The sequence below is a fragment of the Paracoccus benzoatiresistens genome (assembly GCF_026913015.1).
Classification (GTDB): Bacteria; Pseudomonadota; Alphaproteobacteria; order Rhodobacterales; family Rhodobacteraceae; genus Paracoccus; species Paracoccus benzoatiresistens.
The window spans coordinates 55992-165755 of the sequence record NZ_JAPTYD010000005.1 but is presented as its reverse complement, the minus strand read 5'-3'; the positions used below and the strand labels follow the sequence as shown (position 1 = coordinate 165755).

General features: G+C 67.4%; 108 protein-coding genes, 2 tRNA genes and 1 pseudogene (1 of these 111 cut by a window edge). 46 read left to right on the top strand and 65 right to left on the bottom strand.

The window, feature by feature from the left end; all coding sequences use genetic code 11:
- The 3 genes and pseudogenes from OU682_RS06535 to OU682_RS06525 all read left to right on the top strand — a co-directional run.
- A pseudogene (locus OU682_RS06535) lies at positions 1 to 477 on the top strand (IS21 family transposase); the annotation flags it as partial.
- A gap of 35 nt (positions 478 to 512) precedes the next feature.
- A complete protein-coding gene (gene istB, locus OU682_RS06530; protein ID WP_442952598.1) occupies positions 513 to 1289 on the top strand; it encodes an IS21-like element helper ATPase IstB in 777 nt (258 codons plus the stop codon).
- A 258-nt stretch (positions 1290 to 1547) separates the two neighbouring features.
- Positions 1548 to 2201, top strand: coding sequence for a tyrosine-type recombinase/integrase (locus OU682_RS06525; protein WP_329609788.1), 654 nt, complete (start codon positions 1548 to 1550; stop codon positions 2199 to 2201).
- An 82-nt stretch (positions 2202 to 2283) separates the two neighbouring features.
- Here the strand turns inward: OU682_RS06525 and OU682_RS06520 are convergent, their stop codons facing one another.
- The 7 genes from OU682_RS06520 to pdxH all read right to left on the bottom strand — a co-directional run bounded on the left by OU682_RS06520 (position 2284) and on the right by pdxH (position 6461).
- A complete protein-coding gene (locus OU682_RS06520) occupies positions 2284 to 2937 on the bottom strand; it encodes an outer membrane protein (RefSeq protein ID WP_268941262.1) in 654 nt (217 codons plus the stop codon).
- 216 nt (positions 2938 to 3153) lie between these two features.
- Positions 3154 to 3546, bottom strand: coding sequence for a PIN-like domain-containing protein (locus OU682_RS06515; RefSeq protein ID WP_268941261.1), 393 nt, complete (start codon positions 3544 to 3546; stop codon positions 3154 to 3156).
- Entirely contained in the window at positions 3543 to 4244 is a 702-nt protein-coding gene (locus OU682_RS06510; protein WP_268941260.1) for a DUF433 domain-containing protein, read from the bottom strand. Before OU682_RS06510 ends, OU682_RS06515 begins: the two co-directional genes overlap by 4 nt.
- A 97-nt stretch (positions 4245 to 4341) precedes the next feature.
- Positions 4342 to 4418, bottom strand: a tRNA-Pro gene (locus tag OU682_RS06505).
- A 183-nt stretch (positions 4419 to 4601) separates the two neighbouring features.
- Positions 4602 to 5102 (bottom strand): DUF192 domain-containing protein, encoded by a 501-nt coding sequence (locus OU682_RS06500; RefSeq protein ID WP_268941259.1) that lies wholly within the window; start codon positions 5100 to 5102, stop codon positions 4602 to 4604.
- The gene (locus OU682_RS06495) at positions 5089 to 5688 is read right to left on the bottom strand and encodes a cold-shock protein (RefSeq protein WP_268941258.1); all 600 of its coding nucleotides are present in this window, start codon (positions 5686 to 5688) and stop codon (positions 5089 to 5091) included. Before OU682_RS06495 ends, OU682_RS06500 begins: the two co-directional genes overlap by 14 nt.
- Positions 5689 to 5846: 158 nt before the next feature.
- Positions 5847 to 6461: a pyridoxamine 5'-phosphate oxidase gene (gene pdxH / locus OU682_RS06490; protein ID WP_268941257.1), complete on the bottom strand. Its 615-nt coding sequence runs from the start codon at positions 6459 to 6461 to the stop codon at positions 5847 to 5849.
- A gap of 82 nt (positions 6462 to 6543) precedes the next feature.
- Here pdxH and fabI point away from each other — a divergent pair, with 82 nt between their 5' ends.
- The 4 genes from fabI to OU682_RS06470 all read left to right on the top strand — a co-directional run bounded on the left by fabI (position 6544) and on the right by OU682_RS06470 (position 9382).
- Positions 6544 to 7371 carry an enoyl-ACP reductase FabI gene (gene fabI, locus OU682_RS06485; protein WP_268941256.1) on the top strand — a complete coding sequence of 276 codons (828 nt, stop codon included), beginning with the start codon at positions 6544 to 6546 and terminating at the stop codon, positions 7369 to 7371.
- Between the two features lie 9 nt (positions 7372 to 7380).
- A complete protein-coding gene (locus tag OU682_RS06480) occupies positions 7381 to 7992 on the top strand; it encodes a LysE family translocator (RefSeq protein ID WP_268941255.1) in 612 nt (203 codons plus the stop codon).
- A 12-nt stretch (positions 7993 to 8004) separates the two neighbouring features.
- Complete coding sequence (gene gpt / locus OU682_RS06475; RefSeq protein ID WP_268941254.1) at positions 8005 to 8505, top strand: xanthine phosphoribosyltransferase; 501 nt, start codon at positions 8005 to 8007, stop codon at positions 8503 to 8505.
- Positions 8506 to 8620: 115 nt separating this feature from the next.
- Positions 8621 to 9382 (top strand): PRC-barrel domain-containing protein, encoded by a 762-nt coding sequence (locus OU682_RS06470; RefSeq protein ID WP_268941253.1) that lies wholly within the window; start codon positions 8621 to 8623, stop codon positions 9380 to 9382.
- A 53-nt stretch (positions 9383 to 9435) separates the two neighbouring features.
- Here the strand turns inward: OU682_RS06470 and trpE are convergent, their stop codons facing one another.
- From trpE to OU682_RS06450, 4 genes are all read right to left on the bottom strand, one after another.
- Positions 9436 to 10938 (bottom strand): anthranilate synthase component I, encoded by a 1503-nt coding sequence (trpE, locus tag OU682_RS06465; RefSeq protein WP_268941252.1) that lies wholly within the window; start codon positions 10936 to 10938, stop codon positions 9436 to 9438.
- Positions 10938 to 12791: a peptidylprolyl isomerase gene (locus OU682_RS06460; RefSeq protein ID WP_268941251.1), complete on the bottom strand. Its 1854-nt coding sequence runs from the start codon at positions 12789 to 12791 to the stop codon at positions 10938 to 10940. The genes trpE and OU682_RS06460 overlap by 1 nt, the downstream gene beginning before the upstream one ends.
- Positions 12792 to 12859: 68 nt before the next feature.
- Positions 12860 to 14044: an aminotransferase gene (locus tag OU682_RS06455; RefSeq protein ID WP_268941250.1), complete on the bottom strand. Its 1185-nt coding sequence runs from the start codon at positions 14042 to 14044 to the stop codon at positions 12860 to 12862.
- Positions 14037 to 14771 carry a hypothetical protein gene (locus OU682_RS06450; protein ID WP_268941249.1) on the bottom strand — a complete coding sequence of 245 codons (735 nt, stop codon included), beginning with the start codon at positions 14769 to 14771 and terminating at the stop codon, positions 14037 to 14039. Before OU682_RS06450 ends, OU682_RS06455 begins: the two co-directional genes overlap by 8 nt.
- Positions 14772 to 14876: 105 nt before the next feature.
- Between OU682_RS06450 and OU682_RS06445 the strand changes: the two genes are divergently transcribed.
- Genes OU682_RS06445 through OU682_RS06435 form a run of 3 tightly spaced genes read left to right on the top strand, consistent with a single transcriptional unit; the run spans position 14877 to position 17124 of the window.
- Entirely contained in the window at positions 14877 to 15467 is a 591-nt protein-coding gene (locus tag OU682_RS06445; RefSeq protein WP_268941248.1) for an anthranilate synthase component II, read from the top strand.
- Entirely contained in the window at positions 15464 to 16489 is a 1026-nt protein-coding gene (trpD, locus tag OU682_RS06440; RefSeq protein WP_371832214.1) for an anthranilate phosphoribosyltransferase, read from the top strand. The genes OU682_RS06445 and trpD overlap by 4 nt, the downstream gene beginning before the upstream one ends.
- Positions 16486 to 17124 carry a uracil-DNA glycosylase gene (locus OU682_RS06435; protein ID WP_268941247.1) on the top strand — a complete coding sequence of 213 codons (639 nt, stop codon included), beginning with the start codon at positions 16486 to 16488 and terminating at the stop codon, positions 17122 to 17124. Before trpD ends, OU682_RS06435 begins: the two co-directional genes overlap by 4 nt.
- Positions 17125 to 17153: 29 nt before the next feature.
- On the opposite strand, the gene hflX is transcribed toward OU682_RS06435, so the two are convergent.
- The 9 genes from hflX to dusB all read right to left on the bottom strand — a co-directional run bounded on the left by hflX (position 17154) and on the right by dusB (position 29514).
- Positions 17154 to 18482, bottom strand: coding sequence for a GTPase HflX (gene hflX / locus OU682_RS06430; protein WP_268941246.1), 1329 nt, complete (start codon positions 18480 to 18482; stop codon positions 17154 to 17156).
- Positions 18483 to 18716, bottom strand: a complete 234-nt coding sequence (gene hfq, locus OU682_RS06425) for an RNA chaperone Hfq (RefSeq protein WP_020949330.1) — start codon at positions 18714 to 18716, stop codon at positions 18483 to 18485.
- A 93-nt stretch (positions 18717 to 18809) separates the two neighbouring features.
- Positions 18810 to 20438, bottom strand: a complete 1629-nt coding sequence (locus tag OU682_RS06420) for a potassium transporter TrkG (protein WP_268941245.1) — start codon at positions 20436 to 20438, stop codon at positions 18810 to 18812.
- 6 nt (positions 20439 to 20444) lie between these two features.
- Positions 20445 to 21821, bottom strand: coding sequence for a Trk system potassium transporter TrkA (gene trkA / locus OU682_RS06415; RefSeq protein ID WP_268941244.1), 1377 nt, complete (start codon positions 21819 to 21821; stop codon positions 20445 to 20447).
- A 388-nt stretch (positions 21822 to 22209) separates the two neighbouring features.
- On the bottom strand, positions 22210 to 23601 hold the full coding sequence (ntrX, locus tag OU682_RS06410; protein ID WP_268941243.1) for a nitrogen assimilation response regulator NtrX: 1392 nt from the start codon (positions 23599 to 23601) through the stop codon (positions 22210 to 22212).
- Positions 23598 to 25862: a sensor histidine kinase NtrY-like gene (locus tag OU682_RS06405; protein ID WP_268941242.1), complete on the bottom strand. Its 2265-nt coding sequence runs from the start codon at positions 25860 to 25862 to the stop codon at positions 23598 to 23600. Before OU682_RS06405 ends, ntrX begins: the two co-directional genes overlap by 4 nt.
- 72 nt (positions 25863 to 25934) lie before the next feature.
- The gene (locus tag OU682_RS06400) at positions 25935 to 27389 is read right to left on the bottom strand and encodes a response regulator (RefSeq protein ID WP_268941241.1); all 1455 of its coding nucleotides are present in this window, start codon (positions 27387 to 27389) and stop codon (positions 25935 to 25937) included.
- 11 nt (positions 27390 to 27400) lie between these two features.
- A complete protein-coding gene (locus OU682_RS06395; RefSeq protein ID WP_268941240.1) occupies positions 27401 to 28519 on the bottom strand; it encodes a two-component system sensor histidine kinase NtrB in 1119 nt (372 codons plus the stop codon).
- The gene (gene dusB, locus OU682_RS06390) at positions 28516 to 29514 is read right to left on the bottom strand and encodes a tRNA dihydrouridine synthase DusB (protein WP_268941239.1); all 999 of its coding nucleotides are present in this window, start codon (positions 29512 to 29514) and stop codon (positions 28516 to 28518) included. The genes OU682_RS06395 and dusB overlap by 4 nt, the downstream gene beginning before the upstream one ends.
- 229 nt (positions 29515 to 29743) lie before the next feature.
- Between dusB and OU682_RS06385 the strand changes: the two genes are divergently transcribed.
- The 4 genes from OU682_RS06385 (at position 29744) to OU682_RS06370 (ending at position 35119) form a co-directional block, all read left to right on the top strand.
- Positions 29744 to 31126 carry an L-serine ammonia-lyase gene (locus OU682_RS06385; RefSeq protein ID WP_268941238.1) on the top strand — a complete coding sequence of 461 codons (1383 nt, stop codon included), beginning with the start codon at positions 29744 to 29746 and terminating at the stop codon, positions 31124 to 31126.
- Between the two features lie 105 nt (positions 31127 to 31231).
- Positions 31232 to 32128 (top strand): hypothetical protein, encoded by an 897-nt coding sequence (locus OU682_RS06380; protein WP_268941237.1) that lies wholly within the window; start codon positions 31232 to 31234, stop codon positions 32126 to 32128.
- Positions 32129 to 32279: 151 nt separating this feature from the next.
- A complete protein-coding gene (locus OU682_RS06375; RefSeq protein WP_268941236.1) occupies positions 32280 to 34469 on the top strand; it encodes a YjbH domain-containing protein in 2190 nt (729 codons plus the stop codon).
- Positions 34466 to 35119, top strand: coding sequence for a YjbF family lipoprotein (locus OU682_RS06370; RefSeq protein WP_268941235.1), 654 nt, complete (start codon positions 34466 to 34468; stop codon positions 35117 to 35119). Before OU682_RS06375 ends, OU682_RS06370 begins: the two co-directional genes overlap by 4 nt.
- A 55-nt stretch (positions 35120 to 35174) precedes the next feature.
- Here the strand turns inward: OU682_RS06370 and OU682_RS06365 are convergent, their stop codons facing one another.
- The 8 genes from OU682_RS06365 to OU682_RS06330 all read right to left on the bottom strand — a co-directional run bounded on the left by OU682_RS06365 (position 35175) and on the right by OU682_RS06330 (position 43368).
- A complete protein-coding gene (locus OU682_RS06365; RefSeq protein ID WP_268941234.1) occupies positions 35175 to 36647 on the bottom strand; it encodes a mannitol dehydrogenase family protein in 1473 nt (490 codons plus the stop codon).
- Positions 36648 to 36676: 29 nt separating this feature from the next.
- Positions 36677 to 37450 (bottom strand): L-iditol 2-dehydrogenase, encoded by a 774-nt coding sequence (locus tag OU682_RS06360; protein ID WP_268941233.1) that lies wholly within the window; start codon positions 37448 to 37450, stop codon positions 36677 to 36679.
- The gene (locus OU682_RS06355; RefSeq protein ID WP_268941232.1) at positions 37447 to 38451 is read right to left on the bottom strand and encodes an ABC transporter ATP-binding protein; all 1005 of its coding nucleotides are present in this window, start codon (positions 38449 to 38451) and stop codon (positions 37447 to 37449) included. Before OU682_RS06355 ends, OU682_RS06360 begins: the two co-directional genes overlap by 4 nt.
- A gap of 10 nt (positions 38452 to 38461) precedes the next feature.
- The gene (locus tag OU682_RS06350; protein WP_268941231.1) at positions 38462 to 39286 is read right to left on the bottom strand and encodes a carbohydrate ABC transporter permease; all 825 of its coding nucleotides are present in this window, start codon (positions 39284 to 39286) and stop codon (positions 38462 to 38464) included.
- A 10-nt stretch (positions 39287 to 39296) separates the two neighbouring features.
- A complete protein-coding gene (locus OU682_RS06345; protein WP_268941230.1) occupies positions 39297 to 40166 on the bottom strand; it encodes a carbohydrate ABC transporter permease in 870 nt (289 codons plus the stop codon).
- A 101-nt stretch (positions 40167 to 40267) separates the two neighbouring features.
- Complete coding sequence (locus tag OU682_RS06340) at positions 40268 to 41593, bottom strand: ABC transporter substrate-binding protein (RefSeq protein ID WP_268941229.1); 1326 nt, start codon at positions 41591 to 41593, stop codon at positions 40268 to 40270.
- A gap of 144 nt (positions 41594 to 41737) precedes the next feature.
- Positions 41738 to 42697: a sugar-binding transcriptional regulator gene (locus OU682_RS06335; RefSeq protein WP_268941228.1), complete on the bottom strand. Its 960-nt coding sequence runs from the start codon at positions 42695 to 42697 to the stop codon at positions 41738 to 41740.
- On the bottom strand, positions 42694 to 43368 hold the full coding sequence (locus OU682_RS06330) for an HAD family hydrolase (RefSeq protein ID WP_268941227.1): 675 nt from the start codon (positions 43366 to 43368) through the stop codon (positions 42694 to 42696). Before OU682_RS06330 ends, OU682_RS06335 begins: the two co-directional genes overlap by 4 nt.
- An 84-nt stretch (positions 43369 to 43452) precedes the next feature.
- On the opposite strand from OU682_RS06330, the gene OU682_RS06325 reads away from it, so the two are divergent.
- Complete coding sequence (locus OU682_RS06325; RefSeq protein ID WP_268941226.1) at positions 43453 to 44688, top strand: glycosyltransferase; 1236 nt, start codon at positions 43453 to 43455, stop codon at positions 44686 to 44688.
- Here OU682_RS06325 and OU682_RS06320 read toward each other — a convergent pair.
- Positions 44660 to 45160: a DUF2585 family protein gene (locus OU682_RS06320; protein WP_268941225.1), complete on the bottom strand. Its 501-nt coding sequence runs from the start codon at positions 45158 to 45160 to the stop codon at positions 44660 to 44662. The genes OU682_RS06325 and OU682_RS06320 overlap by 29 nt on opposite strands.
- 168 nt (positions 45161 to 45328) lie before the next feature.
- On the opposite strand from OU682_RS06320, the gene crtY reads away from it, so the two are divergent.
- From crtY to OU682_RS06305, 3 genes are read left to right on the top strand one after another with little or no spacing between them, the layout of a single operon-like run.
- A complete protein-coding gene (gene crtY, locus OU682_RS06315) occupies positions 45329 to 46486 on the top strand; it encodes a lycopene beta-cyclase CrtY (RefSeq protein WP_268941224.1) in 1158 nt (385 codons plus the stop codon).
- The gene (locus tag OU682_RS06310; RefSeq protein ID WP_268941223.1) at positions 46483 to 47958 is read left to right on the top strand and encodes a phytoene desaturase; all 1476 of its coding nucleotides are present in this window, start codon (positions 46483 to 46485) and stop codon (positions 47956 to 47958) included. Before crtY ends, OU682_RS06310 begins: the two co-directional genes overlap by 4 nt.
- The gene (locus OU682_RS06305) at positions 47955 to 48872 is read left to right on the top strand and encodes a phytoene/squalene synthase family protein (RefSeq protein WP_268941222.1); all 918 of its coding nucleotides are present in this window, start codon (positions 47955 to 47957) and stop codon (positions 48870 to 48872) included. Before OU682_RS06310 ends, OU682_RS06305 begins: the two co-directional genes overlap by 4 nt.
- 142 nt (positions 48873 to 49014) lie before the next feature.
- On the opposite strand, the gene OU682_RS06300 is transcribed toward OU682_RS06305, so the two are convergent.
- The gene (locus OU682_RS06300; RefSeq protein ID WP_268941221.1) at positions 49015 to 49974 is read right to left on the bottom strand and encodes a polyprenyl synthetase family protein; all 960 of its coding nucleotides are present in this window, start codon (positions 49972 to 49974) and stop codon (positions 49015 to 49017) included.
- Between the two features lie 69 nt (positions 49975 to 50043).
- Here OU682_RS06300 and fni point away from each other — a divergent pair, with 69 nt between their 5' ends.
- Positions 50044 to 51147 (top strand): type 2 isopentenyl-diphosphate Delta-isomerase, encoded by a 1104-nt coding sequence (fni, locus tag OU682_RS06295; RefSeq protein WP_268941220.1) that lies wholly within the window; start codon positions 50044 to 50046, stop codon positions 51145 to 51147.
- On the opposite strand, the gene OU682_RS06290 is transcribed toward fni, so the two are convergent.
- Entirely contained in the window at positions 51098 to 51643 is a 546-nt protein-coding gene (locus tag OU682_RS06290) for a cytochrome b (RefSeq protein WP_268941219.1), read from the bottom strand. The genes fni and OU682_RS06290 overlap by 50 nt on opposite strands.
- A gap of 167 nt (positions 51644 to 51810) precedes the next feature.
- Between OU682_RS06290 and OU682_RS06285 the strand changes: the two genes are divergently transcribed.
- Genes OU682_RS06285 through OU682_RS06270 form a run of 4 tightly spaced genes read left to right on the top strand, consistent with a single transcriptional unit; the run spans position 51811 to position 56207 of the window.
- The gene (locus OU682_RS06285) at positions 51811 to 52791 is read left to right on the top strand and encodes an ABC transporter substrate-binding protein (RefSeq protein WP_371832215.1); all 981 of its coding nucleotides are present in this window, start codon (positions 51811 to 51813) and stop codon (positions 52789 to 52791) included.
- On the top strand, positions 52781 to 53572 hold the full coding sequence (locus tag OU682_RS06280) for an ABC transporter ATP-binding protein (protein WP_268941217.1): 792 nt from the start codon (positions 52781 to 52783) through the stop codon (positions 53570 to 53572). The genes OU682_RS06285 and OU682_RS06280 overlap by 11 nt, the downstream gene beginning before the upstream one ends.
- Positions 53569 to 55116, top strand: coding sequence for an ABC transporter permease (locus OU682_RS06275; protein ID WP_268941216.1), 1548 nt, complete (start codon positions 53569 to 53571; stop codon positions 55114 to 55116). The genes OU682_RS06280 and OU682_RS06275 overlap by 4 nt, the downstream gene beginning before the upstream one ends.
- On the top strand, positions 55113 to 56207 hold the full coding sequence (locus tag OU682_RS06270) for a glycosyltransferase family 4 protein (protein ID WP_268941215.1): 1095 nt from the start codon (positions 55113 to 55115) through the stop codon (positions 56205 to 56207). The genes OU682_RS06275 and OU682_RS06270 overlap by 4 nt, the downstream gene beginning before the upstream one ends.
- Positions 56208 to 56286: 79 nt before the next feature.
- On the opposite strand, the gene OU682_RS06265 is transcribed toward OU682_RS06270, so the two are convergent.
- Entirely contained in the window at positions 56287 to 56790 is a 504-nt protein-coding gene (locus OU682_RS06265) for a YciE/YciF ferroxidase family protein (protein WP_268941214.1), read from the bottom strand.
- Positions 56791 to 57013: 223 nt separating this feature from the next.
- On the opposite strand from OU682_RS06265, the gene aroQ reads away from it, so the two are divergent.
- The gene (gene aroQ, locus OU682_RS06260; protein ID WP_268941213.1) at positions 57014 to 57463 is read left to right on the top strand and encodes a type II 3-dehydroquinate dehydratase; all 450 of its coding nucleotides are present in this window, start codon (positions 57014 to 57016) and stop codon (positions 57461 to 57463) included.
- A 9-nt stretch (positions 57464 to 57472) separates the two neighbouring features.
- Here the strand turns inward: aroQ and dinB are convergent, their stop codons facing one another.
- Positions 57473 to 58591 carry a DNA polymerase IV gene (gene dinB, locus OU682_RS06255; RefSeq protein WP_268941212.1) on the bottom strand — a complete coding sequence of 373 codons (1119 nt, stop codon included), beginning with the start codon at positions 58589 to 58591 and terminating at the stop codon, positions 57473 to 57475.
- A 185-nt stretch (positions 58592 to 58776) separates the two neighbouring features.
- Here dinB and OU682_RS06250 point away from each other — a divergent pair, with 185 nt between their 5' ends.
- Positions 58777 to 59406 carry a cysteine hydrolase family protein gene (locus tag OU682_RS06250; protein ID WP_268941211.1) on the top strand — a complete coding sequence of 210 codons (630 nt, stop codon included), beginning with the start codon at positions 58777 to 58779 and terminating at the stop codon, positions 59404 to 59406.
- Here the strand turns inward: OU682_RS06250 and OU682_RS06245 are convergent.
- Together OU682_RS06245 and OU682_RS06240 are read right to left on the bottom strand one after the other, a co-directional pair.
- Positions 59403 to 59639: a hypothetical protein gene (locus OU682_RS06245; RefSeq protein WP_268941210.1), complete on the bottom strand. Its 237-nt coding sequence runs from the start codon at positions 59637 to 59639 to the stop codon at positions 59403 to 59405. The genes OU682_RS06250 and OU682_RS06245 overlap by 4 nt on opposite strands.
- 4 nt (positions 59640 to 59643) lie before the next feature.
- The gene (locus tag OU682_RS06240) at positions 59644 to 59859 is read right to left on the bottom strand and encodes a hypothetical protein (RefSeq protein ID WP_268941209.1); all 216 of its coding nucleotides are present in this window, start codon (positions 59857 to 59859) and stop codon (positions 59644 to 59646) included.
- A 182-nt stretch (positions 59860 to 60041) separates the two neighbouring features.
- On the opposite strand from OU682_RS06240, the gene OU682_RS06235 reads away from it, so the two are divergent.
- From OU682_RS06235 to OU682_RS06210, 6 genes are all read left to right on the top strand, one after another.
- On the top strand, positions 60042 to 60899 hold the full coding sequence (locus tag OU682_RS06235; protein ID WP_268941208.1) for an SDR family oxidoreductase: 858 nt from the start codon (positions 60042 to 60044) through the stop codon (positions 60897 to 60899).
- 14 nt (positions 60900 to 60913) lie between these two features.
- Positions 60914 to 62623, top strand: a complete 1710-nt coding sequence (gene treZ / locus OU682_RS06230; RefSeq protein ID WP_268941207.1) for a malto-oligosyltrehalose trehalohydrolase — start codon at positions 60914 to 60916, stop codon at positions 62621 to 62623.
- On the top strand, positions 62620 to 64866 hold the full coding sequence (gene treY / locus OU682_RS06225) for a malto-oligosyltrehalose synthase (RefSeq protein WP_268941206.1): 2247 nt from the start codon (positions 62620 to 62622) through the stop codon (positions 64864 to 64866). The genes treZ and treY overlap by 4 nt, the downstream gene beginning before the upstream one ends.
- Positions 64867 to 64953: 87 nt before the next feature.
- Entirely contained in the window at positions 64954 to 66084 is a 1131-nt protein-coding gene (locus tag OU682_RS06220; RefSeq protein ID WP_268941205.1) for a sugar phosphate nucleotidyltransferase, read from the top strand.
- A gap of 14 nt (positions 66085 to 66098) precedes the next feature.
- Positions 66099 to 68156 (top strand): glycogen debranching protein GlgX, encoded by a 2058-nt coding sequence (glgX, locus tag OU682_RS06215; protein WP_371832213.1) that lies wholly within the window; start codon positions 66099 to 66101, stop codon positions 68154 to 68156.
- Between the two features lie 35 nt (positions 68157 to 68191).
- Positions 68192 to 68458 (top strand): DUF2934 domain-containing protein, encoded by a 267-nt coding sequence (locus OU682_RS06210; RefSeq protein ID WP_268941204.1) that lies wholly within the window; start codon positions 68192 to 68194, stop codon positions 68456 to 68458.
- Between the two features lie 33 nt (positions 68459 to 68491).
- On the opposite strand, the gene OU682_RS06205 is transcribed toward OU682_RS06210, so the two are convergent.
- The 10 genes from OU682_RS06205 to OU682_RS06160 all read right to left on the bottom strand — a co-directional run bounded on the left by OU682_RS06205 (position 68492) and on the right by OU682_RS06160 (position 75898).
- On the bottom strand, positions 68492 to 69031 hold the full coding sequence (locus OU682_RS06205; RefSeq protein ID WP_268941203.1) for a DsbE family thiol:disulfide interchange protein: 540 nt from the start codon (positions 69029 to 69031) through the stop codon (positions 68492 to 68494).
- Complete coding sequence (ccmD, locus tag OU682_RS06200; protein WP_268941202.1) at positions 69024 to 69167, bottom strand: heme exporter protein CcmD; 144 nt, start codon at positions 69165 to 69167, stop codon at positions 69024 to 69026. The genes OU682_RS06205 and ccmD overlap by 8 nt, the downstream gene beginning before the upstream one ends.
- The gene (locus tag OU682_RS06195; RefSeq protein ID WP_268941201.1) at positions 69164 to 69889 is read right to left on the bottom strand and encodes a heme ABC transporter permease; all 726 of its coding nucleotides are present in this window, start codon (positions 69887 to 69889) and stop codon (positions 69164 to 69166) included. The genes ccmD and OU682_RS06195 overlap by 4 nt, the downstream gene beginning before the upstream one ends.
- A 42-nt stretch (positions 69890 to 69931) precedes the next feature.
- Positions 69932 to 70588, bottom strand: a complete 657-nt coding sequence (gene ccmB, locus OU682_RS06190) for a heme exporter protein CcmB (protein WP_268941200.1) — start codon at positions 70586 to 70588, stop codon at positions 69932 to 69934.
- Positions 70585 to 71211: a heme ABC exporter ATP-binding protein CcmA gene (ccmA, locus tag OU682_RS06185; RefSeq protein WP_268941199.1), complete on the bottom strand. Its 627-nt coding sequence runs from the start codon at positions 71209 to 71211 to the stop codon at positions 70585 to 70587. Before ccmA ends, ccmB begins: the two co-directional genes overlap by 4 nt.
- Complete coding sequence (locus tag OU682_RS06180) at positions 71208 to 71561, bottom strand: Mth938-like domain-containing protein (protein WP_268941198.1); 354 nt, start codon at positions 71559 to 71561, stop codon at positions 71208 to 71210. The genes ccmA and OU682_RS06180 overlap by 4 nt, the downstream gene beginning before the upstream one ends.
- Positions 71561 to 72541 (bottom strand): protein translocase subunit SecF, encoded by a 981-nt coding sequence (secF, locus tag OU682_RS06175; RefSeq protein WP_268941197.1) that lies wholly within the window; start codon positions 72539 to 72541, stop codon positions 71561 to 71563. Before secF ends, OU682_RS06180 begins: the two co-directional genes overlap by 1 nt.
- Before the next feature lie 11 nt (positions 72542 to 72552).
- Positions 72553 to 74217 carry a protein translocase subunit SecD gene (gene secD / locus OU682_RS06170; RefSeq protein ID WP_268941196.1) on the bottom strand — a complete coding sequence of 555 codons (1665 nt, stop codon included), beginning with the start codon at positions 74215 to 74217 and terminating at the stop codon, positions 72553 to 72555.
- Positions 74218 to 74255: 38 nt separating this feature from the next.
- Positions 74256 to 74591 carry a preprotein translocase subunit YajC gene (gene yajC / locus OU682_RS06165; protein WP_268941195.1) on the bottom strand — a complete coding sequence of 112 codons (336 nt, stop codon included), beginning with the start codon at positions 74589 to 74591 and terminating at the stop codon, positions 74256 to 74258.
- A 140-nt stretch (positions 74592 to 74731) separates the two neighbouring features.
- Entirely contained in the window at positions 74732 to 75898 is a 1167-nt protein-coding gene (locus OU682_RS06160) for a M20 aminoacylase family protein (protein WP_268941194.1), read from the bottom strand.
- A gap of 61 nt (positions 75899 to 75959) precedes the next feature.
- Here OU682_RS06160 and mazG point away from each other — a divergent pair, with 61 nt between their 5' ends.
- Positions 75960 to 76775, top strand: coding sequence for a nucleoside triphosphate pyrophosphohydrolase (mazG, locus tag OU682_RS06155; RefSeq protein WP_268941193.1), 816 nt, complete (start codon positions 75960 to 75962; stop codon positions 76773 to 76775).
- Between the two features lie 59 nt (positions 76776 to 76834).
- Here the strand turns inward: mazG and dusA are convergent, their stop codons facing one another.
- The 5 genes from dusA to OU682_RS06130 all read right to left on the bottom strand — a co-directional run bounded on the left by dusA (position 76835) and on the right by OU682_RS06130 (position 80852).
- Positions 76835 to 77845, bottom strand: a complete 1011-nt coding sequence (gene dusA, locus OU682_RS06150) for a tRNA dihydrouridine(20/20a) synthase DusA (protein ID WP_268941192.1) — start codon at positions 77843 to 77845, stop codon at positions 76835 to 76837.
- A 135-nt stretch (positions 77846 to 77980) separates the two neighbouring features.
- Positions 77981 to 78055, bottom strand: a tRNA-Val gene (locus OU682_RS06145).
- Positions 78056 to 78111: 56 nt separating this feature from the next.
- Positions 78112 to 78438 carry an HU family DNA-binding protein gene (locus OU682_RS06140; RefSeq protein WP_268941191.1) on the bottom strand — a complete coding sequence of 109 codons (327 nt, stop codon included), beginning with the start codon at positions 78436 to 78438 and terminating at the stop codon, positions 78112 to 78114.
- Between the two features lie 148 nt (positions 78439 to 78586).
- On the bottom strand, positions 78587 to 80446 hold the full coding sequence (locus OU682_RS06135; RefSeq protein ID WP_268941190.1) for a DEAD/DEAH box helicase: 1860 nt from the start codon (positions 80444 to 80446) through the stop codon (positions 78587 to 78589).
- Positions 80447 to 80600: 154 nt separating this feature from the next.
- Positions 80601 to 80852 carry a DUF2312 domain-containing protein gene (locus OU682_RS06130; RefSeq protein ID WP_103172693.1) on the bottom strand — a complete coding sequence of 84 codons (252 nt, stop codon included), beginning with the start codon at positions 80850 to 80852 and terminating at the stop codon, positions 80601 to 80603.
- A 113-nt stretch (positions 80853 to 80965) separates the two neighbouring features.
- Here OU682_RS06130 and OU682_RS06125 point away from each other — a divergent pair, with 113 nt between their 5' ends.
- Together OU682_RS06125 and dtd are read left to right on the top strand one after the other, a co-directional pair.
- A complete protein-coding gene (locus OU682_RS06125; RefSeq protein ID WP_268941189.1) occupies positions 80966 to 81190 on the top strand; it encodes a hypothetical protein in 225 nt (74 codons plus the stop codon).
- Complete coding sequence (gene dtd, locus OU682_RS06120; protein WP_268941188.1) at positions 81190 to 81645, top strand: D-aminoacyl-tRNA deacylase; 456 nt, start codon at positions 81190 to 81192, stop codon at positions 81643 to 81645. The genes OU682_RS06125 and dtd overlap by 1 nt, the downstream gene beginning before the upstream one ends.
- Here dtd and OU682_RS06115 read toward each other — a convergent pair.
- Positions 81635 to 82594, bottom strand: a complete 960-nt coding sequence (locus OU682_RS06115; protein ID WP_268941187.1) for a M10 family metallopeptidase C-terminal domain-containing protein — start codon at positions 82592 to 82594, stop codon at positions 81635 to 81637. The two genes, dtd and OU682_RS06115, sit on opposite strands and share 11 nt — an antisense overlap.
- A 475-nt stretch (positions 82595 to 83069) precedes the next feature.
- On the opposite strand from OU682_RS06115, the gene OU682_RS06110 reads away from it, so the two are divergent.
- Positions 83070 to 84299, top strand: a complete 1230-nt coding sequence (locus OU682_RS06110) for a DEAD/DEAH box helicase (RefSeq protein WP_268941267.1) — start codon at positions 83070 to 83072, stop codon at positions 84297 to 84299.
- Positions 84300 to 84371: 72 nt separating this feature from the next.
- On the opposite strand, the gene OU682_RS06105 is transcribed toward OU682_RS06110, so the two are convergent.
- On the bottom strand, positions 84372 to 85559 hold the full coding sequence (locus OU682_RS06105) for a multidrug effflux MFS transporter (RefSeq protein WP_268941186.1): 1188 nt from the start codon (positions 85557 to 85559) through the stop codon (positions 84372 to 84374).
- A 136-nt stretch (positions 85560 to 85695) separates the two neighbouring features.
- Here OU682_RS06105 and OU682_RS06100 point away from each other — a divergent pair, with 136 nt between their 5' ends.
- The 7 genes from OU682_RS06100 to OU682_RS06070 all read left to right on the top strand — a co-directional run bounded on the left by OU682_RS06100 (position 85696) and on the right by OU682_RS06070 (position 91771).
- On the top strand, positions 85696 to 86268 hold the full coding sequence (locus OU682_RS06100) for a thymidine kinase (RefSeq protein WP_268941266.1): 573 nt from the start codon (positions 85696 to 85698) through the stop codon (positions 86266 to 86268).
- An 89-nt stretch (positions 86269 to 86357) separates the two neighbouring features.
- Positions 86358 to 87503, top strand: coding sequence for a D-alanyl-D-alanine carboxypeptidase family protein (locus OU682_RS06095; protein WP_268941185.1), 1146 nt, complete (start codon positions 86358 to 86360; stop codon positions 87501 to 87503).
- Positions 87503 to 88099: a dTMP kinase gene (gene tmk / locus OU682_RS06090; protein WP_268941184.1), complete on the top strand. Its 597-nt coding sequence runs from the start codon at positions 87503 to 87505 to the stop codon at positions 88097 to 88099. The genes OU682_RS06095 and tmk overlap by 1 nt, the downstream gene beginning before the upstream one ends.
- Positions 88096 to 89202, top strand: coding sequence for a DNA polymerase III subunit delta' (locus OU682_RS06085; protein WP_268941183.1), 1107 nt, complete (start codon positions 88096 to 88098; stop codon positions 89200 to 89202). The genes tmk and OU682_RS06085 overlap by 4 nt, the downstream gene beginning before the upstream one ends.
- Positions 89203 to 89205: 3 nt before the next feature.
- On the top strand, positions 89206 to 90015 hold the full coding sequence (locus tag OU682_RS06080) for a TatD family hydrolase (protein WP_268941182.1): 810 nt from the start codon (positions 89206 to 89208) through the stop codon (positions 90013 to 90015).
- Complete coding sequence (locus tag OU682_RS06075) at positions 90012 to 90830, top strand: MBL fold metallo-hydrolase (protein WP_268941181.1); 819 nt, start codon at positions 90012 to 90014, stop codon at positions 90828 to 90830. The genes OU682_RS06080 and OU682_RS06075 overlap by 4 nt, the downstream gene beginning before the upstream one ends.
- Complete coding sequence (locus OU682_RS06070; protein WP_268941180.1) at positions 90827 to 91771, top strand: AEC family transporter; 945 nt, start codon at positions 90827 to 90829, stop codon at positions 91769 to 91771. Before OU682_RS06075 ends, OU682_RS06070 begins: the two co-directional genes overlap by 4 nt.
- Positions 91772 to 91831: 60 nt before the next feature.
- Here the strand turns inward: OU682_RS06070 and OU682_RS06065 are convergent, their stop codons facing one another.
- The 5 genes from OU682_RS06065 to OU682_RS06045 all read right to left on the bottom strand — a co-directional run bounded on the left by OU682_RS06065 (position 91832) and on the right by OU682_RS06045 (position 97562).
- Positions 91832 to 92782: an ABC transporter permease gene (locus tag OU682_RS06065; protein ID WP_268941179.1), complete on the bottom strand. Its 951-nt coding sequence runs from the start codon at positions 92780 to 92782 to the stop codon at positions 91832 to 91834.
- Between the two features lie 3 nt (positions 92783 to 92785).
- On the bottom strand, positions 92786 to 94084 hold the full coding sequence (locus tag OU682_RS06060; RefSeq protein ID WP_268941178.1) for an ABC transporter permease: 1299 nt from the start codon (positions 94082 to 94084) through the stop codon (positions 92786 to 92788).
- Between the two features lie 54 nt (positions 94085 to 94138).
- A complete protein-coding gene (locus OU682_RS06055) occupies positions 94139 to 95215 on the bottom strand; it encodes an ABC transporter substrate-binding protein (RefSeq protein ID WP_268941177.1) in 1077 nt (358 codons plus the stop codon).
- Between the two features lie 93 nt (positions 95216 to 95308).
- Complete coding sequence (locus tag OU682_RS06050) at positions 95309 to 96379, bottom strand: ABC transporter substrate-binding protein (protein ID WP_268941176.1); 1071 nt, start codon at positions 96377 to 96379, stop codon at positions 95309 to 95311.
- Positions 96380 to 96458: 79 nt separating this feature from the next.
- On the bottom strand, positions 96459 to 97562 hold the full coding sequence (locus OU682_RS06045) for an ABC transporter ATP-binding protein (RefSeq protein ID WP_268941175.1): 1104 nt from the start codon (positions 97560 to 97562) through the stop codon (positions 96459 to 96461).
- A 281-nt stretch (positions 97563 to 97843) separates the two neighbouring features.
- Here OU682_RS06045 and OU682_RS06040 point away from each other — a divergent pair, with 281 nt between their 5' ends.
- Together OU682_RS06040 and OU682_RS06035 are read left to right on the top strand one after the other, a co-directional pair.
- Positions 97844 to 98599, top strand: coding sequence for a sulfite exporter TauE/SafE family protein (locus OU682_RS06040; protein WP_268941174.1), 756 nt, complete (start codon positions 97844 to 97846; stop codon positions 98597 to 98599).
- A 3-nt stretch (positions 98600 to 98602) separates the two neighbouring features.
- Positions 98603 to 98950, top strand: a complete 348-nt coding sequence (locus OU682_RS06035) for a RidA family protein (protein WP_268941173.1) — start codon at positions 98603 to 98605, stop codon at positions 98948 to 98950.
- On the opposite strand, the gene lpxB is transcribed toward OU682_RS06035, so the two are convergent.
- From lpxB to OU682_RS05995, 8 genes are all read right to left on the bottom strand, one after another.
- A complete protein-coding gene (lpxB, locus tag OU682_RS06030; protein ID WP_268941172.1) occupies positions 98934 to 100088 on the bottom strand; it encodes a lipid-A-disaccharide synthase in 1155 nt (384 codons plus the stop codon). The genes OU682_RS06035 and lpxB overlap by 17 nt on opposite strands.
- A 65-nt stretch (positions 100089 to 100153) precedes the next feature.
- The gene (locus tag OU682_RS06025; protein ID WP_268941171.1) at positions 100154 to 100966 is read right to left on the bottom strand and encodes an LpxI family protein; all 813 of its coding nucleotides are present in this window, start codon (positions 100964 to 100966) and stop codon (positions 100154 to 100156) included.
- Complete coding sequence (gene lpxA / locus OU682_RS06020; protein WP_268941170.1) at positions 100963 to 101751, bottom strand: acyl-ACP--UDP-N-acetylglucosamine O-acyltransferase; 789 nt, start codon at positions 101749 to 101751, stop codon at positions 100963 to 100965. The genes OU682_RS06025 and lpxA overlap by 4 nt, the downstream gene beginning before the upstream one ends.
- Entirely contained in the window at positions 101744 to 102223 is a 480-nt protein-coding gene (fabZ, locus tag OU682_RS06015; RefSeq protein ID WP_268941169.1) for a 3-hydroxyacyl-ACP dehydratase FabZ, read from the bottom strand. The genes lpxA and fabZ overlap by 8 nt, the downstream gene beginning before the upstream one ends.
- Positions 102224 to 102283: 60 nt before the next feature.
- Positions 102284 to 104404, bottom strand: coding sequence for a hypothetical protein (locus OU682_RS06010; RefSeq protein ID WP_268941168.1), 2121 nt, complete (start codon positions 104402 to 104404; stop codon positions 102284 to 102286).
- Complete coding sequence (locus OU682_RS06005; RefSeq protein WP_329609785.1) at positions 104401 to 107145, bottom strand: DUF4159 domain-containing protein; 2745 nt, start codon at positions 107143 to 107145, stop codon at positions 104401 to 104403. Before OU682_RS06005 ends, OU682_RS06010 begins: the two co-directional genes overlap by 4 nt.
- Positions 107146 to 107150: 5 nt before the next feature.
- Positions 107151 to 108020 (bottom strand): DUF58 domain-containing protein, encoded by an 870-nt coding sequence (locus OU682_RS06000; protein WP_268941166.1) that lies wholly within the window; start codon positions 108018 to 108020, stop codon positions 107151 to 107153.
- Between the two features lie 7 nt (positions 108021 to 108027).
- On the bottom strand, positions 108028 to 109035 hold the full coding sequence (locus OU682_RS05995; protein WP_268941165.1) for an AAA family ATPase: 1008 nt from the start codon (positions 109033 to 109035) through the stop codon (positions 108028 to 108030).
- Positions 109036 to 109098: 63 nt separating this feature from the next.
- On the opposite strand from OU682_RS05995, the gene OU682_RS05990 reads away from it, so the two are divergent.
- Positions 109099 to 109641 carry a DUF1285 domain-containing protein gene (locus tag OU682_RS05990; protein ID WP_268941164.1) on the top strand — a complete coding sequence of 181 codons (543 nt, stop codon included), beginning with the start codon at positions 109099 to 109101 and terminating at the stop codon, positions 109639 to 109641.
- Positions 109641 to 109764 carry the 5' end (the start) of a hydroxypyruvate isomerase family protein gene (locus OU682_RS05985; protein WP_268941163.1) on the top strand. 632 nt of this gene lie beyond the right edge of the window, so the window shows 124 of its 756 coding nt (coding positions 1–124); its start codon is at positions 109641 to 109643; its stop codon lies off the right edge, out of view. Before OU682_RS05990 ends, OU682_RS05985 begins: the two co-directional genes overlap by 1 nt.

Here is a 109764-nt window from a genome sequence, read left to right as displayed (position 1 = left end):
CAGCGTCTGCGGGTTCACCTCTACGATGACCGCATCGAGGCCTTTCTCGGCAGCACTCTGGTTGTCAGCCATCCACGGGCGCGCGGTCGCGGCGACGGCCATCGTGTTCATGTCATCAACTACCACCACGTCATCCACGCGCTGCGGCGCAAACCGCAAGCCTTGTGGAGTTCGATCTATCGCGACAGCCTGTTCCCCCGCACCGAATACGCCGAAGCCTGGAAAGCGCTTCAGCGGGATCTGCCCCGGCGGGAGGCCTGCCGCCGAATGGTTGATCTGCTGTTTATGGCTCATGACCAGGCCTGCGAGGCGGAACTGGCGCATCTGCTTGAAGACGATCTCGCCGCAGGCCGGCTGCCCGATCCCAAAGCGCTGCTCTCCCGCCTGAGCCCGAAGCCCATGACGCTGCCGCGGGATGTCGCCGTGACCCATCCATCGCTCGACAGCTTCGATGCTTTGCTGGGGGCACACGCATGACCGCCCGCGACGTCGACATCCACACGCTGCCCGGCATGCTGACCGCGCTGCGCCTGCCGAGCTTCCACAAGCTTTGGGCCGAGATTGCGACCCGCGCCGATAGTGAAGGCTGGCCTGCCGCTCGTTTCCTGGCCGTTCTGGCGGAGTATGAGCTGGCCGAGCGCGACATGCGACGCATTCGGCGCCACTTGAACGAGGCGCATCTTCCCGCCGGCAAAACACTCGCAACCTTCGACTTCAAGGCCTTGCCAAGCTTGCCACGCCCGCGTGTCGAAGCACTGGCCGCAGGCGACTGGCTGGAAGAGGGCGGCAACCTGATCGCCATCGGCAATTCTGGCACCGGCAAGACCCACATCCTGAGCGCCATTGGTCATGCCCTGATCGAGGCGGGACACCGCGTGTTCTACACCCGGACCAGCGATCTTGTGCAAAGGCTCCAGGCTGCCCGGCGCGATCTAGTCCTGGAGGCCGCGCTTGCCAAACTCGACCGGTTCGACCTGATCATCCTCGACGACATCACCTATGCCCACAAGGACCAGGCCGAAACCAGCGTGCTCTTCGAGTTGATTGCCCGGCGCTATGAATACCGCAGCATTGCCATTGCCGCCAACCAGCCCTTCAGTGGTTGGGACCAGATCTTTCCCGACAAGGCGATGACCGTCGCCGCCATCGACCGTCTGGTCCATCACGCGACCATCCTCGAGATGAACGCCCAAAGTTACCGTCAGCGTGCCGCGACAGCCAACAAGAGGGCCCGGGCTGAAACACCAGCGACAACCAGCAACGACAACCAGAACAAAGGAGCGGACTGAGCCAAGACACCGAACGACACGCCAACCCGGGCGGCTTCAAACCCGGCCAAGCTGGTTGTCGGTCAAGGACAAGGTGGTTGACGCACTACACACTACAACACTGTCAGGCCGCACAGTTCCCTGAGATATCGCCCGCCCGCACCGGACGCCGTCATCCCAATAGACCAGCGGCCGACGATGCACTAACAATCAACCTGGACCACTCGGTGGGGGCGGTCCAACCCTGCAGCGGGTCGTCTCCTTCGCCTACAGCGCGGCCTGATCGGGCATCACCACCTCCTGAAGATCCAGAAGCGGTCGAGGTCGAACCGGGCCGCCATCGTCTGGCGGCAGGAGGAGATCGATCACTTCCTCCAGCACGCGCCGGTCTACGCCGGCAGGGTCCTGATCGCGGCCGCCGAGACCGGCCTCCGGCCCGGCGACCTGCGCGACCTGACCCGCGCGGACATCGAGCAGACCGCGGCGGGGCAGTCCCGGATCATCCTCCGCACCCAGAAGAGCAACCGCAGGAACTATGCGTCCATCCCCGTCACGCCGCGGCTGAGGGCGATGATCGACGCCCTCCCCGCCGCGCAGCACCACATCGTGGTTCGGGATGACGGGCAGCCGTTCAAGACCGCAAACGCCTTGGGCGCCCTCATTCATCACTGGCGTGATGAGATCGGTATCCGCAAGGAACTGCATTTCTACGACTGCCGCAGCACGGCGGTGACCCGGCTGGTGCGGGCTGGCTGCAATATCGGGGAGTTGGTCGGACACATGGGCTGGAGCCTCGCATACGCCGCGCAGATGCTGAGCCGCTACGCGGCCATCGATCCGGACATGACCGACGGCATCCTGGACAAGGTGCTTTCCGCCGAACTCAGGCGCGCCGCGCTGGCGGCTCCGGTTCAGAACGAGGACGGCGAATAAGAAAAGCGGTTGAGCCATGCCAGCGTTCGGGTCAGGAGGCGCAGGCTTACAGGCAGGTCGGGCGCCCGTCCGTCAGGTTTCGTCAGAACGCAAAGCGCATGCCGACCAGTAGGTCGAAGGTCTCGAACTCGCCGTCGAAGTTCTCGTCAGCAGGGCCTTCAAACCTGTCCGACTCCGTCTGGAACCAGCGTCCTTCGGCGAAGAGGCTCATGTTGGGGTTCACCTCGTAGCCCACGCCGCCGAACAATTGATAGGCAAACACCCCGTCGGCTTCGAAATCCTGGCCGCCGGCGCTCTTCTCCACATTGGCCGCACCGATGCCGGCGCCGAGGTAGGGCTGGATCGACCCTGTCGGGCCCATGCTGTCGAACATGTAAAGCGCGTTGACCATGAAGGCCTGAGCCGAGGTGTCGCCGTCGGTCTGGTCGCCTTCAGCACGGTCTCTGACAGAGAAGTCGGCCTTGCGGTAGGTGTATTCGAGTTCCATCGCGAAGTTTGGTGTTACGGCTGCGCCGACCGCAATGCCCAGCGTATAGCCGGTGTCATGGTCGAAGCTCGGCGCGGCGATCTGCTCACCATCCTCGAAGAGCATCGTATCCAGGTCCGACGGCCAGGTCGCACCACCGAAACCCTTGATGTAGGCGTCTTCCAGCGACCACGCCTGAGCGCACGCCGTCCCGGCGCTCCCCGCCAACGCGGCGAATGCCACTGCTGCGGCCAAAGGTGCCTGTTTCATGGACCTCCCCTTTCTCTGTTCCTCGCCCAAGCTTCATCTTACACCACTTGCGATCAGTGTTTAACTGATTTGCCGGGGTGCTGCGGTCTGACATGGAGCGAGACTTCGGCTTGAGCGAACGTGATCGCCGCAGCGCCAACCCGCACCCTCCACACGACGGTCGCGTGGCCGAAAAAAGGAAAGAGATCGACAAGGCAGGACGGGAAAAACGGCCGCTCACAGCGGCCGCAGGCGGTCCCCCTTGGCAGGGATCTCGAACATGGACCCGCCCTGGACTAGGCCGACCTGCGCCTCGATCTTCGGCCAGAGGACCATGAGGCGCTCCATCTTCTTCAGGATCGTCCCCTTCTGAAGCGCTGGCGCGAAGATGAACGCGATCAGCCGCGATGCCCTGAAGGCCGCCTGCTCCGCCTTGTTCCGGGAGATCCGCCGGTCAGCCGACAGCACGGTCCAGTGCCCCTCGGCGTTCAGGACGCTGATCCATTCGATGTCCGTCACCTTAGGGCCGAACCGGTCCCGGATATGGATCACCTCGTGCTGGCCCCTGAACAGCTCGGCCAAGGCACGCGCCAGGGCCGGCGGCAGGTTCTCGTCCACGAGGATCCTCAAGCCGCGGCCAGCTCCTCGTGATACTTCACGGCGTCGGCCACGACCGACCTGTCCACCTCGTAGAGCGCGGCGACCCGTGCCACGGACCCCTCGGCCCGCACGGCGTCCGCCAGAACCTCGGTGGGCACGCCAGAGGCGGTCGCGACGGGCTGTCCGAAGGACCGCCCAGGGTCGATCACGATCGAGCCCTTGCCGTGGAACGGCCGCCACCTCAGGACCTCGTCCGCCTCGATGTCCAGGTCCTTGAAGGTGCGCTCGATCACGGACCGGAATGCGTATTGGTTCTTGCGCAGATCGATCAGGGCCGGATCGTCGGACCCGGCGATCCCTTCGAGAAAGATCGTCTTGCCGTCGGTCCGGAACCGCCCGGTGGAGAAGGGCTGCTCCTCACGAACGCAATCCCTCGCCAGGTTCAGGCAGGCGCGGACCGCCTGGAGGCTCAGGCCCTGGTCGACGAACGCCTTCACAAAGCGAAGCTCGATCAGGTCGCGGAAGCTCAAGGACAGCTGGTCATCGACCTTCCCGAACCGGGGCCGCCACAGCGGGTCGATAACCCTCGTCTGCCCCCCACGGGTATAGGCGTGCCCCTCCAGCCACCGCCGGACCGTCGCCGGGGAGGTTTTCAGGAGCCGCGCGGCCTCGGGGGCGGTGTAGAGCCCTTGGCCGACGAACTCATGGGGGCGGACTTGCTTGATCATGCCTTACTCTTACTCCGGGGCGTTCCCTGGGCAAGCCCATACCGTGCCGGAGATGGCACCGGCGATCTTCACGAAAGCAGAAAGAGCCGAGGGGAAGTGGTCGGAGTGGAGGGATTCGAACCCCCGACATCCTGGTCCCAAACCAGGCGCGCTACCAGACTGCGCTACACTCCGAATCCTTCACCGAGACAACGACTGTAAACCAAACTGTAAACTGGCCCGGATTTTGGCCGCTACAGCTTTGAATTACAACGCCTTTCGGCAGTCAGACTTACGGTACCCAAAATCGTCGCGCTACCAGGCTGCGCTACGCCCCGACGCGTTCCGTTTAGCGGATCGCGTCGGCGGGGAAAAGCCCTAGCCGCAGGGAAGCGATGCCAAATCCTGTTGCAGGCGGGGATGGGCCATCGGCTGCCCGACCTTCAGGCCAAGGCGCTCGGCCTCGCCCCCGCCGATTTCCAGGATCATCTGGCGTTCGGGCCGGGGATCGCCCGGCGCGGCGCCCGGAATGGGCGTCTCGTCCAGCGGCACGGCTTTGCGATGGATGTGGCGGATGGTGCCGGTCTGGTCCAGAAAGACCAGATCCAGCGGGATATAGGTGTTGCGCATCCAGAAGCTGACGGCGCGGGGACTGTCATAGATGAACAGCATCCCGTTGCCGGGCGCCAGTTCACGGCGATACATCAGGCCGCGCGCACGTTCGGATTCATCATCGGCCAGTTCGACCCGAACCGTCACGGTATCGCCGCCGGTTTGGAAGATCACACTGTCCGGAGAACAGGCTTGGGGATCGGCCAGCGCCTCAAGCGCGCCAAGCCCCAGGAACAAGACCGCAAGCGCCGCCTTATTCCCCGACATGCGTCATGAAATCCCTGATCTCCTGCGCCTGGTCGCCAAGCCCCGGAGCGCCCAGGGAACGGCCCCCCTGTTCGGTGCCGCGATCCCAGCTGGTGACCTGGGCCGCCATCAGGCCGCGCGGGCCTTCGACCACGCGAATGCCGATGGCCTCGCCGATGGTCAGGTCGGCAAAACCGGAATGGCGCAGGACCTCGACATGCAGGAAGACATCATCGGGATGGCCGAAGATGTTGGCAAAGCCGAATCCCTTGGCCTTGTCGAACCACTTGACGCGGGCCGGACGCAGCGGCAGCGCCTCGAGATGCTCGATCACGCCATTGTCCAGGTCGGCTATCGGCGCGCCTTCCGACAGCGGCGGCTCAATCGACACGACCTCGGTCGCCTGAAGGCCACGCTGCGTCGGCTGCATCCAGACGGTCACGCGGGACTGGTCGGCCACCGAGCTGCGTCCGAAATTCCGCAAGACATTGGCGTGCAACAGGATATCCGCGCCGCCTTCCTCGTTCAGGATGAAGCCATAGCCCTTGGTCGGGTCAAACCACTTGACCAGCCCGGATACCAGCTTCAGTCCCTTCTCTTCCGCCATCTTCCCACCACATGCGCATTGCGCGTCTTTGTTCTATCCTGGATCACCCAAAAACCGTTCAAATTGCCCTAGCGGCGGTCAATCGCAGAAAACAATGGCGAGCTATTACTCGGTTAACTTTTATCTATGGTCAGCCACCAGAACCTCTTCGTCAAGTCCTAGGGTGACAGCCGCTGAACAAACCACCTGCCGCCCGCTTCTTTGTCCCACCGGAAGCGGTCATGCAACCGGAAAGCGCCGTCGGCCCAAAACTCGATCTGGGTCGGAACGATCCTGAACCCGCCCCAGAACGCCGGACGCGGTGGCCGTGTTCCGTAGCGTAAACCCAGTTTCGCGACCTCTGCAACAAGGTTTGCACGGCTTTCCAGCGGCTGCGACTGCCGCGAGGCCCAGGCCCCCAGCCGGCTTTGCAAGGCACGGCTCTCGTAATAGGCATCGGCCTGTGCGCCCTCGACCCTGCTGACATGGCCGCGCACGCGAATCTGGCGGCGCAGGGATTTCCAATGCATCACGAAAGCGGCCCGGCCATTGGCGGTTATTTGCCGACCTTTGGCGCTGTCATAGTTCGTATAGAAGACAAAGCTGCCTTCCGTGCCCTGCCCCTCGATTTCCTTCAGCAGCACCATGCGCACATCGGGCATCCCGCTTTCGTCCACGGTCGCCAGGGCGATGGCGTTCGGATCGTTCGGCTCGGTCCCCTCGGCCTCGGCAAGCCAGGCCCTGGCGATATTGAAGGGGTCATCGCCCGCAAACAGTCCGTCTCTATCAGCCATGCCGCCTGTCCTTGCGCTTGATGCTTGCAACCCTTTGGCCTAAGCACCTTTCACAAAGGGTTGAAAGCGCGGAAGGCAGCACATGTCAAGCGAGCAGAAGCAGGGCCTGATGGCCGGGAAACGCGGCCTGGTCATGGGGCTGGCCAACGACAAGTCGATCGCCTGGGGGATCGCCCGCGCCGTCGCCGCCGAAGGGGCGGAGCTTGCGTTTTCCTATCAGGGCGAGGCGCTGAAGAAGCGCGTCGAACCGCTGGCCCAGCAGCTTGGCTCATCGCTGGTGCTGCCCTGCGATGTCAGCGACGAATCCTCGATCGATGCGCTGTTCCAGTCGCTGGGGCAGGAATGGGGCAGCCTCGACTTCGTGGTCCATGCCATCGGCTTTTCCGACAAGGAGCAGCTGCGCGGCCGTTATGCCGAGACGACGCGCGACAACTTCCTGATGACGATGGACATCTCGGTCTATTCCTTCACCGCCGTGGCGCGGCGGGCGGCGGCGATGATGCCCGAGGGGGGCAGCCTGCTGACGCTGACCTATTACGGCGCCGAACGCGTCATGCCCCATTACAACGTCATGGGCGTCGCCAAGGCCGCGCTGGAGGCCTCGGTCCGCTACCTGGCCGAGGATCTGGGCAAGGACAACATCCGCGTGAACGCGATCAGCGCCGGGCCGATCAAGACGCTGGCCGCCAGCGGCATCGGCGATTTCCGCTACATCATGAAGTGGAACGAGCTGAACTCGCCCCTGCGCCGCAATGTCACGCAGGAGGATGTCGGCAACTCGGCGCTGTATCTGCTGTCGCGGCTTGGCGGGGGCGTGACGGGGGAAACGCATCACGTCGATGCGGGCTATCATGTCGTCGGCATGAAGGCGGTCGATGCGCCCGACATCGCGACGGTCAAGAAGGACTGATCACCGGCAATGACCATCACCGCCGACCAGCTTCTGCTGTTCGTGGCCACGCTGTCCGTGGCGATCCTGTCGCCCGGCCCCGGCGTAATCGCCGTCAGCCAGGGCGCCTTTGCCCTGGGCCGCAGCCGCGCCCTGCCCTATGCCTGGGGGCTGGCGCTTGGGGCCTCGGTCTGGTGCCTGTTCGCGCTGCTGGGGCTGACGGTCATCTTTCGCATCCTGCCCTGGACCTATGTCGCGCTGAAAGTGCTGGGCGGGGCCTATCTGGTCTGGATCGCCTGGAAGATGTGGCGCCACGCCCCGGATCCCCTGCCCGACCCGACCCAGGGCAACGCCGGCATGGGCCTTGCGGGCGGCGCCATGCTGAACCTGTCCAATCCCAAGCCGGCGCTGTTCTACTCGGCGGTGCTGCTGTCGATCTTTCCGGCGCTGCCGACGGCGGGCGACAAGCTGGCCATTTACGTCACGGCAGCAGCCGTGGAACTGGCATTTTATAGCGCGCTTGTCTCGCTGATGGCTTTGCCTTGGCCGCGCCGTCGCTATTATGCCGCCAAATTCTGGATTGACCGCACGGCGGGGCTGGCCATCGGCCTGCTCGGACTGTCGCTGATCCTGCGCCATTGAACGGAGACTGCCATGATCGACCGCCTTCCCCACGAAAAGGGTTTCCACGTCAGCTGGGACCAGCTGCACCGCGACGCGCGCGCCTTGGCCTGGCGGCTGGACGGGAACGACTGGCGCGCGGTCGTCGCTGTCACGCGCGGCGGACTGGTCCCCGCCATGATCGTGGCACGCGAGTTGGACATCCGCGTGATCGACACGATCTCGATCCGGTCCTACAAGGGCGTCGGGACCGAAGCGGGCCAGGGCCAGCTTGAGGTGCTGAACACCCCCGATCCCGAACTGATGGGCGATGGCGAGGGGATCCTGGTCATCGACGACCTGGTGGATTCGGGCCGCACGCTGGAGCTGATCCGCGAGATGTATCCCAAGGCCCATCTCGGCACCGTTTATGCCAAGCCCAAGGGCAAGCCGATGGTCCAGACCTATGTGACCGAGGTCAGCCAGGACACCTGGATCTTCTTCCCCTGGGACATGGCCCTGCAATACGTCCAGCCCTATCGCGGCGAGGACTGAGAGGCGCTTTCGAACGAGATTTCAGGGGCTGCGGGGGAACTGTCAGGCAGGTCAGGCATTGTGTCCTCAATCGCGCATCGCACGCCATGCGCGGCTTTTTTTCAGGAGGAATACCATGCGCAACCTGATGCTGAGCACCGCAATGATCCTGCCGCTGATGATGGCCCCGGCCATTGCACAGGATACCGCCACCACCCCGGCCCCCGCCGATTCCGCGACCGGCACGACCACGGCCCCGATGGGCGCGGACGCCACCCCCGCCGCTGACGCCTCGGCCGAAGCCGAGGCGACGGCCGACGAGGCCGAGGAAGCTGCCGCCGAAGCCGAGGTTGCCGCCAGCGGCAAGGTCGAGCAGCAGCAGGCCGAGAACGAGCTGCGCATCGACTGGATCACCGATGCGACGGTGACTGCCCCGGACGGGACGGACATCGGCGACATCAATGACGTCATCGTCGATGCCGAGGCCGGCACCATGAAGGCCGCCGTGATCGGCGTGGGCGGCTTCCTGGGCATCGGCGAAAAGCAGATCGCGGTGCCGTGGGACCAGCTGACGATCAACTATGACGCGCAGGAAATCACCAGCGAGCTGACCAAGGAACAGGCCGAAGCCGCGCCCGAATACGTCTTCCGCGACCAGGAGGAAGCCCCGGCAGAAGCTGGCGAGGCTGGCAGCGCCTCGATGGCCCCGGCCACGGACACCACCGGCACGGCGCCGGCGGCCACGACCCCTGACGCGGCAGCCGCCACATCGACCGAAACCGGCGCATCGGGCGCTCCGGCCCCTGCCGATACGGCCGAAACGCCCGCCACCCCGCCGATGGGTTCCGACGCGGCCGCCCCGGCGGCCGAGGGAACCACGACCGCCCCGGCGAACTGATCCCCCAGAAGATCAAGCGGACGGCCCCTTCACCGGGGCCGTTTTCGCATGTCCTAGTTGCCGCGTACGAAGCGCGCGGCGCCTTCGGCCGCGCGTTGCAGGGCGCGGCTTTTGTTCACGGTTTCCATGAACTCGGCCTCGGGGTCGCTGTCATAGACGATGCCGCCCCCGGCCTGGATATACAGCGCGCCGTCCTTCAGCACGCCGGTGCGCAGCGCGATGCACATGTCCATCTCGCCATTGGCGGCGAAATAGCCGACCGCGCCGCCATAGACGCCGCGCTTCTCGGGCTCCAGCTCGTCGATGATCTCCATCGCGCGGACCTTGGGCGCGCCCGAAACGGTGCCCGCCGGCAGGCCCGCCAGCAGCGCCGACAGGGCATCCTCGCCCTCGCGCAACTCGCCCACCACGTTCGAGACGATGTGCATGACATGGCTGTAGCGCTCGATCACGAACTGCTCGGTCGGGCGGACGGTGCCAGGTTTCGCCACGCGGCCCACATCGTTACGGCCCAGATCCAGCAGCATCAGGTGCTCGGCCAGTTCCTTCTGGTCCGCCAGCAGATCCGCCTCCAGCGCGCGGTCCTGCGCCTCGTCCACGCCGCGCGGGCGGGTCCCCGCGATCGGGCGGATCGTCACCTCTCCGTTGCGCAGGCGCACCAGGATTTCAGGCGACGCGCCGACGATCTGGAAGCCGCCCATGTTCAGGAAGAACATGAAGGGCGACGGGTTGGTGCGGCGAAGGCTGCGATACAGTGCGAAGGGCGGCAGCGGGAAATCCATGCGCCAGCGCTGGCTGGGCACGACCTGGAAGATGTCGCCCGCCCGGATGTATTCCTTGGCCTTCTCGACGGCTGCCAGATAATCGGCCTTGCTGAAATTCGACACCGGATCGCCGATGCGGGCGTCATGGCCAAGCGCGCGCGGCTCGGACGGCTGGCGGTCGAGCGACCGCAGGGCGTCCATCACCCGCTCGGCGGCGCGGGCATAGGCCGCGCGGGCATTGTCGCCGCTGTTGTGCCAGGCCGGCGCGCAAAGCGTCACCTCGCCCTTGACGCCGTCCAGAACGGCCACGACCGAGGGGCGCATCAGCATCGCGTCGGGCAGGTCCAGCGGGTCGGGGTTCACGTCCGGCAGGCGTTCCACCAGCCGGATCATGTCGTATCCCAGATAGCCGAACAGCCCGGCGGCCACGGGGGGCACGCCCTCTGGCATCGTCTCGATCCGGCTTTCCGCGATCAGCGCGCGCAGGCTGTCCAGCGCGGGCCGGTCATCATTCTCGAACTCGGTCGAGAAACGCGCCTGGCGGTTGATGCTGGCCTTGCCGTCGCGGCACTCCCACAGCAGATCGGGCTTCATGCCGACGATGGAGTAGCGGCCGCGAACCTCTCCGCCCGTCACGGATTCCAGCATGAACGACATGGGCGCGGCCTCGGCCAGCTTCAGCATCAGGCTGACGGGCGTGTCCAGGTCGGCGGCCAGACGAATGGTGACAAGCTGGTTCTGGCCGGCGTCCCACGCCGCCTCGAAGGCGGCGAAGTCGGGGAAAAGCTCCATCACTGGACCTGCGCGTTGATGGCGTTGATGGCCGACTGATCCAGCTCGATCCCCGCCTCGCGCTGAACGGCGCGGGCGTAGTAGTCGAAGATATCGGATTGCAGCGACTGGCCGATGCGATCACGCACGGCATCGGTGATGCGCAGCGCGTCCTCGGCCGTTAGGTCGGCCTCGTGGATGGCGTCAAGCCGCATCAGGATCACGCGGTTCTCGGCATCAACGATTTCGACATCGCCCACTTCCTTCATGGCGAAGGCGCGGGTGACGGTCTCGGCCGGGGCACCCTCGATCCAGCCGTCGCGGGTGATGTCCTTGGCGGCGGTCCATTCCGGCGCGGGCTGGCCTTCGGGCGCGGCGTCGGACAGGCGCTGCTCCTCGGCCAGCGCCAGAAGCTGTCGATGCGTTTCGGACCGGCGCCAGTCGGCCTCGACCTCGTCGCGGACCTCCTCGAAGGGGCGCAGGGTCGGCGGAACGACCTCGTCCAGGCGCAGCGCGAAGACGCCGCCATCGTCCAGGTTCGCCAGTTCGGGGAAGTCGGCTTCCGAAACTTCGGCCGCCCGATCGCGGAAGGCCTGGTAGCCCGCGATGCTGCCCTCGGCGGGCGGGGCATCGGCCGACCAGTCGATGGTGCCGATCTCCAGTTCGGTTTCCTCGGCCACCTGCTCCAGCGAAGCGCCGCCCGCCAGCAGATCCTCGTATTCGGCCGACCGTTCCTCGATGGTCCGGCCGGCACGGTCCAGTGCGGCCTCGGCGCGCAGATCCTCGCGCGCCTGCTCGAAGGGTGTGTTCACGGGTTCCAGGATGGCATGGACGGCAAACAGCGCGGGGCCCAGGTCGGTCTGGATCGGACCCACCACGCCGGGCTGCGCCAGGCCAAAGACCGCCTCGCCCGCGGCCCCCAGGTCGGCCTGAGCAACCTCGCCCAGTTCCGCATCCTCGGGCTGCAGGCCGCGCTGAATCACAAAGGTCTCGAAGGGGGCCGTGCCCGCGTCGATCTGTGCCTTGGCGGCCTCCGCCTCCTCGGCCGAAGGGAAGACCAGGCGGCTGACCATGCGCCGCTCGGGGCGCTGGTATTCGTCGAGATTGGCGTCATAGGCGGCGCGCAGGGCGGCCTCGTCCAGCTGGACCGAGGGGGCCAGCATCTCGGGCGTCAGCCAGACATAGGTGATCTTGCGCGTCTCGGGCGCAGTGAAGCGGTCGGCATTGGCGCTGTGCCAGGCCTTCAGGGTGGCTTCGTCGGGTTCGGCCACCTGGGCGGGCAGCATGTCCTCGGTCAGTTCGTGCCAGGCGATGTCGCGGCGTTCCAGGATCCATTTCGTCGTGGTCTCCACCGCGGGCTTCGGCGCGGCGACGCCGCCCGCCACGGCGCGCTGGATCAGCAGGCGCGCCTCGTCCATGCGGACCTCGCGTTCGAACTCTGCCTCGGAGAGGTTCTCGCGGCGCAGCACATCGGCATAGGCGGCGCGGTCGAAGCTGCCGGTCGGTCCCTTGAACGCGGGCGCTTCCAGGATGGTCTGGCGCACCTTCTCGTCGCCCACGGCCACGCCGATGCGGTTGGCCTGATCCTCCAGCGCGGCGGCGGTGATCAGTTGCGCCTGCACCGCCTGGGGCAGCCCGATGGCTTGCGCCTGCGCGATGCTGAGGGCCTGGCCCGTCTGCTGCTGATAGGCGTTCATCTGGTTGCGCAGGGCGCGGGCGTAATCCTCGGCCGTGATCTTTGTCCCGCCGACCGATCCGATGGCCGTCGATCCGCCTGAGAAGCTGGTCACGCCGAAACCGCCAAGGCCCAGGATCATCAGGCCCATCAGCACCCAGACGATCGTCGATTTCCCGTGTGTGCGCAGGTTTTTCATGGCCCGGCCTTCCCTCATGGTCGTGTCGGAGATGTCTTTAGGGCGCGCGCGCCCTCGCCACAAGCCTGTCAGCCGCCGAACCCACGCAGGCGTGCGGCCAGTTCGGCGATCCGGGGCGCGTCGATATTGGCAAAGGCGATGCGCAGGTGCCGGGGGCCGGCGGGGTCGCCCCCGGGCACGAACATGGTGCCGGGCAACGCCAGCACGCCGATGCTGGCCACCATCCGGCGGGCCAGATCGGCCGAGGACGCGGCGAAGGGATGTTCGACCCAGGCAAAATAGGCCCCGGCGCTTTTCACCCGCCAGCCGGGCAGCGCGGACAGCGCCGCCACCGTAGCCTCGCGCCGTGCAAGGATCCCGGCCCGCTCGCCCGCCAGCCAGCCGCGCAGGTTCGCCATCCCCCACAGCGCGCCGATCTGCCCCAGTTGGGATGTCGAGATCGCCACCGTGTCCAGGAACTTCTCGACCTGCATCATGCGCGGCTCCGACGTGATCAGAGCGCCGACGCGATGCCCGGTCAGCCGGTAGGCCTTGGAAAAACTGTAGAGCTGGATCACCGTCCGGTCCCAATCGGGGCGCGTCAGCAGGTCATGGGGCGCGCCGCCGCGGCTGTCGAAGTCGCGATAGGTTTCGTCCAGGATCAGCGCCAGGCCACGGCTTTGCGCCAGATCGAAGAAGCGACCGACCAGATCCGCCGGATATTCCGCGCCCGAGGGGTTGTTGGGCGTCACCAGAACGATGGCCCGGCAGCGAGGCCCGATCAGGGCTGCGGCGCGGTCGGGATCGGGCAACAGGTCGTCCCCGCAAGGCAGCGGCACCGCGCGGATGCCCTGCATGTCCAGCCACATCTTGTGGTTGAAATACCAGGGCGCCGGCAGGATCACCTCATCCCCCGCCTGCGCCAGGGTCGTGATCGCCGCGCAGAAAGCCTGGTTGCAGCCCTGCGTGATCGCCACTTGGGCGGGCGCGACCGGGCCGCCATAGCTGGCCTGGAACTCCTGCGCCACGGCTGCGCGCAGGTCGGGGTTGCCCAGGACCGGACCGTAGAGATGCGCCTCGGGCCGGTGCAGCGCGGCATCCGCCATCGCCTCGCGCAGCGCAAGCGGCGGCGGATCGACGGGGGCGGCCTGGCTGACATTGATCAGCGGCCGGTCAGGCGGGAAGGTCACACCCGTCAGCCAGCGCCGCGCCTCCATCACCGGGGGCGCGAAGGTTGCGGCAAGGGCCGGGTTCAAAGGCAGGGGGTCAATCACGCGCCAGCCCCTGCAAATCGGTCAGGTCTGGCGGCAGCGACAGATCCAGCGCAGGCGCGGGCAGGCCCGGCGTCGGCGTGGCCTGTCCGGGCTGCGCCTGTGAGGGCGGTTCGCTGGCGGGAACGGCAGGGGCGGCATCCGGCGCATCGGCCCGGGCCCTGTCCGGCGCGGACAAGGCGGTTGGCACCGGCAGGGGCGCGGGGCGATCCAGTTGCGGCGCATCCTCACCGGCCGCGGGCGTGCCCTGCACCGGGCCGTCCTGGTCGCCCAGAGGCTGCGGGCGCGGATCGGTAGCCGTCAGCGCGACGGGCGCGGGTTCCGAGGTCGGCGCCACCACCGCAGGCGCCTCGGGTTGGTCGGGGCGCTCGGTCGCTAAGGGCGTGGGCAGGCGCGGGGCAACATCGCCGCCGCGACCGAATTCGGAGCCGGCCGGCAGATCGACCGCCCCCGCCAGCGGTGCGCCACCAGGCTGCGGTGCGGCGGGCTGCGGGGCGGGTTCCGGTTGCGGCACGGGTTCCGACTGCGATTCCGTGGGCACGGCAATTGGCGTAGGCCCAGGTTCCGGTTCTACGGGCACGGCAATAGGCGTAGGCGCGGGTTCAGCTATGGGCGCGCGCGCGGGTTCCGGTTCCGGCTGCGGCAGGGGAAACGCCAGCGACAATGCGACCACGGCGGCGATGCTGATCGCACCGCCATGCAGAAGACCTGTCCAGAAACCGCGTGCCATGTGCCCCTTCATGCCCGTGCCGGGCTTGACCCCCCGGCGCGCTTTGGCCCATCTATAGCCGACCCGCTTGGGCGGGGAAACCGCCACCATATCAGGGCGCCGACCATGATCCTTCTGATCGATAACTACGACAGCTTCACCTGGAACCTCGTGCATTATCTGGCCGAGGCGGGGGCCGAGGTCGTCGTGCGCCGCAACGACGCCCTGACGGTCGAGGAGGCGCTGGCGATGGCGCCTGACGGAATCGTGATATCGCCCGGCCCCTGCGATCCGGCGCAGGCGGGCATCTGCCTTGACCTGATCCGCGCGGCGGCTGACCGGGCCATCCCCCTGTTCGGCGTCTGCCTGGGCCACCAGGCCATTGGCGAGGCGTTCGGCGGCAAGGTGGTGCGCGCCAACCGCATCATGCACGGCAAGACCGACGCGATCAGCCATGACGGCAGCGGGGTCTTTGCCGGCCTGCCCTCGCCCGTGACGGCGACGCGCTATCATTCGCTGACGGTGCAGCCGGAAAGCCTGCCGAACTGCCTGCGCGTCACCGCGACATCGGACGATGGCACGATCATGGGCCTGATCCACGAGGCGCTGCCCATCGAGGGCGTGCAGTTCCACCCGGAATCCATCGCCTCGGAATACGGGCACGAGATGATCCGCAACTTCCTGGCCCGCTGCACCCGGCAAGAGGCCGCGGCATGAGCGTGACCGACATCCGCCCGCTGATCGGCATCGCAGCCACCCGCCCCCTGACCCTGGACGAGGCCGAGGCCGCCTTTTCTGCCCTGTTCGACGGTGCGGCGACCCCCGCCCAGATCGGCGGATTGCTGATGGCGCTGCGCGTGCGCGGCGAAACCGTGGACGAGATCGCCGCCGCCGCCCGCGCCATGCGCAAGCGGATGAACCGCATCAATGCTCCCGAAGGCGCCATCGACATCGTCGGCACCGGCGGGGATGGCAAGGGGACGCTCAACATCTCGACCGCGACGGCCTTCGTGGTGGCGGGCGCGGGCGTGCCGGTCGCCAAGCACGGCAACCGCAACCTGTCGTCGAAATCCGGCGCGGCGGATGCGCTGACGGCCATGGGCATCAACGTTATGGGCGGCCCGGCGGTCGCGCAGCAGGCGTTGAACGAGGCAGGCATCTGCTTCATGATGGCGACCATGCACCACCCCGCCATGCGCCATGTGGGGCCGCCGCGCGCGGAACTTGGAACAAGAACCGTCTTCAACCTGCTGGGGCCGCTCACGAATCCGGCGTCCGTGCGGCGTCAGTTGACCGGCGCCTTCAGTGCCGACTGGATCCGCCCAATGGCCGAGGTTCTGCGCGATCTTGGCAGCGACGCGGCCTGGCTGGTCCACGGTGCCGATGGCACCGACGAAATCAGCATCGCGGGCGAAACCCACGTTGCCGCGCTGAAGGGCGGCGAGATCAGCGAGTTCATCGTCACCCCCGAGGATGCCGGCCTGCCCCGCCACCCGTTCGAGGCGATCATCGGCGGCGAGCCGCATCAGAATGCCGCCGCCTTCCGCGCCCTGCTGGGCGGCGAGACCGGCGCCTATCGCGACGCGGTGCTGCTGAACGCCGCCGCCGCGCTGCTGATCGCGGGCAAGGCCGCCGACCTGCGCGAAGGGGCAGCAATGGCTGCCGACTCCATCGACAGCGGCGCGGCCAAGGCGCGGCTGGACCGACTGGCGCAGGTCACCGGGACACCCGAGGCATGAAGCCGCCTAAGGCTTGGGCCGACCTGCCCTTCTTCCGCGAGGACTGGCCGGCAATCCGCGACCGGCTTGAGAGCCTGGACAACTGGCTGCCAGGCCCGGCCCTGGTCTTTGCCGCGCTGGAAGCCACGCCGCCCGAGCGGGTGCGGGCCGTCATCCTGGGCCAGGACCCCTATCCCACGCCCGGCCACGCGAACGGGCTGGCCTTTTCAGTCGCGCCCGACGTTGGCCTGCCTCGGTCGCTGAAGAACATCTTCACCGAATTGCGGGATGATATCGGCGCCGTTCCTGCCACAGGCGACCTGTCCGGCTGGGCCCATCAAGGGGTTCTGCTTCTGAACACCTCGCTGTCGGTGCCCCCCGGCGATGCGGGGCGGCACGCGTCATGGGGCTGGGACCGTCTGGCGCGTGACGCGGTTGCCGAGGCGCAGAAGCACGGGCCGCTGGCCTTCTTGTTGTGGGGCAGCCATGCCCAGAAGGCGGTGAAGGGCCTGCCTCGCCCGCAGGATCTGGTGATCGCGACCGCCCACCCCTCGCCCCTGTCGGCGCGGCGCGGGTTTTTCGGCAGCAAGCCGTTTTCACGGATCAACGACTGGTTGAGAGAGCAGGGACGAGAGCCGGTGGATTGGGCGGCGTAGCCGGGATCATGGTGGGATGAAACCTCACCCTACTCGTCCGGTGAGTCCAATGCCTCGAACCCGGCCTTCTGCCGTTCGGTCCAGCTGACCTGCAATGTCAGGCCATTCTCGCCGCTTTCCTCGCGTTCAACGACGCCCGCCTCGTGCAGCCAGGCACGGCGGCGGCCGTCGGAGAACGGCAGCGTCACGACGTCCGGCATGCGCGGCTCGTCTAAAGCCTCCGACAGATGCGCGTCGACGGCGGCGATCAGGTCGTCCAGACCCTCGCCGGTCAGCGCGCTGACGGCCTGCACGCCTTCGGTGCGGGCATCGGTCCGGCGCAGGGCGTCGCGCGTTTCGCCCGACAACGCGTCGATCTTGTTCCAGACCTCGAGCAGCGCGACATCCTCATCCACGCCCAGAGATTCCAGGATCTCGGCCACGTCGGCCGCCTGTTCCTCGGTCTCGGGGTGGCTGATGTCGCGGACATGCAGGATCAGGTCGGCCTCGAGCACCTCCTCCAGGGTGGCGCGGAAGGCGGCGACCAGTTCGGTCGGCAGGTCGCTGATGAAGCCCACGGTGTCGGACAGGATGATCTTGCGCCCCGCCCCGCCGCCCGGCCCCGGCAGGCGGATGCCGCGCATGGTCGGATCAAGGGTGGCGAACAGCATGTCCTTGGCCAGAACCTCGGCCCCGGTCAGGCGGTTGAACAGCGTGGACTTGCCGGCGTTGGTATAGCCCACAAGCGCGACGATGGGGTAAGGCACCTTGGCCCGCGCGGCGCGGTGCAGGGTGCGCGTCTTGACCACGCGGTCCAATTGGCGGCGCAGGCGGGTCATCTGCTCGTCGATGGCGCGGCGATCCGCCTCGATCTGCGTCTCGCCGGGGCCACCCACGAAACCTAGGCCGCCGCGCTGGCGCTCCAGGTGGGTCCAGGCGCGGACCAGCCGGGTGCGCTGATAGGACAGCGCGGCCAGTTCGACCTGCAACACGCCTTCTCGCGTGCGCGCCCGATCGGCGAAGATTTCCAGGATCAGCCCGGTCCGGTCCAGAAGCTTGACGCCCCAGTCCTTTTCCAGATTGCGCTGCTGAACGGGGCTGACAGGGCCGTCGACCAGCACCAGTTCGACCTCGGCCGCTTCAAGCCGGTGCCCGATCTCGGCCAGCTTGCCCTTGCCGAACAGGCGGCCCGGATCAGGCTTGCGCAGGCGCGCGATCTCGTCGCCGACAATCTCGATCCCCGGCAGGGCATGGGCCAAGGCCACGGCCTCGGCCAAGGCATGTTCGGGTTCGCGCCGCTGCGTCCGGCCGGTCGCCAGATCGGGGTGGATCACATAGGCGCGGGTCGGTTTCGCCTCAGTTTCGGTGGGTTCGGCCAATCAGTCCTCGCCTTCGTACAGCGAAATGGGCTGACCCGGCATGATCGTGCTGATGGCGTGCTTGTAGACCAGCTGGGATTGGCCATCGCGGCGCAGAAGAACGCAGAAATTGTCGAACCAGGTAATGACGCCTTGCAGCTTGACGCCGTTGATCAGGAAGATCGTGACAGGCACCTTTGCCTTGCGGACGTGATTGAGGAACGCGTCCTGCAGGTTCTGCTTGTCGCCAGCCATTGTTTTTCCGTTTTTTACTGTCCCGGTCGGATTAACATCTAAGCGGTTGATGCACCCCTTGCAAGCATGTCGCGCCCCGGCGGAACAGGGCGATCAGCGGCGCCAGAACTGTGGCGAAAACAGCGCAAGAACCGCCAGCGTCTCGACCCGCCCCACGATCATCGCGCCCGCCAGGATCGTCTTGGTGAAGACCGGCAGGCCCGACCACCCTTCCCAAGGGGCCGAGGCGATGCCGGCGGTGCCTTCGAAGGCGGGCGTCAGCGGGATGGCGGCAGCCAGGGGGCCGGTATTGGTCAGCGCGGCGATGGAAAGGATCGTCGCCGTTTCGATCTCGATCCGCTGGATCGAGACAAGCGCAACCACCACGGCGATGGAGGTCGCGAACAGCATGAAGAAGATGAAGGCCAGGTAGGCTCCCTCGCGCCGCAGCCTGCGGGCGATCTGGCCCCCGCCCGCGACCGAGTTCGCATGGACGATCCGTTCCATTTCCCGCTGGCCGTGGCGGGCCAGGGCATAGACGCGCAACAGCTTGACGCCACCCGCCGTGGTCGCGACCCCGCCCCCCATCATCGCAAGCCCCGCCAGGATCAGTCCGGGCGACGTCAGGCCCGACCAGGCCCGCGCGCCCTGCCAGTCGATCGACGTCCAGCCGGTCGTCGTCAGGTAGCTGAGCCCGCTGAACAGCCCGCCCCAGAAGGCAGCCAGGCCGTTGCGCAGGTCGTGCAACAGTTTCAGCGATCCTTCGGGCGCCTGCTCGGCCTCGATGGCGCCCAGGAAGTGGCGCGCGAACAGGGACAGGGCGACCAGCGCGACCAGCCCTGCCGCCAGCTTCAGTTCCGGGTCGTCGATCAGCCTGTCGCTGGCGCGCAACTGCTCGCCGCCGGGCCAGAAGCGGCGCGACAGCGCAGGGATCAGGAACAGGAAGACCGCAACCTCTCCGGCCAGACCCGACCCTGCGCCCGACGGGCCGAGGACCGGAGATATGCCGCTGGTGGACAGCGTGCCCATGGACCGACACAGCGCCACCAGCCCCGGATCGCCCAGCAACAGCAGGATGAGCCACAGGGCGAGCGTCAGCCCCGCATAGACCGGAAAGACCATCGCCGCCGACCGCGCCAGGCGATGATGAGGATGGGCCAGCGCCGTCCGGTAGGAAGGCGAGGACAGATGCGGGTTCCTGTCCAGCGGATCGGCGGATCGGGGCAGCCGCTCCAGATATTCGCGCCGTCCATAGGGACGGGCCATGATCTCGAACCCGCCGATATGAAGGGGGGCCAGGATGGCCGTCGCGGCGACCAGGATGAACAACCCGCCCATCCAGCCCACCATGGACCGCCACAGATGCAGCGGCGCCGGCAGCAGATCAGCGGAATAAAGCGAGGCTCCGGTCGTGGTCAGCGACGAGGTCATTTCCCACCAGGCGTTGAACAGGCCGGTGTCGGGCATGCTTTCGGCAAAGGGCAGCGCCATGACCAGCGGCATCCCCCCGTAAACCGCCAGCATTGCCAGCAACGTGTCGCGCGGGCGCGGCGGACGCGGGTTGGCCCCGGTGGCAAGGCCGACCAGCGCCGCCCCCACCAGCACCAGAAGCCCCCAGTAAAAGAAGTTGCGCGCCAGTTCCTCCTGATCGCTGACCGAGGCATAGGCCGCAGGCAGCATCATCGACAGCCCGGTCATTGCGGCCAGCAGGACGAACAGGGGCAAGCGCAGAAGGACGGCCATGGCGCGTCAGAAGAAGTCGATCGAGACCTGCAACAGGCGCTCGACTTCTGGCACGTCCTTGGACAGGGCAAAGATCAGGACCACGTCGCCCTCGTCTATCCTTGTGTCCGGAGCGGGTTTCACGATGCGGTCGCCCTTCTGCACGGCACCGATCAGCACGCCTTCGGGAAATTCGATGTCGCGGATCGCGCGGCCCGAAATCGGGGACGTGGACAGGGCCTGCGCCTCGATCACCTCGGCCTCGGCGTCGCCGATCGAATAGATGTCGCGCACCCGGCCGTGGCGGATATGGCGCAGGATGGTGGACACGGTGGTGGCGCGCGGGTTGATGTAGGCGTCGATGTCCAGCACCTCCATCAATGGCACCATTGTCGGATCGTTGATCAGCGCGATGGCAAGCTTGGCCCCCGCCTGCTTGGCGCGCACCGATGCGAGGAGATTGGTCTTGTCGTCATCCGTCACGGCCAGGAACGCGTCGGCCGAAGGGACGGCGGCCTCGTCCAGCAGTTCGGCTGACAGGCCGTCGCCGTTCAGCACGATGGTCCGCTCCAGCCGGTCGGCGGCAAATTCGGCGCGGCTGCGGTCGCGTTCGATCAGCTTGGTGCGGACGCGGTCAGGCCGCGCTTCCAAGGCCTGCGCCACGGCAAGACCCACATTGCCCGCCCCGACGATGGCGATCCGTTCCTGCTTCAACGGCGGCTTCCCGAAGATCTCCAGCGTGCGCCCGATATCCTCGCGATGGCTGAAGACATAGATCTGGTCGCGCGCGAAAAGCTGGTCGCCCGGTTCCGGCGCGAACAGCCGCGACTGCCGCCGCACGCCCACGACAATGGCGCGCAGGCTGGAGAAGAGAGCGCTCAACTGTCGCAGGGGCGTGTTCAGCGCGGGGCAGTCATCCTCCAGCACGATGCCCAGCAACTGGACCTTGCCGTCCATGAAGGTTTCCACGTCAAAGGTCGAGGGCGCGGACAGCCGTTGCAGGGCCGCCTTGGCGACTTCCCGTTCCGGGCTGATGACCACGTCGATGGGCAGGTGGGACGTGGTGTAAAGATCCGAATAGATCGCATCCAGATAGGCGCTGCTGCGCAGCCGGGCGATCTTGCGCGGCACCTGGAAGACCGAATGGGCGACCTGGCAGGTGACCATGTTCACCTCGTCCGAATGGGTCGCGGCGATGATCAGGTCGGCATCGCGCGCGCCCGCGCTGTCCAGCACGTCGGGATGGCTGGCAAACCCGGTCACGCCCTGCACGTCCAGGGCATCGGTCGCACGGCGAATCAGTTCAGCATTGTTGTCGATGACCGTGACATCGTTGCGTTCGCCAGACAGGTGGCGGGCGATCTGCCAGCCGACCTGGCCCGCGCCGCAGATGATGATCTTCATGGCCTCCCCCTGCTCCCGGCGCTGCCCGCGTAACGCCTTGCCTATGCCGCCGGTTCGCGGGGCGCAACCGTCACGCGCAACGCCGCGGGCGGCGGTAAACCGCCGCGTTCAACCCGTCGTTGCGGATAGTAGATGACAATACGAAAAAAGTGGTAAATTGACCTTACGGCAACATGCCGGGCCAAGGTGCCTTCTGTGTGATGCCACCCGCGTCGCAGATCCGACATGAAGGAGGGATCATGCCGATGCCGGAATGCCGGGGTCCGTCTGCAGCCCCGCACTTCGGCAAGAAGCATGGCTGTTGCCCCGACAGCCTTCCCCGCCGTGCCAGGACGCGGGTCGTGACCGGCGCCTGCCAAGGGCAGGCCGCCGGTCACGGATCGGCGCCTTACTTGCCCATCAGCAGCTCGTCCTCGGGGCGCATCCCGCCAACGACACCAAGGGATTTCAGCTTGCGATGCAGCGCGCTGCGCTCCATCCCCACGAATTGCGCCGTGCGGCTGATATTGCCGCCGAAGCGGTTGATCTGGGCGACCAGGTATTCGCGCTCGAACATCTCGCGCGCCTCGCGCAGGGCCATGGCGGTGATCTGCGGGCCAAGGCTGAGGGCGTCGCTGTTGTCGGGGGTGGCGCCCTGCGGCTCCAGTTCGGCGGGTTGGATGGGGCCGCTTTCCTCGGCCAGGATCAGCACCCGTTCGATCACGTTGCGCAACTGGCGGATGTTGCCGGGCCAGCGCATGGACTGCAGGGCGGCGACCGTTTCCTCGGGCAGGTCGCGGGGCGGCAACCCCTGGGTCTTGTGGAACTGGTCGATGAAGTGGCGCGCCAGCAGGGCGATGTCGTCACGCCGTTCGATCAGCGAGGGCACGGCTACCGGCACGACGTTCAGCCGATCATAAAGCTCCTGCCGGAACCGGCCCGCCGCGATTTCCGCGGGCAGGTCGCGGTTGGTCGATGAAATCACCCGCAAGTCGACCCGGACGCGGTCCGCGCCCCCGGCCCGCACGAACTGCTGCTCGGTCAGGACCCGAAGGATTTTCGGCTGCGTTCCCAAGGGCATGTCGCCCACTTCGTCGAAATAGATGACGCCGCCGTGGGCCTGTTCCAGCAGGCCCGGCTCGATCCCACGCTCGGGGGTCTCGCGGCCGAACAGCACCTCCTCCATCCGCTCGGGCTCGATGGTGGCGCAAGGGACGGTGACAAAGGGCGCGCTGCCGCGCGGGCTGTGGGCGTGGATATAGCGCGCGGCCATTTCCTTTCCGGTGCCCGGCTCTCCGGACAGCATCACGCGGCCGTTCGATTTCGCCACCTTGTCCAGCGCATCGCGCAACCGCTTGAAGGCCACCGAATGGCCCAGCATTTCGGTCGCCCGATCCCCGCCGCGCCGCAGGGTGCTGTTTTCCCGGCGCAGGCGGCTGGTTTCCATTGCCCGGTTCACCACCACCATCAGCTGGTCGATGTTGAAGGGCTTTTCGATGAAGTCGTAGGCGCCCTGCTTGATCGCCGCGACCGCGATCTCGATATTTCCGTGCCCCGAGATGATGATCACGGGCACGTCGGGGTTGTTGCGCTTGACCTGCTTCAGGATGTCGATCCCGTCCATCCGGCTGTCCTTCAGCCAGATGTCCAGGACCATCAGCGCGGGCTGGCGGTCGTTCAGGGCCGCCAGCGCCTCGTCCGAGTTCGCGGCGAGGCGCGTCTCGAACCCCTCATCCTTCAAGATATCCGCGACCAGTTCGCGGATATCACGCTCGTCGTCAACGATCAGGATATCGCTCATATCGGTGCTGCCTCATCTTCTTTTGTTTTGGTTTTACGCTGCGCGCCCCGGACGGGATGGCGTTCCCGCGGAAGGCGTATCTCGGCCATGGCCCCCTGCCCGTCGGGCCTGTCCGAAAGGGAAAGACTGCCGCCGTGTTCCTCGACGATCTTCTTGACGATGGGCAGGCCAAGGCCAGTGCCGCTGGCCTTCATGGTCACGTAAGGCTCGAACAAACGCGACCGGTCGGCGGGCAATCCCGGGCCGTTGTCGGTGATGCGGATCGTGACGGCATCATGATCGGCCTGCATCAGGACGCCGATGTGGGGAGACCAGTCTTCCGGAGGATTTTCCGCCTTTTCCTCAACGGCCTCTCCCGCATTCTTCAACAAGTTTGTGAAGGCCTGCCGCAGCATCCCGCCGTCGCAGTCCACGATCACCGGCTGGTCCGGGATCTGCGTCGAAAGGGCCCCCTTCAGCGCATCCTGCTGCAGCAGCGCGACTTCCTTCAACAGGGCGGCCAGGTCGATCTCGGCGCGGTCGGGTTCGGGCATCCGGGCGAATCGGCTGAACTCGTCCACGATCCGGCGCAGGTCGCCCGTCTGGCGGATGATGACGTCGGTATACTGGTCCAGGGATGCCTTGTCCTCGGGACTGGCCAGCTTGCCGAACTTGCGGCGCAGGCGTTCGGCCGACAGCTGGATGGGGGTCAGCGGGTTCTTGATCTCGTGCGCGACGCGCCGGGCAACGTCGCCCCAGGCTGCCATGCGCTGCGCGGTCACAAGCTCGGTCACATCGTCGAAGGCCACGACATAGCCCTCCAGCCCACCATCGGTGCCGCGCCGGACCGCCATGCGCACCAGCAGGCTTTCGACCCGGCCTTCGCGCATCAGCCGGACCTCGTCCTGGACGGTCTCGGCCACCGATGCCGACAGGCGGTCGAACAGGGGCGCGAATTCGGGCACCGCCTCGGACAGCAGCGCGTCGATGTCACGCTTAGGATCCAGCCCCAGCAGGCGGCTTGCGGAACGGTTGACAAAGTCGATCTCGCCCGCCGCATCAAGGCCGATCACGCCAGAGGTGACGGAGGACAGCACGTTGTCGAACAGCCGCCGCTGTTCGTCGCTGACACGATAGCTGTCGATCAACTCCTCGCGCTGCGCCTTCAGCTGGCGGGTCATGCGGTTGAAGGACTGGCCCAGCGTCTGGATCTCGTCGCCGGTATCCGGCTCGGGCACCTGAATGTCCAGGTTGCCGTGGCCCACCTGCTCGCTGGCCTGGGCAAGAAGCCCGATGGGCCGCGACAGGCGCGATGCGAACCAAAGCCCCAGCAACACCGCAGCCGCGACCAGAAGCAGCGCGAATGCCAGATAGACCAGCGAGAATTCGAACAGCACCTGGCTGCGTGTCTGTTCCAGTTGGCGATAGCTGCCGACGGTCGCGCGGGTGTCGTCCACCAGGCCCAGCAGGTCGCCGTCCACGTCGCGCGTCACATACAGATAGCGGTCGGCCAGCGGCGGCAGGGCAACCAGGGCGCGGAATTCGTTGTTCTGCCAATCTTCGATCAGCACCACGCCTTCGGTCTGCGCGCGGTCTAGGTCGCTGCTTTCCGGGGCCTCGTACCAGAACAGGTAGGACCGTTCGCCTCGGGCGCGGATTTCGCCATTGCCGTTGATGACATAGGCCTCGCGCAGGCCGCGCTGGATCATCGCCTGACCCTGCCCCAGCAGCAGCCGCAATTCGCCGTCGTCGATCAGCGGATTGGCCCGCCCGGCCTGGGTCAGCACGCCGGCCAGGGCCTTCGCATCCTCGGTCAGGTCGCGGCGGTGCTCCTCCTGATAGGCTTCGGCAGCCGCCTGAGAGGTCGTGACCACCTGCTGCACCCGGCCAGAGAACCAGCCTTCAAGTCCGATATTGACCAGGAAGCCCGCAAACAGCGCGACCAGCACCGTGGGCACGAGGGCCAGACCGGCAAAGATCAGCACCAGCCGCGCGTGCAGCCGCGATCCGGCGGCGGTCTTGCGCCGGGCGGTGATCAGCCGGGCCATGCGCAGCACGATGATCCCGATCAGCACGATCAGATATGCCAGATCCAGAAGCAGGATCAGCCGCAGCATCCGGCTTTCGGCGCCCTGCGCCAGCGGGCCGAGAACGGTCATCGTGGCGCCCGCCAGCAGGATGCCGGCGATCAACACTCCAGCAGTCATTGCACCGCGCCAGCGACGCGGCAGCTTGACCTTTGCGAGCCTGTCCCAGCCCAGCCCTGACACGGCGCCTGCCATAGCCCCCACTTGCCGTCTTTCGCGGCTTTCTGTTGCAGCACCGATACGGGTGACGCTGCCCCTGTGGCGGTTTTACATCAGTTTGCGGCGCCGTGTCACCTCGATATTCAGCTCGGTCAGCTTCTTGCGCAGGGTATTGCGGTTTATTCCCAGCAGATCAGCGCATCTCAGCTGATTGCCGCCCGTGGCGTCCAGCGCGACCTGAAGCAAGGGACGCTCGATCTCTCGCAAGATGCGGTCATATAGGCCCGGCGGAGGGAGGCTGTCCCCATGCAGGTCGAAATAGCGCTGCAGATGCGCCTCGACCGAATCCGACAGGGGGCCGTTGCCGCCCAGCTGATAGCCCAGCGAAATGGCGCCGTCCTCGGCGGGCTGGGCGACCGGGACCGGCGCGGCCGCAAGCGGGGCCGCGCGGGTGCCGCCCTGCTGGCTCAGCGCCTCTCGCATCTCGGGCGCGGTGATGGCGGCGGCGCTGGCGGTCAGCGCCAGACGGCGCATCATGTTTTCCAACTCGCGCACGTTGCCGGGAAAGGCATGGGCGCGCAGCAGGCTGGCCGCGTCGTCGCCAAGCGTGCGATCGGGCAGCCCTTGCGTGGCCGCACGCGCCAGCAGGTGGTTCGCCAGGGGCAGGATGTCGTCCACGCGGGCGCGGAGCGGCGGCACCGTGACCGTCACCCCCGCCAGCCGGTAGTACAGATCCGACCGCAGCCGCCCCGCCGTCACATCGGCCTGGGGATCGGGACCGATGGTTGCCACGATGCGCGGGGCCATGGCGCGGTCGGGGCCGCTTTCCATCGACTCGATCAGGCCGATCAGCCGGGCCTGCGCGGCGGGATCGAAGCCTGGCGGATTCTCGATCACGATCGTGCCGCCGCGCGCCTTCTCGGCCGCGCGGGTGATCGCCTCCTCGCTGGCGTCGGCCGAGGTCAGGATCGCCAGGCCATGGTCGCTGCGGTCCGACAGGTCGTGGAAGGAACGCGCGATCGTGGTCTTGCCGACGCCCGGTTCACCGGCGATCAGGACCGGCAGATCCGCGTTCAGGACGCGCGCGACCATGCGGAACAGCGCCTGCATGGCGGGCGCATGGCCGATCAGCGGCATGGCCGGGTCGGTGCTGGGACGCCGCGCGGGGATCATCTCGGGCACCGGGTCGGACTTGCGCGGACGGCGCGACAGGGCCTGGTTCGCCTTGGCCATCAGGTCGGGCAGATCGAAGGGCTTGGGCAGGTATTCGAAGGCCTCGGCCTCGGTCGCGCGGATGGCGGTGACGATGGTGTTCTGGGCCGAGATGACGATGACAGGCAGGTCCGGCCGCACCTCGCGGATAGCAGGGATGCGGTCGATGCCGTTGCCGTCGGGCATCATCACGTCGGTGATGACCAGATCGCCCCGGCCTTCCTCGACCCATTTCGACAGTTGCGCCAGGCTGCCCGTCGCGTGAACCCGGCAGCCGGCGCGGGTCAGCGCCTGTGTCAGCACCGTTCGGATGGTGCGGTCGTCGTCGGCGATCAGAACGGTTCCGTCCATGGCGTCGGTCCTTATGCCTTGGGCAATGATATGCGGAAAACGGTGCGGCCGGGGCGGCTGTCCACGCGGATCAGCGCGCCGTGGTCGGTGATGATCTTGCTGACAAGCGCCAGCCCCAGGCCGGTCCCGTTCTCGCGGCCCGAGACGAAGGGCTCGAAGATCTGGTCGGCAATGGCGGGCGGAAGGCCGGGGCCGTTGTCCTCGATCTCGATCTGCAGGGGCAAGGGACGGCCGGCCGGATCATTCACGTCCGGGGGAAGGCGCAGGGTGTGGTCATAGAAGCTGCGCAGCCGGATCGCCGGGTGCCCGGTGTCCTTCAGCGCCTCGGCCGCGTTCTTGACCAGGTTCAGGCAGACCTGCGTCAGCTGGTCGGCATCGGCCAGGGCATCGGGCAGCGAGGGGTCGTATTCCGCGAAGATGGCGATCTTCCTGGCAAAGCCGACGTGGGCCAACCGGCGGACCTTTTCCAGCACGTCATGGACATTGATGGGCCGCAGGTTCGGGGCCGAGGTATCGCCGAAGCGTTCCACCTGCTCCAGCAGCGAGACGATGCGCTTCGATTCGCTGACGATCATCTCGGCCATCTCGCGGTCGTCGGGCGATGCATTCATGCCGATCAGCTGCGCCGCGCCCCGGATCCCGGCCAGCGGGTTCTTGATCTCGTGCGCCAGCATCTCGGCCATGCCGATGGCGCTGCGGGCGGCGGTGCGGACGGCGCGGTTCTGCGTCTGCAACCCCGCCTCGTCCAGCGGCACCAGCAGCAGCGACACGGCTCCGCCGAACTCTGCGGCGGGGCCGGCATGGACGGCGGCGTGGCGGTCCTGGTGGCCGCCCGCGCGGTCGCCGATCTCGAAGCAGACGTTGGGGTGATACAGCGCCTCGTCGCCCTTCATCACCCGACAGACCAGCGGCGACAACGACGGATGGATGCGCAAGCGCGTCCGCATCTCGTCCCCGTCGAGCAGCCGCCCGACTGTCGAGTTGCGGGACATGTTCAGCCAGATTTCGGCGGCGTCGTTCATGGCGGCCACGCGGCCCTGGCCGTCCAGCACCAGCGCCGGCAGCGGCAGGGCGTCCCAGCCGGGACCGGGGCGCACCTGGTCAAATCCGGCCGGGCCGCGGGGCGTCATGCAGCCACCCTTGCATCGGCAAAGGCCTGGCGGATCAGCGCCAGCGTCGCCGCCGGGCTGTCGGCGCGCAGCATCTGGTCACGCAAGGGCGCGCCGTTCGAATCCGCATACCAGCCCAGATGCTTGCGGGCGACGCGCAGGCCCAGTTCGGCGCCATAGAAGTCCAGGATATCCTCGTAATGTTCGGCAACGGCATCGGCCAGGGCGTCGCCCCGGGGCACGTCGGGGGCGGGGCTGCCGGTCAGGTCATGCGCGATCTGCGCCAGCCGCCAAGGCGCACCCTGCGCGCCGCGCCCGACCATGACCGCCTCGGCGCCCGAGGCCGCAAGCGCCGCACGGGCGGATGCCGCGTCCACCACATCGCCATTGGCGACCAGCGGCGGGCGGCCCGGCAGGTTCGCGACCGCGCGGATGCGCGTCCAGTCGGCCTGCCCCTTGTAGAACTGCGCGCGCGTCCGGCCATGCACGGTCAGCATTCGGATGCCCGCATCCGAGGCACGGCGCGACAGTTCGGGCGCGTTGAGGCAGTCATCGTCCCAGCCAAGCCGCATCTTCAGCGTGACGGGGACGGACACCGCCCCCACCACGGCGTCGATCAGCGTCAGGGCGTGATCCAGGTCACGCATCAGCGCCGCGCCCGACAGCCCGCCCGTGACCTTCTTGGCCGGGCAGCCCATGTTGATGTCGATGATCCGCGCGCCCATGCCTTCGACGATGCGGGCGGTTTCGGCCATGGCACCTGCCTCGCGCCCCGCGATCTGCACGCTGACGGGCAACGCGCCTTCGGTCAGGGCCTTTGCCCGGACGGCGGCGCGGGTCGATGGGCGTGGCGTCACCATCTCGGTCGAGGCGACCATTTCGCTGACCATCAGGCCGGCCCCGTGGCGCGCAACGGCGCGGCGAAACGGCAGATCGGTGATTCCCGCCATGGGCGCAAGAAACACCGGCGGTCCAAGCCGCGTGTCGCCAAGAATGATCGGATCGCCGAATTGCATAAACCTGTCCTTCGCCCTGACCGTTGCCAGTCGCAAGATGATGGCAGCAGGCTTGACTGCCGCCTCTTTGACCACCCGGAAGATTGCCTATATTTGTGGCACATCGCCTGCTTTCTCAGCAACAGCCGCTTGCCTGCCGGTGCCGCTAAGATCCAGCCCAAGTGTCGCAATCTGAATGGCCTTTGGCGGGCCAGATGCTTAGATGAATGCCAAATTACAAGGGGGACGCATGTTCCTGTCGGTTTTCGACCTGTTCAAGGTGGGCGTCGGCCCGTCATCCTCGCACACGATGGGCCCGATGGTCGCGGGTGCGCGCTTTCTGGACGAATTGCGCCAGCAGCCCTTCAAGGCGCAGGGGCTGAAGGCCAGCCTGCACGGCAGCCTTGCCTTTACCGGCAAGGGCCACGCGACGGACCGCGCGACGATCCTGGGGCTTGCGGGCTTTGTCCCCGCCACCCTGGATGCGGAGGCGGCGGAAGCTGCGCTGGCGAAGAACCGCGAAACGCACCTGCTGTCGCCCGTGGGGCTTGGCGATCTGGTTTTCGACCCCGACCGCGACCTGCGCTTCGATTACGACCATGCCTTGCCCGGGCACGCCAACGGCATGACGCTTTCGGCGACGGACGCGCAGGGCGACGTGATCTTTCACCGCATCTATTACTCGATCGGCGGGGGGTTCGTGCTGACCGACGAGGAACTGGCCCGCAAGGGCGGCGAGGGACGCAGCGACGATGCCCCCACCGTGCCCTTCCCCTTTGCCAGCGCGGCCGAGATGCTGGAGATGGCGGAAAGATCGGGCAAGTCCATCGCCCGGATGAAGCACGACAATGAAAGGGTCTTCCGCAGCGAGGCCGAGATTCGCGACGGGCTGATGCGAATCTGGCAGGTGATGCGCGACTGCATGGACCGCGGCCTGACCAGCGATGGCATCCTGCCCGGCGGCCTGTCCGTGCGCCGCCGCGCCAAGGCCATCCATGAAAAGCTGATCGCGGAACGCGGCATGAACCTGACCGCGCCCCATGTCATCAACGACTGGATGTCCACCTATGCCATGGCCGTGAACGAGGAGAACGCGGCTGGCGGCCAGGTCGTGACCGCGCCCACGAACGGGGCGGCGGGCACGGTTCCCGCCGTGATCCGCTACTGGCTGGACCATGTGCCGGGCGCGTCGGAACGCGACATCCCCGAATTCCTGCTGACGGCCGCGGCCATCGGCGGCCTGGTCAAGCACAATGCCAGCATCTCGGGGGCCGAGGCGGGTTGCCAGGCCGAGGTGGGCAGCGCCTCCGCCATGGCCGCGGCGGGCCTTGCGGCGGTCCTGGGCGGCACGCCCGAGCAGGTGGAGAACGCCGCCGAGATAGCGCTGGAACATCACCTGGGCATGACCTGCGACCCGGTGAAAGGCCTGGTGCAGGTGCCCTGCATCGAACGCAACGGCCTGGGCGCGATCAAGGCCGTCAGCGCGGCAAGCCTGGCGCTGCGCGGCGACGGCAAGCATTTCGTGCCGCTGGACGCGGCTATCGAGACGATGCGCCAGACCGGCCGCGACATGTCGGACAAGTACAAGGAAACCTCTCTGGGCGGGCTGGCGGTCAACGTCCCGAATTGTTGATCGACGATCCGGCGGGCTGTCGCTGCAAGTGCTGTCACGCGCTTGTGCGCCCGCGCGGCGGTTGCTAACGCTGGCGCGACAGTGATCCCCATAGAAGGCTGACCGATGACACCGCGTCTTGCACTCATCGCGCTGATGACCCTGCCGCTTGCCGCCTGCGAGGGCGTCAACCTTCCCGGCCTCGGCACCGCCGCCCCGCAGGTCCAGGGCCACAAGGGGCCTCCGGGCGTCTCGCCCCTGGAACAGCCGATCGAGACCGGGGCCGAGTTGAAGCCCGTCTCCACCGCCGAGGCCAGCACCTACAACACGACCGCCTTCAGCGCGCGCGGGAACGAACCGGCCTGGTCCGTGGATGTCGCAGGCAGCACCGCGATCTACAAGACGCCCGACAGCTCGAAGGGCCGCCCGATCCGCGTCAACCGCCTGGCCTTCGCGCAGGGCGTCGAATATGTGGGCGTCCATGCGGGCCGTCCCTTCGTGCTGAATGTCCGCGCCGCCGAATGCGAGGACAGCGCGTCCGGCCAGGACTTCCCCTTCACCGCGCGCCTGACCGTGTCCGGCAAGTCGCAGGCCGGCTGCGCCGCCCCGGCCACGCCCGAGGTTGCCCAGGCCGTGGCCGCCACCAAGGCACCTGCGCCCGCAGCACCGCGTCAGGCCACGACGACCCGGCGTCCTGCCGCCGCCCGCCCGGCCCCGACGCCGGCAGCAGCGACCGAGGAAAAGCCCGCCGCAACCCCGGCAACCACCACCCCGGCAGCCACCACCCCGGCGCCGGAAGCCGTGGAACAGACGCCGCCCGCCAGCACCCCGGCGACGACGACTCCACCCGCCGCCAGCACTCCTGCCGCACCTGCCTCGGAAGGAACCGCGGACCTGCCGCCCCCGCCGGCGGCGGATGCCCCGGCAGCGGCGACCACGCCCGCCGCGCCGGTGCTGCCGGCAACCCCGGCCGCGCCCGCGGCACCGGCGGACCAGACGACCACGACCGAGCCCGCCGAGTGATCGGCGCGCCCCCTGCGGCAGCCAAGACGCACCTTGTCCCCCATGTTGCGTCAAAGGGCTGCCAGCGGGGCGGTTTACGCCTATGATCCGGCCAAAAAGCAGAACGAGGACACGCCCACCTATGCGCCGATCCCCCCTTCTAGGACGCCTCATGGCGACCACCCTGCCTGTGGCCCTGGTGCTGGGCTCGGTCAGCACGACCGCCGTCGCGGACCCGATGTACAGCCGGAACATGTCCACCTTCGGCCTGCCCGGGGGGATCGACACGCCCACGGCGGAAACGCTGCAGGACGGAACCCTGGGCGCCACGGTGTCCTGGTCCGACTACGGCAGGCGCAGCAGCGTTGTCTTCCAGGCGCTGCCGGGCCTGACCACGGTGCTGCGCTATTCCCGCGTCGATGGCATCAACGACTACCGCGACGACGGCTATATCACGGACCGGTCTCTGGACCTGCGCTATCAGGTGGTGGACGAAGAAGGCTGGCGGCCGGCGGTTTCAATCGGCCTGCAGGACTTCCTGGGCACCGGCGTCTATTCGGGTGAATACATCGTCGCAACCAAGAACGTGACGCCATCGGTCCGTGTCTCGGCCGGTCTTGGCTGGGGCGTGCTGGCGGGCGAGCCGCGCACCATCGACATCGATGACGAAGGCGGCACGCCCAACATCGACGAATGGTTCCGGGGCGGTGCAAGGCCCTTTGCCTCGGTCAGTTGGCAGGTCAATGACCGGCTGAACCTGGTCGCGGAATATTCCAACAACGATTACCTTGCCCGCTACAGCAACGGCGAGGTCTTCCAGCAGGGCAAGGAGCCGGACAGCGGCCTGAACCTTGGCGCCTTCTACCGGTTCGGCCAGAACTACGAGGTCGGCGCCTATACCATCGGCGGCAACACCGTCGGCGCGCAGTTCACGATCGCCCTGAACCCGCGCGAGGCGCCCTATCCGTCGGGCCTTGAAAAGGCGCCGGCTCCGGTTCGCCCGCGCCCGGCGCCCTCGGCCGATCCCGAAGGCTGGTCGGGAACCTGGGCGCAGGACCCGAGCGCGCAGCCCGCGATCCAGACCGCGCTTGGCGAAGCCATGTCCAAGGAAGGCCAGACCCTTGAAAGCATGGCCCTGTCCGCCAACCGGGCCGAGGTCCGGATGCGCAACAGGCGCTATGTCAGCCAGGCCGAGGCCATCGGACGCACCGCGCGCCTGATGACCCGCGCCCTGCCCCCCTCGGTCGAGACCTTTGTCATCACCTCGACCGCCGATGGCATTCCCACGTCATCCGTCACCGTCCGCCGCTCGGACGTGGAACGGCTGGAGAATACCGAGGCCGGGCAGATCGCGAACGCGGCGGCCCTGTCCGATGCCCCGGCAGGCGCGCCCGGACTGGTGCCCAGCGAGGGCGTCTATCCGCGCTTCCGCTGGTCCATCAAACCCTACCTGACCCTGGGCGTCTTCAGCGCCGAGGACGGGCTGACCTACGAGGTCGGGGCCGAAGGGCGCGCAAGCTACGAGGTCGCGCCCGGAGTGGTCCTGACCGGCGCCCTGCGCCAGCGGGCCTTCGGCAATATCGAGCACCGCGGCCCCGCCATCCCGAGCGATCCCGAGTTCTGCGAGGCTTATGGCCGCTGCGGTCGCGGCGAATACTTCACGCCCGAGGAATACGAGGCCAACCCCGCGCTGGAAACCACGCCCGAGGGCGTGCCGCGGGTGCGTTCGGATTCGCGCATGTACACCGGCAACAGCGACCCGGTCATCCCGGAACTGACGCTGGCCTGGTACGCCAAGCCCGCGCCCACGGTCTATACCCGCGTCACCGGCGGCCTGCTGGAACGCGCCTTTGGCGGCGTTTCGGCCGAGGTGCTGTGGAAGCCGGCCAATTCGCCCCTGGCGCTCGGGGCCGAGGTCAACCGCGTGAGGAAGCGCGACTTCGACCAGCTGTTCGAGTTCCGCGACTACGAGGTCACGATGGGCCATGTCTCGGCCTATTACGAATTCGCCCAAGGGTTCACGGCGCAGCTGGATGTCGGCAAGTATCTGGCCGGCGACAAGGGCGCGACCGTCACGCTGACGCGCGAATTCGCCAATGGCTGGCGGATCGGGGCCTATGCCACCAAGACCGACCTGTCCGCCGAGGAATTCGGCGAGGGCAGCTTCGACAAGGGCGTCACGCTGTCGATCCCGCTTGGCTGGGCCACCGGGCAGGCGACGCGCGAACGCGTCGATGCCGATGTGCGGTCGCTGTCGCGTGATGGCGGCGCGCAGCTGAACGTCAGGGATCGCCTGTATGACCAGGTACGGGACAGCCATTCCGTCAAACTTTATGAAGGCTGGGGGAGGTTCTGGCGATGATGAACGGCGTCCTGAAGATCGCGCTGGCGACGTCGCTGGTGGCCGGCCTTGCCGGTTGCGGCAATGACAGCGAAGGCGACGGCTGGGTCGGCGTACTGGCCCAGACCGCCGGCGAGGTGGTGGCGCAGCGCCGCGCCGCCAGCCAGCCCGCCGCGCCGGCCAAGTCGCCCGAGGAAGCTGCGGCCGAGGCGCTGCGCGTCAATCCCGGTCCGTTGGTCCAGGCCGGCTTCGAAAGCCTGGGCCGCACGCAAGTGATGGCGATGACCGGCCAGAACGGCAGCATGCGCACCTTCATGACCCCCGCCGAAGAGGCGCTGATCCTGCGCGGCGGTATGCTGATCGGCACGCGCGGCCTAGGCCATGACCTGTCGGTCGCGGAACCGCAGACCGAAGCGCTGATCCGTGCCGGTGCCTCGGGCAGCGGCACGCGCGTGATGCGCTATTTCGCGGGCGATGGGGTGGAGCGGCCCTTGCAATTCGCCTGCAACGTCGGCGCGGGCCCTGCGCCCGGTGTGACGGTCGAAAACTGCGAAGGCCATGGCGCCACCTTCCAGAACAGCTACATGGTCCAGGGCGGTCAGATCGCCGTGTCGCGCCAGTGGATCGGCCCGAACCTGGGCTATGTGACGATCCAGACGCTGCGGCCCTGATCTGATGCACAAGAAAAGACCGGCCCCCTAAAGGGCCGGTCTTTTTCATTGCGGGTCAGACGCCCGCCAGATAGCTGTCGATTGCGGCGCGCACGCCCTGGTCCTGCACGATCTTCAGCCGGCGGGCGAAAGCCTCCTGGAAGCGCGGGTTGGCGGCCAGCGGGCCGAACACGGTTTCGTTCGCCAGGAAGGCCAGCGGATCGGCGCGCGAGGCGACGGCATAGTCGCGCAGGGCGTCGCTGTTGTCGTCGTTCGGCGCGATCTCGTTTCCGGCTTCGTCCCGACGCTCGCAATAGCGGCACCAGAAGGCGACTTCTTGCGCCAGGCCCTCGATATCGCGGTCGTCCTTCAGCGCATCGGCCAGCGTCGGCAAGATGAATTTTGGCTGCCGGTTCGACCCGTCCAGGCACAGGCGCGGGATCGTGTCGCCCACCTCGGGGTTGGCGAAGCGACTGACGATCAGTTCAAGATAGTCGTCATAGCTGACGCCGGGGATCGGTTGCAGCGTGGGGATGATCTCGCGCGTTTCCAGGGCGCGCAGCCAGGCCTCGATCTGCGGATCGGCCATGGCGTCATGGACGAAGTGATGGCCCAGCAGCGCCGAGGGATAGGCGATGGCCGCGTGCCCGCCATTCAGGATCCGCAGCTTCATCAGCTCGTGGCGACTCACATCCGCGACGAATTCGGCGCCGACCTTTTCCAGCGGCGGGCGGCCCTGGGGGAAGTTGTCTTCCAGCACCCATTGGCGGAAGGGCTCGCAAACCACGGGGGCGGCGTCGATGAGGCCGAAGCGGTCGCGCACCAGGGCGCGCTCGCGATCCGAGGTGGCGGGGGTGATGCAATCCACCATCGAGTTCGGGAAGGCGACGTTTCCCCGCACCCATTGGGCCAGCGCCGGGTCGGACAGTTGCGCCAGTTCCGTGACCGTGCGGGCGCAGACGTGGCCGTTCTCCGGCAGGTTGTCGCAGGACATGACGGTGAAGGGCTCGCTTCCGGCATCCCGCCGCCGGCGCAGCGCCGCCAGGATCATGCCGAACACCGTGCGCGGCGCGTCGGGGTTGGCCGCGTCATGGGCGATGTCGGGATGGGCCGCGTCGAAGCCGTCGGTCTTGGCATCGACATAATAGCCGCCCTCGGTGATCGTCAGGGACACGATGCGGATCGCGGGATCGGCCATTGCCGAAATCACCGCCTGCGGATCGACCGGCACGAAATCGACCATGGACCCGATCACCCGCGCGTTCAGCCCGTTCGGGTCCAGTTCCACCACCGTGGTCAGCCAGTCCTGCGCGGCCAGCCGGTCTCGCATCGCGGCGTCGCCCGGACGCACGCCCGCGCCGATCAGCGCCCAGTCCTGCCCTTCGCCCATGTCGAACAGGCGGTCGAGGTAGAAGGCCATGTGCGCGCGGTGGAAGTTGCCGACGCCCACATGGACGATGCCGGGGCGCAGTGCCGCACGGTCATAGCCGGGGCGGCCCACGGCATCGGGCAGACCGTGCAGGGCGGATGCGTTCAATGAAACGGCCATGGCCGAACCTTTCTTCTAAGGGACAAGCGTCAGCTCATCCAGTTGCCGCCATCGACGTTGTATGTCTGGGCGACGATATAGTCGGCCTCGGACGAGGCGAGGAAGATCGCCATGCCGGTCAGGTCGGCCGCGGTGCCCATGCGGCCGAAGGGGACGGCCTCGCCGACCTCCTTCTTCTTCTGGCCGGGGGCCTTGTTTTCGTATTTGGCGAAGAAGGCGTCCACCCCGTCCCAATGTTCGCCATCGACAACGCCCGGCGCGATGGCGTTAACGTTGATGCCATGCTCGATCAGGTTCAGGCCGGCGGACTGCGTCAGGCTGATGACAGCGGCCTTGCTGGCGCAATAGACGGAGACCAGCGCCTCGCCGCGCCGCCCGGCCTGCGAGGCCATGTTGATGATCTTGCCGCCCTGCCCGCGCCCGACCATGCCGCGCGCGACGGCCTGCATCATGAACAGCGTGCCCGCGACATTGACCGCGAAGATGCGGTCGTAATCGGCGCGGGTGATTTCCACGATGGGGGCCGCGGTGAACAGGGCGGCGTTGTTGACCAGGATGTCGATGCCGCCAAGAGCATCCTCGACCGTCGCCACGCAAGCGTCGATCGAGGCCTGGTCGGTCACGTCCAGCCGCACGGCGATGGCGCCTTCGCCCAAGCCCTCGGCCGCCTTCTGCGCGGCGTCGATGTTGATGTCGCAGATCGCCACGCGGGCGCCTTCCGCCAGATAGGCGCGGGCGAATTCCAGCCCGATGCCGCGCGCGGCGCCGGTGATCAGCGCGCGCTTGCCGTCCAACCGTCTCATCGGATGCGGTCTCCGTTCTTGTCGAATTTGTGAATCTTGTCCTCGGCCGGGGTCAGCCAGACGGTGTCGCCGTGATGCAGGCTGACCTCTCCGGTCGAACGGACGGTGATGGTTTCCGCCAGGCCGGTGTCCTCGACATAGAAGAAGCTGTCGGAACCCAGGTGTTCGCTGACGCCGACGCGACCCTTCCACTTGCCGCTGTCGGCCGAGATGCGGATATGCTCGGGGCGCACGCCGATGTTCTGGGCACCGTATTCCGCAGCGACCGACCCGGAAAACAGGTTCATCTTCGGGCTGCCGATGAAGGCCGCGACAAAGACGTTGCGGGGGTGGTGGTAAAGCTCCAGCGGCGATCCCACCTGCTCGATCCGGCCGGCCTGCAGGACCACGATCTTGTCGGCCATGGTCATCGCCTCGACCTGGTCGTGGGTGACATAGATCATCGTCGTCTTCAGGCGGTTGTGCAGCTCGCTGATCTCCAGCCGCATTCCGACCCGCAGCGCGGCGTCCAGGTTCGACAACGGCTCGTCGAACAGGAAGGCCGCCGGTTCGCGAACGATGGCGCGGCCGATCGCCACACGCTGGCGCTGGCCGCCCGACAACTGGCCGGGGCGGCGGTCAAGATAGCTGGTCAGGTTCAGCGCCTTGGCCGCGGCCTCGATCCGGCGATCCTGTTCGCCCTTGGGAACGCCCGCCATCTTCATCGGGAAGGCGATGTTCTTCCTGACCGACATGTGCGGGTAAAGCGCATAGGACTGGAACACCATCGCCAGCCCGCGCTTGGCGGGCGAGGCCTCGGTCGCGTCCGCCCCGTCGATCAGGATGCGCCCGCCGCTCACATCCTCAAGCCCCGCGATCAGGCGCAGCAGCGTGGACTTGCCGCAGCCGGACGGACCGACGAAGACCACGAACTCGCCGTCCTCGATCGCCAGATCCAGCGGCGGGATCACCTCGACCTCACCAAAGCGCTTGGCCACGCCTTGAAGGGTTATCTGTCCCATGTGTTTCCCCTTATTTCACGGCGCCGAAGGTCAGCCCACGGACCAATTGTTTCTGGCTGAACCAGCCCAGCACCAGGATCGGCGCGATCGCCATGACGGATGCCGCCGAAAGCTTCGCCCAGAACAGCCCCTGCGGGCTGGAGAAGCTTGCGATGAAGGCCGACAAGGGCGCGGCATTGGTGGTGGTCAACTGGATCGTCCAGAAGGCCTCGTTCCAGGCCAGGATGATGTTCAGAAGCAGCGTGGACGCGATGCCGGGAACCGCCATGGGCGTCAGCACATAAAGGATCTCGTCGCGCAGGCTGGCCCCGTCCATCCGCGCGGCCTCCAGGATCTCGCCCGGGATTTCGCGGAAATAGGTATACAGCATCCAGACCACGATCGGCAGGTTGATCAGCATCAGCAGGATCGTCAGCCCGATCCGCGTGTCCATCAGCCCGGTGCGCAGGAAGATCAAGTAGATCGGCACCAGCACGGCCACGGCGGGCATCATCTTGGTGGACAGCATCCACATTAGGATGTCCTTGGTCCGCTTCGTGGGCGAGAAGGCCATCGCCCAGGCCGCCGGGATCGCCACGATCAGCGCCAGGATCGTCGAGCCGACCGCCAGGATCACCGAGTTCGTGAAGGGCCGCCAGTAGTTGTTCTGGCTTTGAACGGTCTGATAGCTTTCCAGCGTGAAGGAAGGGATCAGGTCGAAGCCCGCGATGGCCTCTTGTTCGGATTTGAGGCTGGTGATGATCGTGTAAAGGATCGGAAAGAAGATCAGCAGCGCCACGAACCATGCGGCGACGGTCCAGCCGACCCTGGCGTTGCGGGATGTTGCGCGTGCCATGTGTTGCCCCTCAGTCCAGGTTGCGGCCCACGACGCGCATCAGGAAGATCGCGACGATGTTGGCCAGGATCACGGCGATGATGCCTCCTGCCGCTGCACCGCCGATGTCGAAGTTCAGGCGCGCGGCGCGATAGATCAGGAAGGTCAGGTTGGTGGACGCCGTTCCTGGCCCCCCATTGGTGGTCACAAGGATTTCCGCATAGATCCCAAGCAGAAAGATGGTCTGGATCAGGATCACCACGGTGATCGCGCGGGCCATGTGCGGAAGGATCAGATACAGGAACCTGCTATGGGCGGGCGCGCCGTCCATCTCGGCCGCCTCCATCTGCTCGGTATCCAGCGATTGCAGGGAGGTCAGCAGGATCAGCGTGGCGAAGGGCAGCCATTGCCAAGATACGATCAGGATGATCGCCGTCAGCGGATATTGCGCGAACCAGTCCACCGGGCTTGCCCCGAAGAACTGCGCCACATCGGCCAGCACGCCATAGCTTGGGTGCATGATCATGTTCTTCCAGATCAGCGCGGCGACCGGCGGCATCACGAAGAAGGGCGAGATCACCAGGATCCGCACCACCCCCTGCCCCCAGATCGGCTTGTCGATCAGCATGGCGATGGCGATGCCGCCCACGACGGTGATCAGCAGCACCCCCAGGACCAGCACCAGCGTGTTCCGGATCGCCTCGAAGAAGGCCGGGTCGGTGTAGAAATACTGGTAGTTGAACCACCCCGCCCAGCTGGTCATGGTCGGGTTCAGCAGGTTGTAGTTCAGGAACGAATAATACAGCGTCATGCACAGCGGCACGATCATCCACACGAACAGCAGGATGATGGCAGGCGCGCGCATCAGCCGGGCAAGCCCCTGGGTCTGGCGGGTGGCCATGGCGAAAACTCCCTAGACGACGCGGGGGAGGCTTGGATGCCCCCGAGGGGGCACCGCCCGAAGGAGGGGACGGGCGGTGCCGAACGCTAAACGCCTACTCGTTACTTAATGTAGCCCGCGCGCGTCATCTCGCGCGTGGTGTTGCTTTGGGCGCCGGCCAGCGCGTCATCCACCGACATTTGTCCCGCTAGGGCAGCCGAGAACTGCTGGCCCACAGCCGTGCCGATGCCCTGGAATTCCGGGATCGCCACAAACTGACCACCGGTATAGGGAATGTCCTGGACCGAGGCCTTTTGCGTATTGGCCGCGTTGATCGCCGTCAGGGTCATCTCCGCGAAGGGCGCTTCCTTCTGGTATTCGGCATTCTCGTAAAGCGAGGTCCGCGTGCCCGGAGGAGCCGCGCGCCAGCCTTCCTTGCTTGCCACCAGTTCGGTATATCCCTTGGAGGTGGCCCAGGCGATGAAGGTCTTGGCCGCGTCCTGCGCATCCGAGGATGTCGGGATGGCAAGGCTCCACGCCCACAGCCAGTTGCCGTGGTTGTCCACGCCTTCCTTGTTGGGGAACTGTGCGAAGCCGACCTTGTCGGCGACGGTCGAATCCTCGGGGTCGGTCACGAAGCTGGCGGCGACGGTGGCGTCGATCCAGATGCCGCACTTGCCCTGCTGGAACAGCGACAGGTTCTCGTTGAAGCCGTTGGACGATGCGCCGGGGGGGCCGTATTCGTTCATCATCGTCAGATAGTCGGTCAGCGTGGCCTTCCATTCCGCGCTGTCGAACTGCGGCTTCCAGTCGGTGTCGAACCAGCGCGCGCCATAGCTGTTGGCCATGGCGGTCAGGAAGGCCATGTTCTCGCCCCAGCCGGGCTTGCCGCGCAGGCAGATCCCGTACTGTTCCTTGGACTTGTCCGTCATGGCCTTGGCGGCGTTCATGATGTCGGTCCAGGTGGGGCTTTCGGGAATGGTCACGCCCGCGGCCTCGGCCAGGTCTGTGCGGTACATCACCATGGCCGATTCGGCATAGAAGGGCGCCGCATACAGCTTGCCATCGACCGACAGCGCGTCGCGCACGGGCGGGATCAGGTCATCGGCCGCATAGGCTTCGTCGAATTCCAGCGGCGCCAGCCAGCCCTGCTTGGCCCAGATCGGGACCTCGTAGGTGCCGATGGTCAGGATGTCGTACTGGCCGCCCTGCGTGGCGATGTCGGTGGTCACGCGCTCGCGCAGGATGTTTTCCTCGAGCGTCACCCATTCGACAGTGATGCCCGGGTTCGCGGCGGTGAATTCGCCCGTCAGGCCCTGCATGCGGATCATGTCGCCGTTGTTCACGGTGGCAATGGTCAGGGTGACGTTGTCCTGAGCAGCAGCGATACCTGCAGCAGTGGCGCACAGGGCCGTCGCGCCCAGAAGGGCGCGAAAAGTCATGGTCATGCTATCCTCCCTTGTCGAATGGGCATTTGCCATCGCGACGGGCAAATATTCACAAAGCTGACGAACTCTGTCAATCCGCAAGTTTGACATGCAAAAGCCATTGCCCAAAGCGGCAATTGTCTTGCGCAGGCAGGAATGGACTGTTCAGGAGGCCAGCAGATGCTCGGCCGTGGCTTCCGATGTGATCAGGCCGTTGACCAGACCGCCCAGAAGCGCCGCACGAATCGCGGGCAGCTTCGCCTCGCCGGCGGCGACAGCCATGACGGGGCGTTCGGCCGCGCGCGGAAGGGGCGCGGAAGCGACACGGGCATTGAAAGCGCAGTCGATCACTCGGCCATTCGCATCGTAAACCCAGCCGGTGATCTCGCCCTGGGCGCCCAGCGTGGCAAGTTCATCCATCTCGGCTGCGCTGACGAAGCCGTCCACGAACAGGGGGGCGCTGCGGTCCATCTGGCCGATGCCGACCAGCGACAGATCGGCCTTCTCGCACAGGCGGATGGTGTTCTGCACCGCCTCCTGCCCCCGCATGGCGGCCAGTTCGGCGGGATCGCGCGCCATCACCGGCAGGGGATAAGGATAGTGCGGGGCGCCGATCCGCTCGGCCAGGCTGATCGTCGCGTTATAGGGCGAGGCCGAGCCGTCCTGCATCATGTTTCCCAGCCGGGATACGACGACGTGCTGCGGGCAGGACATGCGCGGCAGCTGTTCCACCGTGGCCTTCAGCGACCGGCCCGTCCCCAGGCTGACGATGCGCCGGTCCTGCGATTTCAGCACCCGCTCCAGTTCCGCCGCCGCCGCGATGGCGATGCCGGTCAGAAGCCCGGGCGCGTCGGGGTCCGAGGGCACGACCTCGCAGGACATCAGCCCGAAGCGATCCGACAGGGCACCCGCCAGATCCATGCAGCGCGCGATCGGATGGTCCACGCGGACCTTGATCAGCTTTTCGCTGACCGCCATCGCCACCAGCCGCTGCGCCGATTGCCGGCTGACGCCCAGCTTGCGGGCGATTTCCTCCTGCGTGTTGCCGGCGACGTAATAAAGCCAGCCGGCCCGCGCCGCATCGTCCAGTCGCACCGCCTCGGGGGAAAAACGGGTGGCGTTCACGGGATCGGGGCTCCTTGCTGCAGGTCCAGCAACAGTTGCGAGAAATCCCCCCAGTTGTCAAAGGACCGAACCCCCTCTGGCAGGACCATCGGTTCCAAGCCGCGCAGATGGGCGCCACCGGCATAATGCAGGATGCGCATTCCCGCCGCCCGGGCCGCCGCGACGCCGGGCGCGCTGTCCTCGATCACCAGCGCGTCGGCAGGCGCGCAGCCCATGCGGTGGGCGGCCAGCAGGAACAGGTCCGGCGCGGGCTTGCCGTGGCGAACCTGGCTGGCGGTGAAGACCCGATCCGCGAAATGGCCGGCCAGGCCCAGCACCTCCAGCGTCCGCCCCACGCGCTGAGGGCTGGAGGACGTGGCGATGCAGGAGGGGATTTGCAGCGCGTCCAGCATCGCCATGAAGCCCGAGGTGGGACGCAGTTCCATCGCAAAACGATCCAGCAGGCGGGCGCGGTAATCCGCCTCGAAACTGTCGGGCAAGGGCTGCCCGAACTGCTCGCGGATCCTCTGCGCGACCGTGGGAAAACTGCGGCCCAGGAAATGGCGGCGCACATGGGCGGGCGTGACGGTGATGCCCAGGGCGGCCAACTGGTCGATCAGGACCGAGGCCGACAGGACCTCGCTGTCGGCGATCACGCCGTCGCAATCGAAGATGATCAGCTCAACCTGCACCCCTGGCCCTCCCTTCCCCTCACCCTGACGGAAAGCGCGATGAAAGCACAAGTGCAACCCGCACGCGATTGTGGCAGGACAGTCATGTCCCATGCCCGAGGTTTCATGCGCGCCGTCCTGATCTGCCCGCCGCTCCACAGCCACCTGCGCGCCTTCGAGGCGCTGGCCGGGGAACTGACCCGCCGCGGCCATCAGGCGATCTTCCTGACGGAACCGGGCATTGCCCTGCAGGGCGGCGTGGCCCAGGCCACTCTGCCCGGCCCGCCCGCATACCCGCAGCCCCGCCGCCTGCTGGCCGAAATCGCAACCGGCGCCCGCCGCACGGACCGTTTGTGCCGCGACGCGCCGCCGCTGCTGCGCGACATCGGCCCCGACCTGATCCTGGGCGACCAGATGGAGCCCGCCTCGGGCCTTCTGGCCCGCGCGCTCGGGGTGCCGCTGGTTTCGGTCGCCTGCGCCGTCGCGATGGACGCCGAGCCGGGGATCCCCTTGCCCTTCCTCGGCTGGCCGCATGACACCACTGCCCAGGGCCTCCGACGCAATGCCGGGGGCGAACGGGTGGCCGATCTGCTGATGCTGCCGCAGTCGCGGGTGATTCGCCGCTGGGCGCGGGAATGGAAGGTGGGCGATCTGGGGCGGTTGCAGGATTGCCTGTCCCCCGATCTGACGCTGTCGCAGATGGTGCCGGGCTTTGACTATCCCCGGCCGGTCACGGGTGCGCGGATGGCGCAGCTTGGCCCCTTCCGGCGCGGGCAGATGGCGCAGGACTTTCCGTCCGACATCCAGCCCGATGCGGGGCGACCCTTCGTCTATGCCTCGCTTGGCACGCTGCAGGGTCACCGGGCGGGGCTGCTGGCGCGCATCGCCCAGGCATGCCGGCAGGCCGGCGCGCAGGTGCTGCTGTCCCATGCGGGCTGCCTGTCCGACGATCAGGCGCGGGCGATCCCCGCCGATTGGGTCCGTCCCTTCGTGCCCCAGCAGGCGGTGCTGGAGCGCGCGGATCTGTGCGTGACCCATGCCGGGCTGAACACCGCGCTGGAATGCCTGGCCGCTGGGGTGCCGATGCTGGCCCTGCCGCTGACCCATGACCAGCCGGGCGTTGCCGCGCGGGTCGCCCATTGCGGCGCGGGGCTCCGGCTGCAGCCCTGGCAGCGCAGCCGGGTGCGGATCACCGATGCGGTGCGGACGCTGCTGTCTGATTCGCGCTTTCGCACCACCGCGCGCGGCTTTGCGGCCCAGGGCGACAGCTGGCGCGGCGCGGCCGGCGCGGTGGACGAGATAGAGGCCCTTGTCAGCCCCCGAACGCGCGCCACAGGCTGATCAGGAAACCGTCGCCGACCCAGGCCGACAGCAGGACCTCGCCCCCCAGGGCGCCCAGGCCGACCAGCCACCCGGACAGCGGCAAGGCCAGCAGTGCGCCCAGGACCGCGACAAGGGTATCCATTATCGAATTGGAAATGCTGTCGCCGTGATAGGCCAGCGGATCGCCCGCGGAATAGCCGAACAGGGCGATGCTGGCGGGCAGGTTCTCGGCGACCTCCCAGATGGTGCTGCTGACGATCAGCGCGGCCATCAGGGTCCAGAACGGCCAGTCGGGCCGCTTCCACCGGACCAGCTTGACCAGCACCGCGCCGAAGATCACGTGCAGCAGGCTGTAGGGATCCAGCATCGTGCGCGAATTCAGCCGCACATCGCCGGGCAAGGCCCAGATCTGCGCGCAATCGCAGCCCAGGGGTCGTTGCAGGACCGTCAGGAACGCAAGCTTGGTGGCCAGGGCCAGCAGGATGAACAAGGCGGCCTGCCGGCCCCGTCCATGCAGCCGCGGCAAAGCGCTTGCAACCGGCCGCGGGGTGGCAGATCGTGGCACCGCAGGCGGCACGGCGGAACGGTTCTCGTCTTTCATCGTTGCCACAGTAAGGGCGTCGTCTGCCGTGACAAGGGGCTACAAGATCAACGGGATATGACACCACCCTCCTCTGACATCGTGATTGCGGGCGCCGGCCTCTCCGCCTCTCTGGCGGCGATGCGGATTGCGCCTGCGGCGCGCGTGCTGCTAGTCGATCAGAAGCCCGATCCCTTGGCCGGGCATACCTGGTCCTTTCACGACAGCGACATCGATGCAGGCCAGCGTGCATGGCTGGCCCCGGCGATCCGGCGCGCGTGGGACGGTCAGGACGTGCGCTTTCCCGGATACGGGCGGCAGTTGCGGTCGGGTTACGCCTCGCTCGATGCCGAGAGCCTGGGCGCGACGCTGAGGGCGCTGCCGAACGTCGCCACGCTGCAAGCCCGGGTGACGGCGGTGGACGCGCGCGGGATCACCCTGTCCGACGGCCAGCGGATCGAGGCCGGCATTGCCATCGACGCGCGCGGCTTCCGGCCTCATCCGGCAATCCAGATACGCTTCCAGAAATTCCTGGGCCAGGAGCTTCGCCTGACCGGACCCCACGGGCTGACCCGGCCGGTCATCATGGATGCCACCGTGCCCCAGCAGGACGGCTATCGCTTCTTCTACCTGCTGCCCTTCGACGACAACCGCCTGCTGGTCGAGGCCACGTATTACTCGGACGCCGCCCATCTGTCGGCGGACCGCCAGCGCGCCGGCATCGCGGATTACGTCGCGGCCCATGGCTGGGAGATCGCCGAGGTGGTGCGCGAGGAAGCCGGCGTCCTGCCGATCACCCTGCGCTTCGACGCCCATGCCTTCTGGCGCAGCATGCCCTCGGACATTCCCACGATCGGGCTGCGCGCGCTGCGGTTTCATCCGCTGACGGGCTACAGCCTGCCCCATGCCATGCGCAGCGCCGACCTGATCGCGCGGCACTGGCAGCAGGGCCCCCGCCCCCTGGCCAAGGCCCTGCGCCGCGACTGCCTGCAAGATGCAGCGCGGCAGGGCTTTTACCGCCTGCTGTCGCGGATGCTGTTCGAGGCCGCCGCCCCGGACGAGCGCCGCCGCGTGATGGAGCGGTTCTACCGCCTGCCCGAACCCTTGATCGAACGCCTCTACGCAGGCCAGAGCACGCTGACCGACAAGGCGCGCATCCTGACCGGGCGCCCCCCCGTACCGGTTGCCAGGGCCTTGCGCTGCCTGCCCGGAAAGTTGAAGGAAAGACCCGCATGACCCCCTCCCCTGGCAAGACGGCCGCCGTGATTGGCGCGGGCCTTGGCGGCCTTGCGCTGGCCATCCGCCTGCAAAGCGCGGGCATCGCCACGACCGTTTTCGAAAAGCGCGACAAGCCGGGCGGGCGGGCCTATGTCTATCACGACGCGGGCTTCACCTTCGACGCCGGGCCGACGGTGATCACCGACCCGGAATGCCTCAAGAAGCTGTGGCGCCTGTCGGGCCGCGACATGGCCGAGCATGTGACGCTGCTGCCGGTCAATCCCTTCTATCGCCTGTGCTGGGAAGACGGCACCGTCTTCGACTATGCCGACGCCCAGGACGCGATCGAACGCCAGATCCATGCGATCAACCCCGCCGATGTTCAGGGCTATCGCCGCTTCCTCGCCTATTCGCGCGATGTCTATCGCGAGGGATACGAGAAGCTGGGCTCGGTCCCGTTCCTGCATTTCTCGGACATGATCCGCGCTGCCCCGCAACTGGCGCGGCTGCAGGCCTGGCGGTCGGTCCATTCGATGGTGGCGCGGCACATCAAGGACGAACACCTGCGGCAGGCCTTCAGCTTCCACACGCTGCTGGTGGGGGGCAATCCCTTTTCGACCTCGTCGATCTATGCGCTGATCCATGCGCTGGAACGCAAGGGCGGGGTCTGGTTCGCCAAGGGCGGCACCGGGGCGCTGGTGGCTGGCATGGTGCGGCTGTTCCGCGAACTGGGCGGGACAATCCACCTGAACGCCCCGGTGGAGCGGATCGAGACGGAAGGCAACCGTGCAACCGCCATCCACGCGGGCGGGCAGCGCCAGCCTTTCGACATGATCGCCAGCAATGCCGACGTGGTCCATACCTATCGCAGCCTTCTGGGCGACCCCCAGGGGGACCGTCTGGCGGCGAAGCGCCATTCCATGTCGCTGTTCGTGGTCTATTTCGGCCTGCGCGGGCTTCGGCCCGAGTTGCGGCATCACATGGTCCTGTTCGGCCCGCGCTATCGCGAACTGGTCAACCAGATCTTCGCGGGCACCAGCCTGGCCGACGACTTCTCGCTCTATCTGCACGCGCCCTCGGTGACGGACCCGGATCTGGCGCCGGAGGGATGCAGCGCCTATTACGTTCTGGCCCCGGTGCCGCATCTGGGAACGGTGGATCCCGACTGGGAGCGGACCGCGCCGGTTTATCGCGACCGGATCCTCGACTATCTTGAGGCGCGCTATATCCCGAACCTGCGGCGCGACCTGATGACGGTGCGGCATTTCACGCCGCTGGATTTCCGGTCGGAACTGAACGCGCATCTGGGCTCGGCCTTTTCCATCGAGCCGATCCTGACCCAAAGCGCCTGGTTCCGCCCCCACAACCGCGACGACCGGCTGCGCAACCTTTACATCGTCGGCGCGGGCACCCATCCCGGGGCGGGAATTCCCGGCGTGGTGGGATCGGCCGAGGCGACCGCCTCGCTGATGCTGGAGGATGCCCGATGAGCGACGCGACCCTGGACCAGGCCCGGCAATCCATCGCCGTGGGCTCCAAGAGCTTTGCCCTGGCCTCGCGCTTCCTGCCGCGCGGGATGCACGAGGATTGCGTGATGCTCTATGCCTGGTGCCGCCATGCGGATGACGTCATCGACGGGCAGGAGGCGGGCTTTGCGACAGGTCCCGTGACCGATCCCGCGGCCCGGCTGGCCGAATTGCGAGACTTGACGCACCGCGCCTTGCAGGGCCAGCCGACCGCGCCGGTCTATGCCGGACTGGCCCGCGTGGTCGCGGCGCGCGACATTCCCCACCGGCATGTCGATGAACTGCTGGACGGGTTCGGGATGGACGTGGACGGCCGCGTGTATCGGGACATGAACGATCTGCTGGACTATTGCTATCACGTCGCGGGCGTGGTGGGCGTGATGATGGCGCGGATCATGGGCATCCGGGACGAGGCCGTCCTGGACCGGGCCAGCGACCTCGGGATCGCCTTCCAGCTGACCAACATCGCCCGTGACGTGATCGACGACGCGCGGATCGGCCGGACCTATCTGCCGCGCGACCTGCTGGCGGCCGAGGGGATCGGCGCCATCGATCCCGACGACGCGGCCCGGCGCGCCGCCCTGCACCGCGTGGCGCTGCGCCTGCTGGACGATGCCGAGATCTATTACCGCAGCGCCGATGTCGGCATCGCGGCCCTGCCCCGCCGCCCGGCCCTGGCCATTGCCGCCGCCCGCAACATCTATCGCCAGATCGGCGTCAAGCTGCGCGCCCAGGGGCCGGACGCCTGGAACGGGCGCCTGTCCACCGGCACCGGTGAAAAGCTGCGGCTGGCGGCAAAGGCTGCGGCGGCCACGATCCTGGCCGCGCGCCGCCGCGCCGCACCTGTCAGCCGCGACCGGCTTTACCTCCGCCCGTGACGCCTGCACCCTGCGGTTGCGGGCCAGTTCCTTGACCGGCCTTGGCTCCGGCGGCGCATGGATGTCTTCATGCGTCCGGCAGGCCACCCCCTCCGTCGCGGCAACGGTGGGGACGGTGATCAGCGGGGCACGCGGCAGGTCATCACGCGACGCCGGCCTTTTGCACGGCCTGCGGCACCCGGTCCAGCATCGGCGCGAAGATCGCGTCGATCATGCTGCGGAACGGATCGGGCGTCAGCCCGGCGCTGACAAGGGCCTCGTCCGCCGAGGCCAGAAGCGCCCGGCAGCGGCGCAGCGCCTCGTCGGCGCCATAGACCGCCAGATAGGTTTCCTTGCCGATGTCCTGCCCGCAATCCTTGCCCGCGGTGGCGCTGTCGGACAGCAGGTCGATCAGGTCGTCGGCGATCTGGAAGGCTTGGCCCAGATCCTCGCCAAAGCGGCGCAGCAGGCTGCGCTTGTCATCCGTACACCCGGCCAGGATCGCACCGGCCTCGACGGCGGCACAAAGCAGCGCGCCGGTCTTCAGCGCGTTGATTCGGGTTACCCGGCCAAGCGCGTCGCCTGACGCGTCGTCTTCGTCCGAAAAGCCGTTCAGATCCAGCTCCTGCCCGGCGACCAGCCCCTGCCATCCCATCACGCCGGACAGGATGGAAACCAGGGCCCCCCGCTGGCCATCGTCCATTCCCTCCAGGCCGTTCGCGATCGAGATCGCGTGGTTCAGCAGCCCGATGGCCGTCAGGATCGCCGTCGCCTCGCCGAACCGGGCGTGGGTGGTGGGCCTGCCCCGGCGCAGCGTGGCATTGTCCATCGAGGGCAGGTCGTCCACGATCAGGGACGCGGTATGCACCATCTCCAGCGCAACGGCCATGTCCAAGACGGCCTCCCCGTCGGCGGCATCGCCCGCCACCAGATGCAGCAGATAGGGCCGCAGCCGCTTGCCGCTGGACATGGCGTCGCGCGCGGCCTCGACCAGGCGGGCGGGGGCTGGGGAAAGCTGCGACAGGTGGTGGGCGATCCGCAGGTCAAGCTGGCGCGCGAAGCCCGCCTGCGCATCGGGATGCCAGGCCGCTGCCTTCGCCTTGTCTATTGCGCTCTGGTGCATGAAACTAGTCCTTCAGGGCTGGCGCTGAGGCCCAACAGGGACAACGCGAAACGATAAGGGCTGCCGCAGATGATCCAACCCGATCCCCCGCTTGGAAAAGACGATGCTTCCGGTGTCAAGCTTTCCTCGCGCAAAGATCAGCATCTTGATGTCGTGCTTGCCGGGCAGGCAGGCCCGACGGTTACAACCGGGTTGGAGGCGGTCCTGTTCGAACACGTCGCTCTACCCGAAGTTTCATGGCACCACATCGATTTGTCCACCGATTTTCTAGGACATCGGATCAGCGCGCCGGTGATGATCGGCTCGATGACGGGGGGGCCAAGCCGCGCGGGGGCGATCAACCGCGCCCTGGCGCAGGTCTGCCAGAAGCTGCGCCTGCCGCTGGCCGTGGGATCGCAGCGCGTGATGATCGAAGGCGGCGGGGCCGCCGGGCTGGACCGCACCTTGCGGCAGCTTGCCCCCGACATCCCGATCCTGGCCAATTTCGGCGCGGCGCAGCTGAACCGCGGCTTTGGCCGCGACCAGGCCCTGCGCGCCATCGAGTCCATAGGCGCCAGTGCCCTGATCCTGCACCTGAACCCCTTGCAAGAGGCCGTGCAGCCCGAAGGCGACCGCGACTGGCGGGGCCTTGCCGCCAGGATCGGCGACCTGGCCCGCGACCTGCCCGTGCCGGTCGTGGTGAAGGAAGTCGGCGCGGGCCTGTCCGCCAGCGTCGTCGCCCGCTTGAGTGCCGAGGGCGTGACGATCTTCGATGTCGCGGGCGCAGGAGGGACCGACTGGGCGCGGGTCGAGGCCGCGCGCGCGCCCGACCGCGCCGCGGCGCAGGTCGCCGCCTGCTTTGCCGGCTGGGGGATCCCGACGGCGCAAGCCATCAGGGGCGCGCGGCAGGCCGCGCCGCAGGCCACGATCATCGGCTCGGGCGGCATCGTCACGGGCCTTGATGCCGCCCGAGCCATCCGGCTGGGCGCGGATCTCGTGTCGCTGGCGGGGGCGGTCCTGGCCGCGGCGCTTGACGGTCCCGAGGCGCTGGAGCGGCAGCTGGACGTGGTCCTGCAACAGTTGCGCACCGCCTGCTTCTGCACCGGCAGCGCCGATCTTGCGGCCCTGCGCCGCGCGGCCGTGATCAGCCGCGCCCCGGCCACATCCGCGACCACACACCATCCCGACGGATAAGCGCGTGCTGCAGCGCGGCCGCGACATGGACCGCCAGCACGGCGATCAGCAGAAAGGCCGCAGCGGCGTGAAGGGCCGAGGCCGCGTCCGCCAGACGCTCGGACTTGCCTATCAAGGGCCCGAAGCCCAGGCGGTCCAGAAGCTCGATCGGGTAGCCGCCGGCGCGGACGCGGACAAAGCCGCTGATCGGCATGATGACCAGCAGGGCATAAAGCATGCCATGCGACACCGCCGCGGCCCGCCGCTGCCAGGGCGGGACGCTGTCCGGCAAGGGCGGCGGGCGATGCGTCAGGCGATAGATCACCCGCACCAGGATGACCAGGATCAGCAGCGTGCCCAGGTTCTTGTGAAAGATGAACAGCGTGTCCTGAACGGGCCTTGGCAGCCCTTCCTGCGTCATCACCAGCCCCGCCGGGATCATCATCAGCACGGCAACGGCCACGATCCAGTGCAGCCATCGGGCGGGCGGGCGGTAACCTGGCAAACGGTCTGGCATCGCGGGGGCTCCCTCTTTCGTGATGGTAACGAAAGGGCAACGATCTGAACAGAGGCGCAAATCCCGCTTGACGCATTCCGCGCCCGGCCTAGGCTTTGTCCATGTCCGGCCACCAGAACCCCGCCCGCCTGATTGTGCCGCCCGCCACGCCGGGGGCCGCCGCTGCGCTGACCCGGCGCGGTGTCATCGCGGGGCTTGCGGGCGTCGCGGCGGGCGCCACGGTATGTCGCGGTCGCGCCGCCTGGGCGCAAACGCCGGTGGGCCTGCAACTGTCCTGGCTGCACTCGGTCCAGTTCGCCGGCAGCTATATCGCCCTGCGGAACGGCTGGTGGCGGGATGCGGGGCTGGAGGTCTCGCTGCTGCAAGGCGGCCCGAACGCCCCGGTGGAGCCCCCGGTGGTTGCGGGCAATGCGCTGGTCGGGATCTCGGCCGCCGACTATGCTGCCGCAGCGGTCGCACAGGGGGCCCCTTTTCGGATCATCGGCGTGGCCATGCAGAAGAACCCCTTTGTCATCGCCTCTCTGCCTGACAATCCGATCGACACGCCCGCCGACCTGCCCGGCAAGCGCATCGGCATGGCGGTCGCGAACACGCCCGTGCTGCAGGCCCTGTGCCGCCTGAACGATGTCGATTTCGCCGCTATCCGGATCGTGCCGACCCAGTATTCCGCCCAACCCCTGATGGCGGGCGAGGTGGATGGCCTGCTGTGCTGGGAAACCGACCTGCCCGTCGCCATGGCGATGCGGGGGATTGCCGCGCGGACCATGCTGATGGCCGATCACGGCTATGCGCTTCATTCGCAGACCTATATCGCGACCACCGACAGCCTGACCAACCGCCGCAAGGACCTGGTCGCGCTGATGGCGGGCGAGGGCCGGGGCTGGAACGCCTATCGGGCCGACACCGATGCTGCGGCGGATCTGACGGTCGAGATGTTCCCCGACGCCGGGCTGGATCCGGCGACGCAGCGGCTTCAGGCGGAACGGCAGGTGCCGCTGATGTTTTCCGGCCTGACCGACGCACATGGCTTCGGCTGGTGGACGGACGAGGGCGTGCAGGAAAACATCCGGACCCTGTCCCTTCTGGGCCGGACGGTGACGCCCGACCTGTGGGACCGCTCCATCCTTGAAGACGTCCATGCCGGATAGACCGCCCGCCCCAATCACCTGCACGGGCCTGGCGAAGACGCATGACAACGGCGTCATCGCGTTGGAACCGTTGGATGTGACCTTCGCGCCGGGCCAGACGACAGCCCTGGTCGGCCCCTCGGGCTGCGGCAAGTCGACGCTGCTGCGGCTGGTCGCGGGGCTGGATCAGCCCTCGGCAGGACAGGTCAGCATTGCCGGGCTGCCACCAGCGCGGCAGGCGGCGAAGGGGGCAATCGCGATGGCCTTCCAGGATCCCTCGCTGCTGCCTTGGCTGACGCTGCGCAGGAATATCGCGCTTGCCCGCAAGCTGGCGCGCCAGCCCGCCGATCCGCGCCTGGTGGACGAACTGATCGGCCTGGTGGGGCTTGAAGGGTTTCAGGAAACCCGCCCGGCCGCGCTGTCGGGCGGGATGCGCCAGCGCGCCGCCATCGCGCGGGCGCTTGCCACGCGGCCGCAGGTGCTGCTGCTGGACGAACCTTTCGGCGCCCTGGACGAACTGACCCGCCGCCAGCTGGCCCGCGACCTGCCGCCCTTGTGGCAGCCCCTGGGCACGACCACGCTGCTGGTCACCCATTCCGTGGACGAGGCCGTGCTGCTGTCCGACCGCATCCTCGTTCTGTCGCCCCGGCCGGCGCGCGTGGTGGCCGACCTGCCGGTGCCGCTGCCTCATCCCCGCCCCGTGCAAGTGACCGAGAGCGCGGCGTTCCGGCGGATCGCGGCGCAGGCCCTGGCGGCCCTGGCGCAGGGCGTGGCCGACAGCCCGGCACTGGCTGCGCAATGACGACGCTTGTGCGTCGGGCGGGACCGGCGGTCCTGCTGCTGGCCATGTGGCAACTGGCCGCGGCGGTGGCGGCGGGGCAGTTCGTGCTGGCCGGTCCGATGGCGGTGCTGGCCTGGCTGGCCGACAATCCGGGACTGATCACCCGCGCGCTGTCCGTCACCCTGACGAATGCCGCATGGGGATTTCTGGCGGGCAACCTGGCCGCCGTCCTGATCGCCGTCGCGGGAATGCTGTGGCCGCGGGCCCTGGGGCTGCTGACCGGGCTTGCCCTGGTGGTCTTCTGCCTGCCTCTGGTCGCCACCGGCCCGATCCTGCGCGTGATGATGGGTCCGGGCAATGGCCCGCAGATCACGCTGGCGGCGCTGGCGGTCTATTACACCACGCTGATCCCGCTGCTGGCGGGGCTGCGGGCCGCGCCTTCGGTCTGGTTCGACCTGGTCGCAAGCTATGGCCGGGGGCGGCTGGCCGCGCTGGTCCATGTCCGCGCCCGGGCCTCGCTGCCCTATCTGCTGGCGGGGTTGCAGATCGCGGCCCCCGCCGCCTTCCTCGGCGCCATGGTGGGCGAGTTCACGGGGGCCGAGCGTGGCCTGGGCGTGCTGACGATCCGCTTTACCCGCGACCTGGATGTGCCCGCCTTGTGGTCCGTGGCCATCGTCGCGGCGGGCGTCTCGATCGCGGCCTATCTGGCTGTCGGCGCCCTCGGCCGCCGGTTCAGGCTGGAACGCCCGCCCGTGATCCTGGCCCCGCCCCGCCTGTCGCGGGGATCGGCGGCCAGCCGCATCGGCAGCGCCACGGTGCTGGTCTTAGCGGTGCTGGCGCTGTGGTGGGGCGGGACCGAGGCGCTGCACCTGAACCCCTTCTTCGCCAGGCGCCCGCCCGATCTGCTGGCGGCGCTGACGTCCGCGCCCGATGCCGCCGCCACCCGGCAGGCGCTGCTGCAGGCGGCCGCGCAGACGGCGGCGCTTGTCCTGCCGGGCTATCTGGCCGGGCTCGCGCTTGGCGCGGCGCTTGCCGTGCTGTTGTTTCTGGCGCCGGTCCTGTCCGGCCTGGTGACGCCGCTTGCAATCGCGCTGCGGTCGGTGCCCATCGTGACCACCGCGCCCCTGGTCGTGCTGCTGCTGGGTCGGGGCGCGCCGGGCACCATCGCGCTGGTCGCGCTGATGGTGTTCTTCCCGACCTTTGTCGCCTGCCAGCACGGGCTGGGGCAGGCGCCCGGCCAGATCCTGGACATCCTGCGCGGCTATGCCGCCGGGCCCCTGAAGCAACTGGTCCATGTCCGCATCCCGGCGATGCTGCCCGCCTTCTTCGCCTCGGCCAGGATGGGCGTGCCCGCCGCGATCCTGGCGGCCACCGTGGCCGAGTGGCTGGCGACCGGACGCGGGCTTGGCAACCTGATGGTGTTGTCGGCATCGGTGTCGGACTACACCATGCTGTGGCTGACGGTGGTGCTGGTCACGATGGCCTCGGCCCTGTGCTACGGCGGCGTCGCCTGGATCGAACGCCGCGTGCTGCGCGTCTTCGCCCCCGAGCAGGTGGACCGGTGAGCCCCTGCCCCGCCGCCTTCGCCATCCCGGGCGACATCGCCACCCTGACCGGCGGCTATATCTATGAACGCCGCCTGCTGGAGGGGTTGCGCCGGATCGGCCACGACATGCTGCACCTGGAACTGCCGGCCAGCTTTCCCGACCCTTCCCCCGAGGAGATGAAGGCAGCCCTTGCCGCGCTGGCGGCCGTGCCGCCCGACCGGCCGCTGATCCTGGACGGGCTGGTTTTCGGCGCCATCGACACGGCGGGCCTGGCGCAGGTCCGGGCGCCCATCGTGGCGATGGTCCATCACCCGCTGTCCCTGGAAAGCGGCCTGGACGCGGCGCGACGCGATCATCTGTTCCGGACCGAATACGACAACCTGCGGCTGGCCCGGCACGTCCTTGTGCCAAGCCCGCACACCCGGCGGATCCTGATCGAGCGCTACGATGTCCCGCCCGAGCGCATCACCATTGCCCGGCCGGGGGTTGATCGCCCGCGCCTGCCCCCTGCACCGGCATCGCCGCCCCTGATCCTGTCCGTGGGCATCCTGCACCCCCGCAAGGGCCACGACATCCTGGTCGATGCGCTTTCGCGCCTGCCGGATCTGGCGTGGGATGCGGTCATCGTCGGCAATCCCTGGGACGCCGCCTGCGCCGATGCCCTGGCCCGGCAGGTTGCAGAAAGCTCCGCCGCCGCCCGCATCACACTGGCCGGACGGGTCGCGCAGGACGTGCTGGACCGGCTTTATGCCCAGGCCACCATTTTCGCGCTTGCCACCCGATACGAGGGTTACGGCTTGGTCTTCGACGAGGCTCTGGTCCACGGCCTGCCGATCGTCAGCTGCAACACGGGCGCGGTCCCCGACACCGTGCCCGCCACGGCAGGCCTTCTCGTGCCGCCCGACGACGCGGCGGCCTTTGCGGCGGCCCTGCGATTGGTGCTGGAGGACAACATGCTGCGCGACCGGATGGCCCGTGCCGCCGCAGCTTCGGGAGGCGATCTTCGGGGCTGGGATCATACGGCGATCGTGGCCGGCGCAATCCTGGATCGCGCCCGATGCCGTCGAACTTCCGGCGATCAGGACGGATCGCCGCAGTTCGTCCTTTAACAGGCGACAAAGATGGCGTTCCTGCGCCGCCCAGCGGCGCAAGGGGCAAGGCCTGCGACTGGCGCGGGCCCTGGATGGTTCAGGCCGCGGCCCGTTCGGCGGCGGCGGCGTTGATGACGGCTTCGGCAAGGCCGGTCAGCTTCTCGTCGGTCGCCGATTCTTCCTGCAGGGTCTGGTCCAGCAGCGAGACCGCCTCGTCCATGCCAAGGATCTGGGCCCAAGCCTTCAGCGTCCCGTAGCGGGTGATCTCGTAATGCTCCACCGCCTGAGCGGCGGCCAGAAGACCCGCGTCCAGCGCCGGGCTGCCCTTGAATTCCTCGGCGACATCCTCGGCTTCGGCGATGATGCCCTCGATGGCGTCGCAGGTCTTGCCCCGAGGACGCTTGCCGATCAGTTCGAACACCTGCGCCAGACGCTCGACCTGGCCCTGGGTTTCTTCCTCATGGGCCTTGAACGCGGCCTTCAGATCCTCGCTTTGCGCGGCGCGCGCCATCTTGCGCAGCGATCCCAGGATCTTGCGTTCGGCGTAATAGATGTCCTTCAGCGTTTCGTGAAACAGCGTCTCCAGCGTCTTGTCGGCCATGGGAAAGCTCCTTGCTTCTTGCGATGCGCCGCCTTCGGTTGCGGCGCGGGACGCCTTTCTAACAATCCCCGGGCGGGTCCGTTCCATCATCGCCCCGCACCATTGCCTTTTATCAATCCCGGCAACCATCGGGCGCGACACCTTGGCCGGCATCGAACCGGCCTTCACCGCCCGAGGGAATTACGCTTTAAGCATTCATCGCCACCGCTCAAGGACCCTGTTCATGCCCACGCTTGTCTATATCCTCAACGGTCCCAACCTGAACCTTCTGGGCAAGCGCCAGCCCCATATCTATGGCCACGAAACCCTGGCCGATGTGGAACGCGACTGCGTGGCGTTGGCGGCCGAACTGGGCGTGCGGACGCGTTTCCTGCAGTCGAACACCGAAGGCCAGATCATCGACTGGATCCACCAGGCGCGCGAGGATGGTGCGGGCATCGTCATCAATCCCGCCGCCTTCACCCATACCTCGGTGGCGATCCTGGACGCGCTGAATGCCTTCGACGGACCGGTGATCGAAGTCCATATCTCGAACGTCCACAAGCGCGAAAGCTTTCGCCACCATTCCTATGTCAGCCTGCGCGCCGATGGCGTGATCGCCGGCTGCGGGACAGAAGGATATCGCCTGGCCCTGCGCCGGATCGCCAGCCTGGTGGCAGAAGCGGGCGAATGACCCTGCCTTTCACAGCCCCGGCAGGCCCAGGGAAAGCTGGCGCGCCTCGGCCTCGTCCCCGGATTCCAGCGAGGACAGGGTGACGCCCAGCAGGCGCACGCCCTTGTCCACCGGGAACAGCGGCTGCAACAGTCCCACGGCAATGGCCTCCAGGTCGCTGGCGCCATGCACCGGCGCCGCCAGGGTCCTGCTTCGGGTGATCTGCTGGAAATCTGCGTATTTCACCTTCAGCGTGACCGTGCGACCGGTCAGCTGCCTGCCTTCGCAATGGCGCCAGACCTTTGCGGCCAGGGGCGCGATCTCGCGCCGAGCCTCGTCGAAGTCGTGGATGTCGGTGGAAAAGGTGTCCTCGGCGCCCACCGACTTGCGGATGCGGTGCGGCTCGACCGGGCGGTGGTCGATGCCGCGCGCGATGCGGTAATACCACGATCCCGCCTTGCCGAAATGATGGCGCAGGAACTCGGGCGAGCGGGCGCGCAGATCGGCCCCGGTGACGATGCCCAGCCGTTCCATCCTGGCGGCGGTGGCGGGGCCGATGCCGTGGAACCTGCTGACCGGCAGCTCGGCCACGAAGGCGGGTCCCCGCGCCGGGGTGATCACCGCCTGGCCATTGGGCTTGTTCAGATCGCTGGCCAGCTTTGCCAGGAACTTGTTGTAGGAAATCCCGGCCGAGGCGTTCAGCCCCGTCACCTGCCGGATCCGGTCGCGGATCATCAGCGCGATGGTGGTGGCGACCGGGATATCCTGCTTGTTCCGCGTGACGTCCAGATAGGCCTCGTCCAGGGACAAGGGCTCGATCAGGTCGGTATGTTCGGCAAAGACCTCGCGGATCTGGGCGGATACGGCGCGATACACGTCGAACCGGGGCTTGACGAAGATCAGGTCGGGGCAGCGCCGTTTCGCCGTGACCGAGGGCATGGCGGACCGGACCCCGAAGACGCGCGCCTCGTAGCTGGCGGCGGCGACGACGCCGCGGGCGGCCGATCCGCCAACTGCGACCGGCTTGCCGCGCAGGTCGGGATTGTCGCGCTGCTCGACCGACGCATAGAAGGCGTCCATGTCCACGTGGATGATCTTGCGCAAGGACGCCCCTGCCGCGCGATCTTCCCCGTCCCGTCCTTCCTCCATGAGGCTTCCATCCCGCGCGTCGCCAGCCGGATCCATCCTAACCGACCGGAAGATGGAAACAAAGGCGGAACAGCGCCCTGATGCTGCCCGGGTTCCGGCGCAGAACAAATGTTTACGCAGGCGGGCGGCCTGCAACCAGCCGACCACGCGACTGTTTCATCCTTGATAAGACGAAGGAGAACGGCATGACGTTTGGCAAGCGGAACGAGGACGAGAAGGTCAACGAGGGCCTGATCTATGGCCCACCCGGCGAGAAGACCGTTCACCTGTGCATCGACATGCAGCGCATGTTCGACAAGGGCTCTCCTTGGGCTGTCGAATGGGTGCTGCCGCAGATCTGCCAGGTGGTCGAACGCTTTCCCGCGCAGACGATCTTCACGCGCTTCATCACGCCCGAAACGCTGGACGACGCCCCTGGCAACTGGCGGCATTACTACGAAAAATGGCCGCAGATGCTGCGGCGGAACATCGACCCTGACTGGGAAAGGCTCTTGCCGGAACTGGAACTGCACCTGCCGGCCGCCCGGGTCTTCGACAAGCCGGTCTATTCGCCCTGGATGGATGGCCGGCTGCACCGGATGCTGCAGGACGAGGGGATCGACACGCTGATCATGACCGGGGGCGAAACGGATGTCTGCCTGCTGGCCGCGGTGATGGGCGCGGTCGATCTGGGCTATCGCGTGATCATCGTGTCGGACGCGCTGTGTTCATCGACGGACGAGACGCATGACGCCACGATGGAGGTCTATGCCAACCGCTTCGGCCAGCAGATCGAGATGATCGAGACGCAAAAGCTGCTGGCGGCCCTTGTCTAGGGCTGCCTGCAGTCGAAACGTTCGGACAGTTCGCGAAACACCTGGGCGATGGCCAGTTCGGTTTCCAGTCCCTCGACGATGACGGCGCCGGGGTCCTCCTGACCGTCATGAAGGACCTGGCGCTCGGACAGCCAGTCGCAAAGCGCTTGCCGGCCTTCCGCGTCAAGAAGGCCGGGCAGTGCGTCGATCAGCTTGCCATAGGCGATCAGCCGGGCGTCGCTGCCGCCGGACATGGCCTCAATACCCCCCGGGCGGGTCGCTGGCCGGAAAGGATTCATCCACGGCCTCGTCAACCCGGTCCCAGTTGCGCGGGGGTGCGGACATTTCCCTGGGCCCGGCGGTGCGGACATAGCGGTAGTCGGTTTCGTCATCCGTGCTGCCAACGGCCTTGGCGATCAGCCCCGCCACCATCATCAGCGCCCCGCCCGCAATCAGGATATCGCAATTTCGCATAGTCTTGCTCCGATCTGGTCTGGGTCAAACGACGCGGCGAGGGCAGTTGTTCCGCAACCCGGGCACCAGCTTTTCAACTGATAAACAGCAACGTGGAAACCGATTGGCATCAAGGCGGTTCTGAAAGGGCATCCCGCCCGCCTGCCGGGCGGCCATCCACCATGAAAAAAGCGAGGCCGCAGATGCGCGACTATCCGAAGCCCCCGTTCCCGAAGCAGCAGCAGGAATTGCCCGGCAGCTTCCAGAAGATGGACCCCAGGCCCGACCATGGCGAGGAAAGCTGGCGCGGCGCGAACCGGCTGGAGGGGATGAAAGCCATCATCACGGGCGGCGACAGCGGCATCGGCCGCGCGGTGGCCATCGCCTATGCGCGCGAGGGCGCCGACGTGGCGCTGGCCTATCTGGACGAAACCGAGGACGCGCAATCCACCGCGCAACTGATCCGCGATGCGGGGCGGGAATGCCTGACCTTCCCGGGCGACATCTCGGACCCCGAGCACTGCCGCAAGATCATCTCGGAAACCGTCGCGAAGTTCGGCGGGATCGACATCCTGGTCAACAACGCCGCCCACCAGCGCACCTTCGACAAGATCGAGGACATCCCGGACGAGGAATGGCAATACACCTTCGCCACCAACATCCATGCCATGTTCTACCTGACCAAGGCCGCCGTGCCGCACATGAAGCCCGGCAGCGCGATCATCAACACGGCCTCGATCAACGCCGACACCCCCAGCCCAAACCTGCTGGCCTATGCGACGACCAAGGGGGCCATCCAGAACTTCACCATGGGCCTTGCGCAGCTTCTGGCTGAACGCGGCATCCGCGCGAACGTGGTCGCGCCCGGTCCCGTCTGGACCCCCTTGATCCCCGCCAGCATGGAGGCCGAGAAGGTGTCCAAGTTCGGCGAGAACTATCCGATGAAGCGTCCGGCCCAGCCGGTTGAGCTGGCCTCGGCCTATGTGATGCTGGCGGAACCGATGTCCAGCTATGTCTCGGGGGCGACGATTGCCGTCACCGGCGGCAAACCGATGATCTGAGGGGCGGAAGCAGGATGACATCACACTGGGGCGGGCGCTGGTCCGAGGATGGCTGGACGGCGCGGATCTGGGCGCCCGACGCAAGCGAAGTGGGGCTGGTGCTGCGCGGCCAGTCCCATGCCATGACACGGGAACAGGACGGGTTCTGGTCGGCCAGCGCCCCGGCGCAACCGGGCGACGGCTATCTGTTCCGGGTGGACGGACAGGACCTGCCCGACCCGGCCAGCCGGCTGCAATCGGGCGATGTCCATGCCCCCTCGCTAGTGACGGGACCTGCCGATCATGCGTGGCAGGTGCCGTGGCAGGGCCGCGACTGGGCCGAGGCGGTGATCTATGAACTTCACCTCGGCACCTTCACGCCTCAGGGCACCCTGGCTGCGGCTACGGAAAAACTGGCGGGACTGGCCGATCTGGGCATCACCGCCATCGAGATCATGCCGGTCGGCCAATGGTCCGGCGACCGGGGCTGGGGCTATGATGGCGTTCTGCCCTATGCGCTGCATCCGGCCTATGGCAGCCCCGACGACCTGCGCCGCCTTGTCGATCACGCCCATTCGCTGGGGCTGATGGTGATCCTGGATCTGGTGATGAACCACTTCGGCCCGGATGGCGCCTATCTGCACCATGCCGCGCCCCGCTTCTTCGATGAAGGCCGACACACGCCCTGGGGCGCGGCCATCGACTTTTCGCAGCCGGCGGTGCGCGAATACTGGATCCAATGCGCGGAATACTGGATCGGGGAATTCCGGCTGGACGGGCTGCGGCTGGATGCGGTCCACCAGATCACTGGTCCGGGCGCGGACGAGTTCATGCGGCAATTCGCGCAGCGCCTGCACGCGGTCGATCCCGCGCGCGCCATCCACCTGATCGTCGAGGACGAGCGGAACGAACCGGACCTGCGCGAAAACGGCTTCGACGCGACCTGGAACGACGATTTCCACCATGCGGTCCATTGCCGGCTGACGGGGGAATCCGACAGCTATTACGCAAGCTTCTCGCACGACCCTGTCGGAGACCTGTGCCTGGCGCTCGGGCGCGGGCATATCGAGGAAGGCCAGCCGCGCCCCGGCCGCGACACGCCGCGCGGCCGGCCTTGCGGACACCTGCCGCCGACCACATTCGTCAACTCGACCCAGACCCATGACCAGGTGGGCAACCGGGCCCGGGGCGAAAGGCTGCTGTCGCTGGCCGATCCCGAGGGCGTCCGCGTGGCCTATGCCCTGCTACTGGTCGCACCCTATATCCCCATGATCTTCATGGGCGAGGAGCGCGGCGCCACCACCCCCTTCCTGTTCTTCGCCGACTATACCGGCGACCTGGCCGAGGCCGTCCGCAAGGGCCGTGCCGCCGAATTCGCCGGAATCGCCAGCCTGGGGTCCCAGGTTCCCGACCCCTTGTCGCCGGAAACCTTCCAGCGGTCCAAGCTGGACTGGGACGACGACAAGGCCCGCAACTGGCTGGACCTGACGCGGCGGGCGCTGTCCTTCCGCGCGGATCATGTCGTGCCGCTGCTGAAAAGCGGGCGCAGCGCCCCCGCCGACGTGACCCGCCATGGGACGGCATCGCTGTCGGCGACGTGGCACTTCCACGCCGGGACGCTGGACCTGTGGCTGAGCCTGGGCGAGGTTGAACCGGATTTGAAACCACCGCAGGATACGGCATTCACACTGGGCCGCATCGGCCTTGATCCCTTTGCCCTTTCCGTCACAACAAGGCCCAGATGACCACATTCATTCCTACGGCAACCTATCGGATCCAGCTTCGCGACGGCGTGGATTTCGCGCGGGTCACCAGCCTGCTGCCCTATCTGAAGACACTCGGCGTCTCGCATCTCTATCTTTCGCCGATCTTCATGGCTCAGACGGGCTCGACCCATGGCTATGACATCACCGACCCGACACGGATCGACCCCGCCCTGGGCAACCGCGAGGGGTTCGAGGCCCTGGCCCGCGCCGCCAAGGCGCAGGGCCTGGGGATCATCCTGGACATCGTGCCCAATCACACGGCCTTCACGCTGGAAAACCCGTGGCTGCTGGATGTGCTGAAGCATGGCCGCGACAGCCGCTATGCCCGGCATTTTGACATCGACTGGGACGCCGGCCCGCTGGTCCTGCCCTTCCTGCCGGAACCTTTCGAGAAGATCCTGGCCGAGGACACATTCAGGGCCTCCGACGGGACCTGGAGTTTCGGCGATGTGTCGCTGCCCCTGGCCGACGGCAGCCCCGAGACCGAGGACCTGCGCAGCCTGCACGAGGCGCAGCATTGGCGGCTGGTCCATTTCGACCAGGAACGCGACGGCATCACGCACAGGCGTTTCTTCAACGTCACCAGCCTAATCGGGATGCGGGTCGAGGATCCCCAGGTCTGCGAGGACACGCACAGCCTGATCCTCGAACTTGTCCGGTCTAGCCTGGTCCAGGGGTTGAGGGTCGATCACATCGACGGGCTGGCCGATCCCGAAACCTATCTGCAATGGCTGCACGCGGCGCTGCCCGACACGCCGGTCTGGGTCGAGAAGATCCTGGTCGGCGACGAAACCCTGCCCCCCGAATGGGAAACAGTCGGAACCACCGGATACGAGGCCGCGCGCCTGATCGCCCGGATGCTGACCGACCCTGCCGGGATCGAGGCGCTGGACGGGCTGTGGCGGCAGGCAACCGGCATCGAGACGGATTTCCGGGCCGAGTTGCGCCAGGCCAAGCTGGACGTGCTGGACAACGAACTGGCCGCCGAGCGGCGGCAGCTGGCCGACATGGCCGCCGCCGCGACCAAGGGTTCCCCGGTTGCCGAACCCGGCCCGGAGTCCCTGCGCGAGGCCATCACCGCGCTGCTGGTCGCCATGCCCCGCTATCGCAGCTATGTCACCGATACGGCCCGCCCCGGGGATCGCGAGTTGCTGCGCGCGGTCGCCGACCAGGCGGCTGAAGGCTTGCGCAGCCGGGTGGTGGTCGATCTGCTGGCCGACCTGATGATGGACCCCCGGACCGACGAGGCCCGCGCCCTGGTCTGCCGGTTCCAGCAGGTGTCGGGCGCCCTGCTGGCCAAGGCGCAGGAGGACACGGCAGGCTTCCGCTGGACGCGCTACCTGCCGGCAAACGAGGTCGGCGCCGAACCTGACGAGCCGACTGTCACGGCCGAGGAAGCCGAAGCCTTCCTGGCCCGCCGCCGTCCTTCCGACATGACGCTGGTCTCGACCCATGACACCAAGCGGTCGGGCGATTCCCGGATGCGACTGGTCGCGACCAGCCACCTGCCCCAGGCCTTCATGGCGCTTTACGAGGGGGCCTGCGCCCTGCCCTCGGCCGAGGCGGTTGAGCCACGGTGGCGGTGGTACATCGTCCAGTCGGCCCTGGCGATCTGGAACGGCGATGTGGATCACACATCCGAAAGGCTGAACCGCCATATCGAAAAGGCGATGCGCGAGGCCAAGCTGACCAGCTTCTGGTCCAACCCCGACAACGCGGCCGAGGCCGCCGCCCATGCCTTTGCCGGGGACCTGCTGGATCAATGGCACCGCGCCCCCGACCCCGCCCTGCAATCCCTGCTGGACCGGGGCGAGGCGCTGGCCTTCGCCCAACTGTCCCTGCAGATGCTGATGCCCGGCTTTCCCGATATCTATCGCGGCGACGAGGGCGGATTGCTGGCGCTGACCGATCCGGACAACCGGCTGCCGGTGGACTGGGACACGCTCTCGGCCCGGCCCGATCCCGACGCCAAGCTGAACTGGACCCGGCAGCTTCTGTCGCTGCGCCAACGGCACGAAGGGTTCCTGCGCGATGCCGATACCTCGGTCCGCATGGACGAAACCGGGATCCGGCTTTTCCGCACGCTTGGCGACCAGCATCTTCTGGCGGAATTTTCCAGCCGGCCCTTGGCCCGGAATGCAGAGGGTTTGTCCCGTGCCTTCCGCGACGGCAGCCATGTTCAGGTAACGCTCAACCCGGTCAGGACACAGGAAAATATTTGATTTAGCACGGAACAATCGGACGTTGCATCTGTTGCGAGGGCAGGTCGGCCTCAGGCCCCAGCGCTTCCCTCGATAAGGATTGTCCCGGTGACAGAACAGCCTCATGTGTCCAGATTGGCCTGCCCAGATCATCGGGTTGCCACCATCCTTCTAGCAGGCGGCAAGGGCACCAGGCTGCATGACCTGACCGTCGCCGAAAGCAAACCCGCCGTGCCCTTCGCCGGCCGGAACCGGATCGTGGACTTTGCCATGGCGAATGTCATCCGGTCGGGACTGGACAGGCTGGTGGTGGCGACGCAGTTCGCGCCGGCGACCCTGCACCACCACCTGCCTGCCTGCTGGGGCAGGCATTTCGCGGGGGGTGCGATGGTGCTGCGCGACGGGCGCGACCGTTACCTTGGCACCGCCGACGCCGTGCGGCACAACTGGCAGCAGATCGAGGACTGGCAGGTGGATCATGTGCTGGTCGTGGCGGCGGACCATATCTATGACATGGATTACGGCGCGCTGATCGCGGCGCACCGCGCATCGGGCGCGGCGGTCACGGTGGCGGTGGACGTGGTGCCCCTGGCCCAGGCCAGCGGCTTCGGGGTGATGCATGCCGATGCAAACGGGCGCATCTTGTCCTTTCTGGAAAAACCCGCGATCCCTCCGGCCATTCCGGGCGAACCAGACCGTGCGATGGTATCGATGGGGATCTATGTCTTCGATGCCGGTTGGCTGAAGGACGCGCTGTTCGGCCGCGGCATCGAAGCGCTCGATTTCGGGCACGAGGTCATTCCCGCTGCCGTGGCGCAGGATGTCGCCATGGCTTATCGGCTGCCCGCGGGCCGGTCCGGCCGGCCCTATTGGCGCGATGTCGGGACGCTGGAAGCCCTGCGCCAGTCGCACATGGATTTCGCCGCGGCCCAGCCGGCACGGCTTCCGCGCATCTCGCCCACCTCGGAATGGTATCTGGCGCGGGGCAGCGTGATGATGCCGGGCGCGGTGGTGCCGCCCTCGGCCCGGCTGACCTGCACCATCGTCGCGCCGGGCACGCGGATCCCGCAAGGCCTGGTCGTGGGCGAGGATCCGGACGAGGATGCCCGCTGGTTCCGCTGCGAGGGACGCACCGTCCTGGTCACGCAGGCCATGCTGGACCGGCGCGAGGCGATGCGCGTCCCGGCCATCCTGTCGGCGGGTTCGGGCGCTGCCCTGCATCCGCGCGATGTCGCCTGAACATGGAGTCTGGAATGTATGACATGAAGCAGGCCCCCGCCTTCGATCAAAGCGTCACCCGCCCCGACCTTCTGGGCGCCGAATTCCTGGGCGAAGGCACCAACTTCGCCCTTTTCTCGGACCATGCCACAAAGGTCGAACTGTGCCTGTTCGACGAATCCGGCCAGAAGGAACTGCACCGGCTGGAACTGCCCGAGATGGAGGGCGGCATCTGGTTCGGCTACCTGCCCGGCGTCGGTCCGGGACAGGTTTATGGCTATCGTGTCCACGGCCCCTATGCGCCGGAACAGGGCCATCGCTTCAATCCCAACAAGCTGCTGCTGGATCCCTATGCCCGCGAACTGCGCGGCCAGATCCAGTGGGACGACGCGCTGCACGGCTATGAGATCGGCAAGGACGATCTCAGCTTCGACACCCGCGACAGCGCCCCCTTCATGCCCAAGGCGGTGGTGGTCGATGCCAAGTTCGACTGGGACACCGACCGCGCCATCCGCACGCCCTGGCAGAACAGCCTCGTCTATGAAGCCCATGTGAAGGGCCTGACGCAGATGCATCCGGGCGTCCCCGAGGCGGATCGCGGCACCTTCCGCGGCCTTGGCAGCGATGCCGTGATCGAGCATCTGCACAAGATCGGCGTCACCGCGATCGAGCTGCTGCCGATCCATGCCTTCGCCAACGACCGCTTCCTGGTGGAACGGGGCCTGTCGAACTATTGGGGCTATTCGACGCTGTCCTTCTTTGCCCCCCATGCCCCCTACCTGAAGTCGGGCCAGATCCGCGAGGTCAAGGAGGCGATCCGCAAGCTGCACAAGGCAGGGATCGAGGTCATCCTGGACGTGGTCTACAATCACACCGCCGAGGGCAACGAGCTTGGCCAGACGCTGTCCCTTCGCGGCATCGACAACGCGTCCTATTACCTGCTGTCGCCCGACAACCCCCGCCACGGCTTCGACACCACCGGCACGGGCAACACGCTGAACGTGGCCCATCCCATGGTCCTGCGCATGGTCATGGACAGCCTGCGCTACTGGGTCGAGGCGATGCATGTGGACGGCTTCCGCTTCGATCTGGCATCGACCCTTGGGCGCGAACCGCAGGGGTTCGAGCGCGACGGGTCGTTCTTCAACGCGATCCGGCAGGATCCGGTGCTGTCGAGCGTCAAGCTGATCGCCGAGCCCTGGGACATCGGCGAGGGCGGCTATCAGGTCGGCGGCTATCGCTGGCCCTTCCGCGAATGGAACGACAAGTTCCGCGACGATACCCGCGCCTTCTGGCGCCGCGACCCGGGGCTGGTGCCGGCCATGGCGGAACGCCTTGCCGGATCGCCGGTGCAGTTCAACCACAGCCACCGGCCCGCGACCTCCAGCGTGAACTTCGTGGCCGCCCATGACGGCTTCACCCTGTGGGACACGGTCAGCTTCAACGACAAGCACAACGACGCCAATGGCGAGGAAAACCGCGACGGACACGACCACAACCTGTCCGACAACCTGGGTGCCGAAGGTGCCAGCGACGATCCCGGCATCCTTGCCGCACGGGTTCGTCGCGCCCGCGCCATGCTGGCGACCGTGCTGCTGAGCCAGGGCGTGCCGATGATCCTTGCGGGCGACGACTTCGGCAATACCCAGGACGGCAACAACAACGCCTATTGCCAGGACAACGCCATCAGCTGGCTGGAATGGGACAAGGCGAGGGGAGAATTGCTGTCGGCCGTCCAGGCGCTGTCCGCGTTCCGGCACGAGATGCCTCTGGCCCAGTCCCGTTTCGGCGTGGCGCCCGCCGATGCGGACGACCGCCATCCCGTGATCGAATGGCTGCACCCGCGCGGCGGTGCGATGGAGGACGACGATTGGCAGGACGGCGAGCTGCGCTGCCTTGGCCTGCAGCAGGCCTTGCCTGACGGGCCGACTGTGCTGATCCTGGTCAATGCGGGCGAGGATGCCGAATTCGCCCTGCCCGAGGGCGAATGGACACTGCGCATCGACACCTCGGACGACGAGGTGGCGCAAAACCGTCCCGTCAGCGGCATCCTGCCCGTGCCGTGGCAGACCGTCATTGCGCTTGTCCGTTGACACCAGGTCGCGTTCGTAAACCACAGGAGAGAGACATGGATCAAGACCATCAAGAGCGGATCAGGCTGCGCGCCCACGAGATCTGGGAAAGCGAAGGCCGCCCCGAAGGCCGCGATGCCGACCATTGGTCGCGTGCCGAGGAAGAACTGCGCAACCAGCTGGAGGGCGACCAACCGTCGGGCGCCGACATGCTGGCCGGAGATACTGCCCAACCCCAGCCTGCGCAGACCAAGAAGCCTGCCGCCAGGCGGACCAGAAAGGCCAAGGCGGACCCGACCCCTTACCTGAACGACGGGCCGTAGGACCGGGACCCCGCCGGGCCGTCCGGTGATGCGCTATTCGGCTGCCCGGGCTTTCTCAAGCTCGGGCAGGAAGCGGTTCGTATAATCCTCGCGCACCAGGGGACCGGCGAAACGATAGAGGATCCTGCCCTCGCCATCGACGATGAAGGTTTCGGGCGGTGCGGTCACGCCCCAGTCGATGGCGCCGCGCCCCTTGGGATCGGTTGCGATCGCGGCAAAGGGATCGCCGCCCTCCTCCAGGAAGGCCAGGGCATTGGCATCGTTGTCACGCAGGTCGATGCCATAGACGGGCATCTGTTTCGCAAGTTCGGTCAGCGTAGGATGTTCGGCCCGGCAGGGTGGGCACCAGCTGGCCCAGAAGTTCACCAGCTTGACGCCCGGCTGGCGCAGCATCTCGTCCGTCAGCTGCACCTTGCCCGGAAGCGTGGTCTGCGGCACGGCGGGCGCCTCGCGCCCCACTATGGCAGAAGGAAGTTCGTTCTGATTGTCCCGGCTCATGCCCCACAGGAACATTCCGGCCAGGGCGGCGAAGGCCAGCGGCGGCAGCGCGACAAGGGGCGATATCCTAGCCATGTCTTTCCTGCTTTTCCAGTTCGCGGCGGGCGCGGGCATTCGCGGCCAGCGTCTGCCAGATCAGCCCGCCCAGAAGCGCCAGCGAGACGCCATAGGCGCCCAGCACCGCGCCCGCATATTTGCCAAGCTCGATCATGCGCGCATCTCCCTTGCCTGCAGGGCGGCCAGGCGCCGCCTGCGGATCTCCGTCCGGGTGCGGACCAGCAGAAGCGACAGGAACAGCAACCCGAAGCCCAGCATGGTCAGGTAAAGGGGATAGCGATAGACCGCGCTCATCCTTTCGCCCGATTGAACCGACAGGCTGGCGCCCTGGTGCAGGCCCTGGTTCCAGAAGAACACGGCATAGCGCGACAGCAGCGCGAAGACGGAACCCACAAGGCACAGCACGCCGGTCAGGTCGGCGGCGCTGTCGGGGTCCTCGACGGCGGACCACAGGGCGATATAGCCGATATAGAACAGAAGCAGGATCAGGAAGCTGGTCAGGCGCGGGTCCCATTCCCACCAGGTGCCCCACATGGGCTGGCCCCAGACGGCGCCGGTGATCAGCCCGATCACCGTCATCACCGCGCCGATGGGGGCGGCAGCCTTGGCGGCCAGCGCGCTGACGTGATGGCGGCGGATCAGCCAGATCAGGCTGGTCACCAGCATCATCACCCAGATGTTGATCGCCATCATCGCGGCGGGCACATGCAGGAAGACGATCTTGACGGTCGATCCCTGCCGGTAATCGTCCGGCGTCGAAAACCCCCAGACCAGGCCCGTGACCGTGCAGACCGCAGCCCCCGCCACCACCCAGGGCAGGACCGCGCCGGACGTGCGCATGAATTTCACGGGGTTGGCGTATTCCCAGATCGACATGCATTCTCCCTAGCGGCGGCTTGGGCGCGGCTCAAGCCCGCTTCACCGCAGATTGACCCTCAAGGCCGCGGCTGCGGCAAAAGGAACCAGCGCCAGCACCCCTGCCGTGATGCCCGCCAGAAACAGAAGGGGGGTCGCGGTGGCGCCCCCTTCCTGCCCGCGCCGGATCATCTCGGTCCCGAAGATCAGCGTCGGAATGTAAAGCGGCAGGACCAGCAGCGACAAGAGCAGCCCCCCGCGCCGCAGGCCCACAGTGACGGCGGCGCCGAAGGCGCCCAGCATCGACAACGCGGGCGTGCCCAGCAGCAGCGATGTCAGCAGCGACGGGATGGCAGCGGTCGGCAGGTGCAGCAGGATGCCGAACAGCGGCGCCGCGACGATCAGCGGCAGGCCCGTGGTGATCCAATGCGCCAGCGCCTTGACCGCCACCGCGCCTTCCAGCGGCAGGGGCGAGGTCGCCAGCAGGTCCAGGCTGCCGTCCTCGTGATCCAGCGCGAAGATGCGGTCCAGCGACAACAGGCAGGCCAGCAGCGCCCCCAGCCACAGGATGCCGGCTGCGATGGGTTGCAAGGCGCTTGTGTCGGGGCCGACACCAAAGGGGACAAGCGCGCACAGGATCAGGAAGAAGGCCACGCCCAGTCCGAAGCCCCCGCCCGCGCGGATCGCAAGGCGCAGGTCCCGCTTCAGCAAGGCGATCACGCAAAGGCCTCGTTGAAGCCCGCCGGGCGCGCGGCAGGGGCAGCCCTGGCCCTGAAGGGCGTGAGGTCCAGCACCCGGGCATCAAGCCCCAGGTCGATATGGGTCGCGATCAGCGCCGCGCCGCCCTGCCCCAGATGCCCGCGCACCATGTCGGCAAAGCGCGACACGGAAGCCGCATCCAGCGACACGGTCGGCTCGTCCAGCACCCACAGCGGCCGGCGCGAGACCACCAGCCGCGCCAGTCCCAGCCGGCGCTTCTGTCCGGCCGACAGCGCGGCGGCGGGGCGATCCGCAAGCGCGGCAAGGTCCATCGCGGCCAGCGCGCCCGCGACATCGCCGCCACCAAAGACCTGCGCCCAGAAATGCAGGTTCTCGGTTAAGGTCAGCGCGCCTTTCAGCCCATCGGCATGGGCGGCATAGGCAACCGCATCCTCGGCCATCTCGATCCGGCCCGTCACCGGGGGCTGAAGCCCCGCGACGGTGCGAAGCAAGGTCGTCTTGCCAATGCCGTTGGGGCCGCGCAGGATCAGGGCCTGCCCTGCTGCCAGCGAAAAGGATATCCCCTCGACCGTCCTCAGCCCGCCGCGCGCGACGGCAAGGTCATGGACGGCCAGCAGGCTCACAGGGGCAGAAGCGCGCAGGCGACGCGCCGCCCCTCGGATACGGTGACGTTATAGGTCCGCGCCGCCGTGGGCGAGGCCATGGATTCGACCGCCACGCCCGCCTCGCGCAGCGCCGCGACCAGATCGGCCGGGGCATGGGCGACATCCGCCCCCATGCCGATGAACAGCACGTCCACCTGCCCCGCAAGCGCCATCAGCGCCGCACGATCATCCAGCCCGCCCCAGGCGGTCCCGCCCGCCGACGTCACCAGCACCGCGCCCTGGATCACCTGTCCGCCGACCCGGAAGAAGCCGGGGCCATAGCCATCGACCGGCACGGCCCCGCCGAAATGGGTGGGGTTCATCTTCATCAGGGACGTTCCGCGTTTTCAAAGGGGGACGCGGCCAGCTTCGGATCCTTCTTGGACCAGTCGCGCTTCACGCCCAGCCACAGCACGATGTTCTTGGCGACATAGATCGTGGAATAGCAGCCAACGATCACCCCGAACAGCATCGCGATCACGAAGTCGCGGATCACGTCGCCGCCAAAGATCAGCATCGCGGTCAGGGCGATCGCGGTCGTGACGGCCGTCATGATGGTGCGCGACAGCGTTTCATTGCAGGTCAGGTTCATCAGGTCGATCAGGGGCCGCGTCTTGTACTTCATCAGGTTTTCCCGCAGCCGGTCGAAGACCACGACCGTGTCGTTGCAGGAAAAGCCCAGGGTGGTCAGCAGCGCCGCGATGGTTGTCAGGTCGAACTTCAACTGGAACAGCGAGAACAGGCCCACTGTCAGCAGCACGTCATGGATCAGCGCGACCACGCAGCCGATGGCGAACTGCCATTCGAAGCGCAGCCAGATATAGGCCATGATCCCCAGGCAGGCAGCGCCGACGGCATAGAAGGCGGTCTGGATCAGTTCGGCCGAGACCTTCGGCCCGACCGATTCGACCGAGGCGAAGGTGATCTGCGGATCGACCTCGTGCAGCGCGGCCTCGATCTCGTTCAACTGCTCGGGCGTGACCGAGCCGGTCTCCTCCGTGGTGCCGATGCGGATCATGGCGACGTGGCGATCCTGGCCGAAGCTCGGGTCGAAGACCTCCGTGATGGCCAGGTCGCTGAAGCCGAGGTCGTCCAGGGCCTCGCGGTAATCGCCAACCTCGAAGGCGGTGGTGCTTTCGGTGCGGATGGTGGTGCCGCCCTTGAAGTCGATGCCGAAGTTGAGCCCCATCGTGGCGATCAGCAGGACCGACACGGCCATCGCCAGCGCCGAGATGCCGAAGGTCAGCCACTGCCACCGGAAGAAGTCGATGCTGGTGTTGTCGGGGACGAGTTTCAGACGGAATGCCATATGCGGTCCCCCTACAGGATCAGTTCTTTGGGCTTGCGCCATTCCAGCCACCAGATGATCATCAGCCGCGTCAGGTAGATGGCGGTGAAGACCGAGGTGACAAGCCCGATGGTCAGCGTCACGGCAAAGCCCTTGACCGGGCCCGAGCCCAGGAAGAACATCACCGCCGCCGCGATGAAGGACGTGACGTTGGCGTCGATGATCGCGCTCATCGCCTCGTCGAAGCCGTCGCTGATGGCCTTCGCCACCCGCTTGCCGGCCCGCAATTCCTCGCGGATGCGTTCATAGATGATGACGTTGGCATCCACCGCCGTGCCCACGGTCAGCACGATCCCGGCGATGCCCGGCAGGGTCAGAGTGGCGCCCATGACCGACATGATCGACAGGATCAGGATCACGTTCGCGATGACCGAGATCGAAGCGAAGGCCCCGAACAGGCCATAGCTTGCGATCATGTAGGCCACCACCGCCGCCGTCGCGATGACCGACGACAGCCGTCCCGCGTCGATGCTGTCCTGGCCCAGTTCGGGGCCGATGGTGCGTTCTTCCAGGAAATCCAGCTGCGCGGGCAGCGCGCCCGCGCGCAGCAGGACGGCAAGCCGGTTCGCCCCGTCGAAATCCATGGATCCCGAGATCTGGCCCGACCCCGCGGTGATCGCCTGCCGGATCACCGGGGCCGAGATCACCTCGTTGTCCAGAACGATGGCGAAGGGCTGGCCGATATTGGCGCTGGTATAGGCGCCGAACTTGCGCGCCCCCGTCGGGTTGAAGCGGAAATCGACCGAGGGCATGCCGTTCTGGTCGGTCGAGGGGACCGCGTCGGTCAGTTCCTCGCCCGTGACGACCGGGCTTTCCTCCAGCGTGTAATAGAGACCCTCCTGTTCGGCGGAAGGCAGGATCACCTGCCCCACGCCGGGCCGCGCATCGGGGTTGGTGCCGGTCGCCACGACGGAATTGAAGGTCAGCTTGGCGGTGGTGCCGATCAGGGCCTTCAGTTGCTCGGCCGAGCCGATGCCGGGCACCTGGATCAGGATACGGTCGGCGCCCTGGCGCACGATGGTCGGTTCGCGGGTGCCGACCTCGTCCACGCGGCGGCGGATGATCTCGACGCTCTGCTGGACGGTGCGGTCGTCGGTCGCAACCTTTTCGGCATCCGAAAGCTGGATGGTGAGGGTGTTGCCCTGTGCCTGGATCGCGAGGCTCTGCTGGCCCGCGCCGGTCAGGGTCGTGACCGGGTTGGAAAAGCCGCGCACGATTTCTGCCGCGCGGGCGATCGCATCGGCCTTCTCGACCTCGATCTTCAGCGTGCCTTCGGGCGACGGCAGGCGGCGGATCGCGCCAAGCGTCGCGCGTTCATCGGCAAGGGCGCGGCGCAGTTCGGGCCACAACGCGTCCATGCGCGCCTTGTGGACATCGGCCACGCGCACCTCGCCCAGCAGATGCGCGCCGCCGCGCAGATCGAGGCCAAGCGCCACGACGGACGAGGGCAGCCAGTCCGGCCAGCCGTCGCGCGCGGCGGCGAGTTCCGGCGTTTCGACCCCGGTCCGCTCGATCTCGGCCAAGGCGTCGTTGTGGGATTCGACCCGCTGGTAGAACAGGTTGGGCACGGCAAAGCCGATGCCGATGATGCAGAGCCCGATGATCAGGATGCGTTTCCAACGGTCGATCTGAAGCATCTTCGCCGAAGCCCTTGATGGTTAGTGGAAAAACGCCGTCAGCTGTTCGCTGCCACGGGCTCGGTCCGGGACAGGACCTGCGACACCGTGCCGCGCACCACGCGGACGCGCACCCCGGACGCGATCTCGACCTCAAGCTCTTCGTCGCGCACGCTGGACACCTTGCCGATGATGCCGCCCTGGGTGACGACCTGGTCGCCCTTCTTCAGCGCCGCGACCATTTCGCGGTGCTGCTTCACGCGCTTCTGCTGGGGGCGGATCATCAGGAAATACATGATCGCGAAGATCAGGATCAGCGGGATGAACTGCGCAAACGCGGCGCCGGCGCCGGCATTGCCTGCGGCGGCCTGGGCATAGGCGGGGGTGACGAACATGGACGGTCCTTTCGGTTGTCACGGCGACTGGCAGGATGGGTGACCCCGCCCGAATTGGCGCGCAACCTATCCCCGCCGCCCCTGCTTGGCAAGGAAGCCTGACCCGCTGCCGGGACACGGGCGCAAACAGGATCGTGAGGTCAGCGCGCCACGGGCTGCGCCCGTTCGACCAGCCGCGCGAGGAAGCTGGCGCCGATGGGCGAGATCGCGTCGTTGAAGTCATAGGCGGGGTGATGGACCCCTGCCGTGTCGCCCTGGCCGATGAACAGATAGCAGCCGGGCCGCGCCTCCAGCATGTAGCTGAAATCCTCGGCCCCCATCTCGCGCCCCGCCTCGCCCGAGGCATTGACCTCGCCCACGATCTCGCGCGCGACATCGACGGCGAAGGCCGTCTGGCCGGGGTCGTTGACCGTGGCGGGATAGCCGGGGGTATAGTCCAGCCGGATCGCCACGTCATAGGCCGCGGCCTGGCCCTCGCAGATCTGGGTCATCCGGCGGCGCACCATGTCGCGGACATGCGGGGCGAAGGTCCGCACGGTGCCGCAGACATAGGCCGTGTCGGGCACGATGTTGTCGGCGCTGCCGGCATGAATCTGCGTGACGGACAGCGCAAGCTCCTCCAGGGCATGATGGTTGCGGCTGGAAATGGTCTGGATCGCGTTCACGACCGCCACCGCCGCGACGATGGGATCGGCGGTCAGATGCGGCATCGCGCCATGGCCGCCCCGGCCCTGGACGTGGATCTCGAAGGTGTCGACGGCGGCCATGATCGGCCCCGGCATGGTGTTCATCACCCCCACGGGCAAGCCGGGGCTGTTGTGCATGGCGAAGACCCGTTCGATCCCGAAGCGGTCCATCATGCCGTCGCGGACCATCGCCTCGCCGCCGCCGCCGTTTTCCTCGGCCGGCTGGAAGATCAGCGCGACGCGGCCCGCAAAATTGCGCGTCTCGGCCAGATAGCGGGCGGCGCCCAGCAGCATCGTGGTGTGCCCGTCATGGCCGCAGGCATGCATCCGCCCTGGCACGGTCGATGCGTAGTCCAGGCCCGTCACCTCCTCCATCGGCAGGGCGTCCATGTCGGCGCGCAGGCCGATGGTGGGGCCCGGCCCCTGCCCCTCGATGATGCCGACGATGCCCGACTGGCCGATGCCGTCATGGATCTCGTCCACGCCGAAGTCGCGCAGCCGCTCGGCCACGAAGGCGGCGGTGCCGTAGCAGTCGAAGCCCAGTTCGGGATGCTGGTGCAGATGCCGGCGCCAGGCGGTCATGTCATCCGAGAATTCGGCAATGCGGTTCAGGACGGGCATGTGGACTAAACACCTTGGCTGTGGCAATGGCCCATCAGGACAGAAGCGAGGGGAAATCGCAATGACCAAGGCAGATCGCGACGCCGGGGCCGAAATCGCCCGCCTGATCGACATCATGGCGCAACTGCGTGATCCGGAGACGGGCTGCCCCTGGGATATCGAGCAGGACTTTGCCTCGATCGCGCCCTATACGATCGAGGAAGCGCACGAGGTCGCCGACGCCATCGACCGGCAGGCCTGGAACGAGTTGCCCGGCGAGTTGGGCGACCTGCTGTTGCAGGTGGTGTTCCACGCGCAGATGGCGGACGAGAAGGGCATGTTCGACTTTGCCGACTGCGCGGCGGCGATCTCCGACAAGCTGGTCTTCCGCCACCCCCATGTCTTCGGCGATGAATCCCGCGACAAGTCGGCCGAGCAGCAGGTCAAGGACTGGGAAGCCATCAAGGCGGTCGAGCGCGCGGGCAAGGCGGAACGCGGCACGCTTGACGGCGTGGCCCGGGGCCTGCCTGCGCTGACGCGCGCCATCAAGCTGCAGAACCGCGCCGCCCGCGTGGGCTTCGACTGGCCCCATGCGGGCGAGGTCCTGGACAAGATCAAAGAGGAAAGCGCCGAACTGGTCGAAGCGCGCGACACCCTTGGTCCCGAGGCGCTGGAGGAGGAATTCGGCGACCTGCTGTTCGTGATGGCGAACCTTGCGCGGCACCTGAAGGTCGACCCCGAACAGGCACTGCGCCGCGCCAATGCCAAGTTCACCCGCCGCTTCCAGGCCATCGAGGCCGCGCTGGCCGCGGAGGGCCGCCGCCCCGAGGACAGCGACCTGGCCGAGATGGACCGGCTGTGGGATCAGGCCAAGGCAGCCGAAAAAGCGGCGGAGTAAGGGGGCTTTGCCCCCGGCCCTTCGGGCCTCCCCCAGGATATTTGGATGAAGAAGAAGCCTCAGGCCGCCAGTTGGGTGACCTGTTGCAGGGCGGCGTCATAAACCTCGATCCCGCCCTTGGAGGCGCCTTCGGACAGGGTGCGCTTCCAGCCCCGCGCGCCGGGCATTCCGTGGAACAGGCCCAGCATGTGGCGGGTGATCTGGTGCAGCCGCCCGCCGGCCGCCAGGTGGGCAGCGATATAGGGACGCATCGCCAGGGCGACCTGATCAGGGCTGCTGAAGGGAGGGAGGTCGCCCCACAGGCGGTCGGCCTGACCCAGGAGATCCCACGGCTGGTGATAGGCCGCGCGTCCCACCATGACCCCGTCCATGACCTGCAGGTGATCCCTGACCGCATCAAGGCCGGGAATGCCGCCGTTGATCGACAGGTGCAGGTCAGCAAACTGCCGCTTCATCCGGTGGACCAGCGAATAATCCAGCGGCGGGATATCGCGGTTTTCCCTGGGGCTGAGCCCCTGCAGCCAGGCCTTTCGCGCATGGATCGCGATTCGCCGGATGCCCGCGTCGCGCATCCTGTCCAGGAAGGCGGGCAGCACATCTTCTGGGATCTGGTCATCGACGCCGATTCGGCATTTCACGGTGACCTCGACAGGGCTTGCCGCGATCATCCGGGCCACGCATTCCGCCACCAGGTCGGGCGTCTTCATCAGGACGGCCCCGAAGCAGCCCGACTGAACCCGGTCGCTGGGGCAGCCGACATTCAGGTTGATCTCGTCATAGTCCCAATCCGCCGCGATGCGGGTGGCGGCCTCAAGTTCGGCCGGGTCCGATCCGCCCAGTTGCAGGGCCACGGGATGTTCGGCCGCGTCGTAATCCAGCAGCCGGTGGCGGTCGCCATGAATGATCGCGGGGGCGGTCACCATTTCGGTATAAAGCAGCGCGCGTCGCGACAGGAGGCGGTGGAAGACCCGGCAATGCCGGTCGGTCCAGTCCATCATCGGCGCGATGGACAGTGTCGCGGCATCCCGCACGGAGGGGGCATCCTGGGGCAGTTGCAGGGCATGGACCATGGCAGTTCCCGTTGAAGACAAGCAGGGACCGGCTTTTAACCGATCGCGCGCAAATCATCATATGGCCGGAAAAGTCAGGCTCGCGGCGGTGCCCCGGCGGGAAACCAGCGTCCAGGACACCGACAGAATGGATAATGGTGGGTGATAACGGATTTGAACCGCTGACATCTTCGATGTGAACGAAGCGCTCTACCGCTGAGCTAATCACCCGTGGGCGCAGCATCTAGCAGGCTCAAAAGGCGGCCGCAAGGGCGAATCGTTGCTTGTCAGTCCCCGACGGCGGGGTGGGCGGACTGGCGGATGCTGGCCGGCCTGCGGCGCAGGCGCAACGTGATGATCTCTCCTCCGCGTTGGTCGCGTTCCAGGTTGACCCGGGCCCGGCCGAGGGGCGGCACGGCCAGCGTCTCGCCCGCAGACAAGGCCTTTCCCAACTGGGCAAGCGTCGCCTCGATGATGGGGCGGGCGTCTGCCTTCTTGGCGCCGCTGGCGGCCACCACACGGTCGACAAAGTCCTTCTTCTGCAAAACCTGCGCCGGCTGAGGGTTGCGGCGCGAGCCCCCATCCCCGTCTGCGGCGCCGATACGCTTAATCATCACCCGAACTCCATGAACTAGAACACCGAGTTCAGCGTGAGACGACTCTGACCCAAGGTCAACATTATTCTTGAGTTTGAGTCGCCCTCTGCAAGAAAGCGCCGTGGCGGCGGGGTGCCGTGCAGCCTGACGGATGCACGGCCCCTTGTCAGCGTTCGCCCTTGACCGGCTTGCCGCCCTTGCGGTGGGCCGTGAACTTGCCACGTTCCTTGCCACCTTCGGATCGCGCGGTCTTGGCCCGGAAGCCGCCGGGCTTTGCGCCTTCCTGGGCGGGCTTGCCCGTCCTGGTGCTGCGTTCTTCGGGGGTCCAGCGCGGCTTCTTGGTCCTTGCCGGAACCTCGCCCGATGCTTCGGGACGCGAAGGCTTCTTCCACTCGCCCTCGGGCTTGCGGTGGGCGGGGCGCTCGGCGGGCCGGGGTGCCCGTTCCAGGTCGGGCTCTCCGTCCAGGCGGCGCATTGTCAGGCCCGGCTCAAGCTCCATCGCCTTGCCGAACTTGCCGGCCTGCGCGACGGCGATCTGCACGAAGGTTTCGTCCTGGCGGACGCGAATGGCGCCGATGGCATCGCGGTTGATGCCGCCGCCGTCGCAGATCTTGGGCAGAAGCCAGCGCGCCTCGGCCCGGGCGGTATGACCCACGGACAACTGGAACCACACCGCCTCGCCAAAAGGCGGGCGTTCGCGGGCCGCTGTCGGGGCACGGTCCTGCAGGACGGTCAGTTCCTCGGGCGCGGGGCGGCCTTCGCGCCACAGCCGGATAAAGGCTTGCGCCAGCCGGTCAGGGCCGAAACGCTCCAGCATCTGCCGAGCCAAGTCCGCATCGTCGTCCGAATCACCCTGCAGCGCCGGGTGGTCCAGCATCCGGGTGTCGTCACGTGCGCTAACCTCGTCGGCCGAGGGCGCGGGACCCCAATCGGCCTCGACCTTGGCGCGTTTCAGAAGCATCTGCGCCTTGCGGACCTCGGACGGCATGACGATCAGGGCCGAGACGCCCTTGGCCCCTGCCCGGCCGGTGCGGCCCGAACGGTGCAGCAGCGTTTCGGAATTCGTCGGCAGGTCGGCATGGATCACCAGTTCCAGCCCCGGCAGGTCGATGCCGCGCGCCGCCACGTCGGTCGCCACGCAGACCGAGGCGCGTCCGTCCCGCAGCGCCTGCAGGGCATGGGTGCGTTCCTGCTGGCTGAGTTCGCCCGAAAGCGCCACGGCCTTGAAGCCCCGGTTCCCCATGCGGGCCAGCAGGTGGTTCACGTTGGCCCGCGTCTTGCAGAAGATGATCGCGGTCCGCGCCTCGTGCAGGCGCAGGATGTTGAAGATCGCGGGCTCGCGGTCGCGGGCGGCGACGTTGAAGGCGCGGTATTCGATGTCGCCGTGCTGGCGCGATTCGCCCTGGGCCATGATGCGCATCGCGTCGCGCTGGAAGGTGCCCGCCAGATGCTCGATCGCGGGGGGAACCGTTGCCGAGAACATCAGCGTGCGCCGGTCTGCGGGGGCGGATTCAAGGATGAATTCCAGATCCTCGCGGAAGCCCAGATCCAGCATCTCGTCCGCTTCGTCCAGCACCGCGACGCGCAGGGCCGACAGGTCCAGCGAACCACGCTCGATATGGTCGCGCAGCCGGCCCGGGGTGCCCACGACGATATGGGCGCCGCGCTCCAGGGCGCGCCGCTCGCCGCGATAGTCCATGCCGCCGACGCAGGTGGCAATGCGGGCGCCCGCCTGGCCGTAAAGCCAGCCAAGCTCGGCCGCGACCTGCAGCGCAAGCTCTCGGGTCGGGGCGATGGCCAGGGCCAGCGGGGCAACCACGTCCGGCAGCATGTCGTCGTCCATCAGCTGCGGCGCGATGGCAAGGCCGAAGGCCACGGTCTTGCCCGATCCGGTCTGCGCCGAGACCAGCATGTCGCGCCCTGCCGCGTCGGTTTCCAGGACCGCCTGTTGAACTGAAGTGAGGCTGGCATAGCCCTTGGCCGCCAGAGCCGCGGCCAGAGGCGCGGCAATCATGTTGTCTGTCATAAACTTCGCCAGAATGGGGGTGCCTTACACCCGAGTGAGGGCACCGCGATCCTTGCGACAGACATCTCCCCGCGTCCGCCGCCCTGGACGTCAGGGCCGAAGGGGCGGCTTCTACGGGATCAGACATGAGAAGTCAAAGGAAATGACGCGGGCGTCAGCCCATGCCGAGCGCCTGCTTGTACATTTCCAGGATCGCCTCTTCCTCGGCGATATCGTCGCGGTCGCGCTTGCGCAGGGCCACGATCTTCTTCATCACCTTGGTGTCGTAACCGCGGGCCTTTGCCTCGGCCATCACCTCTTTCTGGCGTTCGGCGATGTCCTTCTTTTCCGCTTCCAGCTGTTCGAACTGTTCGATGAACTGGCGCAGTTCGTCGGCGGCAACGCTGTAAGCCTGATCGTCCATCATCGGTTTTCCTTCCGTTTTGATCCTGTCCCGTCCTTGGCGGCATCTGTTAGGCGGTCTTGCCGCAGGGCGCAATCGCCGCTAGGCCGCAGGCGCAAACATTGGGGGATGGTCCGATGACGGTTTTCGACTGGCTGATCTGGGGCGGCGCGGCGCTGACGCTGGCGGGTGTCGCGGGCCTTGCCTGGTGCATCGTGACGGTGGCCCGCGCGCGCAAGGCCGGCCTTGCCGATGCGGCGATGCGCGCGCGGATGCGCAGCGTTCTGGCCGTCAACATGGGCGCGCTTGCGGTGTCGATGATCGGGCTGCTGCTGGTCATCACCGGCATTGCGTTGGTCTGATGCGCGCGCTTGTCCAACGCGTGACCGAGGCGCAAGTCGAGGTCGAAGGCGCCACCATCGGCCGCACCGGGCCGGGGCTGCTGGTGCTGGTCTGCGCCATGGCAGGCGATGATGAAACCGCGGCCGACAGGCTGGCCGCCCGCGTGGCCAAGCTGCGCATCTTCCGCGACGACCAGGGGCGGATGAACCGGTCGCTGCTGGACGTCGGCGGTGGCGCGCTGGTGATCAGCCAGTTCACCTTGGCCGCCGATACCCGCACGGGAAACCGCCCCGGCTTTTCATCCGCCGCCGCGCCCGAGGATGGAAAGCGGCTTTACGAACGCTTTGCCGAATGCCTGCGCGACCAGGGCATCGCGGTCGAAACCGGCAGCTTCGGCGCCGACATGAAGGTGCGGCTGGTCAATGACGGTCCGGTGACGATCTGGCTGGACAGCGCGGACCGCGCTACAGGATGAAGTCGGCCGCGCCCAGGCGGAGGGCGTCGTCCACCCAGATCTCGAAATCGGCGGTCTTGTTGCCGTTCATGTCGCCCCGGACCAAGACGCCGCCCGCCTGTTTGACATACCAAACCGAATGAGCGGCGGCCGTTGTGCCTGTGAACGCAAAGGCCTGGTTTCCGGCGCGCCCGATGCTTGCGTCGATCAGCGACAGGTCGATGTCGTCCTGCCCGGCCCTGAATTGAAGGATGCTGTCACGTTGCGTGCCCGGAACGGTTTCGGCGGGTGCGCGGAACACGAACACGTCCCGCGCCGCGTCGGCGCCGCCGAACATCTGATCGCGGCCCGATCCCCCTTCCAACGTATCGCTGCCGTTTCCGCCTTCAAGGATATCGTTGCCCGCGGCGCCGATCAGGCGGTCATGCCCGTCGCTGCCCAGCAGCCGGTCATTGCCCAGGCCGCCATTCGTCATGTCATTGCCGGTCCCTCCGATCAGGGTATCATTGCCGCCGTGTCCGAACATCTGGTCATTGCCTGCCCACCCCTCGAACCGGTCGTCGAACTGGCTGAGGTTGACGGTATCGTTGCCCGCCATGACCGAGGAAAAGACCACCCGATCGTCGGCATTCCCATAGGTCAAGCCCGCATTGTAAAGCCAGGCTGCTGGCACAGAAAAATTCATCGCGGACCAGATCTCCGGTCCGTCGTAGAACTCTTCGGAAAGAAAGGTGACGGTCCCCCCGGTCACATCGCCCCAGGCGTTGACGCCAAAGCCGAACCCACCGAAGCCCAGGAGCAGATCGTCATATCCATTCCAGCCATTCACGATGTAGAGGTCCTGATACGTCCGTCCGGAAATCAGGAAGTAAGAGTCATCTAAGAAGAAATCCTCGTAGAAATGTCGCGAATAGAAGTTCAGATCGATCGCATAGCTGTCGATTGCATAATTGGCTTTGATCGTGGCCATGACGCTTAACCCCATGAAATGGCAACTGTGGAACTGCCTGTATTTCTGGCACCGACGGCAGCCGCCTTCCACCGATATCTTTAATAATGATTAACGCCTTTTGGTCTCATCGATCTTGCTTGACTTGCAGACCGTGAAGGCCCATGTGGGTCCAGTCGCCGCCCGCTGCCGCGTGAGCAGCCGCGTTTTCCGCCCAGGGCCCGGCATTCATTCCAGTTTCCCATTCACGCGGGGAGGCTTGTGGGCATCCTCGTATCTCGCCCGCATCCCTGCTGATTGCCGCATGTTCATGCGGCCCCTGCCCTTGCATCCGATACGGGGGGTGCCTGGACGAAAGTTTTTGATGGAACAGAGCAACAACCGCCGCGGCTTCCGCGGCGCCAAGGGCAAGCCGCGCAGCGCGCCTCATTTCGACGCGAACGACGGCCGCCGCGCGCCCGCCCGCGATCCGCTGCCGACCGGCCCCTTTGCGGACATGGGCATCGACCACCGCATCAACGCCAATATCGCGGCTATCGGCCTGACCAAGCCGACGCCGATCCAGGCCGAGGCAATCCCGGCCGTTGTGGAAGGCCGCGACGTGCTGGGCCTGGCGCAGACCGGCACCGGAAAGACGGCGGCCTTCGGCCTGCCGATGCTGACCCGGCTGATCAACTTCGGCAAGAAACCCGATCCCAAGACCTGCCGGGCGCTGATCCTGGCGCCGACCCGCGAACTGGCCACCCAGATCGCCACCAATATCGACGCCTATGCGGAAGGCACGCCGATCCGCAGTTTCCGCGTCGTCGGCGGGGCCTCGATCAACGTGCAGACCGAACGGCTGTCGCGCGGCGTCGATGTCCTGATCGCCACGCCGGGCCGCCTGATGGACCTGATCGAGCGCCGCGCGATCAGCCTGGAAGCCACCACCTATCTGGTGCTGGACGAGGCCGACCAGATGCTGGACATCGGCTTCATCCACACGCTGCGCAAGATCGCGCGGATGCTGCCGAGGGAACGCCAGACGCTGCTGTTCTCGGCCACCATGCCGAAGCTGATGGAGGAACTGGCCGACACCTACCTGACCGAACCGGTCCGGGTCGCCGTGAACCCGCCGGGCCAAGCGGCCAAGAAGATCGATCAGGGCGTCCATTTCGTGACCCAGGGCGACAAGGCGACGCTGCTGGCGGAATACCTGTCCAAGCACCCGGGCGAACTGGCGATGGTCTTTGGCCGCACCAAGCACGGGTCGGAAAAGCTGGCCAAGCTGCTGGAGAAATGGGGCTTCGCCGTCGCCGCGATCCACGGCAACAAGAGCCAGGGCCAGCGGGAACGCGCGCTGGATGCCTTCCGCAAGGGCGAGACGCAGGTCCTGGTGGCGACAGACGTGGCCGCGCGGGGCCTGGATATCCCCGAGGTCGCGCATGTCTATAACTATGACCTGCCGAACGTGCCGGAAAACTATGTCCACCGGATCGGCCGCACGGCCCGCGCGGGTCGCGACGGTCGGGCCGTGGCCTTCTGCGCCCCGGCCGAGGTCGGCGAATTGCGCGCCATCGAAAAGGCCATGAAGGCGCCGATCCCGGTGATCGGGGGCGAGGTTCCGTCCGGTCCGATCCCCTCGGCCCGCCCGCAGGGCGGCGGACGCGGCAAGCCGATGGGCGTTGGTGCCAACAAGCGTCCGGCGCGGCGCCCGTCCCGGCAGCCGAAAAGCCGGCAGGCGTAGCACGCGGGGCGGCGTCGCCCTTTGGATATTTGGATGAAGAAGAAGCCGCAGGGTTCGCGCCCTGCGGCTTTTTCATGCCAGGCGCAGGCGGGGCAGCGATGCGGCGGCTGCGCACCAGGCAAGCGCCGCGCAGGTCGCGATGGCCGTCACCATGCTGGCGGCGCTGTTGTCCATGAAGGGGCCGGTCAGCGCGATCATCAACCCTCCGGTCAACATCTGGAACGTGCCCCCTAGCGATGATGCCAGCCCCGCGATGTCGGGATGGGGGTCCAGCGACATCACCATGGCCGTGGGCATGACCAGCCCCAGGCAGGCATTGCCCAGGAACAGCCCCGCCATGACCACCGGCAGCGCGTCGAGGCCCAGCCAGACGATCAGCGCCAGCGCGATCATGATCCCCGCAAAGCCGGTGATCGCCAGTGAGATCACCCGCTCCATTCCATGCCTTTGCGCCATCGGTCCGGCGAATTGCGAGGCGGTGAAGAAGCCGATGGCATTGACCGCGAAGGCGAGCGAGAAGCCGGTCGGCGACAGCCCGTATTGGCGGGTATAGACGAAGCTGGCCGAGGACAGGAACACGAAGAAGCTGGCCATGCCGAAGCCGCCGATCATGGTCAGCCCCATGAAGCGCCGGTCGGTCAGCAGTCGGCGCGCGCCCGACAGCATCGGCGCAAGGCTGACGGGGCGGCGGTGTTCCGGGGCCAGAGTCTCGGGCAGGACGAACAGGATCAGGGCCAGGCTGATGAGCGCCGCGACGGCCAGGATGGCGAAGATCTCGCGCCAGCCGCCCCAGGCCATGACCAGCGATCCCGTCAGGGGCGCCAGCATGGGGCTTACGGCGATGACGATCATGATCGTCGACATCACCTTCGCGGCCTCGGGGCCCGTCGCCACGTCGCGGATCACCGCGCGCGGCACCGCCATCAGCGTGGCGGCGCCGAGGCCCTGCACCGCACGCGCCGCGATCAGCCAGCCCAGCGTGGGCGCCAGGGCAGCCGCCACCGTGGCCAGGGTGAAGATCGAGACCCCGATCAGCAGCGGCTTCTTGCGGCCGATGGCGTCAGCCATCGGGCCATAGATCATCTGCGCGATGCCGAAGACGATGAAATAGGATGTCAGCGTCAGCGCCGCCCCCGCCTCGGTCGTGCCAAGGTCGGCTGCGACCTGCGGCAGCGCGGGCAGATACATGTCGATCGCGAAGGGACCGACGGCGGACAGAACGCCCAGGACAAGGGCCATGCGGAACAAGGGATCGCGCATCGGAGAACCTGACTTACATATGGAAAGGCAGCGCGTGACCGCGCTGGTGGATGTGACCGCCGCCCATGGCCTTTTGCCATCTGGCGTGGGTTGCCGCAACCCTTGCTGCCGCCCGGCCCCGGCGCTATGGGGCCGCATGGCCAAGCTGTACTTCCATTATTCCACCATGAACGCGGGCAAGAGCACGCTGCTGCTGCAGGCCTCCTACAACTATCGCGAACGAGGCATGCAGACGTTGCTTCTGACGGCGGCCATCGACAGCCGCGCGGGTCCCGGCCGCATCGCCAGCCGCATCGGCATCGGCGACGACGCCCTGACCTTCGACGCCGGGACCGACATGTTCGCGCTGATCGAGGATCGCGGCATGGACTGCGCCTGCATCTTCGTGGACGAGGCGCAGTTCCTGTCCCCCGCCCAGGTCTGGCAACTGGCGCGCGTGGCCGACGACCTGCGCATCCCCGTCATGTGCTATGGCCTGCGGGTCGATTTCCGGGGCGAACTGTTCCCCGGATCGGCCGCCCTGCTGGCCCTGGCCGACGACATGCGCGAGGTCCGCACCATCTGCCATTGCGGCAAGAAGGCCACAATGGTGATCCGCCGCGACGAGGCGGGCCGCGCCATCACCGAAGGCGCGCAGGTGCAGGTGGGGGGCAATGAAACCTATGTGTCCCTGTGCCGCCGCCATTGGCGCGAGGCGACCGGGAACTGATCTTCAAATCTCCCGGAATGATTGTGGCCCGCGTTGCGACAGCCGGGGCCATGTTGTAACCATCGGCCTGAACAGGCAAAGGACTTTTCATGCGCGCACTCCTGACAAGGCTTATGGCAATTCTGTGTCTGGCCGCCCCGGTTCAGGCGTTCGAAACCAACGCGACCTCGGCCTGGGTGTATGACGTGAACACCAGCACCGTGCTGATGTCGAAGAACGCCGAGGTGCCGATCCCGCCCGCGTCCATGTCCAAGCTGATGACGCTGTACATGGTGTTCGAGGCGCTGCAGAACGGCCGGCTGAAGTTGACCGACACCCTGCCCGTGTCCACACGGGCCTGGAAGATGGGCGGGTCAAAGATGTTCGTCGAACCCCGCGACACGCCGACCGTGGAACAACTGATCAAGGGCGTGATCGTCCTGTCGGGCAATGATGCCTGCGTCGTCCTGGCCGAAGGGCTGGCCGGGACCGAGGAAGCCTTTGCCCGTCAGATGACCGAACGCGCGAAAACGCTGGGGCTGAAGCACTCGGTCTTCAAGAACTCGACCGGCTGGCCCGCCGAGGGTCATGTGATGTCGGCCGAGGATCTGGGGGTGCTGGCGATGCACCTGATCAACGATTTCCCGCAGTATTACGGCGATTTCTCGTTGACCGAGTTCCGCTACATGGACCGGGTGCCGTCCAACCGCTTCAACCGCAATCCGATCCTCAAGCTGGATATCGGCGCGGACGGGCTCAAGACCGGCCACACGCAGGAAGCGGGCTACGGGCTTGTCGGCTCTGCCGTTCAGGACGGGCGCCGGGTGATCTTTGTCATCAGTGGCCTGCCGTCCGAGACCGCACGGGCCGAGGAATCGGAACGCATCGTCAACTGGGCTTTCCGCCAGTTCAGCATGGAAACGCTGGTTCCCGCAGGCGAGACGGTGCTGGAGGCTCCGGTCTGGCTGGGCACGAAATCCCGCGTCGGCCTGACCACCAAGGACGGCGTCAACGTGCTGGTGCCCGCCGGATCGCAGGACCAGGTCAAGGTCGAGGCGGTCTATGACTCGCCCATTCCCGCCCCCATCGCCAAGGGCGACCCCATCGGCCGCCTGGTCGTGACCGTCCCCGGCACGCAAGAGGCCATCACCCCCCTGCTGGCCGCCGAGGACGTGCCCGAGGCCGGTTTCGCGGGCCGGATGAAGGGCGCCGTCATGCGGCTTGGCCACAAGGCGGTCGAGGCTGCCGGCCTTTGATGTTCATCAGCTTCGAGGGGATCGACGGCTGCGGCAAGTCCACGCAGGCCCGCCTGCTGGCCGATGCGCTTCGCGCCGAGGGTCGCGATGTCGTCCTGACCCGCGAACCCGGCGGCAGCCCGGGGGCCGAGGAGATCCGCCGCCTGCTGGTCGAGGGCGCGGGCGAACGCTGGTCGGCGGAAACCGAATGCCTGCTGTTCACCGCGGCCCGCCGCGATCACCTGGAGCGCACCATCCGCCCGGCCCTGGCCGCCGGGCAGACCGTCATCACCGACCGCTTTGCCGACAGCACCCGCGTCTATCAGGGTGCGACCCGGGGCGACCTGCGCGGGTTCGTGGACCGGATGCACGATCTGGCGATCGGCGTGGAGCCGGACCTGACCTTCGTGATCGACCTTGACCCGGCCACCTCCCTTTGCCGGGGCAATGCGCGCGGCGGGGCCGAGGATCGGTTCGAAAGCCTGGGACTGGCGTTCCAGCAGCGGCTGGCCGAAGGGTTTCGTGCGCTGGCAGGCGAATTTCCTGCCCGCGTGCGCCTGATCGACGGGACCGGCAGCGCCGAGGATGTCGCCGCCCGCATCCGGGCCGCGTTGTGAGAACCGATCCCGACGACATCCCCGAACCCGACCGCGTTCCCGGCGCGCCGCATCCGCGCCATACGGACCGCGTCATCGGTCAGGACAATGCCATCGCCGAATTCATGGAGGCCGCGCAAGGCGGGCGGCTGCACCATGCCTGGCTGCTGACGGGTCCGCGCGGGGTCGGCAAGGCCACCCTGGCCTGGGCCATTGCCCGCTGGATGCTGTCAGGCGCGACCGGCCCCTTCGCCGCCACGGATACGCCCGAGGCGCGGCGCGTCAAAGCGCTGTCCGAACCGCGCCTGCATCTGGTTCGCCGCCCCTGGGACGACAAGGCGGGCCGCCTGTCCGCGCAGATCCCGGTCGATGAAATCCGGCGGTTGCTGTCCTTCTTCCACCTGTCGGCAGCCGAGGGCGGGCGGCGCATCGCCATCATCGACGCCGCAGACGACATGAACACCGCCGCCGCCAACGCCCTGCTGAAGGTGCTGGAGGAACCGCCCGCCGACGCGCTGATCCTGATGATCGCCCACCAGCCGGCGGGACTTCTGCCGACCATCCGGTCGCGCTGCCGCACCCTGCGGCTGTCGCCGCTGAACCCGACCCAGATGGGCAATATCCTGGCCCATCTGGGCATCGACGAGGATGCCGAAGCCCTGGCCGCCCTGTCGGACGGATCGGTGGGCGAGGCCCTGCGGCTGGCGGGCCAGGGCGGGCTTGACCGCTATCAGGAACTGGTCGATCTGATGGCCACCCTGCCCCGGCTTGACCGCCCCCGCGCGGCCGCCTTTGCCGAAGGCGCCGCAGGGCGTGCCGGTGCCGACGGCGATCCCTTCGACCTGACCATGACCGTGCTGGACCGCTTCCTGACGCGCACCGCCCGGGCGGGCCTGATGGGGCCGCCCCTGCCGCAGGCCGCGCGTGGCGAGGGGGCGCTGCTGGCCCGGCTTGCGCCCGACGACGGTGCCGCCCGTGCCTGGGCCGAGGCGCAGGCCCGCCTGTCGGCCCGCGCCCGCATGGGCCGGGCGGTCAACCTTGACCCTGCCGCGCTGGTGATGGATATGCTGATCGAACTGGCGCATCTGCCGCCCGCGCGATCCGCCCTGCCAGCCAAAGGTTGATCCATGTCCCAAGCGGCCCCTCCGCCGGCCCCGGTCTCTATCGTCGATAGCCATTGCCATCTGGATTTCCCCGACTTCGAGGGCGAACACGACGCCCTGATCGCCCGCGCCCGCACGGCAGGCGTCACGCGCATGGTCACGATCTGCACCCGCCTGCGCCAGGAACCGCAGGTCCGCGCCCTGGCCGAACGATATGACGGTGTCTTCTACGCCGCCGGAACCCACCCGATGAGCGTGGCGGACGAGCCGATGGCGACAGTGGAGCAGCTTGTCGCCCTGTCTGCCCACCCGAAATTCGTGGGCATCGGCGAAACCGGGCTGGATTACCACTACACCGCCGACAGCGCCGCGCAGCAGGCCGAAAGCCTGGCGGTCCATATCGAGGCCGCGCGCCGCACGGGCCTGCCGCTGATCATCCATTCCCGCGACGCCGACGATGACATGGCCCGCATCCTGACTCAGGAACACCGCGCCGGCGCCTTTTCCTGCGTGATGCACTGCTTCACCTCGGGCGCGGCCTTGGCCCGGACGGCGCTGGACCTGGGCTTCTATCTCTCGATGTCGGGGATCGCGGCCTTCCCGCGTTCGTCCGAATTGCGGGAGATCTTCGCCGCAGCTCCGATGGACCGCATCCTGGTCGAAACCGACAGCCCCTACCTTGCGCCGCCCCCGCATCGCGGCAAGCGCAACGAACCGGCCTATGTCGCCAAGACCGCCGCGATCCTGGCGGAAGCCTTTGGCATGGAATACCCGCAGCTTGCGGCGCAAACCTCGGCCAATTTCGACCGGCTGTTCCCGAAGGCCGCGGCATGATCCGGGCCACGATCCTGGGCTGCGGATCCTCCGGCGGCGTGCCTCGGCTGGGGAACCGCTGGGGCGCCTGCGATCCCGCCGAGTCCAGGAACCGCCGCCGCCGCTGTTCGCTGCTGGTCGAGCGCCCGGGTCCCGGGGGCACGACGCAGGTGCTGATCGACACCGGCCCCGATCTGGTCCCGCAACTGCTGGACGCCAATGTCGCGACGCTGGACGCCGTGGTCTATACCCATCCCCATGCCGACCATATCCACGGCATCGACGACCTGCGGCAGATAGCCTACAACGCGGGCAGGCTTATCCCGGCCTGGGCCGACATACCCACGTCCGAGGCGCTGCTGGACCGCTTCGGCTATATCTTCAGGACCCCGCCCGGCAGCTACTACACGCCGATCTGCGACCTGCGCCTGATCGACGGCCCCATCATCGTCGACGGTCCCGGCGGGCCGGTCACGCTGATCCCCTTCCGCGTCCAGCACGGGGAGATCACCGCCCTGGGCCTGCGCATCGGCGGGCTGGTCTATCTTCCTGACGTGTCGGACATCCCCCACGCAGCCTGGCCGCTGATCCACGGGGCCGAGGTCTTCATCTGCGATGCCCTGCGTCCCCAGCCCCATCCCAGCCATGCCCATCTGGCGCAGGCGCTGGACTGGATCGCCCATGCCGGAACCCCGCATGCGGTGCTGACCAACATGCATATCGACATGGACTATGCCACCGTGGTGGCCACGACCCCCGATCACATCCTGCCCGCCTTCGACGGCATGGTGATCGAGGCCAGCGCCGATGCGCCCGATCACCCCGCCGCGCTATGAGCGCGCTGTTCAACATCATCGTGCCGGTCTTCCTGATCGTGGGCTTCGGCTATCTGGTGGCCTGGCGCGGCATCTTCCGCGAAAGCGCGGTGGACGGGCTGATGGTCTTCGCGCAGAACTTTGCCGCCCCAACGCTGCTGTTCGCCTCCATGTCGCGGCTGGATCTCGGGGCCGAATTCCGCCCGGCGCTGCTGCTGCCCTTCTATATCGGCGCCTTTTCCAGCTATTTCATCGGCTGGGCAGGCGCGCGGTTCCTGTTCGACCGCCCGCCGATGGACTGCGTGGCGATCGGCTTCACCTGCCTGTTCTCCAACAGCCTGCTGCTGGGCATCCCGATCATGGAGCGCGCCTATGGCCCCGACTCGTTGTCGGGCAACTGGGCGATCATCGCGATCCATTCGCCGCTGCTTTATACCTTCGGCATCACGGTGATGGAGTTCACGCGCGCCCGTGGCAGCGGCTTGACGGTCGGCCGCGTCGCGCTGCGCGCCATAACAGGCGTGCTGCGCACGCCGCTGGTGATCGGCATCCTGACAGGCGTGTCGATGAACGTCCTGATGCAGGCGGGTCTGGTCATGCCCGAGGGCTTCTGGGCCGCCGTGGACATGATCGCCGATGCCGCCCTGCCCGCCGCCCTGTTCGGCCTCGGAGGCGTTCTCTACCGCTATCGCCCGGAAGGTGACAGCGGCGCCATCGCGCTCTGCTGCGCCTGTTCGCTGCTGGTCCATCCGGGCGTCGCTTACGCCCTGGCCAGGATCACGGGACTGGACGATGCCGGCCTGCGGTCTGCGGTGATGACAGCCGCCATGGCGCCGGGGGTGAACGCCTATCTGTTTGCGAACCTGTATGGCGCTGCCAAGCGGGTCGCAGCGACCACGGTCCTTGTCGGAACCGCGATCTCGGTCCTGACGATCTGGATGTGGCTGGCAATCCTGCCGTAAGGCATCTTCTTCACGAAAGTATCCCGCGGGGGTCTGGGGGCGCGAAGCCCCCAGCCTGTGTCACCTCGGCGTGACACCCCGGATCCGCTCCGACCGCCGGCGCAGCAATTCCACGGTGGTCAGCAGTGCGATGGAGAAGATCACCAGCAGCGTCGCCACGGCCAGGATGGCGGGGCTGATCTGCTCGCGGATGCCGTTCCACATCTGCCGCGGGATGGTCTGCTGCTCGGGGCCGGCGATGAACAGCACCGCCACTACCTCGTCAAACGAGGTGACAAAGGCGAATAGCGCCCCCGAGATCACGCCCGGCAGGATCAAGGGCATGGTCACGCGGAAGAAGGTGGTGCGCGGATTGGCCCCCAGCGATGCCGCCGCCCGGTTCAACGACTGGTCGAAGCCCACCAGCGTCGCCGTCACCGTGATGATGACAAACGGAATGCCCAGCGTCGCATGGGCCAGAATAACGCCGACATAGGTTCCCGCCAGCCGACCGCAATTGGTGGGCAGGCCGAAGATACCCAGAAGCTCGCAGGGGTTCGAATAGAAGAAGAACATCCCGGTCGCCGTGATGATCAGCGGCACGATCATGGGCGAGATCAGGATCGCCATGATCGCCCGGCGGAACGGCATCTCGGGGCGCGACAGGCCAAGGGCTGCCAGCGTGCCCAGCACGGTCGCCAGCAGGGTCGAGAACACCCCGATGATGATCGAGTTCTTGGCGGCCTTCACCCAGTTCGCGTTCTGCCAGGCATCCGACCAGAAGGCCCAGCCGGTGGCGTCGGGGTTCTGCATCCCGAAGGTCAGCAGGCTGCGATACCAACGCAGGCTGTAGCCCTCGGGGTCGAGGGACAGCATGCGGTCGGTAAAGGTGAAGTAGGGCTCGGCGTTGAAGGACAGCGGGATGATCACCACAATGGGCGCGATCAGGAAGAAGAAGATCAGCCCGCAGATCACCAGATAGGCGTAATGCCAGATGCGCTCCAGCGGGGTTGCATAGGTCGGAACAGCCATGGATCACCCCAGCTTCAGGTTGTCGATGCCGACCATGCGGTCATACACCCAGTACAGCAGCAGGACCGCGCCCAGCAGCAGCGCGGCCAGCGCCGCCGCCATCGACCAGTTCAGCGTGTCGGTCATGTGCATCGCGATCATGTTGGAAATCAGCTGGCCCGAGGATCCGCCGACCAGCGCGGGCGTGATGTAGTAGCCCACGGCCAGGATGAAGACCAGCAGCGCCCCCGCCCCCAGCCCCGGCAGCGTCTGCGGGAAATAGACCCGGCGGAAGGCCGTCCAGCTTGTGGCGCCCAGAGACCGCGCCGCGCGGACATAGGACGGGTTGATCGTCCGCATCACGGAATAGAGCGGCAGGATCATGAAGGGCAGCAGGATATGGGTCATGGCGATGATCGTGCCGGTCTGATTGTAGATCATCTGCAACCGCCCGCCTCCGCCGATGACGCCCAGCCAGACCAGGATGTCGTTGATCACCCCCTGCTGCTGCAACAGCACCATCCAGCTTGTGGTCCGCACCAGCAGCGAGGTCCAGAAGGGCAGCAGCACCAGGATCATCAGCAGGTTCGACTTGCGCATCGGCAGCGTCGCCAGCAGATGCGCGATCGGAAAACCCAGCACGAAGGTGATGAAGGTGATCAGCAGCGACAGCCAGAAGGTGCGCATGAACAGCATCACGTAAACCTGCTGGCGTTCCTCGACCTGCTGGATGCTGCCATCCTCGCCCCGCTTGCGGTCCACGGCGGCCAGGTAGAAGTTGCCGGTGACGGGGTTGGAGGCCTCGCGCATCGCCGACCACAGCCGGGGATCGCCCCAGTCCTCGTTGATCTCCATCAGGGCCGCCTGGTAGGGCGGCTCGATGCCGCGGCGAACCTGCCGGCCCGTCGAGGTGAACAGCGACCGTGTGCCCGGTACGTCATAGTTGATGCGGGTGCCGACGATGCCGATGGTGCGCGCTTCGGCACTGGCCTGCAGGTCGGTTGCCAGCGCGGTCCAGGCGGCCTCGTCGGGTTCCGCGCCGCGCGGGTTCTCGGCGAACCATTGCGACAGCTGCGGCATGTGGTCCGAAAAGCCGTCGTTGTAAAAGGACCGCTGCAGCATCTGCCCGATCGGGATCACGAAGGTGATCAGGACAAAGGCCAGCAGCGGCAGCACCAGCAGAAAGGCGCGGCGCCGCGCCAGGGCTTGCGACCGGGCCAAGGCGCGCACCAGCGGCCTGCCATCGGCGGTCCGCAGAGCCCCGTCGGTCAGCCCGCCGGCCGTTGTCGCGATGGCCGCATGCGGATCAAGTGCGTTCGCCATGGAGTCCTCAAGGTATCGGGCCGCCGCCCACAAGGGCAGCGGCAATTGTCTGGATCAGGCGCCGGCCAGCCAGCTGTTGAAACGCTCGGTCAGCTCGGCGTCGTGGTCGGCCCAGAATTCCGGGTCATCCATGACCGCGGTCTTCATGTGTTCCGGATTGGTGGGCATGTGCGGCGCCATTTCGGTCTTGCCGTCCTTGTACAACCCCACCAGCTCGGCCGAGGATTTCCGCGACGGTCCATAGGCGATGTATTTCGCCTGGTCCGCCAGCCGCTGCGTGTCGGTGGCGAACTTCAGGTATTCCATCGCGGCTTCCGGGTTGGGCGCGCCCTTGGGAATGGCGAACATGTCCATGTCCATGTATTGCCCGTCCCAGATGATCTCGAAGGGCTTGCCCTCGCCCACCATGGCGTCGAAGAAGCGGCCATTATAGCCCGTGGCCATCACGACCTCACCGTCGGCCAGCAGCTGCACGGGCTGCGCACCGGCTTCCCACCAGACCACGTTGTCCTTGATGGCGTCCAGCTTCGCGAAAGCCTGATCGACGCCCTCGGGCGTGCTCAGCTTTTCATAGACCTGGTCAGCCGGCACGCCATCGGCGATCAGCGCCAGATACAGCGTCCGCTTGGGGTTCTTGGGCAGGCCGCGCTTGCCGGGGAATTTCTCGGTGTCGAAGAAATCCGCCGCCGTGGACGGCTTCTCGCCCTCGAACTTGGTCGTGTCAAAGGCGATGACAGTGCCCCAGAAGATGTTGGCAACCGCGCAATCCTGCAGGGCGCCGTCGATGAAGTCTTCCGCCGCGGGCGTGCCATCGGGCGCGGCGGGAAGGTCATCGGGGTTGATCTCGACCAGCGCACCCTCGTCGCACAGGCGGATGGCGTCACTGACCTCGATGTCGAAGACGTCGCCGGTGATGTTGTTCGCCTCGATCTGCGCCTTGAGCGGCGTCGAGGGATTGTCGGCGGCGATCATGTTGACCTTGATGCCGGTCTTTTCGGTGAAGGGCTTGTTATAGGCCTCGACCTGGCTGACCTCGTAGGCACCGCCCCAAGACACGACATTGACCTCTTGCGCGGTGGCGGCAAAGGCCATGCCCACAAGGGCGGTGGATAGGACCAGAGTGGTTTTCACGTTCTTAACTCCCGTTGGTGAATGGGCATCTTGCCCTTGTTCTTGGCCCCTTTCGGGGCAGGGGCGGGCTTGTGTTGGCCCGCCCCGATCCGGTCAGCTGGCCAGCCAGCTGTTGAAGCGCTCGTTCAGCTCGGCATCGCGATCGACCCAGAAGTCCAGATTCGACGGCAGCGCATTGGTCATGTTCGCCTCGGTCGTCGGCAGGTGCGGCCCCATCGGTACATCGGTGCCCTCGACATTGCCGACCAGGGCCGCGGCGGACTTGCGCGGAGGGCCATAGCTGATGAATTCGGCCGCGCGGGCCTGCGGCGCGGGCGAGGTCGTCCAGGCCACGAACTTCATCGCATCCTCCAGGTTCTTGGCGCCCTTCGGCACGACCCAGCCTTCCATCTCATAGATCTGGCCGTCCCAGATGATCTTGAAGGGCTTGCCCTCGCCCTGGGCGGCGTTGAAGATCCGGCCGTTGAAGGCATAGGCCATCACGACCTCGCCATCGGCCAGAAGCTGCGGCGGCTGCGCGCCCGCTTCCCACCAGATCACGTCGTTCTTGATGCTGTCCAGCTTGGCAAAGGCGCGGTCCACGCCCTCGGGCGTCGCAAGCGTCTCATAGACCTCGGCCGCCGGTACGCCGTCGGCCATCAGGGCCAGCTCCAGGTTGAACTTGGCGCCCTTGCGCATGGTGCGCTTGCCGGGAAACTTCTCCAGGTCGAAGAAGTCGGCCGGGCTGGCAGGCTTGGCATCGGGGAACTTGCTGTCATCAAAGGCCAGGACCATCGAATAAACGTCGGTCGCGACAAAGCATTCCGTGATCGCGCCCTCGATGAAGTCGTCCGCCGCAGGGGTCCCATCCTCGGCCGCGACCAGGATGGAGGGGTCGATTTCCTCCAGCAGCCCTTCGTCGCACAGCCGCACCGCGTCGGCATATTCCACCGATGCCACGTCGGTCGTGACGTTGCCCGCCTCGACCATGGCCTTGATGGGCGTCGCCGGGTTGTCGGCATCGGCCATGGTCACCTTGATGCCGGTCTCGGCCTCGAAGGGCTTGGCATAGGCTTCCAGGTGGCTGTTGCCATAAGCCCCACCCCAGGACAGCAGGTTCACATCGGCCAGAACAGGCGAGGCCATCATCCCAAGCGCGGTGGTAAGGGCGAGCGTCTTCTTCATCTATAACTCCAACTGCAATGACATGCGGCCTTCGCCGTCGTTCTTGGCCCGCGGCCGGCGCGGGCGCCGCGTGCCCCCGTCAGACGGGATCCAGCGCGCGGGCATCGGCGGGGTGCCAGCCGATCCTGATCTGCTGGCCGGGTTCCAGACGCGTCTGGCCGATCGTGTTGCGCATCTTCATGACGAAATCGCCGCTGCCCGCGACCTTTAGCCGGGCCCGCAGGATGTCGCCCATGTAGATCACGTCGCAGACCTCGGCACCGATCATGTGCGCGCCGGGGGGCATCATCTCGGGCTTGAACTCGACCCGCTCGGGGCGGATCGAAACCAGCGTCTGCTGTCCTTTCGCGGTCACGTTCACCGGGGTCGCGTCGATCAGCTCGCCGGTCTTCAGGCGCACCAGGGCCTTGTCGCCAGACAGTTCCTCGATGGTTCCGGGCAGCTTGTTGTTCTCGCCGATGAACTGGGCCACGAAGCTGTTATCGGGCCGCTCGTAGAGATCGGCAGGCGGGGCCAGCTGCTGGATGCGGCCGTCGTTGAAGACCGCCACGCGGTCGGACATGGTCAAGGCCTCGCCCTGGTCGTGGGTCACGTAAACCACCGTGATGCCAAGCCGTTCGTGCAGGTGCTTGATCTCGAACTGCATGTGCTCGCGCAGCTGCTTGTCCAGCGCGCCCAGGGGTTCGTCCATCAGCACCAGCTCGGGGTCGAAGACCAGGGCACGGGCCAGAGCGATGCGCTGCTGCTGGCCGCCCGAAAGCTGCGCGGGGCGGCGGCTGGCGAACTTGCCCATCTGCACCATGTCCAGCGCGCGGGCGATGCGGCTTTCCCGCTCGGCCTTGGCCATGCCCCGGACCTCCAGCGGGAAGGACAGGTTTTCGCCCACCGTCATGTGCGGAAACAGGGCATAGTTCTGAAACACCATGCCGATGCCGCGCTTGTGCGGCGGCACCTGGTTGATCGGGCGCCCGGCAAGCTTGATCTCGCCATGAGTCGCCGTCTCGAACCCGGCCAGCATCATCAGGCAGGTCGTCTTGCCCGAGCCCGAGGGCCCCAGCATGGTCAGGAACTCTCCCTTGCCAATGGACAGGTTCAGGTCTTTGACGACAAGCGTCTGTCCATCATAGCTTTTTTGCACATGTTCAAAAGCGACGAAGGCATCGCCGTGGCGGTCATCCAGCAAAAGGCGCTCTCCCTGTTTGGTTTTCGTTGTTCCAGCGCATCCGCACGTTAAGCCTCTGATCGACATCTGCGCAACACCGTTTGCGACATTTCTCTGCCTCCAGAGGTCGCTAACATGCATCGATCCCGGCCGCCCAAGAAATCCGCATTCCTGCTGCAGGGATAGGCAGATCGTGGCATCAAGGCCGGGGCTTGTGCCCCCATGACGCTGCGGCTAGCGTCCTTGCCGATCCGAATCCCTTGGTCCTTCAAGGCGTTCACAACCAAACCGGAAGGCCGCCCATGCTGGACGCTGCCCTGCTGTTTTTCGCCGGGCTGCTTGGCGGAATGCTGAACGCCGTCGCGGGCGGCGGCACCTTCATCACCTTTCCCGCGCTGGTCTTTACCGGCATCCCGCCGGTCGCGGCCAATGCCACCAGCACCATCGCCGCGCTGCCGGGCTATCTGTCCTCGGCCATCGCGTTCCGCGACGACATCCGCAACATTCGCGCAGCCCCCCTCGCCCGGCTGACGGCCTGGACGATGATCGGCGGGGCAGTCGGCAGCGGGCTGCTGCTGGTCAGCTCGAACAAGGCCTTTTCCGCCCTGGTGCCCTTCCTGCTGCTGATGGCGACGCTGGTCTTCTCCTTCGCCGACGACGTGCGCCGGATAGCCTCGCGCTGGCAATCGGTGGTCAGGCCCTTCGGCCTGGGCATCCTGCTGCCGGTCGCGATCTACGGGGGTTATTTCAACGGCGGGCTTGGCATCGTGCTGCTGGCGGTCTTTTCCATGTGGGGCATGACCGACCTGCACGCGATGAACGGGCTGAAATGCTGGCTCAGCTTCGCGCTGTCGCTGATTGCCTTTGCCGTCTTCGCGGCCGGGGGCGCGGTGGCTTGGGGACCCGCCGCCATCACGGCGGTCGGAACCATCGCCGGCGGCTATGCCGGCGCGCCCCTGGCCCGGCGCATCCCGCGCGACACCCTGCGACTGCTGATCGCCGTCATCGGCTTCGGCATGACCGCGATCTTCTTCTGGCGTCTCATTCAAGGAGCATAGACAATGAGCGATATCAAACGCATCGAAACCGGCCCGCGCATGAGCCAGGCGGTCATCGCCAACGGCATCGTCTGGCTGGCGGGCCAGGTGGGCGAGCCCGGCGCATCCGTCACCGACCAGACCCGCGTGGTTCTGGAACAGGTGGATCGCCTGCTGGCCGAGGCCGGGACCGACAAGACCCGCATCGTGTCCGCCCAGATCTGGCTGGCCGACATGGCTGATTTCGCCGAAATGAACGCCGTCTGGGACCAGTGGGCGCCGCAGGGCCACACCCCCGCCCGCGCCACCGGCGAGGCGAAGCTGGCCACCCCGGACTACAAGGTCGAGGTGATCGTCACCGCGGCCCTGTAACCGCCCGCAACACGGACCGGGCCGCACGCAGGCCCGGCGCCTCGCCCCCCTTGCCCAGCCGGTCCATGGTCAGATCCATCGCATCCAGCTGGGCCACCCGTGCGGCGTCGTCCTGCAGGACGCGCAGCAAGGCCGCCGCCATCGGCGCGGGCTTGCAGTCGCGGCCCAGGAATTCGGGCACGGCGCGGGTGTCGCTGACCAGGTTGACCAGCGTCACCGTGTCGGTCTTCAGCAGCATCCCGATCAGCATCCGGCTGAGCGGCGCCATGTCATAGCCGATCACCATCGGCACCCGGTTCGCCGCTAGATCCAGGCTGACCGTGCCCGACGCCGCAAGCGCCAGATCCGCCGCGGCGAAGGCCGCGCGCTTCAGGTCGGGGTCCTCGACTACAAGGGGCCGGATGGACCATTGCGCAGTCAGGTGGCGCACCTGGCCGGCGACGCCCGGCATGGTCGGCAGCACCACCTGCATGTCGGGGACATGATGGCGCAGGTCCGCCAGCGCCTCGCCAAAACGTGGCAGCAGGCGCCCGACCTCGCCGCCGCGCGATCCGGGCAGGCACAGGACCACGGGGCTCTCGGGCTCGATCCCGTGGCCGGCGCGGAACAGCGCGGCCTCGTCGGGGCCTGCCACCGGCAGGGTGGCGATCGGATGGCCCACGAAATCGCAGGTCATCCCGGCGGCCTGCATCAGGGGCGGCTCGAAGGGCAGGATCGCCAGCACATGGTCGATCACCTCGGCCATCTTCAGCGCCCGCCCCGGCCGCCAGGCCCAGACCGAGGGCGCGACATAGTGGATCGTCCGCAGGCCGGGCCGCTGGCCCCGCGCCGCGCGGGCCACGCGCAGGCAGAAATCCGGGCTGTCGATGCCGATCAGCGCATCGGGGTTTTCCGCAACCACCCGAGCCGCCGTCTCGGCGATGCGGCGCTTCAGGTGGCGATAGTTGGGCAGAACCTCCCATATGCCCATCAGGCTCAGCTCCTGCATGGGAAACAGGCTGACAAGGCCCTGCGCGGTCATCGCCTCGCCGCCGATGCCGACGAATTCCGCGGCCGGCACCAGCTCGCGCAGCCCGGCCATCAGCGCCGCGCCCAGCTGGTCGCCCGATGGCTCGCCCGCGATCAGGAAGAACTTCATGCGCCTTGCCCCGCTGCTGATGTCATATGGCCATTGCGCAACGACGAAGTCGGTTTCTTCGTTGCTCACATGCCCGAAGGCGGCATCGCCCACAGAAACAATCCCGCCGCATTCGCGCGCCGGATGGTTTCCTGCCGGTCCAGCACGATCACGCCGCCCGCTTGCCAGGCGATGCCGGCCAGCCCGGCGGCGGCGGCCTGCGTCACGCTGTCGGGGCCAAGCGTCGGCAGGTCGATGCGCATGTCCTGGCCGGGCTTGGGCGCCTTGAAGAACACGCCCTTCGCGCCGTTCGGATTGGGCCGCAGCCCGGCGTGGCGGCCGGCAAAGTCCAGCATGGCCTCGGTGCCCGGCAGCGTCTCGATCGCAAGACACTGGCCTTGCGCGACCACGGCACCCTGCCCCACGTCCAGCGGCCCCAAGGTTGCATGGATCAACGCGGCACGGGCCGCGTCGCGCCGGTCGGCGGCCGAGGGCTCGCCCGCCAGAACGCCCTCGCCGGGGATCAGGTCGGGGGCGACCTCGGCGACCGAGCCGATGGCCAGCCCATGTTCCTCGAACACGTCCAGCACCGCGCGCAAGGCGCCATCATCGCCCGACTGCATCGCCATCATGATGCGCGGCACCAGCTGCGCGGTGCGATTGTCGAACAGTTCCGGGTCCAGGCGCGGACGGCGGATAGCACCAGCGAAGACGACGCGCGATACATCCTGGTCGATCAGGCTGTCCAGGAAGGGCACCAGCCGCTCCAGCCGGAAGGGCTGCGCCTCGACCCCGTCGGGCGCGAAGCCGTCCAGGGCATAGACCAGCGGCGCGTCCAGCGCGGCGATGACGGCGGGGGCCAGGATGCCCTTGCCTGCGATGACGGCGGTTCGGCTCATGCGGGCTTCGGGGTCAGGAAGCTGCGGTCGGACGGGCCCAGGATGAAGTCCAGCACGTCGCGGACCATTCCGCCGGTTTCCCCTTCGGCCAGGTGGCGGGCGGTGTCGCGGAAGCTGCCGCCGCCCAGCTTGTCCAGCATGTCGCGAAGTTCGTGGATATCGGCCCGGCTGGCTCCCCGGCGCTTCAGGCCGACCAGGTTCAGCCCGTCCAGATGCCCGCGCGGGCCCTGGACCATGCCGTAAGGGATCACATCCGCGGTCACCATCGTCACCGCGCCGATCATCGCGCCGCGCCCGATGCGCACCCATTGATGGACGCCCGACAGCCCGCCGACGATCACGTCGTCGTCCAGGTGGCAATGCCCGGCCAGCGAGGCGTTGTTGACCAGGATCACCCGGTCGCCCAATTGGCAGTCATGGCCCACATGGCAGCCCGCCATGAACAGCCCGTCATTGCCGATCCGCGTCACGCCGCCTCCGCCCTCGGTGCCGGGGTTCATGGTGACATATTCGCGGATGCGGTTGCGCGCGCCGATCTCCAGGCGCACGTCCTCGCCCTTGAACTTCAGATCCTGCGGGACCTCGCCGATCGAGGCGAAGGGGAAGACAACCGTGTCCTCGCCGACGGTCGTGTCGCCCGTGATGGCGACATGGGATTTCAGGACCACGCCATCCGCCAGCCGCACTTTGGGGCCGACCACGCAGAAGGGACCTATCCGGACGCCCGCGCCGATCTGCGCGCCATCCTCGATCACGGCGCTCGGGTGGATCAGGCTGTCAGTCATTGGCCTTCAGCGCCATCATGGCAGTGAACTCGGCCGAGGCGCAGAGTTGGCCGTCCACCAGGGCCCGTCCCTCGAACTTCCAGATCTTGCCGCCGCCGCGCAGGGCCTTGCAATGCAGCTCCAGCACGTCGCCGGGCACGACCATGCGGCGGAACTTGCACTTGTCGATGCCCATGAAATAGGTCGCCAGCGGCCTGTCGATGATGTTCATGCTGATGCCGACGATCACGGCCGCGGTCTGGGCCATCGCCTCGACGATAGTGACGCCGGGCATCACGGGCTCTTCGGGGAAGTGGCCCTGGAAATGCGGCTCGTTGCTGGTGACCATCTTGATGCCCACGCCGCCTTCATGCGGAACGATGTCGCGCACCTTGTCGATGAACAGGAACGGATAGCGGTGCGGGATGATGCGCTTGATCAGCGACAGGTCCGCCTCGGTATAAGGGGCGGGAGCGCGCGTTTCTTCGGCCATGAGCGTTCCTTCGAGACGTTTTTTTCCGGTTAGCAATGCACTTGCCGCTTGGCAAGCCGATCAGGCGCTCCCTGCCCCGGGAACCGGCGCCCGCCCGCCGCCACCCCCGGCACGCCCTTCGCGCAGCCAGCCGGTCAGGATCAGGCCTGCCACCAGCACAAGCCAGGCCCAGCCCGGCAGCAGCGGCTTGCGTTCCAGCCCGGTCACCGATGCCGCCTCGCGCGGGGTGATGGCGATCCAGTCCCCAAGGCCCGCGCTGCCATGCGCGGTCCGTCCCGGCGCGACGGTGCGCAGGTCGGGCACACCGTCCGACAGGGGCATGACGCCTCCGCCCGTGCCGTTGACCAGCGGCGCAAGCGTGGCGGCATCGGCCACGGTCTGCTCGAACTCGCGCGGCGCGGCGGGGCCCAGGGCCAGCACGCGGCGCAGGTCGCCATCCTGCAGGCGGTAGAGCCCCGGCTCGGGCGCGGTCCAGTCGGCGGTAAAGCGGCCCGGCCCGGCCTCCGCCAGCGGCACCTCCTCGGTTTCGCCATCGGGGCGGGTCACGACCAGGGGGCCGGCGCTGTCGGCCATGGTGCGGCGCGTGAAACGGACGGACAGGTCGTCCGCGACATCGGCCAGCAGGGCTTCCTCCTCAAGCTCGGGTTCCTTCATCGACCAATGGGCGATGCGGCGCAGCAATTCCAGCTGCGGCCCCCCGCCCTCGAAGCCGCGACCCCAGAGCCATACCTGGTCCGAGGTCAGCAGCGCCACCCGCCCGTCGTCCACGCGGTCAAGGATCAGCAGCGGCTGGTCGTCGATCCCCGTCATGGCGACCTGCGCGTCGGGATCGGGCGTCACCGTCGCCATGCGCAACCAGCGGCCCCAGGTCGGCTCCTCGCCCTCGGACCCCGGCAGGCCGGCGGTAACGGGGTGGCGCCGCCCGTCGTCGGTCAGGCGGGGCAGATAGGGTTGCTCCAGCACCTGCCCCGTGGGCCGGGCGGGCAGGATGCGGCCCAGGGGCGAGAGATAAAGGCTCTCGACCCCGGCCATTTCCGGTCCGGCAGAGACAAGGATCGCCCCGCCCCCTTCGACATAGCGAGCGATGTTGTCGTAATAGTCCGGCGGCAGGATGCCCCGCACGCTGTAGCGGTCGAAGATGATCAGGTCGAAATCCTCGATCCGCTCCATGAACAGCTCCTGGGTCGGAAAGGCGATCAGCGACAGTTCGTTGACCGGCACGCCGTCCGACTTGTCGGGCGGGCGCAGGATGGTGAAGTGGATCAGATCGACCGCCGCGTCGGACTTGAGCAGGTTGCGCCAGGTCCGTTCGCCCGCATGCGGTTCGCCCGAGACCAGCAGCACCCGCAGACGGTCGCGCACGCCGTTGATGCTGATGGCGGCGCTGTTGTTGCGGTCGGTCAGCTCGCTGCCTTCCGGGGCGTCGAAGCCGATCTGCACGACGTTCTGGCCCGCGTGATCCAGCATCAAGGGCAAGGTGATCGGCTGATCCAGCGGCACGGACAGCACCTGCTCATCCTCTCCATCAAGGGACAGGCGCAGGTTGACGGATCCGGTCTGCGCCTCGGGGGGCACGGCGCCCTGATCCTCGACCCTCAGGCGGATTGTGATTTCCTGGTCGATCAGGCCAAAGGCGGGCGCTTCCTCGATCACAAGGCGGCGGTCCCAGTCCTGCGGACGGCCGGTCAGCAGGACATGGACCGGGGCGGGCGCGGTCGCGGGCAGCATTGCCGGATCGTGCAGGCGCCCGTCGGTGACGGCAATCACGCCCGCCAGCCGGGTTTCCGGTTCCGCCGCGATGGCGCGGGCCATCTCGGTCGCAAGCAGGGTGCCGTCGTCGCTGTCGCCCACCGTGACGCGGCGCAGTTCGGTATTCGGCAGCGCGGCGATCTGGCGGGTCATCGCATCCACCGCCGCGTCCGCCTGCGCGGTCCGTTCCGGCAGCGTCTGGCTGGCAGAGCGGTCGTCGATCAGGATCACGATGTCGGACAGGCCCGTGCGGCTGCCGATCTCCAGCGCGGGTCCGGCCAGGGCCAGCGCCGCGGCAATCCCCGCCAGCCCGCGCCACGCCCAGCCCCGCAGCCCCCGCCACAGCGCGAAGCCCGCCACCGCCAGCGCCAGCACCGCCAGCGCGGCAATCGCCCACCAGGGCAGCAAGGGATCGAAGCGCAGCTGGGTCATGGGCCAAGCATCTCCTCGGTCCTCATGCGGTCAAGAAGGGCGGGAACATGGACCTGGTCGGATTTGTAATTGCCTGTCAGCACATACATCATCAGGTTCACGCCAAACCTGAAGGCCATCTCGCGCTGCTGCTCGCCTTCCCAGCCCCGGCCGATGGGAAAGGCCGGAAAGCCGTTCTCGTCCACCGCCCAGGCCTCGGCCCAGCTGTTGCCGCCGATCACCACGGGGCTGACGCCGTCGTTCAACTGGCGGAATGGCACGCCCTCGGCCGCCTCCGCGCCGGCGGGCGGCGCTTCAAGCCAGACCGGGTTGCCCTGCCAGCGGCCCGGGAAGTCGCCCAGCAGATAGAAGCTGCGCGTCAGCACGTGATCCAGCGGCACGGGCGAGAGGGGCGGAATCTCCAGGGGCGCCGCGAGGGCCTGCAGGGCCTGCGACATGTCCGGCCCGCCAACACCCGTGACATCGCCGTCGCGGGTGTCGAACAGGATCATCCCGCCCGAGCGCATGAAGTGGTTCAGCCGGACATAGGCCTGGGGCGACGGCAAGGCCTGGGTGTCGGTGATCGGCCAGTAAAGCATCGTCAGCACCGAAAGATCGTCGGAGTCCAGATCGATGGCCACCGGCTCTCCCGGCTCGACCGAGGTGCGCTGCGCCAGCACCATGGAAAGGCCCCGAAGTCCCAGGCGGGACGCCTCGTCGACGCGGTCGTCCCCGGTCACGACATAGGCCAGCGCGACCTCGTCGGCGGCGCGGGCCAGTTCCGGGTTCACCTCCTGCGCCGCGGCGGGCGGCACGGGCTGGATCACCAAGGCCAGCAGGACGGCGGCGGCGACACGCCCGCCCCGCGCGATCGCCGCGGAACCAAGCGCATCGGCTGCCAGGATCAGCGCCGCGACAGCCAGCAGCACCCCCTTGAGGTCGCGCCCGCCGGTGGTGCCGACAGCCTCGACGGTGGCTCCGGGCCATTCGGCCAGAACCAGCGGCCCACCCGCATTCAGCGCCACCCGACGTTCGCCCGCGGCATAGATGCCCGCCGGGCGGCCGGGTCCGGGGCCAAGCGCCAGATCGGCCGCAGGCACCGGGGCCAGCCCCTCGGCCGGAGAGGCGCGGCCAAAGCCGTCCAGCACCGTCTCGGGCGTCCAGAAGGGCTGTTCGCGGTCATCGGCCTGTTCCTCGGCCGGGGAAACGCGGGCGGTTTCGACCAGGCGGTTCAGCATGTCCACGAACAGGCCCGAGATCGGCAGGTTCGACCATTCCGCATTGGCGGTGACATGGAACAGCACCACCTGCCCCTGCCCCGCGCGGGCGCGCGTGACCAGCGGCGTATTGTCCGTCAGCGCGGCCAGCGTCTTTTCGGCCAGGTCGGGCGCCGGCTGCGCCATCAGCTGCGCGCGGACCGTGACCTCCTCGGGCGGTGTCAGCCCGGCAAAGACGCCGTCGCCCGCAAAGGGCCGGACGGCGCGCGGATCGCCCCAGGACAGCGCGCCGCCGATGTCGCGCCCGCCCTGGCGCAGGGCGACGGGGATCAGGGGTTCGTCCTGCAAATCCTCGAACGCGGCCATGCGGGGACCGGCAAAGCGGATCAGCAGCCCGCCGTCGTTCACCCAGGCGGCAAGGTCATCCGCCTCGGCCAGATCAACCTGGTCGGCCAGCACGATCACGTCGGGGGCGGCGTTCAGCACGTCGCCCAGGCCGCCCTCGACCAGATCGGTGGTGGGCGCCAGCGCGCGGCGCAGATAGTGCAGTTGGGACAGCAGTTCCTGCCCTTCGGCCTGACGGTCGGCATCGCCCACAAGCCCGACCTTGCGGCGCTTCACCCGGTCGTCGGCCAAAACGACGGCGCCCGCATGAGCCTCGCCTTCCACCTGGAAGCGGGTGATGCGGTTGCGCAGTTCCGGGGGCAGGTCGATGGCCACGGGGCGGGTGCTGACCCCCGCCGCAGCGGCGGCATCGCCGGGCGTCAGCCGGGCCAGTTCGCGTTCCAGGCCCTGCGGGTCGGGCCCGATGGCAAGGATCGCGGGTGCGGCTTCATCCGTGGCGGCCAGCGTCAGCGAGGGCGTGTCGCCCGCGTGCAGCGACAGCGACCGGACGGCGCGGGCGGGCGGCACGACGGTGACGGGGCCGCGTTCCGCCAGCGCGGCCAGCCAGGCGGCGCGGTTCGGATGGTCCAGCCCGTCGCTGATCCACAGGGTCGCAAGCTGGCCGTCGGGAACGGCGGCCAGGGCAGCGGCGGGATCCTCAGGCAGGCCGGTGGCCCAGGATACCGGCTGCGCGGCGCGAAGGCCCGCCAGCAGGCTGTCGGCCGAGGCGAAGGGCAGCGCGCCCGGCACGTCGCCGCCGTCGGCCAGCAGCAGCGCGGCGGGCCGGCCCTCGGCCGCGGCATCGGACAGCGCGGATTCGGCGCGGGTCAGGCGCGCGGGCCAGTCCGGGGCGGCGGACCAGCCCGCGTCGAGGATCACCAGCAGCGGCCCGGTCTGGCCGGATGCGACCACGGGTTTCCAGCTTGGCCCTGCGAAGGCCAGGATCAGCGCCGCCACGGCGGCAAGGCGCAGCAGCAACAGCCACCAGGGAGTGCGCCGGGCGATCGGCACCTTGTCCACCAGGCCGCGCAGCAGGGCCGTGCCCGGAAAGGCCACAAGGCGCGGCGCGGGCGGCATGGCGCGCAGGATCACCCAAAGCACCGGCAGGGCAATCAGTGCCGTCAGCACCCAGGGGGCCGCGAAGCCTATGGGGCCCAGCATCAGCATCAGCCTGCAAGCACCTGATAAAGCCAACTCAGCGCGACAGCGGGCGGATGGTCGGTCCGGTGGTGACCCCAGTGCCAGCCCGCTCCCTCGGCCCGGCGGCGCAGCCAGTCGCGGCGCTCGGCCAGCCGCGCCAGATAGGCCTCGCGTAGGCCCCCGGCATCCCTGCTGTCATGGCGGAACGCCCCCGAGAGCGACCGGAACAGGACCGCGCCGGTCCAGGGAAACACCTCCTCGTCCGGGTCCAGCACCTGCATCAGCACGCCAGTCACGCCCATGCCCGAGGCACGGGCTAGGAGGTCATCGACCCAGGATGGGTCGTCCAGGAAATCCGACAGGATCACCAGACGCTGGTTCGGGCGCAGATGGTCTGCGGCAGGGGCGTCGCCATCGCCACCTTGCGGCCTGCGCGCCACGATCTGCTGGGCCAGCCGGTCGGCCTGGACGCGCCCTGCGCGGGCCGGCTGGCCCAGCAGGCCCACCTTCTCGCCCCCGCGCAGCAGCACCATCGCCAGGGCCAAGGCCAGCAGCTGGGCGCGATCCGCCTTGGTCGGGCGGTCCGGGGCACCGGAATAGGCCATGCCCTGCCCGGCCGAGACCCACAGCCCCACCGCCTGCGCCGTCTGCGCCTCGCGGTCGCGGACGAATTGCGAATCTGACCGGGCCGACCGGCGCCAGTCTATGGCCCGTGCGGTATCGCCCTGGCTCGCCGGGCGGTATTGCCAGAAATCCTCGCCCGGCCCGCCGCGCCGCAGCCCGTGCGCGCCGGGCGCGACCATGGCCGCCAGTCGTTCAGCCGACAGGATCAGCGCAGGCAGATGCGCGCTTGCCGATTGCGCCCTTGCGCGAAGTTCGGCGGGGGACCCGGTCAAGGCAACCTCATGCCGCCTGGCTTTGACCGAAGCGGTCGCCCAAAAGGCGCGCGATCACGCCGTCCACGGTTTCGCCCCGTGCCCGGGCGGCGAAGGACAGCGCCATGCGGTGGCGCAGGACGGGGGCGGCCATCGCCTCGACATCCTCCAGGGTGGGGGCGAAGCGGCCGTTCAGCACGGCGCGGGCGCGGGTCACCAGCATCAGGGCCTGCGCGGCGCGCGGCCCCGGCCCCCAGACAAGCGTGTCGCCGATGAAAGCCGCGGATTCCGCGCCGCCCGGACGGCAGGAGCGCACAAGATCCAGGATCGTTTCCACCACCCCCTCGCCCACCGGCATCTGGCGGATCAGCCGTTGCGCGGCGATCAGGCCGCCCGCGTCGAAGGCGGCATGGGCGCGGGCTTCCTCGATCCCCGTGGTCGCCAGCAGGATGTCGCGCTCGGTATCGCGGTCGGGATAGTCCACGTCGATCTGCAAAAGGAAGCGGTCCAGCTGCGCCTCGGGCAAGGGATAGGTGCCTTCCTGCTCGATGGGGTTCTGGGTGGCGAGGACATGGAACGGGCGGCCCAGCGGGCGGTGCTGGCCGCTGATGGTGACCTCCCGCTCCTGCATGGCCTGCAGCAGCGCGGACTGCGTGCGGGGAGAAGCGCGGTTGATCTCGTCCGCCATCAGAAGCTGGGTGAAGACCGGGCCCTCGATGAAGCGGAAGGCGCGGGAGCCGTCGGGCAGCACGTCCAGCACCTCGGAGCCCAGGATGTCGGCGGGCATCAGGTCGGGGGTGAACTGGATGCGCTGGCTGTCTAGCCCCAGGACCGTTGACAGCGTATCGACCAGCATGGTCTTGCCCAGGCCCGGCTGGCCCACCAGCAGCGCGTGGCCCCCCGACAGGATAGCGGCCAAGACCTGCTCGACCACCTGGTGCTGGCCGACGAAGCGGCGTTCGATGCTGGTGCGGGCATCGGCCAAAGCCTGCGCAAGCTGTTCGACCTGACCGACCAGAATCTCATCCGAAGCCATGACAACGCCCCTTCGCTGCTTTAGACCGACCATAAGAGGATATGCGAAAGGCGACCACAGGGAATGGCAGATCGCGGTGACAAAGCTGTGAGCGCCGAGGGCATTGCCGCCGCCGCCAGCAAGGCGGCGAAGGGCGGGCTGCTGCCGGTGCATCTTTGGAACCCGCCCTTCTGCGGCGACCTGGACATGGAGATTCGCCCCGACGGCACCTGGTTCTACCAGGGCACGCCCATCGGCAGGCCCGCCATGGTGCGGCTGTTTTCCACCATCCTCAGGCGCGAGGGCGACGGCTTCTTTCTGGTCACCCCCGTCGAAAAGGTGGGGATCCGCGTGATCGATGCGCCCTTCGTCGCGGTCGATGCCGAGATCCTGCCCGACGCCGTGACCTTTACCACCAATATCGGTGACCAGGTGACAGCGGGACCTGAAAACCCCATCACCCTGCGCGGCACGGCGCAGGAACCCCGGCCCTATGTCCATGTCCGCGCGGGTCTCGAGGCGCTGATCGACCGCAAGACCTTTTACCGCCTTGCCGCCGCGGCCGAGGACGAGGCAGGCCGCAGCGGCATCCGCTCGGGCGGCGCCTTCTTTCCGTTGGAGCCCTGATGCCCCGCTTTGCCGCCAACCTGACGATGCTGTTCACCGAACTGCCGATGCTGGAGCGATTCGCCGCTGCCGCCGAGGCAGGCTTCCAGGGCGTCGAGATCTTGTTTCCCTATGACATCGCGG

Bases quoted from the DNA above. Each gene is read 5' to 3' on its own strand.
- istB (WP_442952598.1), top strand. From the start codon at position 513: ATGCTGACCGCGCTGCGCCTGCCGAGCTTCCACAAGCTTTGGGCCGAG.
- OU682_RS06520 (WP_268941262.1), bottom strand. From the start codon at position 2,937: ATGAAACAGGCACCTTTGGCCGCAGCAGTGGCATTCGCCGCGTTGGCG.
- OU682_RS06510 (WP_268941260.1), bottom strand. From the start codon at position 4,244: ATGATCAAGCAAGTCCGCCCCCATGAGTTCGTCGGCCAAGGGCTCTAC.
- OU682_RS06500 (WP_268941259.1), bottom strand. From the start codon at position 5,102: ATGTCGGGGAATAAGGCGGCGCTTGCGGTCTTGTTCCTGGGGCTTGGC.
- OU682_RS06495 (WP_268941258.1), bottom strand. From the start codon at position 5,688: ATGGCGGAAGAGAAGGGACTGAAGCTGGTATCCGGGCTGGTCAAGTGG.
- pdxH (WP_268941257.1), bottom strand. From the start codon at position 6,461: ATGGCTGATAGAGACGGACTGTTTGCGGGCGATGACCCCTTCAATATC.
- fabI (WP_268941256.1), top strand. From the start codon at position 6,544: ATGTCAAGCGAGCAGAAGCAGGGCCTGATGGCCGGGAAACGCGGCCTG.
- OU682_RS06480 (WP_268941255.1), top strand. From the start codon at position 7,381: ATGACCATCACCGCCGACCAGCTTCTGCTGTTCGTGGCCACGCTGTCC.
- gpt (WP_268941254.1), top strand. From the start codon at position 8,005: ATGATCGACCGCCTTCCCCACGAAAAGGGTTTCCACGTCAGCTGGGAC.
- OU682_RS06470 (WP_268941253.1), top strand. From the start codon at position 8,621: ATGCGCAACCTGATGCTGAGCACCGCAATGATCCTGCCGCTGATGATG.
- trpE (WP_268941252.1), bottom strand. From the start codon at position 10,938: ATGGAGCTTTTCCCCGACTTCGCCGCCTTCGAGGCGGCGTGGGACGCC.
- OU682_RS06460 (WP_268941251.1), bottom strand. From the start codon at position 12,791: ATGAAAAACCTGCGCACACACGGGAAATCGACGATCGTCTGGGTGCTG.
- OU682_RS06450 (WP_268941249.1), bottom strand. From the start codon at position 14,771: ATGGCACGCGGTTTCTGGACAGGTCTTCTGCATGGCGGTGCGATCAGC.
- OU682_RS06445 (WP_268941248.1), top strand. From the start codon at position 14,877: ATGATCCTTCTGATCGATAACTACGACAGCTTCACCTGGAACCTCGTG.
- trpD (WP_371832214.1), top strand. From the start codon at position 15,464: ATGAGCGTGACCGACATCCGCCCGCTGATCGGCATCGCAGCCACCCGC.
- OU682_RS06435 (WP_268941247.1), top strand. From the start codon at position 16,486: ATGAAGCCGCCTAAGGCTTGGGCCGACCTGCCCTTCTTCCGCGAGGAC.
- hfq (WP_020949330.1), bottom strand. From the start codon at position 18,716: ATGGCTGGCGACAAGCAGAACCTGCAGGACGCGTTCCTCAATCACGTC.
- OU682_RS06420 (WP_268941245.1), bottom strand. From the start codon at position 20,438: ATGGCCGTCCTTCTGCGCTTGCCCCTGTTCGTCCTGCTGGCCGCAATG.
- trkA (WP_268941244.1), bottom strand. From the start codon at position 21,821: ATGAAGATCATCATCTGCGGCGCGGGCCAGGTCGGCTGGCAGATCGCC.
- ntrX (WP_268941243.1), bottom strand. From the start codon at position 23,601: ATGAGCGATATCCTGATCGTTGACGACGAGCGTGATATCCGCGAACTG.
- OU682_RS06405 (WP_268941242.1), bottom strand. From the start codon at position 25,862: ATGGCAGGCGCCGTGTCAGGGCTGGGCTGGGACAGGCTCGCAAAGGTC.
- OU682_RS06400 (WP_268941241.1), bottom strand. From the start codon at position 27,389: ATGGACGGAACCGTTCTGATCGCCGACGACGACCGCACCATCCGAACG.
- OU682_RS06395 (WP_268941240.1), bottom strand. From the start codon at position 28,519: ATGACGCCCCGCGGCCCGGCCGGATTTGACCAGGTGCGCCCCGGTCCC.
- dusB (WP_268941239.1), bottom strand. From the start codon at position 29,514: ATGCAATTCGGCGATCCGATCATTCTTGGCGACACGCGGCTTGGACCG.
- OU682_RS06385 (WP_268941238.1), top strand. From the start codon at position 29,744: ATGTTCCTGTCGGTTTTCGACCTGTTCAAGGTGGGCGTCGGCCCGTCA.
- OU682_RS06380 (WP_268941237.1), top strand. From the start codon at position 31,232: ATGACACCGCGTCTTGCACTCATCGCGCTGATGACCCTGCCGCTTGCC.
- OU682_RS06375 (WP_268941236.1), top strand. From the start codon at position 32,280: ATGGCGACCACCCTGCCTGTGGCCCTGGTGCTGGGCTCGGTCAGCACG.
- OU682_RS06370 (WP_268941235.1), top strand. From the start codon at position 34,466: ATGATGAACGGCGTCCTGAAGATCGCGCTGGCGACGTCGCTGGTGGCC.
- OU682_RS06365 (WP_268941234.1), bottom strand. From the start codon at position 36,647: ATGGCCGTTTCATTGAACGCATCCGCCCTGCACGGTCTGCCCGATGCC.
- OU682_RS06360 (WP_268941233.1), bottom strand. From the start codon at position 37,450: ATGAGACGGTTGGACGGCAAGCGCGCGCTGATCACCGGCGCCGCGCGC.
- OU682_RS06355 (WP_268941232.1), bottom strand. From the start codon at position 38,451: ATGGGACAGATAACCCTTCAAGGCGTGGCCAAGCGCTTTGGTGAGGTC.
- OU682_RS06350 (WP_268941231.1), bottom strand. From the start codon at position 39,286: ATGGCACGCGCAACATCCCGCAACGCCAGGGTCGGCTGGACCGTCGCC.
- OU682_RS06345 (WP_268941230.1), bottom strand. From the start codon at position 40,166: ATGGCCACCCGCCAGACCCAGGGGCTTGCCCGGCTGATGCGCGCGCCT.
- OU682_RS06340 (WP_268941229.1), bottom strand. From the start codon at position 41,593: ATGACCATGACTTTTCGCGCCCTTCTGGGCGCGACGGCCCTGTGCGCC.
- OU682_RS06325 (WP_268941226.1), top strand. From the start codon at position 43,453: ATGTCCCATGCCCGAGGTTTCATGCGCGCCGTCCTGATCTGCCCGCCG.
- crtY (WP_268941224.1), top strand. From the start codon at position 45,329: ATGACACCACCCTCCTCTGACATCGTGATTGCGGGCGCCGGCCTCTCC.
- OU682_RS06310 (WP_268941223.1), top strand. From the start codon at position 46,483: ATGACCCCCTCCCCTGGCAAGACGGCCGCCGTGATTGGCGCGGGCCTT.
- OU682_RS06305 (WP_268941222.1), top strand. From the start codon at position 47,955: ATGAGCGACGCGACCCTGGACCAGGCCCGGCAATCCATCGCCGTGGGC.
- OU682_RS06300 (WP_268941221.1), bottom strand. From the start codon at position 49,974: ATGCACCAGAGCGCAATAGACAAGGCGAAGGCAGCGGCCTGGCATCCC.
- fni (WP_268941220.1), top strand. From the start codon at position 50,044: ATGATCCAACCCGATCCCCCGCTTGGAAAAGACGATGCTTCCGGTGTC.
- OU682_RS06290 (WP_268941219.1), bottom strand. From the start codon at position 51,643: ATGCCAGACCGTTTGCCAGGTTACCGCCCGCCCGCCCGATGGCTGCAC.
- OU682_RS06280 (WP_268941217.1), top strand. From the start codon at position 52,781: ATGCCGGATAGACCGCCCGCCCCAATCACCTGCACGGGCCTGGCGAAG.
- OU682_RS06275 (WP_268941216.1), top strand. From the start codon at position 53,569: ATGACGACGCTTGTGCGTCGGGCGGGACCGGCGGTCCTGCTGCTGGCC.
- OU682_RS06265 (WP_268941214.1), bottom strand. From the start codon at position 56,790: ATGGCCGACAAGACGCTGGAGACGCTGTTTCACGAAACGCTGAAGGAC.
- aroQ (WP_268941213.1), top strand. From the start codon at position 57,014: ATGCCCACGCTTGTCTATATCCTCAACGGTCCCAACCTGAACCTTCTG.
- dinB (WP_268941212.1), bottom strand. From the start codon at position 58,591: ATGGAGGAAGGACGGGACGGGGAAGATCGCGCGGCAGGGGCGTCCTTG.
- OU682_RS06250 (WP_268941211.1), top strand. From the start codon at position 58,777: ATGACGTTTGGCAAGCGGAACGAGGACGAGAAGGTCAACGAGGGCCTG.
- OU682_RS06245 (WP_268941210.1), bottom strand. From the start codon at position 59,639: ATGTCCGGCGGCAGCGACGCCCGGCTGATCGCCTATGGCAAGCTGATC.
- OU682_RS06240 (WP_268941209.1), bottom strand. From the start codon at position 59,859: ATGCGAAATTGCGATATCCTGATTGCGGGCGGGGCGCTGATGATGGTG.
- OU682_RS06235 (WP_268941208.1), top strand. From the start codon at position 60,042: ATGCGCGACTATCCGAAGCCCCCGTTCCCGAAGCAGCAGCAGGAATTG.
- treZ (WP_268941207.1), top strand. From the start codon at position 60,914: ATGACATCACACTGGGGCGGGCGCTGGTCCGAGGATGGCTGGACGGCG.
- treY (WP_268941206.1), top strand. From the start codon at position 62,620: ATGACCACATTCATTCCTACGGCAACCTATCGGATCCAGCTTCGCGAC.
- glgX (WP_371832213.1), top strand. From the start codon at position 66,099: ATGTATGACATGAAGCAGGCCCCCGCCTTCGATCAAAGCGTCACCCGC.
- OU682_RS06210 (WP_268941204.1), top strand. From the start codon at position 68,192: ATGGATCAAGACCATCAAGAGCGGATCAGGCTGCGCGCCCACGAGATC.
- OU682_RS06205 (WP_268941203.1), bottom strand. From the start codon at position 69,031: ATGGCTAGGATATCGCCCCTTGTCGCGCTGCCGCCGCTGGCCTTCGCC.
- ccmD (WP_268941202.1), bottom strand. From the start codon at position 69,167: ATGATCGAGCTTGGCAAATATGCGGGCGCGGTGCTGGGCGCCTATGGC.
- OU682_RS06195 (WP_268941201.1), bottom strand. From the start codon at position 69,889: ATGTCGATCTGGGAATACGCCAACCCCGTGAAATTCATGCGCACGTCC.
- OU682_RS06180 (WP_268941198.1), bottom strand. From the start codon at position 71,561: ATGAAGATGAACCCCACCCATTTCGGCGGGGCCGTGCCGGTCGATGGC.
- secF (WP_268941197.1), bottom strand. From the start codon at position 72,541: ATGGCATTCCGTCTGAAACTCGTCCCCGACAACACCAGCATCGACTTC.
- secD (WP_268941196.1), bottom strand. From the start codon at position 74,217: ATGCTTCAGATCGACCGTTGGAAACGCATCCTGATCATCGGGCTCTGC.
- yajC (WP_268941195.1), bottom strand. From the start codon at position 74,591: ATGTTCGTCACCCCCGCCTATGCCCAGGCCGCCGCAGGCAATGCCGGC.
- OU682_RS06160 (WP_268941194.1), bottom strand. From the start codon at position 75,898: ATGCCCGTCCTGAACCGCATTGCCGAATTCTCGGATGACATGACCGCC.
- mazG (WP_268941193.1), top strand. From the start codon at position 75,960: ATGACCAAGGCAGATCGCGACGCCGGGGCCGAAATCGCCCGCCTGATC.
- dusA (WP_268941192.1), bottom strand. From the start codon at position 77,845: ATGGTCCATGCCCTGCAACTGCCCCAGGATGCCCCCTCCGTGCGGGAT.
- OU682_RS06140 (WP_268941191.1), bottom strand. From the start codon at position 78,438: ATGATTAAGCGTATCGGCGCCGCAGACGGGGATGGGGGCTCGCGCCGC.
- OU682_RS06135 (WP_268941190.1), bottom strand. From the start codon at position 80,446: ATGACAGACAACATGATTGCCGCGCCTCTGGCCGCGGCTCTGGCGGCC.
- OU682_RS06130 (WP_103172693.1), bottom strand. From the start codon at position 80,852: ATGATGGACGATCAGGCTTACAGCGTTGCCGCCGACGAACTGCGCCAG.
- OU682_RS06125 (WP_268941189.1), top strand. From the start codon at position 80,966: ATGACGGTTTTCGACTGGCTGATCTGGGGCGGCGCGGCGCTGACGCTG.
- dtd (WP_268941188.1), top strand. From the start codon at position 81,190: ATGCGCGCGCTTGTCCAACGCGTGACCGAGGCGCAAGTCGAGGTCGAA.
- OU682_RS06115 (WP_268941187.1), bottom strand. From the start codon at position 82,594: ATGGCCACGATCAAAGCCAATTATGCAATCGACAGCTATGCGATCGAT.
- OU682_RS06110 (WP_268941267.1), top strand. From the start codon at position 83,070: ATGGGCATCGACCACCGCATCAACGCCAATATCGCGGCTATCGGCCTG.
- OU682_RS06105 (WP_268941186.1), bottom strand. From the start codon at position 85,559: ATGCGCGATCCCTTGTTCCGCATGGCCCTTGTCCTGGGCGTTCTGTCC.
- OU682_RS06100 (WP_268941266.1), top strand. From the start codon at position 85,696: ATGGCCAAGCTGTACTTCCATTATTCCACCATGAACGCGGGCAAGAGC.
- OU682_RS06095 (WP_268941185.1), top strand. From the start codon at position 86,358: ATGCGCGCACTCCTGACAAGGCTTATGGCAATTCTGTGTCTGGCCGCC.
- tmk (WP_268941184.1), top strand. From the start codon at position 87,503: ATGTTCATCAGCTTCGAGGGGATCGACGGCTGCGGCAAGTCCACGCAG.
- OU682_RS06080 (WP_268941182.1), top strand. From the start codon at position 89,206: ATGTCCCAAGCGGCCCCTCCGCCGGCCCCGGTCTCTATCGTCGATAGC.
- OU682_RS06075 (WP_268941181.1), top strand. From the start codon at position 90,012: ATGATCCGGGCCACGATCCTGGGCTGCGGATCCTCCGGCGGCGTGCCT.
- OU682_RS06070 (WP_268941180.1), top strand. From the start codon at position 90,827: ATGAGCGCGCTGTTCAACATCATCGTGCCGGTCTTCCTGATCGTGGGC.
- OU682_RS06065 (WP_268941179.1), bottom strand. From the start codon at position 92,782: ATGGCTGTTCCGACCTATGCAACCCCGCTGGAGCGCATCTGGCATTAC.
- OU682_RS06060 (WP_268941178.1), bottom strand. From the start codon at position 94,084: ATGGCGAACGCACTTGATCCGCATGCGGCCATCGCGACAACGGCCGGC.
- OU682_RS06050 (WP_268941176.1), bottom strand. From the start codon at position 96,379: ATGAAGAAGACGCTCGCCCTTACCACCGCGCTTGGGATGATGGCCTCG.
- OU682_RS06040 (WP_268941174.1), top strand. From the start codon at position 97,844: ATGCTGGACGCTGCCCTGCTGTTTTTCGCCGGGCTGCTTGGCGGAATG.
- OU682_RS06035 (WP_268941173.1), top strand. From the start codon at position 98,603: ATGAGCGATATCAAACGCATCGAAACCGGCCCGCGCATGAGCCAGGCG.
- lpxB (WP_268941172.1), bottom strand. From the start codon at position 100,088: ATGAAGTTCTTCCTGATCGCGGGCGAGCCATCGGGCGACCAGCTGGGC.
- OU682_RS06025 (WP_268941171.1), bottom strand. From the start codon at position 100,966: ATGAGCCGAACCGCCGTCATCGCAGGCAAGGGCATCCTGGCCCCCGCC.
- lpxA (WP_268941170.1), bottom strand. From the start codon at position 101,751: ATGACTGACAGCCTGATCCACCCGAGCGCCGTGATCGAGGATGGCGCG.
- fabZ (WP_268941169.1), bottom strand. From the start codon at position 102,223: ATGGCCGAAGAAACGCGCGCTCCCGCCCCTTATACCGAGGCGGACCTG.
- OU682_RS06010 (WP_268941168.1), bottom strand. From the start codon at position 104,404: ATGACCCAGCTGCGCTTCGATCCCTTGCTGCCCTGGTGGGCGATTGCC.
- OU682_RS06005 (WP_329609785.1), bottom strand. From the start codon at position 107,145: ATGCTGGGCCCCATAGGCTTCGCGGCCCCCTGGGTGCTGACGGCACTG.
- OU682_RS05995 (WP_268941165.1), bottom strand. From the start codon at position 109,035: ATGGCTTCGGATGAGATTCTGGTCGGTCAGGTCGAACAGCTTGCGCAG.
- OU682_RS05990 (WP_268941164.1), top strand. From the start codon at position 109,099: ATGGCAGATCGCGGTGACAAAGCTGTGAGCGCCGAGGGCATTGCCGCC.